This window comes from Herbaspirillum sp. CF444 (genome assembly GCF_000282135.1).
In the GTDB taxonomy this organism is placed as follows: Bacteria; Pseudomonadota; Gammaproteobacteria; order Burkholderiales; family Burkholderiaceae_D; genus Herbaspirillum.
On sequence record NZ_AKJW01000022.1, the window covers coordinates 1 to 95,554 of the forward strand.

Below are 95,554 nucleotides of genomic sequence, written 5' to 3' on the forward strand. Positions count from 1 at the left end.
AGGCAGCGCCAGCCGCATCGAGATCCTCAACGCCACCGGCTTCCAGCTGGCCGAACTGAGCGGCAGCACCTTGTCGGGCGGCAGCAATTTTGCCGGCGAAGACTACGCGCTGTTCCTCGTCGACAATAAAACCGACGGCGAAATCCGCGCCGTGCGTCCGGGCGAGCGGGAGCAGCAGATCGGCGTGCAACGCAAGCTGGATCGTTACCCGCTCGCCGTGATCGTCAGCCGCGATCCGGATTACGTGCTCGGCAAACTGACGGAACCGCATCGGGAATACCGCTACCAGGCCGTCATCATCTCCGTCATCGTGCTGCTGTTCTGCTACGCGCTCATCAACATCGCCCACCGGCGCAAGCGTCTGTACGAAAAGCTGCTGTACTCCGAACGCGAAAAGAGCGGTCTGATCGATCAGTTGGAACTGGAAAAATCGCGCGCCTATCAGCTCGCCTCGCACGACTACCTGACCGGCATCCCCAACCGCATGCTGTTCCACGAAATCGCCGCGACCGAACTGTCGCGCGCGCGCCGCAGCCGCAAGCTGTATGCGCTGTTTTTCCTCGATCTCGACAAATTCAAGGTCATCAACGACACCCTCGGCCATGCCGTCGGCGACGCCTTGCTGCAGAACGTCGCCACGCGCTTGCGCGGCGTGCTGCGCGAATACGACCTGGTGGCGCGGCTGGGCGGCGACGAATTCGTCGTACTGGTTTCCGAGATCACTGCCGAAGAACGCATCGCCGAGATCGCCCGCACGCTGCTCGCGGCCATCAGCGCGCCGTATCCCGACCTCGAAGGGCATGAAGTCCAGACCACGCCGAGCATCGGTATCGCGCTTTATCCGCGCGACGGCCAGACCGTCGGCGAATTGCTGACCAGCGCCGATGCCGCCATGTACACGGCAAAAAAAGCCGGCAGCGGCACCTACCGTTTCTACGACGCCTCGCTCAACGCTTCGGCGGCGCGCGGACTGGAGCTGCTGGCGCGCTTCCGGCAGGCGCTCAAGACCGACGAATTCCGCCTGCACTACCAGCCCAAGGTGGAGCTGCAGAATTTCGACATCGTCGGCCTGGAAGCCCTGATCCGCTGGGAGCATCCCGAGCACGGCCTGATTTTCCCGAATGACTTCATCCCGCTGGCGGAAGATCACGACCTGATCATTCCGCTCGGCCACTGGATCATCAAGGAAGTGTGCCGCCAATTGGCCGAATGGCGCAAGCGCGGCATCACGCTGGTGCCGGTGGCAGTCAATGTCTCGGTCAAGCAGTTGCAGGATGAATTGCTGCTGGAGACGATACTGGGCGCGCTCAAGAAATATAAATTGCCGCCTTTCCTGCTGGAGATCGAAGTCACCGAAAGCTGTTTCATCGACGACATCGAGAGCGCCAAGAACGTACTGGAAAAACTGCGCGACGAAGGTCTGCGGATTTCGCTCGACGACTACGGCACCGGCTACTCCAGCCTCAGCCACATCAAGACGCTGCCGGTGTATGCGCTCAAGATCGACCGCTCTTTCATCCGCGATATCCGCAACGACAACAGCGACGCCATGATCGTCGCCTCCACCGTCTCGCTGGCGCGCAATCTCGGCCTGAAGGTAGTTGCCGAAGGCGTAGAGAGCAAAGAGCAACTGATGCATCTCAAGGTCATCGGCTGCGACGAAGTACAGGGTTTCTATCTGCAGCGTCCCGTATCGGCGGAGCAGATCGAACCGATACTCCAAAAAGGGAGATTCGATCCGCTATGACGATCACCATGCCCATGAAAAAAAACGGACGCCCTCAACGCACACTGGCCGCACTCCTTGCCGCAATGGCGATGTCGCTTGCGTTCGCCGCCACGTCAATCGCGGCGGAATGCGAACGTCCCACGCGGCTGCGCATCTCGTTTGTCCCGCAAGGCGAATTGCAGGACGACGGTGCGGCCATGAAACCGCTGTTCGAGGATCTGGAGCACACATTGCGCATGCCGGTCGAGATCATCACCCCGGCCTCCTACGGCGCAGTCACGGAAGGTTTGCTGGCGGGCGCAGTCGATGTCGCCCGTCTTGGTCCCGCAACCTATGTCTCCGTGCGCAAGAGCGATCCGCAGATCACACCTTTTGCCACCTTGCTGCGCATAGCCGACGGCTTCAGCGAAGGCAACGCTTCCGCCTATTACTCAATACTGATCGTCCGCCAGCACGGGCCGATTACCTCCATCGCAGGCCTGAAAGGAAAACGTCTGGCGCTGGCCGATCCGGAAAGCACATCCGGTGCGCTGATCCCCCTGCATGTGTTCTCGCGCCAGCTCGGCACGTCGCTGGACAAGTATTTTCTGCGCATCGGCTACTCCGGCAACCATGAACAATCGGTGGCGGCGGTGTTGAACAAAGAAGCGGATGCCGCGTTCGTCGCCAGCGCCAACCTCGGCTCATTAATCGCTGCCGGCAAGGTCAAACGATCGGATGTCCGCGTACTGTGGAAATCGGCGCCGATTCCGTTCGACCCCTTCGTCTATCGCGGACAGCTGTGCGAAGACATCAAGAAGAAAATCCGCAGCGTATTTTTCAACAAGAAAAGCGCCAACGTGAAAAACACGCTGAACGCCATTCGGGCGCAAGAATTCGTTGCCGCCGAAGACCGGAATTACAACATCATCCGCAACCTTCCTTGAGCCGCGGCTGAGTTTTCCGTCGACATCATTTGGCGATTTCGATCGCCAACTTTGCCTTGAGTTTGAATATATTCCTGGCTAATCATCCAGAACTTAGACGTTTTTCAGGATCTTCTCCTCGCCTCCCCTTCCCGCGTGCGGCACGCGTCCCCCTTGGCAAGCCTAAGTATCCGCTAAGTATTTCGGCATATAGTCGGTTTCATTTTTGCAAATATGAGATGCGTCAGACATCGAAGTTTGCGCACTCGATTTTGCGTTGACCGCAAATTGAGTTCATTTTAATAACAATGCGGAGACAAGCATGCGCATTCTCCTGGTCGAGGACCATAAGCCTCTTGCCGATTGGCTGACGCTCACACTGCAGCGAAACAACTATTCGGTCGATTGCGTCCATGATGGCGCCGATGCCGACCATCTCCTGCTGACCCAGCAATACGATCTGATCATTCTTGACGTCGCATTGCCCAAGCTCAATGGCAATGAAGTGGTCAAACGCCTGCGCGCCCGTGAAAATACGGTTCCCGTGCTGATGCTGACCGCCGCCAACTCCGTGCAGGGACGCGTTCTCAGTCTCGATCTCGGCGCAGATGACTACATGGGAAAGCCTTTCGAGGTCAGCGAGCTGGAAGCGAGAATTCGCGCGCTGCTGCGGCGATCGGGGCAGCGTCCCAGCCCGGTGTGGCAATGCGGCACATTGGCTTACGACAGCAATACGCGTATTTTCACCGTCGCCGCCATGCCCTTGTCCGTAACAGGACGCGAACATGCCATCCTGGAAATACTGATGCTCAAGGCAGGCAAGACCGTGAGCAAGAAAATGCTGGCGGAAAGCCTCTTTTCCATGGAGGACGAGTCGTCGTTCGACGCCATCGAAGTCTATATCCACAGATTGAGAAAGAAGCTGAGCGACTGCGATGCCACCATCATTACCCTGCGGGGACTCGGCTACCTGTTGAAGAACCGCCATGCAATTCAATAGTCTGCGGGGACAACTACTCGCGTGGCTGCTGCTGCCGCTGGCGACGTACGTGGCGTTCAACGGCTGGGTCACGTATAAAAGCGCGATCGAAATGGCCACGGTAGTCCAGGACAGAATGTTGCTGGGAGCCGCACGGATCATTGCCGAGCAAATCCGATATGACGACGAGATATTTCAGGTCACCGTGCCGCCGTCGGCGCTGGAGCTTTTCGAGTCGGGGGCGCAGGATCACGTCTATTATCGGGTCACCTCGTCGAAGGGAACCCTGCTCGCCGGTTCCGAAGATTTTCCCTTGCCGGCGTCGATGCCGCGTATCGATGCTGCGCTGCATTTCAATGCGACATTTCGCGACCAGCCGGTGCGCATCGTAGCCTATTCGAAGTCCGTGATTGCCGCGCCGGACGACACCATGGTCATCGTTGAAATTGCGCAGACCTTGCATGCGCACAAAATCCTGTCCGACAGTATCTGGGAACATACGATCCAGCAGCAACTGTTGATCATGCTGCTGGTTGCCGGTTTGGCATGGATAGGCATGCGCCGCGGCCTGGCGCCCACGATGCGCTTGCGCGACCACGTGCAGAACCGCCGCCCCAGTTCGCTCGAACCGCTGGACGCGACGCCCGTACCCAATGAACTGGTGCCGCTGGTTGATGCCATCAACCACTATGTGGGCCGGCTCGACGAACACATGAGCGCGCACGACCGCTTCATCGCGAACGCTTCGCATCAGTTGCGCACACCGTTGGCGGCACTCAATACTCAGGTCGACTATGGTTTGCGCAGCGACACCATCGAAGGAAAAAATGCAGCGCTGCGCGCCATCAACGGCGGCGTCCAGCACGGCATCAGACTGGTGAATCAGTTGCTGACGCTGTCGAGTGCGGGCGCCATCGGCAACAAACCGCAGCAACACATGCGGCCGGTTGATCTGGTGAAAGTCGTACAACAAATCTTCGAAGAACTCGCCATCGTGGCGCAAGATCGCAGCATCGATCTCGGCTTCGAGTGTAAAGAAGAAATTGTGCACGTCGCTGACGCCGCAGGGATGCTCGACGAACTGGTCAGCAATCTGGTCGACAACGCCTTGCGCTACGCGCCGGTCGGCGGCATCGTGACAGTCTCCGTTGAACGTCAGGCGGAACACGTGGTCCTGCGCGTTGAAGACAACGGCCCCGGCATCCCCGAGTCTGAACGGGAACGCGTCTTCGAGCGTTTCTATCGCATCGATTCCGCCAGGCATCAGGGAACCGGCCTGGGCCTGGCAATCGTGCAAGAGATCGTCATCGCCTCCGGCGCCAGCATCAGCCTTGAGGCGCCGCCCCAACACAGCGGATTAATCGTCTCGGTGCGCTTCGCGGCGTGAGCTGCGGCACGGTCGGCGACCGTATCACGGCAAAGCTTACTATTCGCTTTCAATAGCCGGAATTTTCGGATGTTGTGTAAAGCGAACAGCTCTCCCGAGGACTGAAAGCAAATCGTAAGTTAGGGAATTCTATAGTCAGCCGGCCAGACAAAGCAGCGTTCGGCACATCAAAACTAGACCGGAGACTATCGAATGAAAAAATCACTTCTGAGCATCGCCATGCTCGGCGCCGTCGCATCCTACGGCAGCGCCAATGCGCAATCCAGCGTCACCGTATACGGCCTGATCGACGCCACCATGAGCACAACCAACAATGCCAACGCCAACGGCGCACGCCTGACCGGCATGTCGACGGCCTGGTTCAGCGGTAATCGACTGGGATTCCAGGGCAAGGAAGATCTCGGCGGCGGCACCAATGCCATCTTCAAACTGGAAGCGGAATATCTGGTGGCAACGGGCGCCATGGATACGCCAGGCGTGCTGTTCAACCGCGACTCGTGGGTCGGCCTGCAGAACAATGAAACCTTCGGCAAATTGACCGTCGGCCGCCAAAACACCCTGCCGCGCGACTTCTCCCAGACCTACGGCGATGCGTACGGCTCCAGCCAGCTGGGCTACGAAGAAGGCGGTTTCACCAACAATAACAACTTCAAACAACTGATCTTCTATTCTGGCAGCGCCACCGGCACGCGCTACGACAATGGCGTGGTCTGGAAGAAAGTCTTCAGCAACGGCATCGTGGCGGGAGCCGGGTATCAGTTCGGGGAAGTCGCAGGCGCCTTGAACAGCGGCTCGACCAAGGCGTTTGCGCTCGGATACAACGGCAGCAACTACGTCATCTCCGGTTTCTACAACGAAGCGAACACCAACAACAAGCTCAACGCCAGCACAGAGAAGCACAAGTCGTATTCGCTGGGCGGCAGCTACATATGGAATCTGGTCCGGCTGAACGCAGGTTACTTCCGCTACAGCGCCGAACAGGGCGCGCTCGGAAAACGTACCGACAACGCCTGGACCATATCGACAAAATTCACGCCGCAAGGCCTCATGGATTACGAAGTCGGCTACCAGGTCATGAAGGCCAACAATGCCGCCCTCAGCAGCGATGGCACCAGCACGCTCAGTGCCTATACGGATGCCGCCACGTCGACGGCCACCAGCTCGGGCAAGAAAGCCACGTTGTACGGCTCTGCTTTCTATCACCTGTCCAAGCGGACCGAAGTCTATGTTGCCGCCGACTACATGAAACTCAGCGATGGCTATCGTGTCGGATCGGCCAACGGTTTCAAGAATCAGACGGAACTGGCGGTCGGTATGCGTACGCGTTTTTGATGGAAAACGACGGTCTCCTCCGTCGTTGAATGTGGGACGAAATAGCATTGAGGTTGCGGCGCACCAGAAGCTGCCGGCATGCGTTGCTTGCGTAAAAGAGGTCAGGCACCGACTGTCGGCAAATGCTGATCATGCGCCGTTTTTTTTCGCCGACTGGAATCGATGAGATCGATGAACAGGCTGGCACCATGCCTGACCGCAAAATTCCCGGCCAGAGAGCAATAGCAAACAAGCCTGCAATCTTTCGATTACGGGCCTTTGTTGACAGAATCAGAGCAGGCATCGATCAACATGGTGATGTGCATCTAAATATGCAAACAATCTCTGCACCCCGCTAATTTAGCCGCCAGTCATCCATCCGACCTTTTAAAACGCAAACAAATAGCGCTTCTTATAGAAGCTATTTGTTCTACGTTTGAAAGAAAACATCTTCTTGAGGTTTCTTGATTGCAAAGATATTCAATATCGCGTTACCGTATCGGTCAGCGCGAGAAGAAGCAAAAAAAGGAACACCGTCGCTATAAATAAGACAGATGCAGCGAATAACATGAATCGAAAAACTAAATGTAGGGCACGCGATTTACGTGCATGAGAAAGCAAGGTGACCAGCTGCCAGGATTTTGATTTTTGAAGAAGTCTCATATCGTATGGATGGTGGTTATTTCAATATCCCGCACAACGGAGCCTGATCGACTTATCGTGAAACAAGCGTTGCATGACACCACGTTCACGTGGTCCCTATCTGAATCAAAATCCCCTTGCCCGGCAGAGACGGTTGCATCTCGCTGGTGTCACGTTATCCGTAGTAGCTAGATACCACTGACCACGTATGGTCGCATTCTGGATTTTGCTATCTGTGTGGGCAAGTAGTACATGGATTGGACAGCAAGGGTTGCAATCGACGTATTACTTGCCTATCTGCGTGCTCGAATCAGTCAAATTTGTAGTTCGCAGAAATACCGTAATTGACTTGATTTCTGTTATTGACAATGGGGCTATTTGCCACTTCCGACGGCAATCTGGATATCCCCACGCGAGTCCCAATATTCCAATTGCGATTTAGCTGATAATTCGCACCGACCGAGACACGCAGTGTTACTCCTGATCGGGGTGAATACGCCGACAAACCGGATCTGGCGCTTTGTTGCGAAGTGATGCCATAAAACGTCTGATTATATTGACTGCTATTCCAAGTAAGCCCCGGTCCTGCGCTCAACACCAGATGCTCGATCGGTTGATATTTTCCGTCCAGGTCGACATTGACCGTCGTTCCTTGATGTTTGCCACCTGCGTCAGTCGAAAGCACTGTCCGCAGACCGAACCAATCGCGCGTATACGAAGCAAACAAAGTCGCATGAGCCGTCTTCTCAATGTCACCCAGTCCTCGCAAGCGAGTCTCGTCATCGGACTCCTTGCGTGCGCTTGAGAGGTCATAGGACAACGCTGCTCCGACGCGCCAATGCTCGTCATTGTAGAAATAGGCACCAACGCCAAACGGTGTCGATCCGCCGTCAACTGCACCAATGAAATAGCGGCCGTACGTTGCGCTGAAACCGCCTATCGCTTTGAACTTCTGATCGCTTGAACCAGCATATTTGGGCATATTGGCCACACCTGCCATCAGCGAATATCGCCACGAGTTGCTCAGCGGCGGATTGACACCCAACGCCGGCTCAACAGCATTGTCATCCGCGTGCGCGCTGCCAATCGTCAAGCAGGAAACCATCAAGCCGGAAAGAAAAATGAAACTGGAATTTTTGAATTGGAAATACACAATGGCCTTCTATTAAAAAAGAAAGAACAATCAATAATGCGGAAATAAGAAATCTTCCTCATGCATCAGCCCTCTCCCCCCGACATCAATGAACATGAATAAGAATAGGAATACCTGCTGAACGGAGACTTCATTTGGCGTCATGTGCGGGTTCCTGATGACCGGAACGAAAGCTCCTTTCACGGAAGCACCTGCGCAACCATCGTTCCAGATCATCCACGTAAGTGAAGATCACCGGAATCACCAGCAAACTGAGCAGCGTTGATGTCAGCAAACCGCCTATAACGATAATCGCCATGGGTTGCCGGAAGCTTGGCTCTGCCCCCAATCCGAGCGCATTGGGCAGCATGCCAGCGCCCATCGCAATGGTCGTCATCAGGATTGGACGCGCACGTTTGTGACAGGCGTCCATCAACGCCGCCAGCCTGTCCATACCCCGTTGCTGACGGGCCACGATCGCATACTCCACGAGCAGAATGGAGTTCTTGGTGACAATACCCATGAGCATCAGCAAGCCGATGACTGAGGGCATCGAGAAACTCATGCGCGTCACCAACAGCGAAAATAATGCGCCACCCAGCGAAAGCGGTAAGGCGCACAATATCGTTGCTGGTTGCAGGAAGTCGTGAAACAGTAAGACCAGAACAGCGTAGACACAGAAGATACCGATCGCCATACTCAAGCCAAAACTCTGGAACAGTTCGGTCATGTTCTGCAATTCGCCCTGTTCGACCTGATGAACGCCCGTCGGCAATTGCTTCAAAGCAGTCAATTGTTTGGCTTCCTTGTCCACCTCGCCTAGCGTACGGCCGTTCAGTTCAACCGACAGTGTGATGTTGCGCTCGCGGTCGAGCCGGTCGATTTGGGCCGGGCCGCTCCCCATCTTCAGATCTCCCAGCGAAGCGATGGCGATCTTGCCGTTGCTGCCGACAACTCTCAATTGCCCGATATCTTCGATGGAAGCACGCTGCGACGGATCGATACGCACCCGCAAGGCGATCTGGCGCTCAGGAAGATTCAGCTTGGGCAGCGAGCTGGAATAGTCGCCGTAAGTGCCAATGCGAATGGCATCGGCAACATCTGCAGCTGTCACGCCCAATGCCGAGGCCCGTCCGGAATCCGGCACAAATTGAACCTCAGGCTGTTGGAGCGCAGCACTGGAACTGACGTTGCCGATACCTTTCAATGTCCGCAGTTGTGCCTCCAGTGCTGCGGCGGTTGATTCAAGTGCGCCAGAATCGCTGCCGGCAAGGGTAATGTCGAGTTTTTCGCCATTGCCGCCGTTACCAACGGCAACCCGTGCACCGGGAAGATCGCGCAAAACCCGACGCATATCATCCTCGACAGCGGCCTGCTTTTGCGCGCGATCGCTTCGCGATACCAAATCGACCGTCAAGGTCGCCTTACGCACCTTGCCTGCAGTGTCATTGCCGCCTGCCGCACCTCCATTGCTGCTGCCGGTACCAACGGCAGAAAAGACGCTCGTTACTGCAGGCAACGTCCGTAGCAATTTTTCAGCTTGTTCCGCGAGAATACGGGTGTCTTGGATGGTACTGCCCGGAGCGAGCTCCAACGTCACCTTGGTTTGAGCCTTGTCCTGCGCCGGCATAAATGCCGTCTTCAGTGCTAACGCCATCGCGAGCGAGAGCAACAGAAAGCATCCCGCGGCTAATATCGTGCGCCGGGGATTTTTCAGACAAGCCCCGACCCACCCCAGATAACGGCTCATGAGAGCACTATCGTGCTCGGTTTCGGTGCTGGCCTTGAGCAAATACGCTGCCATCATGGGCGTCAGCAAACGCGCCACCAGCAGCGACATCAACACAGCGACCGATGCAGTGATACCGAATTGCCGAAAGATCAGACCAGGAATGCCGGACATGAACGCGGTCGGCAAAAATACCGCTACCAGCGTGAACGTGGTGGCAATGACCGCCATCCCTATTTCATCGGCGGCTTCCATCGCCGCTTGATAGGGTGTTTTTCCCATGCGCAGATGCCGTGCAATATTCTCGATCTCGACGATGGCATCGTCGACCAGAATACCGACCACCAGCGATAGCGACAGCAAGGTGATGGTGTTGAGCGAATAACCGGCCAGGTAGACGAAACCGAAGGTCGGAATGATCGACAGCGGCAATGCAGCCGCAGAGACCAGCGTGGCGCGCCAATCGCGCAAAAACCACCACACCACGATGATCGCCAATACTGCACCCTCGACCAGCATATCGATCGAACCGCTGTAATTATCTTCGATAGCAGTGACGGTGTTGCTGGCCTCAACGATATTGACCTGTGGGTGTGAAGCAGAGAATTTATTGACCGCGGCGCGTAAAGAGCGCAAAACGGTGACGTCCGAATTGCCCAGGGCACGGGTGATTTGCACGCCAATGACAGGCTTGCCGTCACGGAAAGCGTAGGAGCTGCGCATGGTCGCCCCATCGCTGACTTTGGCGATGCGATCGAGCCGTACGCGACGGCCGTCGCCAGTGGTGATGCTGAGCGCTGCCAGTTCTTCGATGGATCCGACACCTGCCAATGTACGCGTGGATTGACGCAGACCACCAATGTCGCCTTGTCCTCCGGAGCGTTCCCGCTGCATCGCTTTAAGCTGAGTCGATACGGTTTCTGCCGTCAAGCCGAGTCCGGCCATGGAGGCTGGATCCAGATCGATACTGACTTCACGATCAATACCGCCAATGCGCGTCACGCCAGAGACGCCCCTGACTGCAAGCAGGGCTTTGCTCAAGTCATTGTCGATAAACCAGGATAAATCCTGTTCATCGAGCGCAGAGGAGCTAGCTGTATAGGTTAATAACGGAGAGGACGCAGCCTCGCTTTTCGATACCGTCGGATCGCTCATCTCCGAAGGCAGATCGGCACGCGCACTATCGACGGCGTTACGAACTTCGCTGAGTGCTGCCTGGGAATTTTTTTCCAATTTGAATGTGACGCTGATGCCGACTGATCCGTCTGTAATTGTCGTCGTGACGTGGTCCAGCAGCGTCAATGAGGTCAACTTATCTTCAATCTTGCGTGCCACCTCGTTTTCCAGCTGCGAAGGGGCTGCACCTTCGAGCGTGGCGGCAATCGCAATGGTCGGCAAATCCATGTCCGGGAATTCTTGAATCTGTAGTTTGTGAAAGGCCAACAAGCCCAATACAGTCAAGAGAAGAAAACACAGAATGGCCGGTACTGGCTTGCGGATTGACCAGGAAGAAATATTCATCATGTGGCATCCCGCTTATTCCGTGCCGCCGATATAACTTTAACTGCTGCCCCGTCAGACAAGAATGCCGCACCGCTTTGCACGACGGAGGATTCTGCGTCAAGACCGGATACGATCTCAACATCCCCCCCCTTGCGACGTCCAGTGACCACAGTGCGACGTACCACCGTCGCTTGGTCTGCAGCGAGAACATAGACATCACTACGACCATCACGCAATACCAACGCAGTCTCTGGCAAGGTCAACGCCCCTTGCTTGCCCAGCTCGATACTGCCGCTGGCAAACATGCCCGATTGCGCTGCGCTGCCAGCCGGGAGGCTGACATAGACAATTGCCCGGCCGCTGGAGGTAGAAACGGTGGGTGCGGCCAGCCGTACTTGCCCCTCCACCGTCTTGCCGCCCGGTAGCAAGACATGCGCCAACTGGCCTGTGCGAATGCGCGCGAGCTGTTGTGGGTTCACCTCAGCCTGCCACTCTATGCGTGCCTGCCGCACGATACGAAACAACTCGGTCCCGGCGCTCACTACATTGCCGAGCAAGGCCGATCGGGAGGAAATGATGCCATCATCCACGGCCAGGATACGTGTTTGCGCCAGCACGATGCGCTTGCTCTGCAAATCCGCTTCGGCAGACTCAAGCGACGCTCGGTCAGTGGCTTCGGTGGTGCGATATTCATCGATTTTCTGTACTGACAGCGCTCCGCCTCCCGCCACCATGGCAGCACGCCTGACGTCGGCCTGCGCGCCATCCAGATTGGCCCTCGCCTGGGCCACTGCAGCCTGCTGCTTGCGCACATCGGCCGCCGCGCTTGCCGATGCCAGCTCCGCAAGCAATTGGCCGCGCCTGACGACGCTGCCGACATCAACCAGTAGCTTCGTGATGCGCAGGCTGCCGGTTTCGGCACTGATGACGGCTTCCTGCCACGCGGCCAGATTGCCATCGGCCTGGATCGTGTCGGGCCAGTTCTGGTGAGTTGCCTTGATCGCAGTGACAGTCAGTAGCGGCGCGGGTGTCGAAACTACAGCGGGTGCTGCGTGCGGGCGTAGCAGCCACCAAGCGATGCCAGCCAGGCCGATGGCCAGCACGGTCCATATCAATATGCGATGACGAAATACCTTCACTGTGTAGATCCTTGTAAATATAAAGCAGGCGTAGGAACAGCAACTTGCGGTGCGGCATTATTCTCGGCTTCCCAGCCACCGCCTAATGCCTTGTACAGCGCGATCCAATAGCGCACGCGGTCGCGTCGTTGCCCAATCAGGGTGACCTCGGCGGAGATAGCGGAACGGCGGGCATCTTCCAGCGTCAACAAGGTGTCGAGTCCGGCGCTCCAGCTTTGCTCCTTTGTGTTCGCATAGCGTTGGTACTGGTCGGCAGAGCGTTTACTGTCTTCGCTCTGACGTGCCGCACCATTGAGATCGATTAATGCCTGCTCCACCGCTTTGACCGCGCTACGCACAGAACTTTGATAACTTGCCAATTGCTTGTCGTAACTTGCCAGGGCACTGTCGACTGCTGCCTTTTTCTTGCCGGCATCGAAAATCGGAACGGATAGGGATGGCCCAAATGACCAGGTAGAAGCTGGCGACGAGGCATTGGTTGCCGAGAGCCCGATCGATCCGGACAAACTCAGACTGGGGAAACGATCCGCGCGTGCTTCGCCTATTGCGGCATAGTAAGAAGCCAGCGTGCGTTCCGCCGATGCCAAATCGGGCCGTTGACGAATCAAATCCGCCGGAACGCTGCTGACATCAAAGCTAGCCGGTTCCGGCAAAGCTGGTGCGGAGGAGCGATCAATGATGCCGCGGACAATTGTTTCGTCGGCACCGGTCACTGCGACCAAGGATTTCACCAGCTCTTCGCAGGAAACATGCTGCCCGGTGGCAGTCGCAGCAGCACTTGCAGCACTTGCATCGGCGAGATAACCGTCCGACTCGGCAGAAAATCCGGCCGATACGGCAATACGCGTCATGTTCAAGGTCTGGCTCTGCGAAGCAGCCGTATTCCTATAAGCTCGTAGCAATAGCTTGCATCCGCGATATTGGACATAGTCATCCGCCACCTCAGCTGCCAGCGACACACGAGCATCGTGCCAGTCGTCAACGCTGGCCTGCAATTGCGCGTATGCAGATTCCCGGCTGGACCGATTTTTTCCGAATAGGTCAATTTCCCAGCTTGCATCGAGTTCCCCGCTGCGGCTGGTTGAAGTCACCGACGTGGAGCTATCGCCTGTGCTGACCGATTGCTTGCTACGGCTAACGGAACCCGTACCGGTCACGGTGGGCAAGAGTGCCGCGCTATCGGACGCCAGGGTGGCGCGTGCAATCTTGATCTGAGCGATCGCTTTTGCCAGGTCTGGGCTATTGGCTTCGGCAATGCCGATCAGTTCTGCTACGGCCGGATCGTCAAAACTGGCCCACCAGTTGACCAATGCCTGAGTACTTCCGCCATGCGGTCTTTCAGCATGCCAGGTACTGGCGATCGGCATCGCCGGGGCTTGATAAGGCGGTTGCATGGAACAGCCCGCCATACTCGTGCCGAAGGTGGCCGCCAGCAAGATTTTTCGTGATACAAGACGGAAGATTCTGGTCAAAGGAGGCATGAATTGGATAATGGAATTCTTGGATGTGCCGATGATGCAGGGGAAATGTGCACGAAATATGGAGATTGCATTTCGTACCGATTTCACGCTGTTTGGCGTGCAATTAGCCGTGTATAGTCTTTCCACTCCGGCTTTTGTTTACTCTCCCGCCATGAAGATTAGTCTCGCATTCAAGCTCTTCTCCGTCTTGCTGGCAGCTTGCATCGCAGTATTCGCGGCGCAGGCAATTATTTTTCGCATCAGCGTACAAGAAGATTTTTTTGACTATTTAAGTTTCCAGGAGCAAGAGCGAATATCGGAAGCGCTTCCTCGCTTTGCCAACGCATACCGGGAACACGGAAACTGGAACTTTCTGAAGGGAGACATCAGGACGTTCTTTAGACTCATACTTCCACAGCCGGATCTGGAAATGCTTCGCCGGGAATTGCCAATAACAGAGCAGACGGGGGCCGCAGTCCGGATGGGAGTGCTCGATATTCATATGAAGAGAATCGCGGGCAATCAACTGCTGGATGAAAACGCCGTGCGGCGCCCCATCGTCGTTGGAGGAGAAACGGTAGGCTGGCTCGGCATCGTTCCCATACAACGAGTTCTCTCGCCCAATGAAGCCCGTTTTTTGGCGAAACAACGCAAGACGTGGTTGATTTTTGGTGCAATTTCAGTACTGCTGATTGCCTTGCTCACTTTCTTGCTATCGCGTCCGGTACTGCGCCGGGTGCATAACTTGGCGCGCGCGACACGTCTGCTGGCTAGTGGCGACTACAAAATACGCATTCCGGTCGAAACCGTCGATGAGATCGGTGCGCTGGCTCAGGACTTCAACAGCCTGGCACAGGCACTTGAACTTAATGAGCGTGCGCGACGGACCTTCATGGCGGATATCTCCCATGAATTAAGGACCCCGCTGGCAGTTGTTCGGGCCGAGCTGGAGGCCGTCCAGGACGGGGTGCGCGAGCCAAATGCACAAGCATTGCAAGCAATGCACCAAGAGGTCAATCAGTTGGGAACACTGATCGACGATCTCAACGATCTGGCGCTGACCGATGTTGGCGCACTGGCATATCGCCGCATATCCATCGATGTCGTGACGATCTTGAATACTGCCTTGAACGGAATGCAGGGGCGGTTTGCCAGCGCCGGACTACGGCTGGAGCGAGAGATTGACGATAGCCCACTCATCATCTCAGGCGATGAGCGACGATTGCTACAATTGTTTTCCAACATCCTGGAAAATGCGTTGCGCTACACCGATGTCGGAGGGCTCGTCCGTATCGCTTGCAGCAGCACTGCAAGAACGGTGCAAATTGTTTTCGAAGACAGTGCTCCAGGGGTTCCGACAGATAAATTGCCTTTTCTGTTTGAGCGTTTCTACCGCGTAGAGGAGTCGCGCAACCGCCTTAGCGGTGGTAGCGGCCTGGGCCTGGCGATCTGCCGCAACATCGTCGAAGCACATGAAGGCAGGATTAACGTCCATCCATCCCCGCTCGGCGGATTGCGCCTGACGATTGAATTAGGACTTGCCATCCAATGAATCCCGCGCACAACCACATCATGATCGTCGAGGATGAACCCCGTCTTGCCGCTGTGCTGGGGGACTATCTAAGCAGTGCTGGATACACGCACTATTGGGTCGCCAATGGCAACGAGGCCATTCCTGCATTCAATGCAGAGCGACCCGACTTGGTACTGTTGGATTTGACGCTGCCAGGGCGTAGCGGCATTGAGATTTGCCGGGAATTGCGCATGCAATACTCGGTGCCTATTATCATGATCACCGCGCGCGTGGAGGAGCTTGATCGGCTGCTGGGTCTGGAGGTGGGTGCGGACGACTACGTATGCAAGCCGTTCAGTCCGCGCGAAGTGGTGGCCCGAGTCAAGGCAGTATTACGGCGCAATCACCTTGTTCCAAAAGATGTCGCGGAGCAGCCAATCAAGATTGACGAGGAAAAGCATCTGGCCAGTATTCACGGAGCTACTCTGGATCTCACTTCTGTTGAGTTTCGCCTGCTTTGCATATTGCATCGTTCACAAGGCCGGGTATTTTCCCGCGACCAAGTGCTCAACCATTTATATACCGACAATCGCGTTGTCAACGACCGCACCATCGATAGTCATGTTAAGAATCTGCGTCGAAAATTGGCTGAGGCCGGCGGAGATGAGAATTGGATCAAATCGATCTATGGAGTTGGTTATCGCATGGAATTGTAAATTCGAAATCGGTACTTGCCCAACCCTTGCCCGACCACGCAGACATTTAAACGAAATGACGACATGGCGTGCGCCGGCGTGACACGTTCGCCGCAACAGATTGTCGAATACGATGATGATGTACCTCATGCAGATCTCTTCAAGTACTCACTCAAACTCCCCGCCTGGTTAAATACTGAAGCAACCAAGCCGAGAGTTTGAGTGTGTATTTGTCCAAAGAGCTCCGGGGACGCCTGTCTGCATAGGCCGGCTCAATGGTTTCAGCACGAATGTATCGCCTGACGGTGTTGCGTGAGATGCCTAAACGCCTGGCGATCTCTCGCAATGGGACCTGGTCACGAAGGTGCCAGCGTCGAATAATTTCGAGTTTAGCGTGTGTGTTCGCGTTGTTGAACAACGTTATGTCCATCTTGCTGAACTGTGTGACCAAGCTCAGTGGAATATGCATTTGAAGATGTCCTAAACGAAACTGGGAGACTTCCCAACGGAATTTCGCAGGAATTTTTCCGCATCAGGAGGCGAGAGACACATCTTGTTATCGTCCCAGTTTCCGTTTTTCACGAATCCGAGGTGTTCATAGAAATTGCGCGAGGGGGAAAACTCCAAGAACTCCAGGTCAACCCGGCCGCCGCGGCCTTCGGCCTTCGACATCTCCACCGCCTTCTTGATGGCTTCCCTACCTACACCTTTTGTGCCTGGAAGCGCCACGAGGCCGTGAATCTTGACGCTCTCGTCACCCACGGACATCGACAGCACGCCCGCAGGTTTTCCGTCGATCTCGATGACGAAATTCCTGTTCCCGACCATATGCTTGTGTAGGACTGTCCGGCATTGATCGACCCGCTTATTTAGTTCCAATTCGTCGGAGGTCCGACGCGTCCATGCGTGCTTCTTCTTCTTCATTCCGGACAACTTCAAATCTATGTCTTGAGTTTCTCTCTGGAATTTGATGTCAGAAACCACCTCCCTAAAGAATTCGGGTTGCTGCGATGCCGCAGCCGGCCCCCTCGCTTGCAGCGGTCGTATTGGTGCAGCGTTCTGGGATTGTCTTTTCAACCATGATTGACCTGAAGAGTCGGTGTGTGCAGAGTTCAGTGTGTCCGTCGAAGAGGCGGCCGAACTTGCTGTGGCAATGGACGGCCTTGGCGACGAGGGCGACGCAGACGAGGGGGATGCAGGATGAGACATCGTACTCGCGGGAGATGTGCCACTTTGCTGACCCAGGGCTCTTTCTTTCATCTGGCCCAGAAAACTTTGGAGGGCCTGTTCTCGGCCGACAGGGAGTGCCACGTTATGTCGCCGAGCAAAATCTTGAAAGTGGGCGAACATATCGGCAGTTTCTATGAGCTGTTCCGACGTCAACTGTAGATACCCTTTTGACACGCCGTCTGCGAGGTAATGAAAACGGTCGAGTTCGGTTTGCATTTGATGACCAAATTTTTCCGACCCCGGAGTCATGACTGTCGGCGTCAGCTGGTTGCGAATCTGGATGCTGAGCTGGCGCTGGAAAGTACCGCGGTTCTGGTTTCGTCGCATATTGGCCTGCTGCTGCTGGGCAGCATGCGATACAGCAGCGTTCAGAGAGCCCAATGTCTGTTTGAAGACATTGCTGTTGTTTAAAATTTGTATGGCCTGTTCGCGCGACACACCTGGGAACATCCCCCCGTTTTCCCTGAGGATGTAATTCAGATGGCCTTCCAACTCGGCCGATTTTGCGTTCAGCTGATCCAGGTGATACATATCTGACGGATTCAGAGGAAGTGGCCTGGCCTGCAGGGCTGTGAGGGTCCCCACACAGCCATCAAAATCCTGCATCATTTTCGCCGGCGATGGACGCACCGGTATTTTCAGGTGGCCAGATGACATCTGATCGATGGCATGCTGATGATGGGTCTGTCTTATCGTTTCAAGCGCCATGTTTTCAACTCCCCACTACGTATTCGAACCGTGCAGCAGCCCTCGGATCCGCAAGCCATTCCCATGTGAATGGTGTGAAAAGCCGCTTTGGTTCCATCGGCCGCATCGTCGGGAGGAAAGAGGAAAAACGTGCCGCAAGGCAATAGAAGTCAAGAAAACTACGTCAGGAGCCGACGCGCCTCCCGCACCAGCGTGCGCGACAGCCGCTCCATGCGCGGCGACTACACTCTCCACACATGCCAGCACAGGCCGACATCGATCGGCCGCTGCGGGGCGATGTCGATGAGCGCGCCATCGGCGTGCAGCTCGTGCATCTGGATTTCCGGCAGCACGCCCCAGCCAAGGCCGAGCGCGATCGCCTGCATGTAGGACTCGGACGCCGGGATGAAATGGCAGGGATAGCTGCCCTCCTCCATGCCGTAGTGCTTGCGCAGAAATTCCGCCGGCAGACGATCCTTGCGATTGAAGGCGATGAACGGCGCCTTGCCGACCGCCGTGTGCGAACCAGCGCTCGCGAAAAGCCGGCGAGGCCATGCAGCGGTAGCGCATCGGCCCCAAGGGTTCGACCACCCAGCCGCGCATCGGCCGGTCTTCCGCCGAAATGCAGCCGAGCGCGAGCCCGGCTTCCAGCAGCGCGTAAGTGTGTTCCTGGTCGTCGACCGACAGGTCCAGCAGGATGTTCTCTTCCAGCAGGAACGGCGTGAGCGCCGGCAGCAGCCAGCTCCCCAGCGTGTCGGCGTTGACCTCCAGCGTCGCGCGCAGCGGCGCTTCCTCGTCGCCGGCGAATTCGGCCTGCAACTCCTCTTCCAGCGAACGCACCTGTCGCAAGTGCTGCAGACCACTGCATGCAGCTGGTGGTACCCGCCGCATTTCGGAAGCGCAAGGCAGTTTCACCCTGGTGCATCTGTTTCATCAACCGGTTCCCAAACATATAGAGCGCCATGTTGAATTTGCCCGTACCTCGCGGATTAACCTGCAGCTGATGCTGATGCAATTCGTGCAGCACATCTGGTGCAAACGTCTGACGATACCGCTCAAGGAAGGATCTGTCGTCCACGATTAGCCAGAACGGATTGCCCGTTATCCGCGGATACAATTCCGTGAAGGGAACGATGTCACTCTCCTGGTACCACGGCAGAATCCGCCCGGTTTCGCATTGCAGCTTGAGCGTATCGCGTAGCGGCTGGGTGATCTGCACAACCCGATCAAGCGTCTCCGTCAACAGTTGGCTGAACATGTCCGGGACGGGTTGTGTGTTTTCACGGAGAATGCGGCTATCGGATTCTTCGGTCTGCTGTTTTTCTGCGAAGTGCCGCAGCATCAACGATGTCGAGATTCCTCCTGCTGCGCCAGCTGGCCGACCTTTGGCATCCACATAGGTGCGTTCGCGCTTCCAATCCGCCGGGAGGAGGGCAGCTTCTCCAGCGCGGAAGCCAGTAATAATCATCGTGCGGACCGCAGCGAACTTCAATTCGTCCATGAACGTGCGCGGCTTTTCCGTCATGACGATGCGGATACCCTTCTCTGGTGACATTCTCCAGTCCGGGTATGCTGCGTTCAAATGCTCTCTCGTAAACCTTCCATGCTCGACTCTCCAGATCATTTTGGTTGTCATAGAATGACCTGATATGTTTTTTTGTCTTTCTTTTACTCACTGACTTTCCTACTTATTTTCAGCACTTCGGCTACGGCTGCAATCACATCATCTAGTTGAATACCAAGACGCGATCGCTCTGGCTCTTTCAGCATTTCCCTTCTGTTCGAAAGTAAACACTCCAGAACAAAGTTATGATCCGCATCGGAATAAGGCCGAAACTTCGGGCACAGGTAACAGGAGTATGGCGGGTCTAGATGACACAATGTAGTCTTTCGTAATCAGGGCCGACATTAGTTGACAGGCCAATCTCAACATCAAAGCACCAATCGATGAACTGCCGGATGGTAATCAGCCGTTTATTAAAGCTCCCCGGAACAATTGAAATCTTCCGTACCTTCTTGGCCGTGTTTTGATCACGCCGCAAGAAATCAATCAGGCTTGTGGATATCTGAGCTTCCCCTAAACGGCGCGCCCCAGAGACAACCTCAGCAAGATTAATTTGCTCTCGTTCCAACCACCTCCAAAAAATAGCGATCTCTCTCAAGTTTCGAACGAGAGTATTTGCCGCGAGATACCGGCGGCCCAATATGAATTCGTTAGGCCAAGGGATCGGCTGTCCATCCTGATCAATCAACAAAGGAAGCTGATCACCGGACGGATGGTTGGTGATTTCGACAGTAAATGGCATGCGTTACAGAAATGGGTTGTGTGAGTATTTATCTTGCGTATTTCCTACCCGCAACAATCCTATCATCACAAATCAACACCCCATAAAAAAACCCCTCACTCCTTTACAAAGAGAGGGGTCGTTCAAAAACAGATTTATTCTTTTAGAACAGCACGTTACGAGGGACTGCTGGGCCTACTGCTTTACAAATTCGATCTTATAGGACCTAGAACGGGATGTCGTCGTCCATATCCGAGAAATTCGGCGCCGGGCGCGCTGCCGCCGGGGCGCGTGCTGCTCCGCCGCCACTTGCGCCGCCGCTGCTTTGACGTGCCGGCGCACCACCGCCACCGCCGTAGCCGCCGCCGTCATCCATCGATGCACCACCACCCATGCCTTGACGGCTACCGAGCATTTGCATGGTGTCGGCGATGATTTCGGTGGTGTATTTTTCAACGCCGTCCTTGTCGGTCCATTTGCGTGTTTGCAGACGGCCTTCGACGTAGACTTGCGAACCCTTCTTCAGGTATTGGCCGGCGATTTCAGCCAGCTTGCGATAGAAGGTGATGCGGTGCCATTCGGTGAGTTCTTTCTTCTCGCCGCTGCTCTTGTCTTTCCAGCTTTCGGTCGTGGCGACGGCGACGTTGGTGACGGCTTCGCCATTGGGCATGTAACGCGTTTCCGGGTCACGTCCGAGGTTGCCGACGATGATGACTTTATTGACCGATGCCATTGTTTCTCCTGGATTTCACTAAATAAATATTAAGCAGTTGCACTTGCCGGCTGCATTCCGCGGCGCGGCAGATTTTTCATGTTAGACGCGATTATAAGCCAGGTCAGTGTCGCCACCGCACACAGGACGAACACCGACGATGCGCCCGCGTACTGCGTCACCCATCCGCCGAGGACGGCGCCGCTAAACTGACCCAACGCTTGCAAGGTATTGTAAACGCCCAGCGCAGTGCCTTTGGCGGCGGCCGGCGCGATACGCGACACCAACGATGGCTGGCAGGCTTCCAGAATGTTGAACGCGATAAAAAACGCGAACAGCAAAAATACCAGCACGCCCCAATGCGCCGCGAAATGCGACAGCACCGCCCACATGCCGATCTGCACGATCAGCAGCAACGAGATGGCGGCGACGAAGACCTGCTTCATCAGGCCACGCTTCTCGCCGATGAATACCGGCGGCAGCATGAAGGCAAACGACGCCAGCACCACCGGCAGATAAATCTTCCAATGTTCGGCCACCGGCAAACCGGCATATTGCACCAGTGCCGCCGGCAGCACGACGAACATCGCCATTTGTGCCATATGCAACGCGAACACCCCGACATTCAGACGCATCAGTTCGCCGTGACGCAGCACTTCACCGAAAGGCACGCGCCTGGTCCTGACCATCGGTGCATCCGGCACGACGAACAGCACCACGCCGATTGCCGCCAGCGCCAGAACGCCGATCAATGAAAAAATCCCGCTCATGCCAATCAGCTTATATAACAGCGGCGACGCCACCAACGACACCGCAAACGTCAGGCCGATGGAAGCGCCGACCATGGCCATCGCCTTGGTGCGATGCTCTTCGCGCGTGGAGTCGGCGATCAATGCGGTGACCGCCGCCGAGATCGCTCCCGCCCCCTGAATGGCGCGACCGACGATAATCCAGGTGATGTCATGGGCTGCCGCGGCGACAAAGGCGCCCAGCGCGAACAGGATCAATCCGATCACGATCACCCGTTTGCGCCCGTATTTGTCGGATGCGATGCCGAAAGGAATCTGACCAAAGGATTGCACCAGTCCATAGATCCCCATGGCCAGGCCGACCATCGCCGCGTTCTCGCCGCCGGACAAGCCTTTGGCGTACACGGCAAAGACCGGCAGGATCAGAAACAGTCCCAGCATGCGCAAGGCGAAGATCGATGCGAGCGATGCGCTGGCGCGAACTTCCGCACCGGACATGCCGGCTTTCTGTACGGATTCGGAAACGGTGGAATTCATGAGTTTGAGATGACGGCTGGGCAAGCAGGCGAAGCAATGGGAGACACAGCATCCCGCTGCGCAGGCAAATATCCAAACCCGGTATGGTATCAGCAATCAAACCCGAGACCATTTTTAACTCTTGTCATGGAAGCAATTTTCATCGAAAAATGCACCGGCTTTGTCGACTTTTATCGACATGTTGACTTGTAACAGCATGTATCAAAGATGCGCTTTATGTAACAATACGAGGTCATCCAATCCGGACTGATTCCGGCCTTCCATTCGCTTTTTATTTCGATGCTTTCGCCAGCCCGCTTTCCCTATCTCCAGCCGTATCAGACAAGACTGGCGCCCCGTACCGGATGGTGGCTGCTGGCACTGATTACTTGCATTTACTTGCTTCCCGGCATCATTGGGCACGGCCCCTGGAAACAGGATGAAGGATACAGCTTCGGCGTGATTCATCACATGCTGGTGACGGGTGAATACCTGGTCCCGACCAACGCCGGCCAGCCGTTCATGGAAAAGCCGCCGCTGTACTACTGGACGGCGGTCGTTTTCGCCAAGGCGTTCTACCCCTGGCTGAACTATGCCGACGGCGCTCGCATGACCAGCGTGTTCTACATGCTGATCACGTTTTATTTTGTCGCCCGGATCGCCAGGACGGTATGGCGCGAAGACAATTACTTCAACCTGCGCGTGCTCGGCACCCTGGCTTTGTTTGCCGGAACGGCCGGCATGGTCAAACACGCGCACGACATGTTCACCGATGTGGCGCTGGTATGCGGCGGCGTCATCGCCATGTATGGTCTGCTGCAAATCGCACTCAATGAACAAATCAAGGCACCCAGGCTGTCTGCTGCGTTCTGGTTCGGTCTGGGCGTCGGCATCGCGGAAATGTCCAAGGGGCTGTTCCTGCCCATTGTCTATGCCGCCACCGCCTTCTGGGCCGGCATCCTCGTGCGCGAATGCCGTTCCTGGTCTTATCTGCGCATGGTCGGCTTTGCGGTGCTGGTGGCGCTGCCGTTCTTCCTGATCTGGCCGGTGCTGCTGGCGCATCATTCGGTGCCGCTGTTCATGGAATGGTTCTGGGACAACAACATCGGCCGTTTCTTCGGTTTTTCCGTGCGCAAGCTGGGCTCCGATAACGATTCGACCGTCGTTTTCCGCGCCCTTTCCGGCTTCGCCATGCCCGGCACGCCGCTGGCCGTGCTGGCGCTGCTTGGCGGCGGCTGGCGTCATATCCGGCAACCGCGCATCGCCATACCGGTGGTCTTCTGCGCCATTTGCATTGCGATCCTGCAAGCGTCGGCGACGGCGCGTCAGCTGTATTTGTTGCCCCTGATCCTGCCGCTGTGTCTGCTTGGGTCCGGCATTGTCGAACGGCTGCCGTCCTGGATCCCGCTGGCCTGGGACTGGTTCTCGCGACTGTTTTTCGGCGTGGTGACGGTATTGTTGTGGGCCATCTATGTCATCTCCATCGGGTCTCCGGAATATCACTACCATCTCACGTATCTGGGCAAATGGCTGCCGCTGGCCTACATCACGCCGATGCAGCCGGCGGCCCTGGCCGGCGCCGTCGTCGTCACCCTGGCCTGGCTGCTGTGCCTGCCGAAGATCAAACAATGCGGCAAATGGCGCGGCGCCTTCAGCTGGTTTGCCGGCATCACCATGATGTGGGGCGTCGCCTTTACACTGATCCTGCCATGGGGCGATTACGCCAAGAGTTACGAATACGTCTACGAAGACCTGCAAACCGAGCTGGCTCCGGCATGGCGCAAGAGTGATTGCATGGCCAGCATCAGCCTGGGAGAAACGGAAGCGCCGATGCTGTTCTATTACACCGGCATCCTGCATCAACCCGTCGACAAGACGCGAGAAACCGATTGCCGCTGGGTCATCGTCCAGCATCCGTTCGGCACCGGCACGCCGGAAGGCGACTGGACCCAGTTCTGGAAAGGCTCGCGCGACGGCGACGAACAGACTTTTACCGTCTATCAACGCCAAGCGCCGGCAGCCGCGCCATCCGTCGCCACAAACTAGCCTTGCCGCTCACGCGCTGCATGGGGCCGCACCAGCCCGGACTCCCGCCGGCCTGACGACATCAGCCGCAAATGGTGAGTCCTGATATAGTAATAGGTTGATCCTCCATTCAATGTTCATATGAACGTCGAATGGAAAACTTACGCTGAAGGCATCCATGGAAGAAATTCGCATTCGCGGCGCACGCACGCACAATCTGAAGAACATCAGCCTCGACTTACCACGCAACAAACTGATCGTCATTACCGGCCTGTCGGGGTCGGGAAAATCATCGCTGGCATTCGACACGCTGTACGCAGAAGGCCAGCGACGCTATGTGGAGTCGCTCTCTTCCTATGCCCGTCAATTCCTGCAGTTGATGGAGAAACCCGACGTCGACATGATCGAAGGCCTGTCGCCGGCGATCTCGATCGAACAGAAGGCGACCTCGCACAATCCGCGCTCGACCGTCGGCACCGTCACCGAAATCCACGACTACCTGCGCCTGCTGTACGCGCGCGTCGGTACGCCTTACTGCCCCGACCATCCGGAAAATCCGCTGGCGGCGCAATCGGTTTCGCAAATGGTCGACGCCGTGCTGGCCATGCCGGAAGACACCAAGCTGATGATCCTCGCGCCGGTCGTGGCCAATCGCAAGGGCGAACACGTCGATCTGTTCGAACAGATGCAGGCGCACGGCTTCGTGCGCTTCCGCATCCAAAGCGGCACCGGCACCGCCAAGGTCTACGAGATCGACGACCTGCCCAAGCTGAAGAAAACCGAGAAGCACACCATCGACGTCGTCATCGACCGCGTCAAGGTCAAGGACGAGATCAAGCAACGCCTGGCGGAAAGCTTCGAAACCGCCTTGCGCATCGCCGAAGGCCGCGCCATTGCGCTGGAGATGGATACCGGCAAGGAACACCTGTATTCCAACAAGTTCGCCTGCCCGGTCTGCGGCTATTCGCTGCAAGAGCTGGAGCCGCGCCTGTTCTCGTTCAACAACCCGATGGGCGCCTGCCCGGAATGCGACGGCCTGGGCCATATCGAATTCTTCGACCCCAAGCGCATCGTCGCCTTCCCCAATCTGTCGCTGGCCAGCGGCGCGATCAAGGGCTGGGACCGCCGCAACCAGTTCTACTTCCAGATGCTGTCGAACCTGGCGGCGTTCTACGAGTTCGACATCGACATGCCGTTCGAACAGTTGCCGGAAAAGGCGCAGCAAGTCATCCTGTACGGCTCCGGCCGCCAGACCGTGCCGTTCACCTACGTGAACGAGCGCGGCCGCACCGTCATCAAGGAACACACCTTCGAAGGCGTGGTCACCAACCTGCAGCGCCGTTATCGCGAAACCGATTCGATGGCGGTCAAGGAAGAGCTGGCCAAGTTCATCAACGAAAAAGAATGCCCATCCTGCCAGGGTGCGCGTCTGCGCGTGGAAGCACGCTTCGTCAAGATCGGCGCCGGCCGTCAGCAACGCGCGATTTATGAAGTCGCCGCCACGCCGCTGCGCGAAACCCTGTCCTTCTTTGAGAACCTGAAGCTGACCGGCGCCAAGAAGGAAATTGCCGACCGCATCATCAAGGAAATCATCTCGCGCCTGACCTTCCTCAACAACGTCGGCCTCGACTATCTGTCGCTGGAACGCAGCGCAGACACGCTGTCCGGCGGCGAAGCGCAACGTATCCGCCTGGCGTCGCAAATCGGCTCCGGCCTGACCGGCGTGATGTACGTGCTGGACGAACCGTCGATCGGCCTGCATCAACGCGACAATGACCGCCTGATCGGCACGCTCAAGCATCTGCGCGACATCGGCAACAGCGTGCTGGTGGTGGAGCACGACGAAGACGCCATCCGCACCGCCGACTACGTGGTCGACATGGGGCTGGGCGCGGGCGTGCATGGCGGCGACATCATCGCCCAGGGCACGCTGGAGGACATCCTCAAGAGCAAGAAATCGCTGACCGCCAAATACCTCAACGGTTCGCTGGAAATCAGCGTGCCGAAGAAGCGCACGCCCTCCGATCCCGAGCGTCAGCTGACCATCACGGGCGCCACCGGCAACAACCTGAAGAACGTCAGCTTCGATCTGCCGGTCGGCCTGCTGACCTGCGTGACCGGCGTGTCCGGTTCGGGCAAGTCGACGCTGGTCAACGACACGCTGTATCTGGCTGCGTCGCGCCATCTCTACGGCTCGCAAACCGAGCCGGCCGAACATGAATCGATCAGCGGCCTGGAACACTTCGACAAGGTCATCTCGGTCGACCAGGCGCCGATCGGCCGCACACCGCGCTCCAACCCGGCGACCTACACCGGCCTGTTCACGCCGATCCGCGACCTGTTCGCCACCGTGCCCGCCGCCAAGGAACGCGGCTACAGCGCCGGACGCTTCTCGTTCAACGTCAAGGGCGGCCGTTGCGAAGCCTGCCAGGGCGACGGCGTGATCAAGGTCGAGATGCACTTCCTGCCGGACGTCTACGTGCCGTGCGACGTCTGCCACGGCAAGCGCTACAACCGCGAGACGCTGGAAGTGCAATACAAGGGCAAGAACATCACCGAAATCCTCGAGATGACGGTGGAAGACGCGCATGAATTCTTCCTGCCGGTGCCGCTGATCGCGCGCAAGCTGCAAACCCTGCTCGACGTCGGCCTCGGCTACATCAAGCTGGGCCAGAGCGCGACCACGCTGTCGGGCGGCGAAGCGCAGCGCGTCAAGCTGTCGCTGGAACTGTCCAAGCGCGATACCGGGCGTACACTGTACATCCTGGACGAGCCGACCACCGGCCTGCACTTCCACGATATCGACCTGCTGCTGAAAGTGATCCATCGCCTGCGCGACCAGGGCAACACGGTGACCATCATCGAGCACAACCTCGACGTCATCAAGACCGCCGACTGGATCATCGATCTCGGTCCCGAAGGCGGCGCCGGCGGCGGCAGGATCATCGCGACCGGCACGCCGGAAGATGTGGCCAAGAATCCGGAAAGCATCACCGGACACTATCTGGCGCCATTGTTGAAAAAGAAAAAGTAAGACAGTTTAGGATTGATTGCCATGGAAACGCTGCTTTCCTCAGCCCGGATCGAGGATTTCCGGAAGAACGGTTATCTGCTGCTCAAGGGCTTCGTCCCCGACGACGCCTGCGACGACATGCTCGCCGTCGCGCGCGAGCATGTGCAGCAGGCCGTTGCACCGCTGGAGTACGAAGCCGAAGTCGGTTACGCAGGCGCACCCTCGTCGCTGGACGCGCCGGGCGGCCGCACCGCGCGCCGTTTGCGCGCCGCCTGGCAGCGCGACGACCGTTTCCGCGCCTGGGCTTCCGATCCCCGCCTGGTGGCGGCGCTGCACCAGCTGTTTGAAGAACCGGTGTGCATCACGCTGTCGCATCATAACTGCGTGATGACCAAACACCCGACCTTCGGCACCGCGACCGGCTGGCATCGCGATATCCGCTACTGGTCGTTTCCGCGCAATGAATTGATCTCGGTCTGGCTGGCGCTGGGTCCGGAAAACGCCGGCAATGGCGGCCTCAAATTCATCCCCGGTTCGCATCTGCTGCAATTGCAGCCGGAGCAGATGGACGAGCTCGATTTCCTGCGTCCGGAAGTGCCCGCCAATCAGGCGCTGTTTGAACAAGGTATTTCCGTGCCGCTGGAAAAGGGCGACGTGGTGCTGTTCCACAGCGGCTTGTTCCATGCCGCCGGCAAGAACAACTCCGAGCAGATCAAATCGTCGGTGGTGTTTGCCTATCACGGCCGGAGCAACCCGCCGGTTCCCGGTACGCGCTCGGCGTCGTCGGAGGACATTTTGCTGGACTGACGCAGCTCGGATTTTTCGTTCGCCTCAAATTGAAAAAGGGATTGCCATCACGGCAATCCCTTTTTTACCTCTGCTGATTCAGGCTCCGCCATCGGGGCCGGCTCAGAATTGCTCCCAGTCGTCGTCATTGGACTTGCCGCCCGGATTGACACTGCCGGCCGTCAACGCCGGCGTGGTGGACGTAGTGGGTTTCACCGGTTTGGCGACAATTTTTTTCGGCGTTGCCGCCGCTGCCGAAGCGACGGCCGCAGGACGCGGCGTGACATTGACCGTTCTTGCCGGCGCTGCGGCGAGCTGCTGCGCGCCATTGAGCTTGAACACGCCGACGACGTGCGTCAGGCGTTGCGCCTGGTCCTGCAAGGACTGCGCGGCAGCCGCGGCTTGCTCGACCAGGGCGGCGTTTTGCTGCGTGGTTTCGTCCATCTGCGTGATCGCGCGATTGACTTCCTCGATGCCGGAACTCTGCTCCTGGCTTGCCGCGGTGATCTCGCCCATGACGTCGGTCACGCGCTTGACGCTGGCCACCACTTCGTCCATCGTGACGCCGGCCTGCTCGACCAGCTTGCTGCCTTCGCCGACCTTTTGCACGGAGTCGTCGATCAGCGTCTTGATTTCCTTGGCGGCGGCGGCGCTGCGCTGCGCCAGGCTGCGCACTTCGCTGGCCACGACCGCAAACCCGCGGCCCTGCTCGCCCGCGCGCGCCGCTTCAACGGCGGCATTGAGCGCCAGGATGTTGGTCTGGAAGGCGATGCCATCGATCACGCTGATGATGTCGACGATCTTCTTGGACGAGTCATTGATCGTGTTCATGGTGACGACTACCCGGCCCACGACATTGCCGCCCTCTTGCGCGATCTGCGATGCCGATGCCGCCAGTTGATTCGCCTGGCGCGCATTGTCGGCATTCTGCTTGACGGTGGAAGTCAGCTCTTCCATCGCCGAAGCGGTTTCTTCCAGCGATCCCGCCTGGCTCTCGGTGCGCGCGGAGAGGTCGAGGTTGCCGCTGGCGATTTCACTCGACGCCGTCGAGATGGTGTCGGTGCTGACGCGCACTTCGCCGACGATCTGCTGCAGGCGCCCGTTCATGGTTTGCAGCGCTGCCATCAACTGGCCGGCCTCGTCGCGCGAATGCACTTCGATCGCCTGGGTCAGGTCGCCGTCGGCAACGCCCTTGGCCACCTTGACGGCTTCGTTCAGCGGACCGGAAATCGCCCGCACCAGCCAGATGCCCATGATGATCGCCACGGAAACACCGATCGCAATCGCGGCGATGGTCAGGGTCAGGAAGGTCTGGTAGCGCGCCTGCGACTGGTCATACAAGTCTTTGCTGACGTCATTCTGCAAAGTAACCAGTTGCTTCATGGTGGCGTTGATTTGCTTGAACAGTACAAGCAACGGCCCGTTATAAAGATCCGTCGCCCCCTGGAAATCGCGATTGTGCAAGGCTTCCATGGCCGGCTTGACGCCTTCTGCGACGAATTTCTTTTGCTGTGCAGTGAACTGCTCGGCCAGTTTGGTTTCTTCCGGCGTCAGGTAAGTCGCCAGATATTCTTTCCAGACCTTGTCGCCTTCTTTGAGGACCTTCTCCAGATTGTCCATATTTTTGTCGATCTCGCCGGAATCGCCGACGATGGCGGAAGAAATCGTATAACGGCCGGCATCCACGGCATCGGTCACCTGGCCGAGCTGGATCAGTGCGACGACGCGGTCTTCGTACAAGGATTTCAGGTCTGCATTGGTTTTTTGCAAACTGACCAGCCCGACTATGCCAAAAAGCGCGAGCAATACTGAAAGAAAGCTGACAACGAAGATCAGTCGCGCTTTGATAGAGAGATTTTTTAGCATGGGAGCATCCTTAGAATGACTGATTACGCACATTGAGCGCGCATACCAGTTTCCAAGCATTTCTCATACCAAGATACGGAGAACAAAGCCCTCCTCCGGGCGCAATTCAACGAATCGACGGCGGCAGTCCCAGCCATAAACCAAGCGGCACGAAAATCAGCGCGGCAAGGTTGCCCATGAGCACGATTGACGCGACTTTGTCGGGTTCCTGACGGTATTGTTCGGCCACCATGAAACACAGCACCGCCGGCGGCAACGCGGCAAACAGATACATTTGCCCGCGTTGCCCGGACGTCAGCGGCAGCACCTGATCGAGCAGGAGGGCGACCAGCAATCCGACCAGCGGACAAGTGACGGCGCCGACCAGGCCGATGTGCCAGCTCTTGAAACTGATGTCCATCATGCGCACGCCCAGTGCAAACAGCATGATGGGGATACTGGCTTCACCCAACAGCTTCATGGCGGAGAAAACCGGCGGCGGCAGAGGAATGCGGAAGGCCGCGAACAATACGCCCAGCACCATGGCGACCATGATCGGGCTCTTGAACAAACGCAGCCAGGAACCCGGCCGGCTGCTGTTGCTGCGGCCATGCTGCAGCATTCTGACGCCAAGCGAAAAATAGACGAAGGTCGCCGCCGTGAACAAGGCCACCGCCGCCGACAGGCTTCCCGGCCCGAAAGCCAGCAGCATCAGCGGCACTCCCATGTTGCCGCCGTTGTTGTACATCATGGGCGGCAGGAAGGTGCGCTTGTCGTAACCCAGCAGGCGCGCGACCGGCCATGCCAGCAGGCCCGAGCCGAGGGAAATCAGCACGCTCGCGAGAATCAGCCAGGCGTTGTGCACCATGTCGAAATCCTTGGACGCCAACGCGCTGAACACCATCAGCGGCGCCAGTACTTCCATCGACACGCGATTGACCGAGGCCATGTCGGAACGCACCACTTCGCCGCGCCAGCGGGCGTAGCCATAGCCGATGGCGATGATGGCGAAAACGGGAAGGATGATGCCGGTGATGCGGTCGAAAATTTCCATTGTCTATTTTTTCAGCAAGCGCTTTTCCGCTTTCAGGATGTTTTCCGCCGTGCCGCGCAAAACCAGGATGTCGTCGGTCTGCAGCCGGGTGTCCGGCGTGAAGTCGACGCGCAGCTTGCCGCGCCGGAGCATCGTGACTTCGGTGTCGAACTGTTCCAGCGCCACCTGATACAAGGTCTTGCCGATGGCGCTGGCGCCTTCGCCGAGCACCACCGATTCGAGCCGTACATGGAGATTGTCGTTGTCTTCCGGCACATCCGACGCGCCGTGGAAGTAACCGCGCAGCGAGGTGTAGCGCTCGTCGCGCGCACGCTGCACGCGATGCACCACGCGGCGCAGCGGCACGCCCAGCATCACCAGCGCATGGGACGCCAGCATCAGGCTTCCCTCCAGCGCTTCCGGCACGACTTCGGTGGCGCCGGCGGCAAGCAGCTTGTCGAGATCGGCATCGTCGTGACTGCGCACGATCACCGGCAGCGTCGGCACCAGTTCATTGGCGTGATGCAAGACTTTCAGCGCCGACGGCGTGCTGGCGTAGGTGACCACGAGCGCCGCGGCGCGGTGGATGCCGGCGGCGACCAGGCTTTCGCGGCGGGCGGCGTCGCCGTACGACACGTTGGCGCCGGCGACCTGGGTGTCGTGCACCAGATCCGGATCCATTTCCAGCGCGTGATAGGGAATGCCCTCTTCGTCGAGCAGCTTGGCCAGGCTCTGGCCGCTGCGGCCGAAGCCGGCGATGATGACATGCTTGCGGCTCGACATGGTGCGCGTGGCGAGTTGCGTCAGCGCCAGCGATTGCAGCATCCATTCGTTGGCCGACAGCTTCATGACGATGGCGTCGGACTTGGCGAGGATGAAAGGCGCCGCCAGCATCGACAGCACCATCGACGCCAGAATCACCTGGATCAGCAAGGGGTCCATCAGCTGCAAGCCGCCGGCCTGGTTGAGCAGCACGAAACCGAACTCGCCCGCCTGCGCCAGCGCCAGGCCGGTGCGCAAGGCGACGCCGGTGGTCGAACCGAACAACTTCGCCAGACCGGCGATCAGGACGAACTTGAGCAGCACCGGGCCGATCAGCAGCAGCAGGACCAGCCACCAGTGTTCCAGCACCAGACGCCCGTTGAGCAGCATGCCGATGGTGATGAAGAACAAGCCGAGCAGGACGTCGCGGAAGGACTTGATGTCTTCCTCGACCTGATGCTTGTATTCCGTCTCGGAAATCAGCATGCCGGCGATGAAGGCGCCCAGCGCCAGCGACAGGCCGGCCTTTTCCGTGATCCAGGCGGCGCCCAGCGTGATCATCAGCAGGTTCAGCATGAACAGTTCCTGCGAGCGCCGCTTGACGACGACCTGGAACCAGCTGCGCATCAATTTTTGCCCGAAGAACAACAGCAGCGCCAGCACCACTACCGCCTTGGTGGTCGCCCACGCCAGCGTGACGGCAAGGTTGCCGGTGTTTTTGGCCAGTGCCGGCACGATGATCAGCAGCGGCACCAGCGCCAGATCCTGGAACAGCAGGATGCCGAGGATGCGGCGGCCGTGTTCGGTCTCCAGCTCCAACCGTTCGGTCAGCAGCTTGGAAACGATCGCGGTGGACGACATGGCCAGCGCGCCGCCCAGCGCAAACGCCGCCGGCCAGCTGATATTGTTCAGTTGCGGCAGGATGTAGGCGGTACTCCAGCCGAACACCATGGCCACCGCGATGGTCGCCAGCACCTGCGCCACACCCAGCCCGAACACGATATGACGCATGGACGAGAGTTTGGGCAGGGAGAATTCCAGCCCGATCGAAAACATCAGGAAGACCACGCCGAACTCGGCCAGGGCATGGGTGGTTTCATTGTCTTCGGCAAAACCGAGGCCGTGCGGGCCGATGATGATGCCGACGACCAGATAGCCCAGCATCGGCGGCAAATGAAACATTCGAAAAGCAACGACGCCGAGCACTGCGGCGCCAAGCAGAAAAAGTGTGAGTTCCAGACCAGAAAACATGGATTAGAAAACGAAGCAATTTTTATAGGTGAAGGCCATACAGCCTGTTAAGCCAGAACCATGCCTGCCCGGCTATCATCGGTCTGATTTGGTGCATTGTTGCGACAGGCCCGCCCCGTCTGTATTCCGGCCATGCACTCACTTGTCGAAATGACAAATCCGGGCCGCAATGCCTTCCAAATATCCCTGTGACGCTACACGAGGTTACATCTGGCAAGTTTTTTGCTTTCGTAATTCGTTTATACTTCGGTTATGAGTGTAACCGAACATAAAATCTTGCCAAAATCTTTTTCCGCCGAAAGCGCACGGCAGGCGCTGAGTCTCGCCCGTCAGACCTTGCAGATCGAGGCCGATGCCATCCTGGCGCTGAAAGCCCGCATGTCGGACAAGGCCGACGAGCCGTTGGCCCGCGCCGTGGGCATCTTGCTGGAATGCAAAGGCCGCGTGGTCGTCTCCGGCATTGGCAAGTCCGGCCATATCGGCCGCAAGATCGCCGCGACCTTCGCCTCCACCGGCACGCCCGCGCTGTTCATGCACCCGGCCGAAGCGGCGCATGGCGACCTGGGCATGGTCACGCCCAATGACGTCTTCATTGCCATCTCGAATTCCGGCGAGACTGCCGAACTGATGGCGATCGTGCCCATCATCAAGCGCATGGGCGCCTACCTGATCTCCATGACCGGCAATGACGAATCCAGCCTGGCGCTGCTGTCGTCGATCCATCTGAACGTCGGCGTGGCCAAGGAAGCCTGCACCCTGAACCTGGCGCCGACCGCCAGCACCACCGCCACGCTGGCCATGGGCGACGCACTGGCCGTGTCCCTGCTCGATGCGCGCGGGTTCATGGAAGAGGATTTTGCCCGCTCGCACCCCGGCGGCGCACTCGGTCGCCGCCTGCTGACGCATGTGCGCGACGTGATGCGCACCGGCGACGCCATCCCGGCCGTCACGCCCGACGTATCGCTGTCGGCGGCATTGATGGAAATCACCCGCAAGGGCATGGCGATGACAGCCGTGGTCGACGACCACTACCGCCCGATCGGCGTATTCACCGACGGCGACCTGCGCCGCCTGCTGGAACGTGGCGAAGATTTCACCAAATTCTCGATTGCCGACGTCATGCATCACGGTCCGCGCACCATCATGCCGGACCAGCTGGCGGTCGACGCCGTCCAGTTGATGGAAGAATTTCGCATCAACCAGGTGCTGGTGGCCGATGCCGCCGGCAAGCTGGTCGGCGCGCTGCATATCCACGACCTGACCCGCGCCAAGGTGATCTGATGGCCGACCGATTCAGCACCGCCAGCGCCTCCGCCATTGCCAAAGCCAGACAAGTCCGGTTGATGATTTTCGACGTCGACGGCGTACTGACCGACGGCGGTTTGTATTACGGCGCGGACGGCGAACCGATCAAGCGCTTCAATGCGCTCGACGGCCACGGCATCAAGATGCTGCAGCAGTTCGGCGGCATCGCCACGGCAATCATTACGGCGCGCCAGTCGCCCATCGTATTGCGCCGCGCCAAGGACCTCGGCATCGCCCACGTGTTCCAGGGCGTGCACGACAAGCGCATCGCCTTCGCCCAATTGCTGGAACAGACCGGCATCCCGGCGTCCGCCTGCGGCTATCTCGGCGACGACGTGATCGACCTGCCGGTGCTGACCAAGGTCGGCTTCACCGCTTGTGTGGCCAACGGTCACCACGACGTCAAGCAACGCGTCGACTACATCACCGAAGGTGTTGGCGGCAACGGCGCAGCGCGTGAACTCTGCGACCTGATCCTGACGGCGCAAGGGTATTACGAGGCGGCGCTGGCCGGTTATCTTGCATGAGCAACCACAGCGGCGAACGCGCGGCGCAGCGCATCCGGTTGATCGTCACCGTCGTCGTGCTGGCGGCGCTGGCGCTGGCCAGCTTCTGGGTGCTGCAAGTCATGCATCGCAATATCGACGACTCGCTGGCGGCGCGTCCGCGCACCAAGCCCGATTATTACGTCGAAAAATTCAGCTACGTCAAAATGGCTGAGACCGGCTTGCCGCGCTACGACATCACCGGCGCCAGGATGGTGCACTTTCCGGCGGACGACTCGTTCGAAGTAACCTTGCCGGTCATCACCACCCTGTCGGAAGAGAAGGCGCCGATGACGCTGCGCTCGCAACGCGCCAGGATCGAAGACGACAACACCAAGATCCACATGTACGGCGACGTCAACGGCAACCGTGCCGCCACCGCCACGTCCGAGAACATGCACCTGAAGACCGAGTACCTGTTGCTGCTGCCGGACGACGATATTGCAAAAACGGACAAACCCGTCGAGATCACCCTGGGCGCATCGATCATGACCGGCACCGGCATGATCGCCAACAACGCCACACAGGAATTCCAGTTACTCCACAACGTCCGCGGCACCTACCAGCCGCGTGCGCGCTAGCCACAAGCCAGTCGGCACAACCAAGCGAGATATTTGCGCAGGATGATATGAAAACCAATCTTTTATTGCCTCTGCTGACCCTGCTCCTGATGAGCGCAAGCGGCATCGTCCGCGCCGAGAAGGCCGATACCGAAAAACCGACGCGCATCGAAGCCGAACAGATGGTCTACGACGACGTCAAGCAGGTGAAGACCTTCACCGGCAACGTCGTGCTCACGCGCGGCACGCTGCTGATCAAGGCCGGCAAGGTGGTGCTGACGACGGATCCGGCCGGTTACGAATTCGCCATCCTGTACGCGGCGCCCGGCCAGTTGGCCAGCTTCCGCCAGAAGCGCGACGGCGGTCCGAACCTGTGGATCGAAGGCCAGGCAGAACGCATCGAATACAGCGAGAAAACCGAAATCTCGAAATTGTTTACGCGCGCGCACATGCAGCGCATGGATGGCGCCCGCATCACGGATGAAGTCAACGGCGAGTTCATTTCCTACGACAGCCGCGCCGAATTCTATTCGGTCAACAACACCAATACCGGCGAAAGCAAGCCGGGCGGCGGACGCATCACCGCGATCATCCAGCCGCGCGTCGAACCATCGAAGGGACCATAAGATGGCGATCAGTTCTCTCGTTGTACGCGGCTTGCAAAAGAGCTACGGCGCGCGCCAGGTCGTGCGCGACGTCTCGCTCGAAGTCGAAAGCGGCGAAGTGGTCGGCTTGCTCGGCCCCAACGGCGCCGGCAAGACGACTTCGTTCTACATGATCGTCGGCCTGGTGCCTTCCGACGGTGGCGAAATCGATCTGGACGGTTCCGCCATCTCGCGCCTGCCGATTCACCAGCGCGCCGAACTGGGCCTGTCCTATCTGCCGCAGGAAGCCTCGGTGTTCCGCAAGCTGACCGTGGAAGACAACATCCGCGCCGTGCTGGAGCTGCGCAAGGAAAACGGCAAGCCGCTCAGCCGCGATGAAATCGAAGGCCGCCTCAACAACCTGCTGCACGAACTGCAAATCGAAAAGCTGCGCGAAAGCCAGGCCTTGTCCTTGTCCGGCGGCGAACGCCGCCGCGTCGAGATCGCCCGCGCGCTGGCCACCGATCCGCGCTTCGTGCTGCTGGACGAACCGTTCGCCGGTATCGACCCGATTGCGGTGATCGAGATCCAGCGCATCGTGCGCTTCCTCAAGGAACGCGGCATCGGCGTGCTGATCACCGACCACAACGTGCGCGAAACGCTGGGCATCTGCGACCGCGCCTACATCATCAATCAGGGCACGGTACTGGCCAGCGGCAGCCCTGACGACATCATCGCCAATGAATCCGTACGCCGCGTGTATCTCGGCGAACACTTCCGCATGTAATGCCGTAGTACCCCAGGCCACTGAATGAAACAATCGCTCCAGTTACGCACATCCCAGCATCTGGCATTGACGCCGCAGTTGCAGCAGTCGATCCGTCTGCTGCAATTGTCGACGCTGGAACTGCATCAGGAACTGGAACAGATCCTTTCCGACAATCCGCTGCTGGAACGTCTCGACGATGCCCTCGACAACTCCGTGCGCCTGCTGGCCGACGGCGCCCTCAGCGCGACGCCCGCAACCCAGGCGGACCCGGCCGAGAACGTCGTCAGCAGCGCGCCGACCGAAGCGGAAACGGCCGAACACGCCGACAGCCTTGGCGGCGACGACAACAACGTCAGCGGCGACGCCGAGTGGAGTTTCGACGACGTCGCCCGCACCGGCAAGACGCCCGACGATGAAGACGCGCGCCCGCAACTGGAAGCCCACGACGTCACCCTGCGCGAGCATCTGCTGGAGCAGGCGCGCCTGACCGTGCGCATGCTGCGCGATCGCGCGCTGGTCGAACTGATCGTCGACGCCCTCGACGATCACGGCTATCTGGAAGAACCGCTGGAAGACATCCTCGCGCGCCTGCCCGAAGAGCTCGAGATCGAACTCGAAGAACTCTCCATCGCGCTAAAGCTGCTGCAAAGTTTCGACCCTGCCGGCGTCGGCGCGCGCAGTGCATCCGAATGTCTCGCGCTGCAAATCAAACGCCTGCCGAAAGTTGCCTTTGTCACACGCCGGCTGGCGCTGACGATCGTGGAAGAATGCCTGTCGCTGTTTGCGCAACGGGATTTCAACAAGATCAAGAAAGCGCTCGGCTGCGACGACGAAGACTTGCGAGAAGCACAAGCCGTCATCCGCCAGTGCAATCCGCATCCCGGCTCGGCTTTCGCATCGGAAACGTCGGACTATGTCGTGCCCGATGTCATTGTCAAAGCGACCAAGGACGGCTGGCAGGTTTTGCTCAACCACGACGTCATGCCGCGCCTGCGCGTCAATGCCATGTACGCCAATGCGATGAAGCAGACCAAGGGCGACGGATCGCTCGGGTCGCAGCTGCAGGAAGCCAAGTGGCTGATCAAAAACATGCGTCAGCGCTTCGACACGATTTTGCGTGTCGCCCAGGCAATTGTTGAACGGCAACGCAACTTTTTTTCGCATGGCGCGGTTGCCATGAGACCCCTTGTGTTGCGCGAAATAGCTGATACACTAGGTCTACACGAGAGCACTATTTCTCGTGTGACGACTCAGAAGTACATGCTGACCCCGCATGGCATGTTTGAGTTGAAATACTTCTTCGGCAGCCACGTCGCAACGGAAACGGGAGGAGAAGCATCCTCCACCGCGATACGGGCTCTCATCAAACAACTGATAGGAGCAGAAGACCCTAAGAACCCACTCTCTGATAGCAAGATTGCAGACATGTTGGCGGAACAGGGCATGGTGGTGGCGCGGCGTACCGTCGCGAAATACCGCGAAGTGCTCAAGATCCCGCCGGTTAATCTCCGCAAATCTCTGTAAGTTTTTCTGTAGTAGCACCTGTTGCTGTGTTCCGGCGTAATGCTCCACAAACAACCGGACAATGCGTAAGAACCTCCAGCAATCTCACGATAGGAGTGCTGTATGAATCTGACCATTAGTGGCCATCACCTCGATTTGACCCCCGCAATTCGCGAATACGTGCAAAACAAACTGACGCGCATCAAGCGCCATTTTGATCACGTCATCGACATCAGTGTGATCCTCAGCGTCGACAAGCTGACAGAAAAAGAAAAACGCCAGAAAGCAGAAATCAACGTTCACATTAAGGGTAAGGACTTGCATGCCGAAAGCATTGCACATGACCTGTATGCCGCCATCGACATGCTGATCGACAAACTGGACCGCCAGGTCATCAAGCATAAGGACCGCGTACAGAACCATCACTCGATGGCAAAACGCCTGCCGGAAGAACCGCTCGCCGCAGCTGCCTCGTGATATCCAGCTAGCCGGCGGATTGGACCGGCGACAGAAAAAGGGCGCGTCAGCGCCCTTTCTTGTTTTTATATCATTTACGCCTTTCCGCCGTTTTCCATCCAGGGCCGCCTTGTCTTGCCGGCAAGACAAGGTCAAATAATTTATATACTTTCTTATCGGCGAAGTTGCCGAAAAGACAGTTTTCCGTTTCGCAACACCGCATCCGCAGAATCGGCAGACCTCAACGCGATGGCTCGCTTTTTCATATAATGTCGGCATTGCGAACTTTTTGAAGGTGTAGTCATGAGCGAAGTCCAATCCTGGATCAAAGAAACCGTTACCCAAAACAATGTCGTGCTGTTCATGAAGGGCACTGCGCAATTCCCGCAATGCGGCTTCTCCGGCAAGGCGATCCAACTGCTCAAGGCCAGCGGCGCTGAAAACATCGTCACCGTCAACGTGCTGGAAAGCGCCGACGTGCGCCAGGGCATCAAGGAATACTCGAACTGGCCGACCATCCCGCAACTGTATGTCAACGGCGAATTCGTCGGCGGCTCCGACATCATGACCGAAATGTACGAATCGGGCGAATTGCAAACCCTGTTCAAGGGCTGATCCCCTGTCCCCGGAAAAGGCATCGGAACCACAACGCCTGATCGTCGCCATCACCGGCGCGACCGGCGTTGCCTACGGCGTGCGCCTGTTGCGCGTGCTGCGCGATACCGGCATCGAAACGCATCTGCTGGTCTCCGAGGCCGGCGTACTCAATCTGCATCAGGAACTCGACATGAGCCGCAAGGACGTCGAAGCGCTTGCCGACGTCGTCCACCCGGTGCGCGACGTCGGCGCATCGATCGCCAGCGGCTCGTTCACCTCGGCCGGCATGATCGTCGCGCCCTGCTCCATGAAAACCCTGGCGGCCATCGCCAACGGCCTGTCCGACAACCTCATCACGCGCGCTGCCGACGTGGTCCTGAAAGAGCGTCGCCGCCTCGTGCTGATGGTACGCGAAACGCCGTTCAATCTCGCCCATCTGCGCAACATGACCAGCGTCACCGAAATGGGCGGCATCATCTTCCCTCCCCTGCCCGGCTTCTATCACCGCCCGCAATCCATCGATGAAATGATCGACCACACGCTCGGCCGCGTACTCGACCTGTTCGCCATTCCGCATACGCTGACGCCGCGCTGGAACGGTTTAAAAAAACAGCCGATATAAAAAACGCTGCCTTGAAAGCAGCGTTTTTATTTTCAGCAAACGATTTCAGAACCTGTTTAGATCTGTAGCGAGAGGCCATCAGCCGGTGGCGGCCGGAGCGGAGCTTAGTTGGAACCCTTGGAGTGTACTTTAGTACATGAGGATTCCGAGCACCGCCCGACGCCGGATCATGGCCTCGCAGTAAGATCTAAACAGGTTATCAGCCGCGGCCGATAAACGGCATCTTGGTCGCCATCACCGTCATGAACTGCACGTTGGCATCCAGCGGCAAACTGTCCATGTACAAAATCGCCTTGGCCACATGGCCCGCATCCATGGTCGGCTCAACCTGGGTCGAACCGTCGGCTTGCAACGTGCCCTTCTTCATCAGCTCGGTCATGTCGGTCGACGCATTGCCGATATCGATCTGGCCGCAAGCGATGTCGTAGCGACGGCCGTCGAGCGAGGTCGACTTGGTCAGGCCGGTGATCGCATGCTTGGTTGCGGTGTAGGACGCCGAAAACGGCCGCGGCGCATGCGCTGAAATCGAACCGTTGTTGATGATGCGGCCGCCGCGCGGCGACTGCTCTTTCATGATCCTGAACGCTTCCTGCGTGCACAGGAACACGCCGGTCAGATTGATATCGACCGCCGACTTCCACTGCTCGTAGCTCAGTTCTTCGATCGACATCGGCGGCGCAAAGATGCCGGCATTGTTGAACAGCAGATCCAGGCGACCGAATTTTTCCTTCGCCTTGGCAAACAGATTCTTCACCGAAGCCGGATCGCTCACGTCGGCCGGCACCACCAGCGCATTGGCGCCGAATTCGCCGGCGGCCTTCGCGATTTCCTGCAACGGTTCCTGACGGCGTCCGGCCAGCACCACGGCGTAGCCCTCGCGCAGCAAGGCCAGTGAAATCTGTTTGCCGATACCGGAACCGGCGCCTGTGACCAATGCGATTCTTTTCGGTGCTGCCATGTATTTTGCTCCTTGGTTATGAATTCCACGTGCCCCGATGGAGCGACGATTTTTATCGTTCTGAAAGATCGCGCCTTGCATGATGCGACGCAGGGCTACAACCGAAAAACCAATATAGCAGGTAGTCCCGCTTAACGTTGTTGAGATATTTTCAGGTGATCGCCTTCGTCTTTCGAAAACGGTCCTGCCTCCAATAGCGAATCCAGACTATCGCTCTTTCCGAAAAATTATTTGCAATCATCACGAATGAGAAATATTGAAAACAACCTGTCATTTGTTAATTTTTGCAAGGATTCACTTTCAAAATACTGACAAATATGCGTCAGCAAATAACACAATGTACAGGACTGCAAATGCTCTGTAAGAGATTGTAATGTTCTCGATTTTAATTTTAATAATTAACTATATTCAAAATCGACGTAGCTGATGCTACCCACCAAGCATAAGCCGACCAACGCATCACCCGCCCGGCAGGACATTCCCGGGCATTGCGAACCCGACGCTCTTGCACTGCAATTCCTCGTCATACCTATTTTTCTTTACCTGCAAACAGAACACTGCCATCGCCATGTCTGCACGCAAACCATGCGTAGTGGACTTGGCGGAAAACCGATACCATGACCGATACCATCGACGTCTTATATATCCACAGCCCGATTACGTACTCCATCGGACGTCAATTGCTCGCCAACGGCGAAATCCGCAATCCACTCGTCATTTGCGGACGCAAGACGCAATGGAACGGCCCCCACCTTGAAGTGGTGGACGATGGCATCTGGAATGCAGAACGCGTCCGCGATTTTCTGAAAACGATGCTCGATGCGCTTCCTTCAAAGCGGCCGATTCAGCTCAATGTCTATTTGCCGCATACCGGTTTCCTGCTCGGCAAACTGCTCAAGATGTCCCCGCTTGTCGGCCGTATCTGTTATATCGAAGAGGGCGACACTTCGCATGATCCGAGGCTGTCTCAAAACAAGCAAAACCTGGCAATTCCGATTGAAAATTATGCCGCCATGTTTAAACGCGACCACTTGTTGGAGCGGCTTGGCATTACCGACGACATGATGCGCGGCATCAATGAAATGGAAGCCATCTGGTTCGATGGCAATCATCCGAAATATGGCGGTGCATACAGCGTTTTGCCGACCTCATTCCCCGCTCTTTCCAACGTCCGCCGGCTATCGCTGGCGCTGCGAGAAGATGTGCCGGACAGAGAAAAAATCTGGGTCTGCATGTTGCCGAATATTGTCAGTCTCGCCTCCAGATACGACAACAATCAGGCCACGTTGCAAAAGATTCTCTACGCGCTGGTTATTTTGCTGCGCGCCCAGAGCGCGTTGGCTGCCAGCATGTCGTGCTCGATTCTGGTCAAATTGCATCCCGTCGACGAAGCCAATCTCAGTGAAGAGTTCAAGGCGGAACTGATGCACGATGCCGGTCCCTACCTGGATTTCTTCAGTGACCGCGGGCTGGATTCCGGCTACGAACCCGCGTTGTACGGCTTCGGCAAATACATTGTCATCAATATCTCGTCGGCGAGCCGCTATGTTTCCCAGATCCTGGGACAAGAGCGACTGGTGAACATCGCACTGGACTAACCAGACATTCGATCATGGAAAACGCCATCCCTGCTTGTGGCAGAAGATGGCGTTTTTTATCGCCACACGATAAGCGGCGAATTCAACGGAGCGATTCTTTGCGTCAAACCGATGTCGACAGCGGTTTGGTCAGATCGATGGTCAACTTTTCCGCCGCCGCTTTCAATTTCGCGGCATCGTCGCCGAACACTTCGGTCAACGCGGTATACGCGATCCAGCGCGCATCGACTTCAAAGAAATCGCGCAGGTTGGCGCGCGTGTCGCTGCGGCCGAAGCCGTCGGTGCCGAGCGTGACATAGCGCGCCGGCACATAGGCGCGGATGCCTTCCGACAAAGCGCGCACGTAGTCGCTGACGGCGATGACCGGCGCGGCGCTGCCATGCAATTGCTGCGTGACGTAGGCCTGCTCGCGCGTCGCCGGCGCCAGGCGGTTCCGGCGTTCGACGGCAATGCCGTCGCGCGCCAGTTCGGTGAAGCTGGTGACGCTCCAGACTTCCGCCGTCACGCCGAATTGCTCCTGCAACATGCGCGCCGCAGACAGCGCTTCCTTCAGCATCGGTCCTGCCGCCAGCAAACGAACCTGCGCACCGGCTTTCGCATCGAGGCAATACATGCCGCGCAGGATGCCATCCTTGATGCCTGCATCTTGCGGCATGCTCGGCTGCATTTCATTTTCATTGGTGACGGTGACGTAATAGAACACGTCCTCGTTGCGTTCCAGCATGCGGCGCATGCCTTCGTCGACGATCACCGCCATTTCGTAAGCGTAAGCCGGATCGTAGGACACGCAATTCGGAATGCCGGCGGCAATCACGTGGCTGCTGCCGTCCTGATGCTGCAAGCCCTCGCCGCCCAGCGTCGTGCGCCCGGAGGTCGCACCGATGAGGAAACCGCGCGCGCGCTGGTCGGCCGCCGCCCAGATCAGGTCGCCGATGCGCTGGAAGCCGAACATCGAGTAATAAATATAGAACGGCAGCATCGGCAAGCCGTGTACCGAGTAACTTGTCGCCGCAGCCGTCCATGACGAAATCGCGCCGGCTTCGGTGATGCCCTCTTCCAGAATCTGGCCGTCCTTGGCTTCGCGATAGGACAGGATGGAGCCGATATCTTCCGGCTCGTACAACTGCCCCTGCGACGAATAGATACCGACCTGGCGGAACAGGTTCGCCATGCCGAAAGTACGCGCCTCGTCGGCCACGATCGGCACCACGTATTTGCCGAAATCGGCATCCTTGAGCATGCTGCTGAGCATGCGCACCAGCGCCATGGTGCTGGACATTTCCTTGCCTTCGGCATCGAGCGCAAACCTGGCGTGCGTTTCGATCGCGGGGACAGTGCGCCTGGCGTCGCCGGCAACGCGGCGCGGCATGTGGCCGCCGAGCGCGGCGCGACGGGCCAGCAGATGCTTCATCTCGGCGCTGTCCGCAGCCGGTTTGTAGAAGGCCAGGTTCTTGCACTGTTCGTCGCTGATCGGCAGTTTGAAACGATTGCGGAAAGCGATCAGCACTTCTTCATCGAGCTTCTTTTGCTGGTGCGTGGTCATCTTGCCTTCGCCGGCCGCGCCCATGCCGTAGCCCTTCTTGGTCTGCGCCAGGATCACCGTCGGCTGGCCGAGATGGTTGGCGGCGGCATGATAGGCGGAGTGGATCTTCTTCATGTCGTGGCCGCCGCGACGCAGGCGGTTGATTTCCTCGTCGGTCAAGGTCTCGGCAATCCGGCGCGTGCCCGCCGTCTGGCCGAAGAAGTGTTCGCGGTTGAAGGCGCCGTCGTTGGCGGCAAAGGTCTGCAGTTGTCCGTCGACCGTGCGATTGAGCGCATCGATCAGCTCGCCGTCCTTGTCGCGCGCAAACAGGCCGTCCCAGTCCGAGCCCCACAGCAGCTTGACGACGTTCCAGCCGGCGCCGGCAAACAGCGTCTCCAGCTCATCGACGATGTGGCCGTTGCCGCGCACCGGACCATCCAGGCGCTGCAGGTTGCAGTTGACCACGAAGATCAGGTTGTCGAGCTTCTCGCGCGAAGCCAGGCTCAGCGCCGCCAGCGATTCAGGCTCGTCCATCTCGCCGTCGCCGAATACGCCCCACACCTTGCGGCCCTGCTCCTGCAGCAGACCGCGATGTTCCATGTAGCGCAAAAAGCGCGCCTGATAAATCGCATTGATCGGGCCGATGCCCATCGAGCCGGTCGGGAACTGCCAGAAGTTCGGCATCAGCCATGGATGCGGGTACGACGACAGGCCTTGCTTGCCATGCTTCTTGGCTTCGATTTCGCGGCGATAGAAACTGAGATCGTCTTCGCTCAATGCGCCTTCAAGGAAAGCGCGTGCGTAGATGCCCGGCGCCGAATGCGGCTGGAAGTAGACAAGGTCGCCGGCGAACTGCGCATCGCGTGCGCGGAAGAAATGGTTGAAGCCGACTTCGAACAGATCCGCCGCCGAGGCGTAGCTGGCGATGTGCCCGCCCAGTTCGCCATAGGCGCGGTTGGCGCGCACCACCATCGCCAGCGCGTTCCAGCGCATGACGGTGGCCAGATGTTCTTCAATCGCCTGCGCGTCGGATCCGCCGGGGAAAGGCGGCTCCTGCTCGGGCCGGATGGTGTTGATGTAGGGCGTATTGCGCATGTCGTACATATGGCGCCAGTTGATGCCCCATTGCTGCGCCGCCGCCGACAGGCGCGACAATAAAAAGCGCGCGCGGTCCGGGCCGACTTCCTGCAATACACCCTGCAAGGCCTGCAACCACTCCTGGGTTTCCTGGGCGTCGATATCGATGTCTTTGGCGAATCCGCTGGCTGATGACATTTCCACGTTCTATCTCCTTGGTCAATACGACCACTGTACGCCGGATGAGGCAAAATGAGTCACTGAAATGAACGGCTTGACCTGTGATATTCAGCAGAATATGCTGCACAATAAAATTTAACGGAGGTAAATTTCAGATATGGAACTTGACGCCATTGATTTGCGCATCCTGGGCATCCTCCAGGAAAACAGTGCTCTCAGCAATCTGGAGCTCGCCTCCAGGATCAACCTGTCGCCGTCGCCGACGCTGGCGCGCGTCAAACGGCTGGAGAACGAAGGCATCATCTCGCGCTACGTGGCGCTCGGCAATCCCCACCTGCTGGGACTGAAGGTCAACGTCTTCGTCAAGGTCAGCCTGGAAAAACAGGAGTCGGCCGCACTGGCGAATTTCGAAGCCGCGGTCAGCGCCTTCGATGAAGTCATGGAGGTCTACCTGATGACCGGCGACGAAGACTATCTGCTGCGCATCGTCGTCGCCGACTTGCAGGCGCTGGAGCATTTCATCCTCGACCACCTGACCAAAATCTCCGGCATCAAAAATATCCGTTCCAGCTTCGCACTCAAGCAGGTCAAATACAAGACGGCGCTGCCCATCGGCGGATCGCCGGCACGCTAGAAAAAAAGGCGGCTCACATCGCTGTGAACCGCCTGCACGTCAATGCTCTCGCATCAACTGATGAGGCCTTGCTTGCGCATGCTGCGCCTCATCCCCTCCCCCCCCACTGCTTACTACCCCCACGACAAATTCCCTGGTGTATTTTCGGATGCATGCCGATCAGGCTGCATGGATGAATTCTTCCACTTCCAGTGCGCAGACCTGCTTCGGCAGACAATGCACCTGCGCTTTACGACTAGTGGATGAACGCATCTTCCGCCAAATCGGCGCGCCCGCATATCGGGGTTTTCCTGAAAAAAACCCGCCAAAAGGCGGGTTGGGAAACGGCAAAAAATGCCGGGGAGGGAGGGTCAATTCATTACGCGCAGGCACGCCGCCAGACGGGGCAGGCCCGCAGCTATTTCGCCGGCGCTGTCGATGCGGACGAGAGCGCGCTGGTGCAGATGTCCCATAAAGAAACCGGAACGCGGCCGATGTCGACCGCAAACACCCAGGTTGCCGAAATCAGACAAACGCCTGCGGCCAGCAGGAGCAAGATCACTTGCAGATTCGACAAACTGAACGGCGTGCGTGTTTTGCGGGAGGCGTTGTGCGGCATGAACATTGAGCGCTGAAGATGGTGATCAGGCCGCAAGTATATGAATTCCCGGACGGAAAGAGAATGTGGCAAATTGTCACAGGCATTTTCTCCCAGAATCTGCGTATCCTCACCAAATTTGGGATTACCGCTCATTTTAGCCATTCGGCCTGGTAGGTCGGCATGATAGAGTCGCAACAAAGGCAAGCAGAACAAATACCCTGCGCCGAACAAACAGATCAGTCGAAACCTCTTTTCCGAGTACAGGCAATGCGTCCCCAACCAACCGTTCTGACCCCCGCAAACAACTCCTCTGTCACCGCTGCGGCAATCGGCTTCCTGATCCTGGTGTGCATTTCCCTCACCGGCCTGATTGCATGGACCATCTGGGAAGAACGCACCGACCAGCTCCTTGAATCCGAAATCACGTCCGACAATATGTCGCGCTCGCTGGCCAGGCATGCGGACGACACCTTCAAGGCGGCCGACACCTCCCTGCTCGGCCTGTCCGAACGCGTCCTCGTCGACGGCACCTCGCCGGCGGCGCTGGACCGGCTGCATCGCTTGCTGATGCTGCGCGTCAAGGAACTGCCGCAGCTTCAAGGGATCGCCATTTTTGACGAGAACAGCGTTCGCATCGTCAATTCCCTGCCGGGCGACACCGCACATACCATCAATTCCGACCGCGAATACTTCATCTTTCACAAGACCAACAGCAATCCCGGCCCCCATATCGGCGCACCTTTTCGGGTACGCTCTTCGGGCGAATGGATCATTCCGCTGTCGCGTCGCCTGGACGACGCCGACGGGCAGTTTGCCGGCGTTATCCTTGCCACCATCAAGATCAGCTACTTCACCGATTTCTACAAGACTTTCAACATAGGACGCGATGGCGCCATCGCCCTGATCCTGAGCAACGGCACCCAGATCGCGCGGCAACCGCTGCTGCCGGATTCGCTGGGCAAGGATTTATCCAAAGGTCCTCTGTACGCCCTCTACAACCATGGCAATGGCGACGGCTCCGCCATGATCAAGTCGATGCAGGATGGCATCGAACGGCTCAACGGCTATCGACGATTGGCCTATTACCCGCTCTTCGTCACTACCGCCCTGTCGAAGACGGAAATTCTGAGCAGCTGGCATCGGCTTGCCATCGTCAGAGGGCTGATCACGCTGGGCATCGTCATCGTCATCGCCATGCTCGGCATGCGCCTGGTCAGACAGATAGGCATGCGGATTCGCGCGGAAGAAGAAGCCAGGAACGCGCGGGACGCCCTGCAAGAGTTAAACGCCACGCTGGAGAAGCTGGCGCAGCAAGACGGCCTCACCGGCCTGGCAAACCGGCGCAAATTCGATCAGGCCATCAACCATGCGCTGTCGCGCGCCAAGCAGTCGGCGACGCCGCTGGCGGTGATACTGATCGACGTCGACTACTTCAAGAAATTCAACGACCTGTACGGCCACGTCGCCGGCGACGAATGTCTGCGGCAAGTCGCCGCCATCATCAAAGCCAGCGAGAAACGCAGCAGCGACCTGGCCGCGCGCTACGGCGGCGAAGAGTTTGCCGTGCTGCTGCCCGACACCAACCTCGACGGCGCGCTGGTGGTGGCCGAGTCCATCCGCAAAGCCTTGCATGCCCTGAAGATCGAACACGCCGGCAACGCCGCCGGCATCGTCACCGTCAGCGCCGGCATCGACGTGCTGACATCCATCTCCGAGAAAGACTCGGCAGCCAGCTTCGTCAGTGCAGCCGACGCCGCGCTCTACAGCGCCAAGGCCTCCGGACGCGACCGCGTCCAGGTCCACCGGACGACGCTTGCCGCCGACTGACTTGGTCGATCGGCCGGTCGCCGCCGTACCGCGCGCTACGCGGATGCGCCGCCCTGCAATCTGCCGCCCGGCCGCATGCGCTGCAACTGCGCCAGCAATTCTTCGCGCACCACGCCGGTAACGTGGCTGCGCCGACCGCTTTCCAGTATGCCGAGCCGGCGCGCGACCGGCCGGCCCGGCAGGTGCAGCACGCACAGGCCGGGGTCGTTCTCCCAATCGAAGTTCTTGAGCAGCGGCGCCATGGTGAAGCCGACGTTCTTGCGCACCAGCTCGACGATGGACAGCAGCGAATTGAGTTCGAGGAATTCGTTGGGCACCAGGTGCATGCCGCGCATGATCTTGTCGATGTGCATGCCGGTCGGCGTGCGGCGGTCGAAGCGGATGAAAGGGTGCGCCGCAAACAGGCCGGCGATGCTGGTGTCGTAGCTGGCGATGCTCGAATTCGCAATCACGGTCAGGGTTTCGGTATAGCATTGCGTCCACAGCAAGCCGGGCTTGTCCGGCCACTGGCGCTCGACCACCAGCGCGGCGTCGAGTTCGCCGCTGATGACGTCATCCATCAGGCGCGATTGATCCTGCACCCGCAACTCCACCTCCAGGCTGGGATGGAGAAATTTCAGCTCGGCCAGCGTGGTCGACAGCAACCCCATGCCCGTGATCAACGAACCCAGCTTGAGCGTGCCGGCAATCGGCTGCTGGTCTTGCACATCGCGCCGCATGGCATCGTACTGGCCAAGCAGGTCCATCGCGCGCGGCAGCAGCAGGTGCCCGGCCGGCGTCAACACCATGTTGCGGCCGGTCTTGTCGAACAGCGTGGTTTTCAGTTCCGCTTCCAGCGCGCGCATCTGCTGGCCGACCGCGGCCTGGGTCAGCGCAACCTGCTCGGCGGCGGCGGCAAAGGAACCGCCATGGGCGGCTGCCACGAAAGTACGGAGGAAACGGATGGTGCTCATGGGCAAATGGCGAGAGCGTTATGGACCGGCGAACATCAATAATAAAGAAATTCTTTATATATGCTAAACGATTTCTACATTTTTATTTTCTTTTGTTTGTCACATAATCGAAACGTAAGTTGAGCATTTGCCGGCAAACAGCCCCAACAAGCAGCCCATGACTACTTCGACGCGCTCCTCTCCGATTTCCTGTACGCCGCCCGGAAGCCCGGGCCGGGTGAATCGCACCGCAACCGTCGCAATCGTCAAAACCGCCCGCGCCGAGGCGCCTCATCCCTCCCGTTTGCATTCTCCAAGGATCACCCATGTCTGACACCGTGACGGCGACCGCCGCCGAATTCGACCTGCGCGCCCGCGCCATTTACGACCTGGGCAACAGCACCATCTACGCCTCGCGCAGCGATCCGCGCTTCTCTTACTGCACCTATGTGCCGCCGCATATCGGCAGCCCCGGCTCACGCCCGATGCAGCTGGTGGTGGTCATGCACGGCACCGGGCGCGCCTTCACCGAATACCGCGACGCCTTCGCCGAGTTCGCCAAGTGGAACGACTGCATCGTGCTGTGCCCGCTGTTCCCGGCCGGCCCGAAAGGCGACGGCAATCGCGACGGCTTCAAGCAATTGCGCGAAGGCGACATCCACTACGACGAAGTCCTGCTCGACATGGTCGATGAAGTAGCGACGAAATTCGGCTGCGATTTCTCCAGGTTCGCCCTGTTCGGTTATTCCGGCGGCGGCCAGTTCGTCAACCGCTTCGGCTATCTGCATCCGGAACGCCTGTGGGCGCTGTCGGTCGGCGCGCCGGGTTCGGTCACGCTGCTCGACTTCAACCAGGACTGGTGGGTCGGCGTGCGCGACTTTGCCGCGCGCTTCGGCAAACCGCTCGATCTGGACGCGCTGAAGACGCTGCCGGTGCACATGATCGTCGGCAAGGCCGATATCGAAACCTGGGAAATCACGCACAAGGAAGGCGGCAAGTTTTTCATGCCCGGCGCCAACGACGCCGGCAAGACCCGCCCCGAACGCCTGGAAACCCTGCGCAAGTCGTTTGAGGCGGCAGGCGTCAAGGTCAAGCTCGACGTGGTCGACAACGTGCCGCACAACGGCATGGCCTGCGTCGACAAGGTGCAGGATTTCTTTGCCGCAACGCTACGCACTGTGCGCAGCTCGTCCGCAGCAAGCTAGACTGGCTCACCTATTTTTCTGCGCGGAGAACACTACGCATGTTTCGTTTCACGCTGAACCGACTGGCCATGGCGCTGCCGACCTTGTTCATCGTCGCGGTCGCCGTCTTTGTGTTGATCCGGCTGATCCCCGGCGACCCGGCGCAGCTGCTGCTGGGCGACCTGGCCGATCCGGCGCGCCTGCTGGAGCTGCGCACACACCTGGGCCTCGACCAGAGCTGGCTGGTGCAGTTCGGCGTCTGGGGCGGCCATGCGCTGCGCGGCGACCTCGGCGTATCGATCACCACGGGCGAGCCTGTACTCCAACTGGTGCTGAGCCGCTTCATGGTGAGCGCGCAGATCGTCGTGGTGGCGGTGTTCCTGGCGGTGGTGGTGGCGGTCCCGGCCGGCATGATCGCCGCGTGGAAACAGAATCGCCTGCCCGACCTCGCGCTGGTCGGCGCCGCCACCTTGCTGGTGTCCTTGCCGACCTTCTGGCTGGGCTTGCTGCTGTTGCTGTTCTTCGGTCTGAAGCTGGACTGGCTGCCGGTGGTCGGTTACGTCTCCGTGATGAACGACTGGAAGACCGGCTTGCTGTATCTGGTGATGCCGATCATGACGCTGTTCCTGCATGAAATCGGCGTGCTCATCCGCATGGCGCGCGCCAGCACGCTGGAAGTACTGCGCCTCGATTACATCACCCACGCGCGCGCCAAGGGCCTGTCGGAACGCGCGGTGATGATGCGCCACGCCTTCCGCAATTCCTTCGGTCCGACCTGGACGCTGATCGGCCTGGTGCTGGGCAACCTGCTCGGCGGCGTGGCCGTGGTGGAAACCGTGTTCACCGTACCCGGCCTCGGCCGTCTGCTGGTGGACGCCATCTTTGCGCGCGACTATCCCGTGATCCAGGGATGCCTGCTATTCGTGGCGGTGATCTACGTGCTGACCAATCTGGTCGTCGATCTCTGCTATCCCCTCTTCGATCCACGGGTGCTGGCCGAATGAAAAAATTCCGTACTCCGCAAGCGCTGATCGGCCTGCTGGTCATCGCACTGATTCTTGGATCGGCCTTGCTCGCGCTGGTGTGGACGCCGCACGATCCGCTCAAGATCAGTTTCTCCGCGCGTTTCCAGCCGCCCGGCGCCGCATGGCTGCTGGGCACCGACGAATTCGGCCGCGACGAACTCTCGCGGCTGATGGCCGGCGCCTCCAACAGCGTGTGGATCAGCTTCCTGACGGTGCTGTTTTCCATCGTCATCGGCACCTGTATCGGCGTGGTCACCGGTTTCGTGCGCGGCTGGGTCGATCGCATCGTGATGGCCTTCATCAACGCCCTGCTGGCTTTCCCCGGCCTGCTGCTGGCGCTGGCCCTGCTCGCCGTGTTCGGCGCCAATCAATACGGCATCATCCTCGCGCTCGGCCTGGCCTACACGCCGTCGGTCACGCGCATCGTACGCGGCACGGTGCTGTCGCTGCGCGAAAAGGAGTTCATCGAATCCTCGCGCGTGCTGGGCAACTCCGAGCTCTACACCATGGTGCGCCACATCCTGCCCAATTGCATTGCGCCGCTGACGGTACTGGCGACCTCGATGTTCGGCTGGGTGATCCTGGCCGAGAGCGCGCTGTCCTTCCTCGGCCTGGGCGTGCCGCCGCCGGCGCCGACCTGGGGCAACATGCTGGCCTCGGCGCGGCCTTACATGGCGCAAGCGACTTATCTGTCCATCTTCCCCGGCCTGTGCATCGCGCTCACGCTGCTGGGCATCAATTTCCTCGGCGACGCCGTGCGCGATCTTCTCGACCCACGCATGAAAGGTCTGGAATGAACATGCCTTTCGCATCCAAAGACGACAAACTGGTCGAGGTCTCCGGCCTGACGCTGGCCATCGGCGCCAAGGGACGGCAGATCGTGCGCGACGTCTCGTTCTCGGTTTCTCCGGGAGAATTCGTCGGCCTGGTCGGCGAATCGGGCAGCGGCAAGACGCAGGCCGCACGCGCCATCATGGGACTGACGCCGTTGCCGCTGATGCGTACGGCGGGCAGCATCGTGTTCGAAGGCGAGGACATCGCACACGTCAGCGAAGCACGTCTGCGCTCGTTGCGCGGCGCGCGCATCGGCATGGTGTTCCAGGAGCCGATGACCTCGCTCAATCCTTCCTCGAGCATCGGTTCCCAGCTCGACGAAGGCCTGGCGCTGCATCGTCCGCAACTGACCAAGACCATGCGCCGCGAACTGGCGCTGGACATGCTGGCCCGCGTCGGCATTGCCGATCCCAAGTCCGCGCTGTCGGCCTGGCCGCATGAATTCTCCGGCGGCATGCGCCAGCGCATGATGCTGGCCTCGGTCATGCTGCTGGAACCGGCCCTGCTGATCGCCGACGAACCCACCACCGCACTCGACGCCGTCGTGCAGCGCGACGTGCTGGAACTGATGGTCAACCTGACCCGCGAACGCAACACCGCGGTGCTGCTCATCAGCCACGACCTGCCGATGGTCGCGCGCTACACCGAACGCGTCATCGTGATGAAGCAAGGCGAAGTGGTCGAATCCGGCAACACCACCGCCATGCTGGCCGCGCCGGTGCAGGATTACACCCGCAAGCTGCTGGAAGCGATTCCGCGCCGGCAGCCGGCGCGCGCATTGCCGCCGGCGGAACCGGTGGTCGAAGTGCGCAATCTGGTGGTCGAATACGGTGGTCATCAGCGCCTGTTTTCCAGGACCGCCTCCAAGCGCGTCTTGCACGGCATCGACCTGTCCATCCAGCCCAGGGAAATCGTCGCCGTGGTCGGCGGCTCCGGCTCCGGCAAGACCACGCTCGGCCGCACCATCGCCGGCCTGATCAAACCGACCGAAGGCGACATCCTGTTCAAGGGCCATGCCATCCACCGCAGCGATCCGGGCTGGCGCGACTATCGCCTCAACTGCCAGATGGTGTTCCAGGATCCCTACTCCTCGCTCAATCCGCGCATGACGATCGCGCAGCTGGTCGGCGAAGGCCTGCGCCAGATCGACGGCATGTCGAACGCCGACAAGCGCGCCCGCGTGGCGAAGATGCTGCAGGAAGTCGGCCTCGACGGCAAATACGGCGAGCGCCATCCGCATGAGCTCTCGGGCGGCCAGCGCCAGCGCGTGGCGATTGCGCGCGCACTGGTGCGTCATCCGGCCTTCGTCATCGCCGACGAACCGGTGTCGGCGCTGGACGTGACGGTGCGCGCACAGGTGCTGGAACTGTTCGCAGAACTGCAGGACCGTCACGGTTTTTCCTGCCTGTTCATCAGCCACGATCTCGGCGTGGTCGAACAAGTCGCCGACCGCGTGCTGGTCATGCAGAGCGGCCGCATCATCGAACAAGGCAGCCGCGACGCCGTCTTCGATCAGCCCCGGCATGCCTACACGCGTACGCTGCTGTCGGCCATCCCGGCACTGACACCGACGCCGGGCGGCGGCATGCAGCTCAAATGGCGCTTCGACGCAGCAGCAGCAGCAGCTGCGATGCCTGAAGCCGATGCCGATGCAGCATCGGTCATTATTTAGCTCATTCACACATCCACTCATGCCTAGTCCAAGGAACCCAGCCATGTCTTCTTCACAGTCTCCAGCACGCCTGACAGCGCCAGCGACACTCCTGCTGCTGGCCATGAGCGCGATGAATGCAAGCGCCGTTTTTGCGCAAAATCCGGCGCAGATCGTGGTCGCGCAACCGGCCGACATCCGCTCCACCAATCCCGGCGTCAATCGCGACAACACGACCGACGGCGTCATACTGAACGTGGTCGAAGGTCTGGTCGGCTATCATGAAAACGGTTCGGTCGGCCCCTTGCTGGCGAAATCGATCAACGTCAGTCCCGACGGCCTGACCTATACCTTCAAGCTGCGCACCGGCGTGAAGTTCCACAACGGCGACGCCATGACCTCGGCCGACGTGCTGTGGAGCTGGAACCGTTACATGAATCCCAAGACCGACTGGCGCTGCCTGAGCGATTTCGACGGCCGCTCCGGCACCAAGGTATTGTCGGCAACGGCGCCCGATGCACAAACCTTCGTGCTGCAGATCGACAAGCCGTCGGCGATCTTCCTCGACAATCTGGCGCGCACCGATTGCGCCATGGCCGCAGTCATCAGCAAGAAGTCGCTCAAGGCGGACGGCAGCTGGGACAAGCCGATCGGCACCGGCCCCTACAAGTTCGACGAATGGAAACGCGGCGAATACGTCACCCTGAGCGCCTTCGCCGATTACCAGTCGCCGCCGGGCAACAAGCCTGACGGCTATCTCGGCCTGAAGAAACCGCAGATCCCGCAGGTCAAATTCCTGGACGTTCCCGACATGTCCACCTCCAAGGCCGGCCTCCAATCGGGCGCCATCGACGCCGGCCAGATCACCTCGTCCGACGTCAAGGAACTCAAGGCCAACCGCAATCTGAACGTGATCATCCCGAGCGAGGCCGGCAAGAACACCTTGCTGATGCAGACCAACGATCCCGTGCTCAAGGACGAACGCATCCGTCAGGCCATCGCGCTGTCGCTGGACATGAAGCAGATCGTCGAGGCCGCGTCCGAAGGCCTGGCGCACGTCAACAATTCCGCCATCTACGACAAATCGCTGTTCTACAGCGCGGAACAAAAGAAGGGCTACGCCTACAACCCGGCCAAGGCCAAGCTGCTATTGCAACAGGCCGGCTATCGCGGCCAGCCTATCATGATCCAGGCCAACAAGCGCGCCCACGTGCCGAGCTATACCGTGGCCGTGCTGAGCCAGGCGATGATGCAGGCCGTCGGCATCAACGCGCAGATCGAAGTGCTGGAATGGGCCACGCAGCTGGACCGCTACAACAGCGGCAACTACCAGATGAGTTCCTTCACGTATTCGTCGCGCCTGGATCCGGCGCTGAGCTATGAACAGTTCTCCGGCAACAAGGCCAAGCAGTCACGCAAGGTGTGGGACGATCCGGCGGCGCAAAAGCTGATCGACCAGAGCTTCGTCGAATCCGACACCAAAAAGCGCCAGGTCCTGTTCGACCAGTTGCACAACATGCTGATCGCCAAGACGCCGCTGATCGTGCTGTACAACGTGACCGATTCCTGGGCCATCCGCAAACGCGTCAACGGTTATACCGTCTGGGAGAGCAAACCCCTGATGTGGACCAGCAGCCTGGCCAAATAAACCGAATCTTCCGCGGCGGGCTGCACACGGCGACCAGGTGAACATCCCGTCATTTTCTTGTTGAACATGTTTTTGCGAGCGTCTTCCGCGACCTCGCCAGGCCGCTGCATTGCCTGTTTCCGCTTGTTTTCATTAAGGACTGCCCGACATCATGACTACCATTCAGCAATTTCCCTTCATCTCCGTCTCCGGCACGCCGCATGAGCGCGGCGTGCAATACGGCCAGCAGGCTGCCGGGCGCGTGCGCGGCAGCATCGCGCTGTACGGCCAGACGCTCGTCAACATCGGCTACGGCGAACAGGCACGCAACAAGCTGATCGATTTTTTCGCCAAACAGATCGGCGACTACGCACCGCACTACATCGATGAAATGCGCGGCATCGCCAAAGGTGCGAGCGTGGACTTTGCCGACATCGTGATGATCAACGCCCGCACCGAAGTGCTGGCCAAGGCGCGCGCGGAAAAAGTCGCCGCCGTCGACGAAGAACCCGGCGACGGCTGCACCGGCGCGCTGATCCTGCCGGAACGCTCGGCCACCGGCAACCTGATCCACGGCCAGAACTGGGACTGGCGCGCCGAGTGCGCCGATACCTCCATCGTGCTGCGCGTGCGCAACGACAACGGCCCCGATTTCCTGACCTTCGTCGAAGCGGGCGGATTGGCGCGCAGCGGCTTCAACAGCGCCGGCGTGTCCATCACGGCGAATTATCTGGAATCGAGCCGCGACTTCACGCAACTGGGCGTGCCGCTGTCGCTGATCCGCCGCAAGGTGCTGGAACAGGAAATTTTCTCGCTGGCGATGAAGACTGTCGCGACCACGCCGAAGTCTTGCTCCAACAACATCATGCTGGGCATGGCCGAAGGCTTCGGCATCGACTTCGAATGCACCACCAATGAATCCTTCCCGATCTATCCGGGCGAGGACGGCCTGATCGTGCATGCGAACCACTGGATGTCGCAAGTCGCGCTGAGCAAGCTGGTCGATCTCGGTATCGCCAACTCTCCCGACAGCCACTACCGCGACTGGCGCGTGCGCAAGCTGCTCAACGCGGCCGGCCCCACACTCGGCCGCCGGCAAATGAAGGATGCCTTCTTCGACAACTTCGGCCTGCCTTATTCGGTATGCCGTCCGCCGCGTCCGGGCAGCCATGACAACCTGTCGGCCACGGTGGCGATGGTCATCATGGAACCGGCTGCACGCGAAATGGAAGTGGCGCCGCTGCCGGCATTGAATCGCGTGTTCACGCGTTACAGCCTCGACCATGATCCGGTATTGCTGGCCGCTTAGCGCCGGCTTAATCTACGAGTGAATCGACGGCCGCGTTGTCATCTTGTTTTTGCTATGCGATAGCAGTGTCATCGCATAGCAATAACTGAGGAAACAATGAGGAAAGACTTAGAAATTCAGGACCGCCACGTCAGCAATTTATCAGAAGAAAACACATCATCGTTTGCGCAAAAAGCACTCTTGATCGAAGATACGAAGGAGCATACGTCTTAATTGTAAATTCTTCGTGTTTTATAAAAAAATTACTTCAGAACACCATATTTCCAACCGTTAATACCCTGTGAAAATGCGTTGGCCTTCTTCTGATGTCGGGAAAGAATTCTTCGTTTGATATTGTTAAAAACACATCGACGACGGAAACAAGGCGGTTTGGCCCGGATGCATTTTCTTTATTGATAAAGGCTTGCCAGGAAAACATCCCCAGCCGGCAGCACCAGCAACATCCGTCACTACTGCCGCTCTCAATTCAAAAGAAAAAAGACCATCAACATGAAAACCCTCACACTAACCATCAAGTCCCGCCTGGCGCTCGCCATGGTGATCCTCTCCGTCCTGCTTCTTGCCATCGGCATGACCGGTTTGTTCGGCATGTCGACCGTCGTGAAGATCAATCGCGAGCTATATCAGGTGCGCATGCCGAAGACGGTTGCCGCCGACAACACGCTGTTGTGGGTGGGTCGCCAGCGCACCTCGCTGGATCAGGCCGCATTGACGACCGACCCTGCCTGGGCGCAGCAGATGTACAAGACGGAAGCGGACGTCGGCAAGCAGGCGCTCGAATGGTGGGCAAAATACGCAGCGCTGCCGCAAAGCGAGCAGGCCAAAAAGCTGGTACAGGAAGTCACCGACGGCCTGACCAAGACTGAAAAAGCCATCGATGAATTCCGTGACGCCATCAAGGGCGGCGACCGCCAGCAGATTTCCGACAAGGCGCGCGTGGTCGGCACGGTCTACACCGCGATGCAAAAGAGCGGCACCTTGCTCAACGAATATGAAACCGAAGCGGCGCGCCAGAACTATGAAGACTCGCTGAACCGCTATGAAAATTTCCGCATGATTTCCATCGCCGCGGTGGCGATCGGCTTGCTGCTGGCGGGCTACAGCTGGTTCTCGCTGCGCCGCGCGATCTCGCGCCCGATCGAACAGGCGCTCAAGCATTTCGACGACATCGCCGAAGGCGACCTGACCCATCGCGTGCACGTGCATTCGACCGATGAAATGGGCCAGTTGCTGAGCGGCCTGTCGAAGATGCAGGACAACCTGACCAAAACCGTTTCCACGGTGCGCACCGGCAGCGACGCCATCGCCACCGCCACCAAGGAAATCAGCGCCGGCAATCTCGACCTGTCCTCGCGCACCGAACAACAGGCCGCATCGCTGGAAGAAACCGCTTCCAGCATGGAAGAACTGACCAGCACCGTGAAGCACAACGCGGACAACGCGCGCCAGGCCTCGACGCTGGCCGTCAATGCCTCGCAAATCGCCAGCGCCGGCAACGATGTCGTCAGCCGCGTGGTCAGCACCATGGACGAAATCCGCGACAGCTCCACCAAGATCACCGAGATTGTCGGCATCATCGACGGCATCGCGTTCCAGACCAACATCCTGGCGCTGAACGCGGCAGTGGAAGCGGCCCGCGCCGGCGAACAAGGCCGCGGCTTCGCGGTGGTCGCCAGCGAGGTGCGCGCCCTGGCGCAACGCTCCTCCAGCGCCGCCAAGGAAATCAAGGACCTGATCATGCTGTCGGTGGATCGCGTGCAAACCGGTGCGTCGCTGGCGGGCCAGGCAGGCCAGACCATGAGCGAAATCATCGGCGCCGTGCAACGCGTGACCGACATCATGAGCGAGATCTCTTCCGCCTCCAGCGAGCAGAGTTCCGGCATCAATCAGGTGTCGCAAGCCGTCTCGCAGATGGATGAAGCCACGCAGCAAAATGCCGCGCTGGTCGAACAGGCGAGCGCCGCGGCGAAGTCGCTGGAGCAGCAAGCCCTGTCGTTGAAGGATGCCGTTTCCATCTTCAAGATCATTGAAGAACAACGCAATCTTCCAGCGTACGGTGCGCCGGTTTATTCCTCCCCCACCGCCAGGGTGCCGGTCAAGACGCGCAGCACGAAAGCCGTCACGCCGTTGAAAATGCCTCCGGCATCCTCCCCGGCACTGGCCGCCGCAAAACCCGCCATCGGCAAGCCGTCCGCGGCATCGTCGAACGACGAATGGGAGACATTCTGATCCGGCGCCAGTGCCATGTCAGTCCATCGCGCTTTACCGCGCAACACTTTCATCATGACCGGAGAAACGCAAAGGTTTCCCCGGTCGGCGATCGCATGCCTGTTCGGTTTTGATGCGTTGCGTCCAGTCGTAGCATCGTTGCGGCGGAACACAACGGACGGCAGTACAGCTTTGCGATCGCACACCAAATCTCACCCACTTACACAAGGAGGCACAGATGAGTGACGACACCACCCAACCACCACCACGGCGGCATTTTCTGCGACAGGTCATTACCGTCGCGGGCACTGCATCGCTATCTTCTCCACTGGCCGTCGGCGCCGGAGCCGGCGCGGCGATTGCGGCCACCAACGCGGGCGCAGCCGATGCACCCGCAGCGGCGCCATCGCCGGGACTGATCGGCTACGAAAGCTTCAGCGCCGATGAAGCCGCCTTCGTCGAAACCATGGTCAACGTCATGTGCCCGGCCGATCAGTTCACGCCCAACGGCGTCGACTGCGGCCTGGCGATTTTCATCGACCGCCAGTTGAGCGGCGCTTACGGCAAAGGCGCAGGCCGTTACATGAGCGGTCCCTGGCTGCAAGGCAAACCGCAACTCGGCCTGCAGTTGCCGCTGACGCCCGAGCAGTTCTTCAAGGCCGGCGTGGAAGCCGCCAATCGCCAGGCCAGCAAGAAATTCGGCAAGACCTTCGATCAGTTGGCGCCGGCCGACGCCGACGCCTTCCTTGCCGCCATCGCCGACGGCAAGGTCGTCGATGAGGACATCACGCTGGGATCCTGGTTCAACGAGCTGGTGTATCCGCTGTTCACGCAAGCCTGTTATGCCGACCCGCTGTATGGCGGCAACAACAACAAGGTGTTCTGGAAAATGCTCGGCTATCCCGGCTTGCCGGCGACGCATACGCTGGACATGGTCAACTATCGCGGCAAACCCTTCCCGGGCGCGAAAGATCCCAAGTCCATCCTCGACTTCAGCTAAGGACGCAACATGATAAAAAAACTGGAAAAGCGGACGGTCGTCATCGTCGGCGGCGGGCTCACTGCGGGCCTGGTTTCGCGTCAGCTGACGGCACAGGGCATCGACGTGCTGGTGCTGGAACGCGGCGGCGATCACAGCAACGGCGCCGAAGCCAAGCTGCCTTCGCAACGCGACGAATTGCGCTGGGACGTGCGCCAGGGCCTGGTGCAAAAATGGAACGTGCAAACCTATACCTTGCGCCATTCACGCAGCGACACCTCGCTGCCGGTGCGCTGGATGGAAGCCTTCCTGCCCGGCGAAGGCATGGGCGGCGCCGCCAATCACTGGAACGGCCACACCTGGCGCTGGGCCGAGTACGACCCGACCTTGCGCACGCATTACACCAATCGTTACGGCGCCAAGGCGATTCCCGCCAACATGCCGCTGCAGGACTGGGGCGTCACTTACAAGGAGATGGAGCCTTACCACGATCTGTTCGAGAAGCTGTTCGGCATCTCCGGCAAGGCCGGCAACGTCAACGGTAAAAAGCAGGCGGGCGGCAATCCGTTCGAAGCGCCGCGCCGCGGCGAGTATCCGCAGAAACCGCTGGAGATCACCGAAGCCGGTTCCATCTTCAGGCAGACCGCGGAAAAGCTGGGCTACCATCCGTTCCCGACACCGGCCGCCAACTCCTCCGGCGTGTACACCAATCCGGACGGACAGAAGCTCGGCCAGTGCCAGTATTGCGGCCACTGCGAACGCTTCATCTGCGAAGCGCAGGCCAAGGCTTCGCCGGAAGTGCTGCTCTATCCGATGCTCAAGGAACGCAAGGGTTTTGAAATACGCCTGAACAGCCACGTGCTCGGCGTGAACTACGACGAGAAGGCCAAACGCGTGACCGGCGTGCGCTATCTCGACCTGCACAGCGGCCAGGAGTACGAACAACCGGCCGACGTCGTGGTGCTGGGCGCGTTCACCATGACCAACACCAAGCTGCTGCTGCTCGACAAGATCGGTACGCCCTATGATCCGGTCACCGGCAAGGGCGTGGTCGGCAAGAACTTCTGCTACCAGACCACCTCGTCGGTGAACGTCTTCATGAAGGATCGCTGGACCAATCCTTTCCTGTCCACCGGCAGCACCGGCACGGTGATCGACGACTTCAACAACGACAACTTCGACCACACCGGCCTGGGCTTCCTCGGCGGCGGCATGATCAGCGCCAACATGTTCAGCGGTCGTCCCATCGTCGCACGCCGCCTGCCGCCGGGCACGCCGCGCTGGGGCACCAAGTGGAAACAGGCCAACGTCGACTGGTATGCGCATTCCTTCGGCATGTCGATCCAGGGCAGCTGCTATCCGCACACGGAAAACTTCCTCGACCTCGATCCGGTGTACAAGGATGCCTACGGGCAGCCGCTGGTGCGCATGACCTTCGACTGGCGCGACAACGAAACCAAAATGTCGGCCTACGTCACCAAAAAGATGGAAGACATCGCCAAGGCCATGGGTGCCGACATCGTCGGCCCTGCGGTGCCGCGCAAGAGTCCGTTCGACATTCGCGCCTACCAGACCACGCACATCACCGGCGGCACCGTGATGGGCTCGGATCCGGCTCACAGCGTCGTCTCGCCGCACTTGCAGCATTGGGATGCGCAGAACCTGTTCGTGGTCGGCGCCTCGGTGTTCCAGCACAACTCCGGCTACAACCCGACCGGTCCGCTGGCGGCGCTGGCGGTGCGTCTGGGCGACGACCTGGTGCGTTACGTGCAGCGGCCGCGCATGCTGTAATCGCAGAAACATGTATTGATGCAGTATTCAATTTTGAGGAGTTAAAAATGAAGTACTTTCAACACGCGGCGCTGGCCGCTGCAATCGTGTTGTCGGCGGCATCGCTGCCGGCAATGGCGCAAGACGTCAACGCCGGCAAGCAAGTTTATGCGCAATGCGCGGCCTGCCATGCAGTCACCGCAGCCAACGGCGTCGGCCCCGGCCTGCTCGGCATCGTCGGCCGCAAGTCGGCGGCCTCGCCGGGCTTTCGCTACAGCCCGGCGCTCAAGCGCGCCAATCTGACATGGGACGAGAAAAATCTCGACGCCTACATCACCGATCCGCAAAAAGCCGTACCTGGCAACCTCATGCCCTTCTCCGGCATTGCCGACGCCAAACAGCGCGCCGATCTGATTGCGTATCTGAATACGGTGAAATAAGCAGCGCGGGTCTGTCCGCCGGCATGTTGCGGGCAGGCCCGGCGCCATCGGGTTTCAACTGCCGGCCGGCGAGCGGCCCGTGCCGCGCCCCAATGATTTTGCCGTTTTACCTGCAATGCCGTATTCGGTATTGGGAATATCTTTGAGAATGACCCGGACATCGCTGCGGTCGATACCGATGGTCTTGACGGCGGCATCGGTCAATGCGCCGATCAGCCGCTCCTTCTGTTCGTCGGTGCGGCCGGCAATGAAGAAGACCTGAATGATGGACATAGTGCTCTCCTGGATAAGATCGTTCGATAACTCAGCACAACCTGTCCTGGCGATGCTGCCGGATTGCTTGGAACGCATTTCATCAATCATGAAATGCGTTCTATTTGTTTTTCCTTGCCGCTTCGATGGCGGCCACCGACTTGCCTGCAATACCGAACTGCTTTGCCGGTATTTCGGACAGCCATACGCGGATCGAATCGGCAGGCGCATCGATTGCTTCGACGGTCGCGGCCGTCAAGGCATCGATCAGTTTTTCCTTCTGCTGATCGCTCAGTCCTTCTACGACAAACATCTCTATGTTAGGCATTGGTCCTCCGGCGTTGATGTATTGGTGATGCATTCGCGATTGACCGACGCGTATCCGATATTTCCCATGCTTCTCAGATCAGCTTCTGCGCCTTGAGCATTTTCCTCACGATGGCGTCGAAGAACAGCACGGCAAAGCCGTCATTGCGGATCAACTGGCCGGTCAGGTCGGCGCATTTCTGCCGCACCTCGTTGCTCAGTTGAACGTCTTCGCCGCCCATGGCGCGTCCGGCGGACTGAATTTCGGCGGCGCGCTGCACAGTCCACAACAAAAAAAAGGCGCGCTGGATATCGCTCTCGCACACGGCCACGCCATGATTGCGCAACACCAGGATATGCTTGCTGCCGAGACTGGCCAGCATGCGTTCTTTTTCTTCCGCAAACAGCGTGATGCCTTCGAAATCGTGATAGCCGATGCGACCGAACAACTGCGCGCCGTAAAAATCGTTGTGCTCGAAGCCCGACTTCTTCATCGTCACCGCCGAAATCGGCGTGGTGTGCGTGTGGATCACGCAATGCAGGTCCGCGCGCGCGCCATGGATGGCGCTATGCAACGCAAAGCCGGCCGGGTTGGCCTTGTAGTCGGAAGGCTCGACCAACTGGCCGTCCAGTCCTACCTTGAGCAGGTTGGAAGGCAGCACTTCGCTGTAGTTGAGCGCAAACGGATTGACCAGATAGTGATTCTCCGGTCCGGCGACGCGTGCCGAAATGTGGTTGAAGATCATCTCGGTCCACCCCAGATAATCGACCAGGCGATAGCAATGCGTCAGTTGTATCCGCAATGCCCATTCGGCGTCGCTGCACTGTGCCGGCTTGCTTTCACCGTAACTGAATTCCTTGGCTTCCATTGTTCTGCTCCTGATTCCTGATAAGAGTCGTGACGACATGTCCGGTCGTCGGCGCTGGGCTGCTGGGCTGCAACTCAGGCAGCACGTTGCCGCGCCGCTTCGCCGCGAAAGCGCGCCAGCGAAATCACCGTGCGCGTGATCGGCATCGGCACGTCGAAACGCTGCGCCAGCTCCAGCACGGCGTCGCCGATGGCCGCCAGTTCCAGCGGCCGGCCACGGTCGAGGTCTTGCAGCATCGATGTGCGGAACGGCCCCATGGCCTCGCCCAGTTGCACGAAGGTGAGCGGATCGATGTCCACGCGCGCGCCGTAAGACGACGCCACCAGCAGAGTCTCGCGCATGATCTGCATCACCACCTCGCGCAGTTCCGGCAAGCCGTATAACTGTTGCAAGGTCGCCTGCGTGATGACCGAAAGCGGGTTGGAACTGAGGTTGGCGATGATCTTGGTCCACAGCTTGTCGCGGATGCGATCGGTGGCGCGCGCCTCGATGCCGGCGCCCTCAATGGCGTTGCGGATGCGCGCCAGGCGCTCGCTCATTTCACCGGACGGTTCGCCGAGCACGATCAGATGCGGATTGACCGATTTGATCACGCCCGGCGCCGTCGCCTCGGAGGTAATGAAGAGCACGCTGCCGATCAACTTGTCGCCCGGCACCGCCTGCGCCATGCGATTGTCCGGATCGACCGCGCGCACCTGGGCGCCGTCGAAGCGGCCGCCTTCGCGATAGAAATACCACCACGGCACCCCGTTGTTGGTCGGGATCACCACGGTCTGCTCTCCGATCAGCGGCGCCAGTTGCGGCAGCAATGCCGCCAGGTCCTGGCTCTTGGCGCACACGAAGATCACGTCCTGTACTCCAAACTCCGGCCGGTCGCTGGCGGCCGGCATCGCCTGCGTGACGCCGTGCTGGTCGTGCAGCGTCAATCCTTGCGCGCGAATCGCCTGCAAGGTCTGGCCGCGCGCCAGCACGCTGACCTGGTGGCCGGCGGCGCTGAACCGCACCGCCAGGGTGCCGCCGATGGCGCCGGCGCCGGCGATGCAGATGCGCATGCGGTCTGCTGTCATCATGTTGCTGTCCTTTGCTGCAAAAATTCGGGCACCTAACCCGCCAGGCGATCCTGATGCTTGCCGCTCAGGCCGAGATAGGCCTCGATCACGCGCGGGTCGTGCGCCAGCTGGCCGGCCGGACCGTGCATCCTGATTTCCCCGTTCTCCAGCACGTAACCGTAGTCCGCTACCTGCAAGGCGGCGCGCGCATTCTGTTCGACCAGCAGGATGGACACGCCGCGGCGACGCAGCTCGGCGATGATGCGGAAAATTTCTCGTACGATCAGCGGCGCCAGGCCCAGGCTGGGTTCGTCCAGCATCAGCAGTTTCGGTTTGGCCATCAGTGCGCGGCCGACGGCCAGCATCTGGCGTTCGCCGCCCGACAAGGTGCCGGACAATTGGGTGCGCCGTTCGCGCAGGCGCGGAAACAGGCTGTAGACCTCTTCGAGCGTGTCGCGGTAGTCGCGCCGGCCGCTGCGATGGCGATGAAACGCGCCAAGCAGCAGATTGTCTTCAATGTTCATTTCGCTGAACAGCTCGCGCTTCTCGGGCACCAGGGTCATGCCGGCGGCGACCATCTGTTCGACTTCCGGCGAATGACGGATGACGCCGTCGAACAGCATCGCGCCCTGCGACGGCAGCACGCCCATGATGGCCGACAGCAGGGTCGTCTTGCCGGCGCCGTTGGGACCGATGACGGTGACGATCTTGCCCTCTTCCACGCTGACGTTGATGCCCGCCAGGATGTTTACCTTGCCGTAGGCGGCGCTCAGTTCGCGCACTTCCAGCACCTTATTGGTCATCGCTCGCTCCCAGGTAGGCTTCCAGCACGGCTGGGTTGTTTTGAATTTCCTCCGGCAAGCCCTCGGCGATATGGGTGCCGAAATCCATGACGACGATGCGATCGACCAGCTCCATGACGAAATCCATATCGTGTTCCACCAGCAAGATCGCCATGCCTTCGGCGCGCAGCTTGCGCAGCAGTTCGCCGAGCGCCTGCTTCTCGCCCAGACGCAGGCCGGCGGCCGGCTCGTCCAGCAACAGCAGGCAGGGATCGGCTGCCAGCGCGCGGGCGATTTCGAGTATCCGTTGTTGTCCCAGCGACAGTGAACCGGCCGCTTCGAACATCTGTTCCTTGAGGCCGACGCGTTCGATCTGGCGTGCGGCTTCGGCCAGCAAACGCGTTTCTTCGTCGCGATCCAGGCGCAACATCGCCGACAGCACGCCACGCTTGCCGCGCATGTGCGCACCGATGGCGACGTTCTCCAGCACCGTCATGCCCGGCAGCAAACGCACATGCTGGAAGCTGCGGCTCATGCCGAGCGCGGCGATATGGCGCGAGCCCTTGCCGGTGACGTCATGGCCGCGGAACAACACGGTGCCCGAGGTCGGCGTGTCGACGCCGGAAATCTGATTGAACAGCGTCGATTTGCCGGCGCCGTTCGGGCCGATCAGCGCCAGCACTTCGCCGCTCAGCACTTTCAGATTCATCCGGTTGTTGGCGACCAGGCCGCCGAAACGACGCGTCACATCGCGCACATCGAGCACCACTTCGTCGGGATTCGGCATGTCGCGGCGCGCCAGCGGCGGCGCCTGCAGGTCGAGCTTGCGTTGCCGGCCGCGTACCGGCATGAACCTGGAAAACAGCGCAGCGAAGCAAGGCCAGATACCGTCGCGCGAACGCTGCAGCATGACCACCATCAACAGACCGAACACGATGCTTTCAAAGTTGCCGCTGCGTCCCAATAGTGCCGGCAAGATGCCTTGCAACCATTCTTTCAGCACCACGATCACGCCGGCGCCGAGCACCGCGCCCCAGACATGGCTGGCGCCCCCGAGCACCGCCATGAACAGGTAGTCGATGCCGAATTGCAGGCCGAACGGCGAGGGATTGACGAAGCGTTGCATGTGTACGTACAACCAGCCCGACAAGCTCGCCAGCAAGGCGGCGATGACGAAGATCACGATGCGCGAACGCGCCGTGTCGATGCCCATCGCTTCGGCCATCACGATGCCGCCCTTCAAGGCACGGATGGCGCGACCTTCGCGCGAATCGAGCAAGTTGATGAGCGCGTAGGCACAGGCGATCACGGCCAGCCAGATCAGGCCGTAAATCAACCTGTCGCTGCCCAGCGCCAGGCCGAACAACTTGATCGGCGGAATGCCGGACATGCCGGTCTGGCCGCCCATGCTTTGCAGCGTGCCGAAGATGAAATACAGGCTGATGCCCCAGGCGATGGTGCCCAGCGGCAGGTAATGGCCCGACAGCTTGAGCGTCAGGCTGCCCAGCAGCAAGGCCAGCAACGCGGTACAGGCCAGGGCGATGCACAAGGCCGCCCAGGGCGAATGCATCCACCCCAGCGCAGCCGGCAACGCCACCACGCCGGTGCTCAGCGCCGCGGAGATGTAGGCGCCCAGGCCGACAAACGCGGCCTGGCCGAAACTGGTCAGTCCGGCGACACCGGTGAGCAGCACCAGTCCCAACACCACCAGCGAGCTCAGGCCGATGTTGTTGAGCATGGTGATATAGAACGAACTCAATACGAACGGCGCCACCGCCAGCAACGCGACGAATGCCAGCACGCCTGCATGCACCGACAGCGGCAAGACGGAAGAAGGCACGCGCGCGGCGGCATTGGCGTCGCCGGCGTTTACCGAAGAACCGGAAAGATCGCGCTTCACTCTTCATCCTCCACATGACGGCTGGTCAGCGAACGCCACAGCAACACCGGAATAATCAATACAAACACAATGATCTCTTTATAGGCACTGGCCCAGAAGGTGGAAAACGATTCGATCAGGCCGACGAACACGGCGCCGATCGCCGCCACCGGATAACTGACCAGGCCGCCGATAATCGCGCCGACAAAGCCCTTGAGGCTGATCAGGAATCCGGAGTCGTAATAAATGGTCGTGATCGGCGCGATCAGGATGCCGGACATGACGCCGATCAGCGCCGCCAGGAAGAACATGGCCTTGCCGGCGAACACCGGCGAAATGCCCATCAGGCGCGCGCCCATGCGGTTCATGGCGGCGGCGCGCAAGGCCTTGCCGTAGAGCGTGCGTTCGAACATCTGGTATAGCGCGACGATCAGGCCGATCGACACGCCGATCACCCACAGCGCCTGGCTATTCAGGTTGAACGAGCCGAGCGACGGATTGCTGTCGGTGAACGGCGCGGTGCGGGCGCCATCGGGACCGAACACCAGCAGGCCGACGCCGACCAGCGCCACGTGCAGGGCAATCGACACGATCAGCAGCACCAGCGGCGTGGCGCCGGCAATCGGCTGAAACACCAGCCGATACATCAACGGCCCGGTCGGCACCAGCAAGGCCAGCGTCAGGATGACTTGCAACAGCATCGGCAGACTCGCCAGCGGCAGGCTGAAAGCCAGCCATGCCATCACGCCGGCGTAGAGCAGTTTGGCCGGCAGCCACATCGAGGGCCGGCTGCGCTTCCGGCGCAGCATGTCGACCACGTCCATCAGCGCCGCGGCGACGCACAGGGCGACCAGCAGCCACACCACCCAGAGGCGTTGGCCGTTCTGGATGACGCTCATGGTCAGCGCGCCGAAGGCGACGAACTCGCCCTGCGGAATCAGCAAGATGCGCGTGACGGTAAACACCAGCACGATGGACAAGGCCAGCAGCGCATAGATTGCGCCATTGGTGATGCCGTCTTGTCCCAACAGCGCCACGATTTGAAGATTCATTACAGTGTCCTTCTTGGGCTTGCCGCCGCGCGCTTGCATGCGCTGCCGGAGCAAGTGCCTGTCATCTGGGGCCGGCCGCATCGCGCCGATGCAGCCGGTTTTCCTGCACTCTGCGTGCTTATTTCAGCAGCGTCCAGTTGCCGTTCCTGACCTGTATCAGTTCGCGACCGCGTTCGTCGAAACCGCTATGGTCTGCCGCCGTCATGTTGTAGACGCCCTGGGTGGCGACCAGCTCCTTGGTGCTCTCCAGCGCATCGCGCAGCGCCGCGCGGAATTCCCTGGTGCCTGGTTTGGCTTTCCTGGCGGCAGTCGGAATTGCCCGTTGCAGCAGCAGGCCGGCGTCGTACACATTGGCGCCAAAGGTGGCCGGAGCGCTGCCGTACATCTTGGTATAGGCGGCGATGTAGTCCTGCGCGATTTTTTTCGACGGATTGCTGTCGGCGATTTCAGGCAGCACCAGCATCAGGCTGGCGGCGAGGATGGTGCCGTCGACTTTCTTCTTTCCCAGTTGCAGGAAAGCCGGCAGCGCCGCCCCGTGGGTCTGGTACATCTGGCCCTTGTAGCCCATGTCGGCCAGCGTGGTTTGCGGCAACACGGTGGCGCCGCCCGGCGCGGCCACCAGCACCGCGTCCGGATTGGCCGCCATGACCTTGAGGGTCTGCGCCGTCACCGAGGTGTCGGTGCGCTGATAGCGTTCATTGGCGACGATCCTGATATTGTTCCTGGCGGCGAGGTCGCCGAATACGCGGCTCCAGTTTTCGCCGTAGGGATCATTGATGGCGATGAAACCGATGGTCTTGATTTTTGCCTTGACCATTTGTTCGATCAACGCCTTGGCGATCAGGTCATCGTTCTGGGTGGTCTTGAAGACCCATTTTTTTTGCTCGGTCATCGGCAACACCACGGCCGCGGTGCCGACCGGCGCCAGCATCGGCACGCCGGCTTCGGCCACGAACGGAATCACGCCGACCGAGTTGGGCGAACCGCTGGGCCCGATGATGGCGTCGACGTTGTATTCGGAGATGAGCTTCTTCACTTCGGTGACCGAACGGCTCGGGTCGCTGCCGTCATCGAGCGAGATATATTCAATACTCAGGTCGCCGATTTTTGTCGGCAACAGCGGCACGGTATTTTTTTGCGGGATGCCGACCAGCGAAATCGGACCGGTCGACGAGGTCACGACACCGATCTTGACCTGCGCGTGCGCGACCGCGGCAACGGCGACGGAGGTCAGCGCCAGCGCAGCGGCAATCAGACGTTTGAGCAACATATTAATATTCTCCCTGGATGAATGAGTCAGTTCTTGAAGCTGCTTGTCGAGCAAATGCGAATATCTTCCTGCAATGAAAAACAGCGCCGCCGTTCCTTTCAACGCATGAACAAGCCGCCATTGATATCGAGGCAGGCGCCGGTGGCCGAACCGGCGTCCGGCGATGCCAGCAGCAGCACCGCATCCGCGATGAAATCGGCGTTGCCCAGCGAACGCGTGGGAATGGTCTGGGTGATGGCTTGCAGCTTTTCGGCCGGCACCGATTCGTGCACGATGGGCAGGTCCAGCGGTCCCGGTGAAATCGCATTGACCGTCACGCCGTTGGCGGCCAGCTCGCGCGCAAACACTTTGGTCAGCGTCAGCACGCCGCCCTTGGCTGCCGCATAGTGCGCGCCGGTGGCGGTGCCGCCGGTCTGGCCCGCAAGCGAGGCGATGTTGACGATGCGTCCATAACCGCGTTCGGCAAAACGTTTTCCGAATACCTGGCAGGCAAGAAACGTGCCCTTGAGATTGATGGCGACCACGTCGTCGAATTCTTCCGGCGAAATGTCCATCAATGCCGCTACGCGCGATTGACCGGCATTGTTGACGAGCACCGTAGCACCGCCCCAGCGCAATTCCAACACGTCGCAAGCGGCGATGAAGTCTTGCTTGCGGCGTACATCGAGCGCCAGCGCCAGCGCGGTGTCGCCGCTGGCGTCGAGGCTGGCGGCGACGGTGGTCGCGTGTTCGAGGTCGATGTCGGCGAGCGCGACCTTGTAGCCGGCTGCATGCAGCTTGCGCGCGATCTTTTCGCCGAGGCCGCGCGCCGCGCCGCTGACCAGTGCAATCTTTTGGTTCATCTCAGCTGCCCTGGATGATCAGGGCGCGGCCGATGCGTGCTTCGATGCGCCCGTATTTCCACAGGCGCTCTTCGCCGATCATGGTGGTGCGGAACAAGTTGCAGCCGGCCACGACGGTGTCTAGATCGACCACGTCGGCCATGATGTAGAAAGTCCACGGCCAGGATTCGGATGCGCCGACCATGGTGCGGTCGTCATCCATGGTGCCGATGACCTTGACGCCCGGCATTTCATTCAATGCCGTCATCATTTCGCCATAGGCTTTCCAGACGGCGCCGGTCTGGCTGGCCGGCAAGTCAAAAAAGTTTTGCGTCACGCCGACGCAAAAGAGGACGCGCAAGGGATCTTTATCGACGATTTGTGTCATGTTCTTCTCCAGAAAATTGCAATGCGATTACAGGAAACCCGGCATCGGCGGCACGCCCAGCGCCACTGCGCCGGCACCGTCGTAGATGCCTTCGCCGAGGAAGGCGTGTTGCTTGACCACGGCGGCATCGCGCAGATAGCGCTGCAACGGGTGGTGCAGATAAATGGCGGTGGTGCCGGCCAGGCTGAACATGCCTTGCACGATTTCATTGCCCACGCGCGCCACTTCCACGGCGGTCAGGCGCAGCAGGCTGACTTGTTCCGGCGTGACCGGATTGCCGGCCAGGATCGATTGCCAGACGTCGTCGGTGGTGTCGTACAAAAAGGCCCGCGCGGAACGCAATTGCGCCTCGGCCTTGGCCACCTCGATGCGGACATAGGAACGATCCGCCAGTTTCGGCGCGCCGGTGATGGCGACGCGGCCGCCGGCCATGTTGGCGATCTCGTCGATGGCGGCGCGGGCGATGCCGAGGTTGACCACGCCGAGCACTTGCGCGGCATAGGCGATGGTCGGATAGCGATACAGCGGCTCGTCGATGGTCGGTGCGCCGCCACGGATGAACGTCCACTCGTCGGCGACGAATTGCTGCGTCACGCGCAAGTCATGGCTGCCGGTGCCGGACAGACCCATGACATCCCAGTTCTCGACGATCTCGACCTGGCTCGGCGGCAGCACCGCGGTACGCGGTTTGGAACCGGCCTGGCCTGGCACCGTCGCACCGATGCCGACGCCGAGCATGTCGGCGCCCTTGCAGCCGCTGGCGAATTTCCAGGTGCCGTTGACGGTCCAGCCGCCGTCGACTTGCACGGCGGGCTGGATCGGGAACAGGCCGCCGGCGAAGACCAGGTCGGGCGACTCGGCATACAGCTTGGCTTGCGTGGATTTCGGCAACGCCGCCAGGTACACCGATGCCGAACCGAAGCTGGCGACCCAGCCGACCGAGCCGTCGGCTTCGGAGATTTTTTCTATCAGTTGCAGAAAGGCCGCGGGCGCCAGGCCGGATCCGCCGAAGCAGGCCGGCGTCGCGGCGCGATAGACGCCCAGTTTCTTGAGCCGGGCGATGAATTCTTTCGGCACATGACGCAGGCGACCGAACTCGTCGCGGCGCTCGCGGATTTCACTGAACAGTTGCGTCATGCCATTTTCCTTTGCGCCTTCCTCTTTCTGCACAGCGGCCGCAGATGCTTCCATGGTTTCTGATCGGGACATTCGATTCTCCAGAGTGTGTTGCATGTGGCCGCAAACAAAGCCGGCCAACCTGGAATCGAGTGTAGGCATCGCGCTTGCCCGGTTCAATCGGGACGATTGGGGGATTTTTAGGTAGTTACAGTCAGGCCGCTAAAGAAATCCCCTAGGCAGAATGGCAACATCGGACAACATCGCCAGCTGCTCCCGGGAACGGCGCCGGCGCGGACTATAATCAATTTGCCTTGTTCAATCCGACTGCCGCCATGCCCATCGACACACCCAGCCCCGCGGACCGCGCCGACGGCGCCCGTGAAATGCACGCCGCCTTCGAACTCGAAGATTTCAAACGCATGATGGATGCGTTGACGATGTGCATCATCCTGCATGACGCCGAATCCAAATCGATACTGTGGGCCAATCCCTCGGCTTGTTCGGTGCTCGGCTTCACGCTGGAAGAACTGCTGCCGCTGAAGGCGCCCGACATGAGCCGGCACTCGCACGAGTATCGCCGCGAGATCGGACGGCAATGGCTGCACGGCGCGGTGCTGCATGGGAGCAATGTGATTGAATGGTGCTATCGCGCCAAGAACGGCGAAGAGATACTCTCGGAAGCGACCGCGACGCTGGTCAAGCTGGCGCATCAGGACGTCATCATGGTGCAGTTCCGCGACATCGCGCGCGAAGAACAGATCAAGCGCGAGATGAAGCGCCTGGAAAGCCGCCTCAAGGAATTCATGCAAGACTCCGACGAAGGCGTGGCGGTGCTGCGCGGCGACGGCGGCATCGAATACGTCAGCGACGCCGGGCGCAAGTTGCTGGGCGTGCGCCCGGGCCAGCAGACGCCCGCCAGCTTCAGCGACCTGTGCGAACCGGCGTCGCGCGACGAATTGCTGGAACTGCTGACGCTGGCGTTGCCGGACGCCATCTCGTTCCCGATCCGTTACCAGATCGTCCTCAAGAACGGCCAGCGACGCTGGCATCAGGCGTCCTGCCGTTATATCGAAATCGAAAACGACCTCAAGGGACACTTGCTGCATTTCCGCGACGTCACCGATCAGGTCGAAGCGGAAGATGCGCGACGGCGCAACCAGGCGGCGCTGGAATACCTCGCGCGTCACAACGCCATGGGCGAAATGGCGACCGCCATCGCGCATGAACTGAGCCAGCCGCTGGCGGCGATCCGCAATTTCCTCGAAGGTGCGATGCTGCGGCTGAACAGCGAGGACATCGAGCGGGAAAGCGTTTTATGGGGACTCGGCAACGCCGGCCGCCAGGTCGACCACGCCGCCGCCATCATCAAGAGCGTGCGCGAGTACGTGGTCAAGCTGGAACAGACCGAAACCCTGGTCAACCTCAATGAAACCCTCAATGAGGTGCGTTACTTCATCGAACTGAAAGCCGCGGAAAGCCAGGTCAGGCTGGAGCTGGCGCCGTCCGCCGACAAACTCATGGTGAGCTGCGAAAAGGTGCTGATCGGCCAGGTGATCCTGAACCTGGCGTTCAATGCAATTGAAGAAATGAGCCGCTTCCCGGTGGCGTTGCGCAGCATCCGCATCAGCAGCGAACAAGCCGGCAATACGGCGCTGGTTCGCGTGACCGATCATGGCGGCGGACTGGAGGCGGGGCATCGCGAGCGCCTGTTCGACGGTTTCTTCTCGTCGAAGGTGAGCGGCAATGGTATCGGCCTGGCGCTCTGCAAAAATATCATCGCGCGGCATCGCGGCGATATCTGGGCGCAACCTGCGGAGCCGCGCGGCACCAGTTTTTGCTTCGCGTTGCCGTTGGTGAAAAACGACAATTAGAAAATAATTTTCAGTGATACGCCATGTATCACGCATGCGCTGCTGACGCGCCGTTATGGTGACGCATCGCACTTGCATGGTGCCGATCGCGTTTTATTTTCGTGATACAGCGCCGGCGGTGATCGCTGAACGCACCGATGTCGGCAATCGCTCCGGAAAAGAAAAGCTTTTTAAAATAGCGCGCTTTCCCTTCGTCTGAAAATCAGTCGTGCTTATGTTTTTGATCGATTGCATGAATTTGATCAATCGCCATTCCACTCCTTACCATCTGCCCTGCATGAGGTTGTCGTGCACTGCGGACGGGCTTGTCTCCAGTGTCCACTGCGTGGCGCACACGGCTTGTGTATGCAGCATCAACACACAACACACACAGGGAGTTAGCTCAGATGAAAAAGAAACTGCTAGCCGCCGCGATGCTCGCGGCCGGCTCGGGGATGGTACATGCGGCCGATACGGTCACGATTTACGGCTTGGTCGACCTCGGCCTGACCTACTACTCCAGCGCGCCGAAAACCGGCGGCGGCGGCGCGTCGCTGCTGCGCATGGACAGCGGCATTGCCCAGGGCAGCCGCATCGGCTTCAAGGGCACGGAAGATCTGGGCGGCGGCATGTCGGCCTTCTTCACGTTGGAAACCGGCTTCAACGCCGATGACGGCAGCCTCGGCCAGGGCGGTGCGATTTTCGGTCGCCAATCCTTCGTCGGCCTGAGCGACAAAACACTCGGCAGCATCGCCCTCGGTCGCCAATACGACTTCATGGCCAACATCGGCGCCCAGTACGCCATGGGCGCCTTGTCGCCGGCCGGTTCGCTGGCCTGGGGCCTGCATTCCGATGCCGCCCATGCCAACGCGCTGAACAACCATATCTATGGCGGCGACCGCACCAACAACTCGGTGAAATACAGCAGCGCCAACATGGGCGGCTTTACCGTCGGCGCCATGTACGGTTTCGGCGAAGTGGCCGGCAGCACGGTCGCCAGCCGCACCGTCAGCGCCTATACCGGCTATGACAACGGCCCGTTCAGCGCAGGCCTGGCCTACACCGACATCAAGAACGCCGCCGGCACCGACTCGACCCGCATGTACGGCCTGGGCGCCACCTATCAGCTCGGTGCATGGAAGCCTTTCGGCGTGATGACGCAAGTCAAGAACACCGCCAACAGCGCCAAGGCCACCACCTATGAACTGGGCAGCGTGTATGCATTGACCGCGCTGTGGGACCTGAGCGCCGCGTATCAATTCCAGAGCCGCAACCAGGGCGTGGGCAATGCGCAGGCCTTCATCGCCATGGCCGACTACAAGATTTCCAAACGTACCGATCTCTACGTCGGCGCCGTGTATGACCGCGACAAGGGTTACAACGCGTTTCCCGTATTCGGCGGCGGCATTCAGTCGGCTACCGGCAACCAGACGGCAGTGCGCCTGGGCATGCGTCACCGTTTCTGATCGGCCGGACTGGAAGATGGTCTGAGGCAAGCAAGGAGCAGTAAAGCCGCACCGACCGGCATTACGGTGCGGAGATGGTCCGGCGTCTGAATGACTGACATCCGACAGAGGCCGGGTTGCAGAACGCCTGAGCGATTGGCGTCCCCAGGCATGGCCCGTTGCGAGACGGGCCATCTGCAATTTGCATTCTGCAACCTCAGGAAGAGCGGCCGTATTGCTGCAGCAAGTCGACGATCAATTGACGCAACCAGCTGTTGCCGGGATCGCTGTCGAAATCCTGGTGCCAGTGCAGCGTAACGTCAACCGCCGGGATATCGACCGGCAAGCGATACAGCATGAACTGGCCGTGACCGTCGCTCTGGAACAGTTTGGCGATGCGCAACGGCAGCGTCGCCGTCAGGTCGGAGCGCGCCAGGATGCGCGGCAACACCGAGAAATGCGGAATATCGAGACCGATCTTTCTATGAATCCCCAATGTCCTGAACGAATTTTCCACCTGGTGATGGCTGCTTTCCGCCGATTGCACCAGCACATGCGACATTGCCAGGAAATCGTCGAGCGAAATCTGCTCGCCGCGCGGCAAGCCTTTGCGTTTGCGCGTCATGCAGACGTACGACTCGCGAAACAGCAATTCGTAATGCGTCAACGGCTTGAGGGCCGGCAAATTGCCGATGGCGAAATCGAGGCGGCCGGTACGCAGCGCTTCCTCGATCTGGGTCGGCGCCACCTGTTCCACATGCAGCCGCGTCGAGGGCGCGAGTTCGTTGAGCTTTTCGCATACCGGCGGCAGGAACACCATCTCGGCGACATCGGTCATCGAAGCGCGGAACACGCGCGTACTGCTGGCCGGGTCGAAACGTTCGGCATAGCGCAATGCATCCTGCACGGCCTGCAAGGCGCGGCCGATCGGCTTGGCCAGCTCGACGGCGGTCGGCGTCGGTTGCATGCCTTCCCTGGTGCGGATGAACAGCGGGTCGTCGAAGATCAGCCGCAGGCGGCCCAGCGCATAACTCACCGCCGGTTGCGACAGGTGCAGGCGGTTGCCGGCCTGCGTCAGGCTGCGTTCGTCTGCAATCGCCTGGAAAACCCGCAGCAGATTGAGATCCATGTTGTTGAACGTTGCCATTGCCCCTCCCCGGAATACCGTCGCAGCGGCAGACTAAAATCAGCCGTATTTATGATAAAAATATTTTACATGAATTTGATCTATTTCAATCCCGATTCTAAAATTGATTGCATCGATAGCAGATTTGATGTGCGAGCACCCAGTGCCAGCCCGACGGCCAGCCTGAACATGTTCACTTACTTGGATGCAGCATGACAACACCTGAACAATTCACCTCCCGGCTCGCTGCGCTTGAGCAGCGCCTGGACGCCGTCGAAGACGAACGCGCCGTACGCAACGTGCTGGCGCGCTACATGAAACTGTGCGACCAGCCTTGCCACGATCACGATCTTCCGCAACTCGGCGAGCTGTTCGCGGAAGATGCCGTATGGGAAGGCGTGGGCGCGCTCTACACCCGGACGTTCGGCAAACAGAACGGCCGCGCCGCCATCGTCGCCTTCCTCGGCAACTACCTGGCGCCGCTGTCCACGCACTTCAAGATGAATGCGCATTTCCTGACTTCCGACAGCCTCACGGTGGAGCGCGACCGCGCGCACGGGCAATGGGTGATGTTGCAGGCATCCACTTACGAAGACGAGCGCTCGGAACTGATAGGCGCGCGCCTGACCGTCGATTTCAAGAAGCAGCATCGGCAGGCTCAGGCATGGCAGATCTGCCACTTCCGCACCCAGCGCCTGTTTTGCGCACCATGGAATCCCGCCGCGATGTCCTTGTCCGGCGTCGCTATCCCAACCGACTTCATGAAAGACGCATAGGCATGTCCACCACGATCGCTCCCGGTACTGACAACGCACACAACGCGCTGGTCGCGCGCTTCCATCTCGGCGGCAGCGGCCCCACGGTCGCCATCAAGGATTGCATCGACATCCAGGGCATGCAGACGCGCGGCGGCAGCGCCGCGCTGGCCGATGCCGCGCCGGCAGCCGTCCATGCCGACGTGGTGCGCCGGCTGCTCGACGCCGGCTGGCAGATCACGGCCAAGGCCAATATGCATGAGCTGGCCTACGGCATGACCGGCATCAACGACTGGAGCGGCACCCCGCTCAACCCGCAAGATCCGGCGCGCATGCCCGGCGGTTCGTCGAGCGGCTGCGCGGCCGCAGTCGGCGCCGGCCTGGTCGACGTCGCCATCGGCAGCGACACCGGCGGCTCGATCCGTTTGCCGGCGGCCTGTTGCGGCGTGATCGGTTTCAAACCGAGCTTCGGCCGCGTCAGCCGCAGCGGCGCCTATCCTCAACACAGCACGCTTGATTGCGTCGGTCCGTTCGCACGCCGCATGGCGTTGATCATCGACGCCATGGCTGCCATCGCCCCCGGCTTCGACCGCGCCAAGGCCGCCGTCCCGCAGCGCGAAGCACGCATAGGATTGGTTCATACCGATAGCGATGCCGCCATCGTCGACGCGGTTCAACGCGCCTTCGACGCCACCGGCTGGCAAGGCGACCGCATCACGCTGGCTGACATGCAAGCAGCGTTTGAGGCCGGCATGGTGCTGATCAACAGCGAGACTTATGCCGCCTTCGGCCACCTGACCGGCCAGGGCAAACTCGGCGCCGACATCGAGAAGCGTTTGGCTGCGGCCGGCACAATTACCGCCGCCGCTATCGCCGACGCCGAAGCAGTGCGCGCGCGCTTCATCGCCCATGTCGACGCCGCCTTGCAGGAGGCCGATGCCTTGTTGTTGCCGAGCCTGCCGCAACTACCGCCGACGCTGCAAGACATCCGCAACGGCGTCCCGGTGCTCGGACTGAGCACGCTGGTGCGGCCGTTCAACCTGAGCGGCCATCCGGCGCTGAGCATCCCGGTGCCGCTGCCCGGTACGCCGCTGCTGACCAGCGTGCAACTGGTGGGCCACAAAGGCGACGACGAAAAACTCTGCGCGCTGGGCCTGCATCTGGAACAAGCGATGCGCCAGGCACCCGCCAACTGATCCCACGAACTAAAGCCACCCTTTGGAGAATGCAATGAATGCACCCCTACGCTTCCATCCGAGAACGTCGGACACGTCTTACGCTGAGCTGGTCCAGGGCGCCGTCGTCGATCCTTCGCTCTATACCGACCCGCAGATTTTCGAAGTCGAGATGGACAAGATTTTTTACAAGACCTGGGTCTGGGTCGCGCATGAAAGCGAATTGCGCAATCCCGGCGATTTCAAGACGGCGCAGATCGGCCGCCAGCCGGTGATCGTGGTGCGCGATCGCGGCGGCAAGGTCAACGTGCTGGAAAACCGCTGCCGCCATCGCGGCGCCACCGTGTGCGAAAAGCACAAGGGCAATGCCACCGGTTTTACCTGCCCTTACCACAGCTGGTCTTACGGCCTCGACGGCAAGCTGCGCGGCCTGCCTTATCCGGAGGGCTATGAAGATGTGATCGAGAAGGCCGACCTGCCGCTGCAAAGCCTGCGCGTGGGCATCTACGGCGGCATGATTTTCGCCAGCTTCAATGCGGACATCGAACCGTTGGAGGATTTCCTCGGCAACGCCCGCCACTGGATCGACCTGTTCATGAAACAGGGCGCCGGCTTCCCGATCAAGACCCAGGGCGAGCACAAGTTCTCGTTCAAGGGCAACTGGAAGATCCAGCTCGAAAACACTACCGACGGTTATCACTTCCCGGTGGTGCACAAGACCTTCCTGCAATCGGTGGATGCGGAAACTTCGGAGATGCTGTCCTTCATGACCGACGACCAGTCGATCACGCGCTCGCTGGGCAACGGCCACAGCGTGATGGTGATGGTGCCGGAGCACGTCGACCTCGACGTCGACGACGGCAGCGAACAATTGCAGGAGCGTTTCAGCCACATCGTCGCCGAGCTGTCCAAGGACATGCCGCCGGACCAGGTGCGCCGCATCGTGCGCTCGCTGCACGGCGCCGGCTTCAACCTGAATCTGTTCCCCAATGTGGCGATGTCGATGTCGTTCTTCCGCGTGTTGCATCCGGTCTCCGTCGCCGAGACGCAGATTCGCCACATCGCGCTGGGCATGGACGGCGGCCCCGAGATCGCCAACCGCGAGCGCATGCGCATCCACGAACACTTCCAGGGGCCGTTCGGTTTCGGCAGCCCGGACGATGCCGAGGCCTGGGAACGCGTGCAGAGCGGCGCCTATGCCGGTCGCGACGTGCCGATCCTGGTCAACCGCGGCCTCAACCGCGAATGGCAAGACGACAACGGCGACAAGGTGTCGCACTCGACCGATGAAACCGGGATGCGCGAAGCGTATGCCATGTGGAAAAAGATGATGGAGCAATGAGATGAACAACACCGACAGCCTGCAAGGCTTTTCCGAACCGCTGGCCAAGGCGATCGCTTTCATCTGGCAAGAAGCCGAACTGCTCGACAGGAAGGATTACGCCAACTGGTCCGCGCTGTGGAGCGAAGACGGCCATTATGTGGTGCCTATCGATCCCGATGCGACCGATTTCGCCGCACAACTGAACTATGCCTACGACGACGCCCGCATGCGCAAGCTGCGCATCGAGCGCCTGACCTCCGGTTTCGCGATGTCGGCCGCCGACGCCTCGGCCACGGTACGCACGGTGTCGCGCTTCGTGCCGGTGCATCTGAGCGCCGGCCTGGTGGAAGTCAACTCGGCGCAAATCCTGGTCGGCTACAAGCGCCAGGCGCACACCATGTTCGTTGCCAACCTGACCCATCGCATCCGCTTCGGCGCGGAAGGTCCCAGGCTGGAGCAAAAAGTGGTGCGCCTGATCAACTCGACGGATGCGCTGAACGCGCTCGGCTTCCTGCTGTAAGCAATGCCGTCATCCTCCATCATGCCAACCCGTAACGCCTGATCGCATCATGAAACTCATCGTAGACCACATCACCGACGAAACCGGCGACATTCGTTCTTTCCGCCTGGTCAGTCCGGACGGCGCCGCCCTGCCGCCGTACGAACCGGGCGCACACGTCGACGTCACCGGCCCCACCGGCGTCATGCGCCAGTATTCGCTGTGCGGCCCGCTCGACGATGTGCATGCCTACACCATCGCCGTGAAGAAGGAAGTTGCTTCGCGCGGCGGCTCGGCGGCTTTGCATGATGCGGTCGGGGTCGGCAGCGCACTGGAAGTCGGCGCACCGCGCAATCTGTTCGCATTGCATGGCGAAGCATCCGGACACCTGCTGTTCGGCGCCGGCATCGGCGTCACGCCATTGCTCAGCATGGCCTATCGGCTGACCGCGCAAGGCCAGCAATTCACGCTGCACTATTTCGCGCGTGCACGCGAATACGCCGCCTTCGCCGACTTGCTGGATGCGCCGCCGTTTGCCGGCAACGTGCGCTTTCATTACGGCGTGCAAGGCCAGGAGATGGCGCACTATCTGCAAGCCTGCCTGGACGCGGCGGATCCGCAAGCACACGTGTACACCTGCGGCCCGGCGCCGTTCATGGATGCCGTCGTGGCCTGCGCTGCGCTGAGTCGTCCCGAGGAGGCGATCCACCTGGAACACTTCCAGGCGGCAACGCCGGCAACAGCGAGTACAGGCGGCGACGGCGCGTTTGAAGTCAAGCTCGCCAGCTCGGGCCAGGTGCTGCAGATCCCGGTCGGCATTCCGATTGTCGACGTGCTGTCCAAGGCCGGCATTTGCATCGATACCTCTTGCCGCGAAGGCATCTGCGGCACCTGCGTGGTGCCCTTGCTGGAGGGTGAGCCGGACCATCGCGACAATTGCCTGTCGAAGAAGGAAAAAGCCGCCAACGACCAGATCTGCACCTGCGTGTCGCGCGCCAGGTCGGGCATGCTGGTGCTGGATTTGTAAAGAAAAATGAGACGAAAAAAAGCCGGCATGTCGCCGGCTTGTTCAATACGATCATCAACTGCATGAGATGCTTCAGATCGCCATGCGCTTGACCTTGTGGAACAGGCGGTTGAAATAAATCAGGCTGTCTTTTTCTTCGCTGACATGGATATCGCTGAGCTCGACGAACATGACGGAATGCGACCCGACTTCCTTGAACTCCTTGATGCGTCCCTGCAGTTTCACCAGGGCGGCGCTGAGCACCGGTTGCCGCAACGGGCCTTCTTCCCAGATATCCCAAGAGAAACGCTCTTCCATCGCCACCTTGGTTGCGCCGGAGAAATGCATGGCGAGCTGCTCCTGTTCGTCGCTGAGCACGTTGACGCAGAGGTGGGCGTTTTCCTTGAAGATGTCATGCATGGCGCTGCCGCGATTGATGCACACCAGGATGGTCGGCGGCGAATCGGTGACCGAGCAGACCGCGCTGGCGGTAATGCCGCAACGGCCCGCGCTGCCATTGGTGGTGATGACGCTGACCGCTGCCGGCAGATGCGCCATGGCGTTGCGAAAAGCCAGTTGCTCCTGGCTCAGGGTATTGCCTTTGGTAGTGCTGTTCACGCCTGTCGCGCTCATGCCTTGCTCCCTTGTAGTGCCCGCCGGACGGTTTCGGTGCAAGCGGCAACGCATTGCTCCATGGCGGTTAACGAGTCACCAGATTAAGGCATGTACAGGCGGCAAACAATTCGTCCGAACACCACACTTGAGAGGGAATCCAGTTAAGCATCTAGGTAGTTATACCTAGGCAAAAAAACATCATTGCGCAGGAATGAGCGTAAAGCGACGAGCTGGCCAAGATAGTGATTCCTTGTTTCCTGCCGTGGCGATACACTCTTGAAACGACACACAACAACACACACTACCGGTGAAATCCGCGCCTGTTCAGGCCTGATTTTTGCTTGATGTAGGGAGACATTTCTTTTTCGGCATTGGGCGCATTCGCCGCTCCGGCGCCGTTTTTCTGAGGGTATGAAGATGGACACCAACACCCCCGTGGTCTACATCGTCGACGATGACGACGCCGTACGCACGTCGCTGGCCTGGCTGCTGAGCTCGGTCAATATCCGTACGGAATGTTTCGATGGCCCCGAAGCCTTTTTGAAAGCCTACGACGCCAACAGCCAGAGCTGCCTGATCCTGGATGTGCGCATGCCGGAAATCAGCGGCTTCCAGTTGCAGGAAAGACTCAAGGAAATCGGCGCCGATATTCCGGTGATCTTTGTGTCGGGCCATGGCGACATTCCGATGTCGGTGCGGGCGCTGCGCAACGGCGCGGTCGACTTCCTCGAAAAGCCGTACAACTCGCAGCAGATGCTCGAGCGCATCCAGGTGACGCTGAAAAGCGTCGCCGGCAATCGCCAGGCACGCGATCGCCGCCAGCATTTGCAAGGCAAGCTGAAAACGCTGACAACGCGCGAACGCGAGATCCTGGAAAAGGTGATCCTCGGCGCCTCCAGCAAGATCATCGCGCGCGATCTCAACATCAGCGTCAAGACGGTCGACGTGCATCGCGCCAGCATCAAGGACAAGCTCGGCTGCCAGAGCACCGCCTCGCTGGTGCGCGACGTGCTGCTCGATCTGGGACAGGATTTTTTGAAAGCCGCCTGAACTGCGCGCGCAGATTCGGTATCTCAAGACTTCAGCGTATCCGCACTGAGGAAACCATCCACGCCAACGCTGCTTCGAAAAGAGCGTAGCAGCGCTTACTTGCGCTTCGCCACCACGGTCTTTTTCACGGGCGTCCCGGCTTTGGCAGGCGCTGCCTGCGGCATCGCAGTCGTCGCTTTGAGGAACAACGACAGCACCGCTTCCGCGGTCTTGTCGTCGATGCGTTCCGGGTCGCAGCGATGGGCAAAACAGACGCCTTCGCACAAGGCCATCAGACCGATGGCGATCTGGTGCGCCGGTGCAATCGAAGGCACACCCCTCAGCCGTGCAAAGGCTTCGACGAACTCGGCGATCTGCTCGTGGCGCTCACGCAGAAAGATACTCAGCGTGGCGCGGAATTTTTCGTCGCGCATGGCGACGATCTTGGCTTCCATCCATAACTGGCTGCACATGTCGTCGCGGTACAACGTGCTGTAATAACCCACGATTTTTTCCTGCAACTCGACCGGATCGATCACCGGCGCCTGGAACATGCGGTGAAACTCGAGATCGATCTCCGCGCTTTCGCGGCGCAGCAACTCAAAAAACAACTCGATCTTGTCGCTGAAGTTGGAATAGAACGCTCCCCGCGTATAACCGGCGGCGGCGGCGATGTCTTCCACGCTGGCCAGCGTGAATCCCTTTTGAATAAACATGGCATGCGACGCCTCCAGCAAGCGCTGGCGCGTCTGTTCGCGGCTTTGCTCGCGGCTCAGACGCTGACGGCTTGCTAATGGTAATGGGCCTGCTGACGAGCTTGCGGCTTGGGCAACTGGTTTGGCGTTGGCTGGGGTCGTGGCTTTGCTCATGGCGTAATTTTAGCATCGATGAATTCAAATACAACATTGCATTTGAATTCATTAGTGTATTAGAATGCCAAAAAATTCCCCCACATGCGCTTAGCAAGCGAAACAAGTTGCAGGGTTCGGAACGGTCGACGATCCGGACATCACATTTCCAGAAAGGAATGCCGTGAAGTTTGCCCATCATCGCCGTACCTCTCCTCCCTCCGCCGAGCTTGACCGGAGCGTTTCCCGTCGTCATTCGCCGGTTATGTTGCCGCTGGTGCTGGCCGTCACGCTGGCGCTGGCCGCCTGTCAGAAGCCGGCGCCGGTCGCCGACGCGCCGCGCGAGGTCGTGGTCCTGCCGGCGCAAGCCGACGGCGGCGCGCAGTTGCTGACCTTGCCCGGCGAAGTGCAGTCGCGCTTCTCGACGCCGATGTCATTCCGCATTGCCGGACAAGTCATCGAGCGCCGCGTGCATCTCGGCGACACCGTGCGCAAGGGCGACGTCGTGGCGCGCCTGGATCCGGCCGACGCCGAACACAATGCCGCCAGCGCGGAAGCCGACCTGGCTTCCGCGCGCGAACATTTCGACGCCGCCGAAAAGCAGTTGCAACGCGACACGCTGCAAGCGCGCGACAAACTGATCAGCGCGCTGCAACTTGAGCAGACCCAGGATGCCTACGCCGCCGCCAAGGCGCAACTCCAAAGCGCCACCGCGCGCGCCGCCGTGGCCGGCAACCAGCGCAACTACACGCGCCTGATCGCCGAACACGACGGCGTCATCAGCGCCGAGCAAGCCAATACCGGCGAAGTGCTGGCCGCAGGACAGCCGGTGTTTTCGCTGGCATGGTCGGGCGCCACCGATGTGACGACGGAAGTATCGGAAAGCCAGGTCGCGAAGATCCGCGTCGGCGCGCCGGCCATCGTCAGACTGACCGCGCTGCCGGACGTCAAACTCAACGGCCGCGTGCGTGAAGTCAGCCCGGCTGCCGATCCGCAGAGCCGCACCTATCGCGTCAAGGTCACGCTGGAATCCAAGGACGCGCAAGATCCGGCGCTGCGCCTGGGCATGAGCGGCGAAGTGGCGATCAATACGACGCAAAAAGACGCCGCCGCCAACGCCGCCACCGTCATCCCCGCCACCGCGCTGTTCCACCAGGGCAATCGCCCGGCGGTGTGGATCGTGCGTCCCGCCGACGCCAAGCTGGAATTGCGTGCGGTCACGGTGAGCGCCTACGGCGAACGCAGCGTGACGCTCAGCGAAGGCGTCGCCAGCGGTGAAAAAATCGTGGTCCAGGGCGTGCATACGCTGACCGCCGGCGAGAAAGTCAAACCGATCGCGCCTTTGCATGCCGAGGACTTTGCACTATGAGCGCACCCGGCCGTTTCAACCTGTCCTCATGGACCTTGCAGCACCAGGCGCTGGTCACCTTCATCCTGGCGCTGGTGACCTTGCTCGGCATCGGCTCCTATTCCAGACTGTCGCAATCGGAAGATCCACCGTTCACCTTCAAGGTCATGGTGATCCAGACCGACTGGCCGGGCGCCACCGCGCGCCAGGTGCAGGAGCAGATCACCGACCGCATCGCGCGCAAATTGCAGGAGACCCCCGACGTCGACTTCCTGCGCAGCTATTCGCGCCCGGGCCAGTCGCAACTGTTCTTCACGATCAAGGACACCGCACCCGCCACCCAGGTGCCGAAGACCTGGTATCAGGTGCGCAAGAAAGTCGGCGACATCGCCGCCAATTTACCGTCCGGCGTCAAGGGTCCCTACTTCAACGATGAGTTCGGCGACGTCTATACCAACATCTATGCATTGGAAGGCGACGGCTTCTCGCCGGCGCAATTGCGCGATTACGCCGACCAGCTGCGCGGCGAATTGCTGCGCGTGCCCGGCGTGGGCAAGATCGATTATTTCGGCGACCGCAACCAGCACATCTACATCGATATCTCCAATGCGCAAATGACGCGCCTGGGCATCAACCCGCAACAACTGGGCGACCTGATCGGGGCGCAGAATGCGGTGGCCCCCGGCGGCCTCGTCACCACCGGCAATGACCGCCTGTATGTACGCCCGAGCGGGCAGTTCAACGACGTCAAGGCGATCGGCGACAAGATCATCCGCATCAACAACCGCAACTTCCGGCTCGGCGACATCGCCACCATCACGCGCGGCTACGACGATCCGCAGGAACAGCAGATGCGTTCCGATGGAAAACCTGTACTTGGCATCGGCGTCACCATGCAACCGGGCGGCGACGTCATCAAGCTCGGCAAGGCGCTTGATGAAAGCACCGAAGCATTGCGCGCGCGCCTGCCGGCCGGACTCAAGCTGACCGCCGTTTCCAGCATGCCGCACGCAGTGGAAAAATCGGTCGACGACTTCCTCGAAGCGGTGGCCGAAGCGATCGCCATCGTGCTGGTGGTGAGCCTGCTGTCGCTGGGGATCCGTACCGGCATGGTGGTGGTGATCTCGATTCCCATCGTGCTGGCCGTCACGGCGCTGTTCATGTACATGTTCGACATCGGCCTGCACAAGGTGTCGCTGGGGACCCTGGTGCTGGCGCTGGGCCTGCTGGTGGACGACGCCATCATCGCGGTCGAGATGATGGCGGTGAAACTGGAGCAAGGCTGGAACCGCCGTCGTGCCGCTGCATTCGCCTACACCAGCACCGCCTTCCCGATGCTGACCGGCACGCTGGTGACGGTATCGGGTTTTCTTCCAATTGCGCTGGCGAAATCCGGCACCGGCGAATACACGCGTTCGATCTTTGAAGTCTCGGCGATTGCGCTGCTGCTGTCGTGGCTGGCCGCGGTGGTGCTGATTCCGCTGCTGGGCTATCACATGCTCAAGGAAAAACCGCAGCCCGAAGGCGCCGGGAATGACGACGATGTCGACCATTCCCACGAAGCGCATGAAGAAGACCACGATCACGCGATCTACAAGACCCGCATCTATACGCGCCTGCGCAGCATGGTGTCGTGGTGCGTGGCCTATCGCGGCCGCGTGGTGATCCTCACGGCCTTGCTGTTCGCCGGTTCGCTCGCGGCGTTCGGCCTGGTGCCGCAGCAATTCTTCCCGAGTTCGGACCGTCCCGAACTGCTGATCGACCTGCGCCTGCCGGAACGCGCTTCGTTCGAAGCAACCCAGCGCGAAGCCTTGCGCATGGAAGCGGTGCTGAAGGGCCGTCCCGAAATCGATCACGTCATCAACTTCGTCGGCACCGGCGCGCCGCGCTTTTACCTGCCGCTGGACCAGCAACTGCCGAGCGCCAACTTCGCGCAATTCGTGGTGACCGCCAAATCGGTGGAGGATCGCGAGAAGCTGGCGAAAGCGCTGGAGCAACCGCTGCGCGAACAATTCAGCGGCCTGCGCACACGCCTGACGCGCCTGGAAAACGGCCCGCCGGTCGGTTTCCCGGTGCAGTTCCGGGTCAGCGGCGAGAAGATTCCCGAAGTGCGCGCCATCGCCGAAAAGGTCGCCGCCGAAGTCCGCAAGGAAGCACGCGCCACCAATGTCCAGTTCGACTGGGACGAGCCGGCGCAACGGTCGATCACGTTCGAGGTCGACCAGAAGCGCGTCGCCGAAATGGGCCTGAGCTCGCAACAGGTATCCAACTTCCTGGCGCTGAACCTGTCCGGCTACACCGTCACGCAATATCGTGAACGCGACAAGCTCATCAGCGTCGACCTGCGCGCCCCGCGCAGCGAACGCGTCGATCCGGCGCGCCTGGGTTCGCTGGCGATACCGACCGCTTCCGGCTCGGTGCCGCTCAGCACGCTTGGCCATATCCGCAACGAACTGGAATACGGCATCATCTGGGAACGCGATCGTCAGCCCACCATCACGGTGCTGGCCGACGTGCGCGCCGGCGTGCAAGGCATCGACGTGAGCAATGCCCTCGACGAAAAGCTGGCCGCATTGCGCAAGGAACTGCCGGTCGGCTATCGCATCGCCGTCGGCGGTCCGGTGGAAGAAAACGCCAAGGCGCAGGCCTCTATCTCGGCGCAGATGCCGCTGATGGTGATCGCCGTGCTGGTGCTGTTGATGGTGCAGTTGCAAAGCTTCGGACGCACCATGATGGTCGTGATGACGGCGCCGCTGGGCATGATCGGCGTGGTCGGCGCGCTGCTGCTGTTCCACCAGCCGTTCGGCTTCGTGGCGATGCTCGGCACGATCGCCATGCTCGGCATCATCATGCGCAACTCGGTGATCCTGGTCGATCAGATCGAACAGGACATCAGCGCCGGACGCAAGCGCTTCGACGCCATCGTCGGCGCCACGGTGCGACGCTTCCGCCCGATCACGCTGACGGCTGCGGCCGCCGTGCTGGCGCTGATCCCGCTGTTGCGCAGCAACTTCTTCGGCCCGATGGCGACCGCGCTCATGGGCGGCATCACCGTCGCCACCGTGCTGACCCTGTTCTACCTGCCGGCGCTGTATGCCTTGTGCTACAAGGTCAAGCCGGGCGAGACCGCCTATGCCGATTCCGACACTGCATCCGAAGGGAGCCGCTAATGCGCGCCGTTAATCTCACCCCTCCCCGCTATGCGATTTATCTGCTTGCGCTGACCTTGTCCGGTTGCGCACTCGGACCGAAAGGCATCGCGCCGGACATGCCGCAACCGGCGCACTACGGTGTCGACGCCACGCCCGGCGAGACCGGTCCGGTCGATGCTTCCCAAAAATTCGTGCTGGGCGAACGCCCGGTGCCGACATGGTGGGAGGCCTATCGCTCGCCGCAGTTGTCGGCCTGGGTGGAAGAAGCGCTGGCGAAGAATTATTCGCTGTCGCAGGCTTCTCATAGTCTGACCGCTGCCAAAGAGCAATTGCGCGCACAGATCAACGAATCGCTGTTTCCTACTGTCGATGCGACGCTGCAATCGAATCGACAGCGCGCACTCGGCCTGCCGAACATCGGTGCGCCGACCAATCTGTACAACGTCTTCGCCGGTGAATTGAATGTCAGCTACACCTTCGACTTGTTCGGTGTGGAACGCTACGCCAACTCGGCGCTGGCGGCGCAGGTCGATGCACAGTCCTACCAGCTCGATGCCGCCCGGCGCGCGCTGGCTGCGAATGTGGTGATTGCGGCAGTCAACGGCGCGGCGCTGCGCGCTCAGGTCGAAGCGACGGAGCGACTGGTGCAACTGGCCGATGTCGATACGGCGGAGGTGCAGCGCCGCGTGGAACTGGGTTCGGCTTCGCGCAGCGATCTGCAAAACGCACAGGCGAGCGCCGACGCATTACGCGCCGGCCTGCCCGGCTTGCGCACGCAATGGCAGGCTGCACGTCACGCGCTGGCGGTCCTGATGGGGCGCACGCCTGATGCTGCGCCGCCCGATCTGGAACTGGCGGCATTGACGCTGCCGGAACGCGTACCGGTGGCCGTGCCGTCCGACCTGCTGAAACAGCGTCCCGACATCCTCGCCGCCGACGCCGCATTGAAGGTCGCCGCTGCGCAGGAAGCACTGGCGACGGCGGAGATGTTCCCCAGCCTGTCGATCACGGGATCCTTCGGCCGCGCCGGTTTCACCTGGCCCAAGGCCACCAGCGGCGCCGGCGCCGTATGGGGCATCGGCGCCTCGCTGACGCAGCCGCTGTTCCATGGCGGCGCGCTGCAAGCCCGGCGTCGTGCCGCGCAGGACCAGTATCTGGCGTCGCAGGACAACTATCGCCAGACCGTGCTGACTGCCTTCCAGAACGTCGCCGACAGCCTGAGCGCCTTGACGCACGATGCCGATACCCTGGCGGCGGCGAGCAACGCCCGCCGGCAGAGCGAGCAGTCCTGGCGCGATGCGGAACGGCGCGCCGCCCTTGGCGCCATTGCACCGAGCTTGACGCGATCGGGAGAGAAGCAATTCCAGAATGCGCGGCTGACGGAGATTCGCGCCGTTGCTACCCGACTGGCGGATACGGCGACGCTGTTTCAGGCGATGGGGATTCCGCAGAAGGAAGAGAAGAGCGAGTAATACAGTTATCGGGGCCGCAGTTACCGGAGCCGGTTCTTGATGCAAGGACCGGCCCTGGTGCCGGCTAAGCCTGCAGGAAGCGTTCTACCAGACGCGTCCAGTAGGCGGCGCCCACGGTCACGTTGTCGTCATTGAAATCGTAGTGCGCGTTGTGCAGCATCGGCTTGCCCGCGCCGTTGCCGACGCGCAGGAAACAACCCGGACGCTGTTGCAGGAAATAAGCAAAGTCTTCGCTGCCGGCAATCGGCCCGAACGGCGCGATGATCTTGTCGGCGCCCACCAGTTCCTCCGCGATCTGCCTGGCGAACTCGGTTTCAGCGTCGGAATTGACCAGCACCGGGTAGCCGCGGATGTACTCAACTTCGGCGCTAGCGCCATAGCCTTCCACATGCGACTGCACCAGCGCGCGGATGCGCTGCTCGAGCAACTCGCGCACTTCGGTCTTGAAGGAACGCACGCTCAATTCCATCGTGGCGTGTTCCGGAATCACATTGGCTGCATGGCCGGCATGCAGCGAACCGACCGTAACCACTGCCGTCTCCATCGGATCGACATTGCGCGAAACCACCGTTTGCAACGCCATCACCAGGCTGCTGGCGGTGACCAGCGGATCCACCGACAAGTGCGGCCGTGCCGCATGGCTACCCTTGCCGATGACCTTGATCTTGACCGTATCGCAGGCCGCCATGAAGGGGCCGGAACGAAACATGAAAGTCCCGGTTTCGACACCCGGATGATTGTGCATGCCGAAGATCGCGTCGCAGGGAAAGCGTTCGAACAAGCCATCCCTGATCATCTGTTCGGCGCCGCTGTTGAAACCCGCTTCTTCCGCCGGTTGAAAGATCAGGTTGACGGTGCCGTCGAAATTGCGCGTGCGCGACAATTGCAGCGCCGCGCCGAGCAGCATCGCGGTGTGGCCGTCGTGGCCGCAGGCGTGCATCTTGCCGTGACGTTCGCTGGCGTAAGGCAGGCCGGTCATCTCGTTGATCGGCAATGCATCCATGTCGGCGCGCACGCCGACGCTGCGCGTGCCGCTGCCGGCCCGCAAGGTGGCGACCAGGCCGTTGCCGCCGATGTTGCGCGTGACGGCATAGCCCCAGCCTTCCAGGCGCGCCGCGACCAGCGCGGCGGTGTCGACTTCTTCATACGACAATTCGGGATGCTGGTGAATATGACGGCGAATGCCGACCAGTTCATCCTTGACGTCGTCCAGATCGCCGATCCGGCAAAACTCTGCTCTCATGTGTTCACTCCGAAACGGTTTTCAGGCTGCTGCTGTTTTATCTGTCCTGCGCGCCAGCACTTGCTCGCCCTGCTCCGACAAATCCCAGAACAGGCCGGCCATGACTTGCAGCGACTCGCGCGACACGCTGGCAAGTATATGCTCGTTGGGCGCATGCTGCGAGCAGGCCGGATACGAGTGCGGCACCCACAGCGTCGGCAGGCCGAGCACGTCGGAGAACACGTCGTTGGGCAGCGAGCCGCCCAGGTTGGGCAAGAGCGTCGGCTGCTTGCCGCTGGTTTCCTGCATCGACGCCAGGCCCCAGCGCACCCATTCGTCGTCCGGATTCAACCGTGTGGCGCTGAACTGGATGCCGGACAAGGTCACGTCGACATCGGTGTAGCCGTGCGCGTCGAGATGGGCGCGCATGTTGGCGATGAAGTTCTTGTCGTCGCTGCCGACCACGAAACGGATCTGGCAATGCGCCGAGGCATGACCGGGAATCGCATTGACCGGCGCGTCCGGATTGCCGGTCTTGAAGGCCAGCACTTCCAGCGTGTTCCAGCCGAACACGCGCTCGGCCGGCGTCAGGCCCGGCTCTCCCCAATCGGCGTCGACTTCCGGATCATTGGGACCGCCGCCGACTTCGACGCCGCGCAGTGCATTGCGCACGCTCTGCGGCAAGGCGTCCGGCAACAGGCTGGGCACGCGGATGCGGCCCTTGCCGTCGACCAGGCAAGCGATGGCGTTGGCCAGGCGCACGCCGGGGTTGCGCAGCAGGCCGCCCCAGTTGCCGGAGTGATGGCCGCCGTCGCGCGAGTTGACGCGCAGGTCGAAATTGCAGCCGCCGCGCGAGCCGAGGAACATGGTCGGCGTCGGCGCGTTGACGCGCGGGCCGTCGGAGGCGATGAAAAGGTCGGACTTCAGTTTTTCGGCATACTTCTCAGCAACTTCCTTGAGTCCCGGCGAGCCGGCTTCTTCGCCCATTTCGAGAATGACTTTGACGTTGTAGCCGAGCTTGCCGCCGCGCAGCTTGAGCACTTCGGTCAGCGCGGCGAAGTTGATGGTGTGCTGCGCCTTGTTGTCGGCGATGCCGCGGCCGTACCAGCGGTCGCCCTCGACGACGATTTCCCACGGCTTGAGGCCTTCGCGCCATTGCTTGTCGTAGCCGCGCACGACGTCGCCGTGGCCGTAGGTCAGCAGCGTGAAGGCGGCGTCCGCTTCCAGACGCTCGGCCAGCAGGAACGGCGTGCCGCCCGGCAGCGGGTTGTCGATCACTTCGCAGCTGAAGCCGAGGCCTTCCAGTTCCGGTTGAATTTCCTGCAGCAGGTAGTCGTACAGAATCGGCCGGCTGGCGGCCTCCTGACTTTCGGTGCGAATGGCGACGCGCTTTTGCAGCGCGTTCATGAAACGGCCGTCGTCGAAATAGGCGCTGACCTGCGCGATGGCTTGTGCTCTGCTCATGTTGCTGCTCCTCTGTTTTTATTCAATCAATCATTCTGAAAAATGGCGCGACGGCTCCTGCCGCACCAGCGTGCATTACTGTTCGTTCTCTTGCCCTTGCGCTGAGAATCGGGGCGCCGGCGTCATCCGCTCACGGCCAGCTCCGGAATACCCAGTCCCGGCTCGGGCGTCAGCGCCGACGCCAACAGCATGCGCGTGTAGGGATGCTGCGCGTCGGAGAAAATTTTCTCGCGCGTTTCCAGCTCGACGATGCTGCCCTTGTGCATGACGGCGACGCGGTCGACCAGATGCTCGACCACGCCGAGGTCGTGGCTGATGAAGAGATACGTGAGACCGAACTCGGCTTTGAGATCGAGCAGCAGATTCAGGATTTGCGCCTGCACGGAAACATCCAGCGCCGAGGTCGGTTCGTCGCAGATCAGGATGTCGGGCTGCAGGATCAGCGCGCGCGCGATCGCCACACGCTGGCGCTGGCCGCCGGAGAGCTGATTCGGATACTGACCGTAGGTACGCTCCGGCATGCCGACCAGATCGAGGATCTTGCGCACCGATTGTTGCTGCTCGGCGGCGGTGCCGATGCGATGCAGCTTCAAGGGCAGGCCAACGATTTCAGCAACCGTCTTGCGCGGATTGAGCGAAGAATACGGATCCTGAAAGATCGGCTGGATGTGACGCGCATTGTCCTTGCGCAGCGTCGGATCGACTTCCTGCCCGTTGATCAGGACGTTGCCGGCAGTCGGTTCCAGCAAGCCCAGCAGCATCTTGGCCAGCGTGCTCTTGCCGCAGCCGGATTCGCCGACCAGGCCCAGCGTTTCGCCGCGATACAGGCGCAGCGATATGTCGTTGACGGCCTTGATTTCGCCGGGCGCCTTGAACATGCCGCGTTTGAGCGCGTACACCTTGCTTAGTGCGCACAGCTCCAGTGCTATGTCGCTGCCGGAGGAAGCCGACGGCGCTTGCGCGACGGCGCCGATGTCGATCATGTTCATGCCGCCACCTCGCTCAGTTGTATCGCGTCCGCTGCCGTGACCTTGTGGCAGCGTGCGTAGTGAATCCTGTCGCCGGCGGCGGTATTGACCATCGGCGGTTCTTGTTCACAAGTAGCGTCAGCCAGCGAACAGCGATTACGGAAGACGCAGCCGCTGACGTCGCCGACCAGGCTCGGCACCACGCCGGGAATGGCTTGCAGCTTGCTGCCCGGCAGCGTCTTGCCGCGCACGGGAATGCAGTTGAGCAAGCCGCGCGTATAAGGATGCCGGGGCGCGGCGAAGAGTTGCGCGACGTCGGTAGTTTCCACCACCTGTCCTGCATACATCACGGCGACGCGATCGGCGATGCGCGACACCACGCCGAGATCGTGCGTGATGAAGACCACGGCTGTGCCGAACTCGCGCTGCAGCTCGCGGATCATGCGCAGGATCTGCGCCTGGATGGTGACGTCCAGGGCGGTAGTCGGCTCGTCGGCGATGATCAGGTCGGGGCCGCACATCAGCGCCATGGCGATCATCACGCGCTGGCGCAGGCCGCCGGAGAGCTGGTGCGGATACTGACGCAGACGGTCTTCGGCATTGCCGATGCCGGTGCGATGCAACAGGTAGATGGCGCGCTCGCGGGCTTCGGCGCGCGTGACGCCGGGTTTTTCCAGCATGGCTTCGCAAAGCTGGTTGCCCAGCGTATAGGCCGGGTTGAGCGAAGTCATCGGCTCCTGGAAAATCATCGACATGCGCTGGCCGCGCAATTGATTCAGTTTCTTGTCCGGCAAGCCGAGCAATTCGACACCGTCGAATGCCATGCGATCGGCGGTGCAGATGGCCTTGCGCGGCAGCAGTCCCATCAGCGCCAACGAAGTCATCGACTTGCCGCAACCGGATTCGCCGACCAGGCACAGCATCTCGCCGCGCTTGACCTGGAAGTCGATGCCGCGCACGGCGTGCAGCATGCCGTTTTCGGTCGGCAGGTCGACGCGCAGATTTTTTACATCGAGTAAGACGCTCATCATCGCTCCCTTTTAGAACTCATTTCATCAATAGGTGTGAGTGCGAGCTTTCCCTGTTTGGGATGAAGTGCAAGGCGCGAATCGGGGTCAAGACTGGGCGTCTTGACCTCGATTCGTAACGCAGCAATTCGCCCAAACAGGACGCTCCCTCCGGGTTCTTCCCAGAAAGGGCGCTGGCCGCGTTGCGCTCCTTGCGTGTGCCTCGGCACACGACGCGTCGCACGCCTTGCCAGTGCCCTTTCTGGGAAGAACGCATCTCACACCTATTGATGAAATGAGTTCTAGTTGCGACCGTCGGGCGCGTTGACGTCGCGCAGACCGTCGCCGACCAGATTGATTGCCAGCACCAGGACCGCCAGCGCCACACCGGGAATCACGATGACCCAGGGTTTGAAGAACATGTAGGACTTGCCTTCCGAGACCATCAGCCCCCACGACGGCGTCGGCGGCTGCACGCCGAGTCCGAGGAAGGACAAGGTCGCTTCCAGCAGAATCGCGTGCGCCATTTCCAGCGTGATGACGACGATCAGCGCGCTCATGATGTTGGGCAAAATTTCGCGCACCAGGATGTAAGGCGTCGATGCACCGATGGCTTTGGCGGCGGCGATGAATTCGGCGTCGCGCAACTGTTGCGTCGCCGAACGCGTGACCACGGCGAAACGGTCCCACAGCAGCAAGCCGAGCAGGATGATCACGACCTTCAAGGAACCGCCGACCAGCGACGCCATCGCGAGAGCGACCAGCACCACCGGCATCGACAGTCGCGTGGTGATGATGTAGCTGATCAGGGCATCGACGCGGCCGCCGAAATAGCCGGCCAGTACGCCCAGCGTGGTGCCGATCACGCCGGAGATCAGCGCGGCGGCGCAGCCGATGATCAGCGACACGCGTGCGCCGTAGATCAGGCGGCTCAGGTAATCGCGGCCGAGCTTGTCGGTGCCGAGCACATGGTCCCAGCTGCCGAGCGCGTTCCAGATCGGCGGAATCAGGCGTTGCGAGACGTTTTGTTCAAAGGGGTCATGCTGCGCCAGCAAGGGCGCGAAAAGCGCCGCCAGCACGATCACGGCAAGGATGACTGCCCCCAGCACCAGGCCGCGATGGCCGAGCATGCGGTTGAGCTTGCGCCGCCACAGCGGTATCGGCTTTT

81 protein-coding genes and 1 pseudogene are annotated in these 95,554 nt (G+C 60.1%); 47 read left to right on the forward strand and 35 right to left on the reverse strand.

Features of this window, described 5'->3' with window-relative positions:
• From PMI16_RS05805 to PMI16_RS26390, 6 genes are all read left to right on the forward strand, one after another.
• Positions 1–1,747: putative bifunctional diguanylate cyclase/phosphodiesterase (locus PMI16_RS05805; protein ID WP_007877381.1), on the forward strand; the 1,747-nt coding region annotated here is incomplete at its 5' end.
• Positions 1,748–1,755: 8 nt separating this feature from the next.
• On the forward strand, positions 1,756–2,655 hold the full coding sequence (locus PMI16_RS05810; RefSeq protein WP_237719793.1) for a phosphate/phosphite/phosphonate ABC transporter substrate-binding protein: 900 nt from the start codon (positions 1,756–1,758) through the stop codon (positions 2,653–2,655).
• 301 nt (positions 2,656–2,956) lie between these two features.
• Positions 2,957–3,634, forward strand: a complete 678-nt coding sequence (locus tag PMI16_RS05815) for a response regulator (RefSeq protein ID WP_007877385.1) — start codon at positions 2,957–2,959, stop codon at positions 3,632–3,634.
• Positions 3,621–5,000 carry a sensor histidine kinase gene (locus tag PMI16_RS05820; RefSeq protein WP_007877387.1) on the forward strand — a complete coding sequence of 460 codons (1,380 nt, stop codon included), beginning with the start codon at positions 3,621–3,623 and terminating at the stop codon, positions 4,998–5,000. Before PMI16_RS05815 ends, PMI16_RS05820 begins: the two co-directional genes overlap by 14 nt.
• A gap of 192 nt (positions 5,001–5,192) precedes the next feature.
• Complete coding sequence (locus tag PMI16_RS05825; protein WP_007877389.1) at positions 5,193–6,332, forward strand: porin; 1,140 nt, start codon at positions 5,193–5,195, stop codon at positions 6,330–6,332.
• A gap of 122 nt (positions 6,333–6,454) precedes the next feature.
• The gene (locus PMI16_RS26390) at positions 6,455–6,670 is read left to right on the forward strand and encodes a hypothetical protein (RefSeq protein WP_237719794.1); all 216 of its coding nucleotides are present in this window, start codon (positions 6,455–6,457) and stop codon (positions 6,668–6,670) included.
• A 593-nt stretch (positions 6,671–7,263) separates the two neighbouring features.
• On the opposite strand, the gene PMI16_RS25205 is transcribed toward PMI16_RS26390, so the two are convergent.
• The 4 genes from PMI16_RS25205 to PMI16_RS05845 all read right to left on the reverse strand — a co-directional run bounded on the left by PMI16_RS25205 (position 7,264) and on the right by PMI16_RS05845 (position 13,892).
• The gene (locus tag PMI16_RS25205) at positions 7,264–8,106 is read right to left on the reverse strand and encodes a MipA/OmpV family protein (protein WP_157212540.1); all 843 of its coding nucleotides are present in this window, start codon (positions 8,104–8,106) and stop codon (positions 7,264–7,266) included.
• A 130-nt stretch (positions 8,107–8,236) separates the two neighbouring features.
• Positions 8,237–11,335, reverse strand: a complete 3,099-nt coding sequence (locus PMI16_RS05835; protein WP_034379365.1) for an efflux RND transporter permease subunit — start codon at positions 11,333–11,335, stop codon at positions 8,237–8,239.
• A complete protein-coding gene (locus PMI16_RS05840) occupies positions 11,335–12,456 on the reverse strand; it encodes an efflux RND transporter periplasmic adaptor subunit (RefSeq protein ID WP_007877404.1) in 1,122 nt (373 codons plus the stop codon). The genes PMI16_RS05835 and PMI16_RS05840 overlap by 1 nt, the downstream gene beginning before the upstream one ends.
• On the reverse strand, positions 12,453–13,892 hold the full coding sequence (locus PMI16_RS05845; protein WP_337469444.1) for an efflux transporter outer membrane subunit: 1,440 nt from the start codon (positions 13,890–13,892) through the stop codon (positions 12,453–12,455). The genes PMI16_RS05840 and PMI16_RS05845 overlap by 4 nt, the downstream gene beginning before the upstream one ends.
• On the opposite strand from PMI16_RS05845, the gene baeS reads away from it, so the two are divergent.
• Both baeS and PMI16_RS05855 read left to right on the forward strand, forming a co-directional pair.
• Positions 13,849–15,468 carry a sensor histidine kinase efflux regulator BaeS gene (gene baeS / locus PMI16_RS05850; protein WP_007877409.1) on the forward strand — a complete coding sequence of 540 codons (1,620 nt, stop codon included), beginning with the start codon at positions 13,849–13,851 and terminating at the stop codon, positions 15,466–15,468. The genes PMI16_RS05845 and baeS overlap by 44 nt on opposite strands.
• Positions 15,465–16,145 (forward strand): response regulator, encoded by a 681-nt coding sequence (locus PMI16_RS05855; RefSeq protein WP_007877411.1) that lies wholly within the window; start codon positions 15,465–15,467, stop codon positions 16,143–16,145. Before baeS ends, PMI16_RS05855 begins: the two co-directional genes overlap by 4 nt.
• A gap of 181 nt (positions 16,146–16,326) precedes the next feature.
• On the opposite strand, the pseudogene PMI16_RS05860 reads toward PMI16_RS05855, so the two are convergent.
• The 3 genes and pseudogenes from PMI16_RS05860 to PMI16_RS05870 form a co-directional block, all read right to left on the reverse strand.
• Positions 16,327–16,554: pseudogene (locus PMI16_RS05860) on the reverse strand (helix-turn-helix domain-containing protein); the annotation flags it as partial.
• Between the two features lie 50 nt (positions 16,555–16,604).
• The gene (locus tag PMI16_RS05865) at positions 16,605–18,062 is read right to left on the reverse strand and encodes a GNAT family N-acetyltransferase (RefSeq protein ID WP_007877415.1); all 1,458 of its coding nucleotides are present in this window, start codon (positions 18,060–18,062) and stop codon (positions 16,605–16,607) included.
• 221 nt (positions 18,063–18,283) lie between these two features.
• A complete protein-coding gene (locus PMI16_RS05870; RefSeq protein WP_081493370.1) occupies positions 18,284–18,478 on the reverse strand; it encodes a hypothetical protein in 195 nt (64 codons plus the stop codon).
• 260 nt (positions 18,479–18,738) lie between these two features.
• Between PMI16_RS05870 and PMI16_RS05875 the strand changes: the two genes are divergently transcribed.
• A complete protein-coding gene (locus PMI16_RS05875; RefSeq protein WP_034379370.1) occupies positions 18,739–19,125 on the forward strand; it encodes a hypothetical protein in 387 nt (128 codons plus the stop codon).
• 784 nt (positions 19,126–19,909) lie between these two features.
• Here PMI16_RS05875 and PMI16_RS05880 read toward each other — a convergent pair.
• The 3 genes from PMI16_RS05880 to PMI16_RS05890 all read right to left on the reverse strand — a co-directional run bounded on the left by PMI16_RS05880 (position 19,910) and on the right by PMI16_RS05890 (position 22,324).
• The gene (locus PMI16_RS05880; protein ID WP_034379371.1) at positions 19,910–20,347 is read right to left on the reverse strand and encodes a hypothetical protein; all 438 of its coding nucleotides are present in this window, start codon (positions 20,345–20,347) and stop codon (positions 19,910–19,912) included.
• A 205-nt stretch (positions 20,348–20,552) separates the two neighbouring features.
• On the reverse strand, positions 20,553–21,059 hold the full coding sequence (gene ssb / locus PMI16_RS05885; protein WP_007877419.1) for a single-stranded DNA-binding protein: 507 nt from the start codon (positions 21,057–21,059) through the stop codon (positions 20,553–20,555).
• A 29-nt stretch (positions 21,060–21,088) separates the two neighbouring features.
• Positions 21,089–22,324 (reverse strand): MFS transporter, encoded by a 1,236-nt coding sequence (locus PMI16_RS05890; RefSeq protein ID WP_007877420.1) that lies wholly within the window; start codon positions 22,322–22,324, stop codon positions 21,089–21,091.
• Between the two features lie 438 nt (positions 22,325–22,762).
• On the opposite strand from PMI16_RS05890, the gene PMI16_RS05895 reads away from it, so the two are divergent.
• The 3 genes from PMI16_RS05895 (at position 22,763) to PMI16_RS05905 (ending at position 28,148) form a co-directional block, all read left to right on the forward strand.
• Complete coding sequence (locus PMI16_RS05895; RefSeq protein WP_157212541.1) at positions 22,763–24,349, forward strand: ArnT family glycosyltransferase; 1,587 nt, start codon at positions 22,763–22,765, stop codon at positions 24,347–24,349.
• Positions 24,350–24,506: 157 nt separating this feature from the next.
• Positions 24,507–27,362: an excinuclease ABC subunit UvrA gene (gene uvrA / locus PMI16_RS05900; RefSeq protein ID WP_007877422.1), complete on the forward strand. Its 2,856-nt coding sequence runs from the start codon at positions 24,507–24,509 to the stop codon at positions 27,360–27,362.
• Between the two features lie 21 nt (positions 27,363–27,383).
• Entirely contained in the window at positions 27,384–28,148 is a 765-nt protein-coding gene (locus PMI16_RS05905) for a phytanoyl-CoA dioxygenase family protein (protein ID WP_007877423.1), read from the forward strand.
• 102 nt (positions 28,149–28,250) lie between these two features.
• Here PMI16_RS05905 and PMI16_RS05910 read toward each other — a convergent pair whose 3' ends face one another.
• The 3 genes from PMI16_RS05910 to PMI16_RS05920 all read right to left on the reverse strand — a co-directional run bounded on the left by PMI16_RS05910 (position 28,251) and on the right by PMI16_RS05920 (position 33,018).
• Positions 28,251–29,993 carry a methyl-accepting chemotaxis protein gene (locus tag PMI16_RS05910; RefSeq protein ID WP_007877424.1) on the reverse strand — a complete coding sequence of 581 codons (1,743 nt, stop codon included), beginning with the start codon at positions 29,991–29,993 and terminating at the stop codon, positions 28,251–28,253.
• 106 nt (positions 29,994–30,099) lie between these two features.
• Positions 30,100–31,026 carry an AEC family transporter gene (locus PMI16_RS05915; RefSeq protein WP_007877425.1) on the reverse strand — a complete coding sequence of 309 codons (927 nt, stop codon included), beginning with the start codon at positions 31,024–31,026 and terminating at the stop codon, positions 30,100–30,102.
• 3 nt (positions 31,027–31,029) lie between these two features.
• On the reverse strand, positions 31,030–33,018 hold the full coding sequence (locus PMI16_RS05920; RefSeq protein WP_007877427.1) for a monovalent cation:proton antiporter family protein: 1,989 nt from the start codon (positions 33,016–33,018) through the stop codon (positions 31,030–31,032).
• 252 nt (positions 33,019–33,270) lie between these two features.
• On the opposite strand from PMI16_RS05920, the gene PMI16_RS05925 reads away from it, so the two are divergent.
• The 9 genes from PMI16_RS05925 (at position 33,271) to PMI16_RS05965 (ending at position 39,959) form a co-directional block, all read left to right on the forward strand.
• Positions 33,271–34,299: a KpsF/GutQ family sugar-phosphate isomerase gene (locus PMI16_RS05925; protein WP_007877431.1), complete on the forward strand. Its 1,029-nt coding sequence runs from the start codon at positions 33,271–33,273 to the stop codon at positions 34,297–34,299.
• A complete protein-coding gene (locus tag PMI16_RS05930; RefSeq protein WP_007877433.1) occupies positions 34,299–34,850 on the forward strand; it encodes a KdsC family phosphatase in 552 nt (183 codons plus the stop codon). Before PMI16_RS05925 ends, PMI16_RS05930 begins: the two co-directional genes overlap by 1 nt.
• Complete coding sequence (lptC, locus tag PMI16_RS05935) at positions 34,847–35,449, forward strand: LPS export ABC transporter periplasmic protein LptC (RefSeq protein ID WP_007877435.1); 603 nt, start codon at positions 34,847–34,849, stop codon at positions 35,447–35,449. Before PMI16_RS05930 ends, lptC begins: the two co-directional genes overlap by 4 nt.
• A gap of 47 nt (positions 35,450–35,496) precedes the next feature.
• Positions 35,497–36,054, forward strand: coding sequence for a lipopolysaccharide transport periplasmic protein LptA (lptA, locus tag PMI16_RS05940; protein ID WP_007877443.1), 558 nt, complete (start codon positions 35,497–35,499; stop codon positions 36,052–36,054).
• A gap of 1 nt (position 36,055) precedes the next feature.
• On the forward strand, positions 36,056–36,799 hold the full coding sequence (gene lptB, locus PMI16_RS05945; RefSeq protein ID WP_007877445.1) for an LPS export ABC transporter ATP-binding protein: 744 nt from the start codon (positions 36,056–36,058) through the stop codon (positions 36,797–36,799).
• A 24-nt stretch (positions 36,800–36,823) separates the two neighbouring features.
• On the forward strand, positions 36,824–38,305 hold the full coding sequence (locus PMI16_RS05950; RefSeq protein WP_007877447.1) for an RNA polymerase factor sigma-54: 1,482 nt from the start codon (positions 36,824–36,826) through the stop codon (positions 38,303–38,305).
• A gap of 102 nt (positions 38,306–38,407) precedes the next feature.
• Positions 38,408–38,761 carry a ribosome hibernation-promoting factor, HPF/YfiA family gene (gene hpf, locus PMI16_RS05955; protein WP_007877449.1) on the forward strand — a complete coding sequence of 118 codons (354 nt, stop codon included), beginning with the start codon at positions 38,408–38,410 and terminating at the stop codon, positions 38,759–38,761.
• A 282-nt stretch (positions 38,762–39,043) separates the two neighbouring features.
• Entirely contained in the window at positions 39,044–39,355 is a 312-nt protein-coding gene (gene grxD / locus PMI16_RS05960; protein WP_007877452.1) for a Grx4 family monothiol glutaredoxin, read from the forward strand.
• A gap of 4 nt (positions 39,356–39,359) precedes the next feature.
• Positions 39,360–39,959, forward strand: a complete 600-nt coding sequence (locus tag PMI16_RS05965) for a UbiX family flavin prenyltransferase (RefSeq protein WP_034379374.1) — start codon at positions 39,360–39,362, stop codon at positions 39,957–39,959.
• Positions 39,960–40,158: 199 nt separating this feature from the next.
• Here the strand turns inward: PMI16_RS05965 and PMI16_RS05970 are convergent, their stop codons facing one another.
• Positions 40,159–40,917, reverse strand: coding sequence for an SDR family oxidoreductase (locus PMI16_RS05970; protein ID WP_007877456.1), 759 nt, complete (start codon positions 40,915–40,917; stop codon positions 40,159–40,161).
• Between the two features lie 617 nt (positions 40,918–41,534).
• Between PMI16_RS05970 and PMI16_RS05975 the strand changes: the two genes are divergently transcribed.
• A complete protein-coding gene (locus tag PMI16_RS05975) occupies positions 41,535–42,515 on the forward strand; it encodes a hypothetical protein (protein ID WP_007877458.1) in 981 nt (326 codons plus the stop codon).
• A gap of 103 nt (positions 42,516–42,618) precedes the next feature.
• Here the strand turns inward: PMI16_RS05975 and mdeB are convergent, their stop codons facing one another.
• On the reverse strand, positions 42,619–45,312 hold the full coding sequence (gene mdeB / locus PMI16_RS05980) for an alpha-ketoglutarate dehydrogenase (protein ID WP_034379377.1): 2,694 nt from the start codon (positions 45,310–45,312) through the stop codon (positions 42,619–42,621).
• A gap of 139 nt (positions 45,313–45,451) precedes the next feature.
• On the opposite strand from mdeB, the gene PMI16_RS05985 reads away from it, so the two are divergent.
• The 3 genes from PMI16_RS05985 to PMI16_RS05995 all read left to right on the forward strand — a co-directional run bounded on the left by PMI16_RS05985 (position 45,452) and on the right by PMI16_RS05995 (position 48,335).
• Entirely contained in the window at positions 45,452–45,928 is a 477-nt protein-coding gene (locus PMI16_RS05985) for an Lrp/AsnC family transcriptional regulator (RefSeq protein ID WP_007877460.1), read from the forward strand.
• A gap of 242 nt (positions 45,929–46,170) precedes the next feature.
• Positions 46,171–46,542, forward strand: coding sequence for a hypothetical protein (locus tag PMI16_RS25760; RefSeq protein WP_007877461.1), 372 nt, complete (start codon positions 46,171–46,173; stop codon positions 46,540–46,542).
• A gap of 233 nt (positions 46,543–46,775) precedes the next feature.
• A complete protein-coding gene (locus PMI16_RS05995) occupies positions 46,776–48,335 on the forward strand; it encodes a sensor domain-containing diguanylate cyclase (protein ID WP_007877463.1) in 1,560 nt (519 codons plus the stop codon).
• A gap of 35 nt (positions 48,336–48,370) precedes the next feature.
• On the opposite strand, the gene PMI16_RS06000 is transcribed toward PMI16_RS05995, so the two are convergent.
• A complete protein-coding gene (locus tag PMI16_RS06000) occupies positions 48,371–49,288 on the reverse strand; it encodes a LysR family transcriptional regulator (protein WP_007877464.1) in 918 nt (305 codons plus the stop codon).
• 305 nt (positions 49,289–49,593) lie between these two features.
• Here PMI16_RS06000 and PMI16_RS06005 point away from each other — a divergent pair, with 305 nt between their 5' ends.
• The 10 genes from PMI16_RS06005 (at position 49,594) to PMI16_RS06050 (ending at position 62,294) form a co-directional block, all read left to right on the forward strand.
• Positions 49,594–50,472, forward strand: coding sequence for a hydrolase (locus PMI16_RS06005; protein ID WP_007877465.1), 879 nt, complete (start codon positions 49,594–49,596; stop codon positions 50,470–50,472).
• Between the two features lie 38 nt (positions 50,473–50,510).
• On the forward strand, positions 50,511–51,455 hold the full coding sequence (locus PMI16_RS06010; RefSeq protein WP_007877467.1) for an ABC transporter permease: 945 nt from the start codon (positions 50,511–50,513) through the stop codon (positions 51,453–51,455).
• Positions 51,452–52,273: an ABC transporter permease gene (locus PMI16_RS06015; RefSeq protein ID WP_007877468.1), complete on the forward strand. Its 822-nt coding sequence runs from the start codon at positions 51,452–51,454 to the stop codon at positions 52,271–52,273. The genes PMI16_RS06010 and PMI16_RS06015 overlap by 4 nt, the downstream gene beginning before the upstream one ends.
• A complete protein-coding gene (locus PMI16_RS06020) occupies positions 52,270–53,982 on the forward strand; it encodes an ABC transporter ATP-binding protein (RefSeq protein ID WP_007877469.1) in 1,713 nt (570 codons plus the stop codon). Before PMI16_RS06015 ends, PMI16_RS06020 begins: the two co-directional genes overlap by 4 nt.
• 43 nt (positions 53,983–54,025) lie before the next feature.
• Positions 54,026–55,609 carry an ABC transporter substrate-binding protein gene (locus PMI16_RS06025; protein ID WP_007877470.1) on the forward strand — a complete coding sequence of 528 codons (1,584 nt, stop codon included), beginning with the start codon at positions 54,026–54,028 and terminating at the stop codon, positions 55,607–55,609.
• Between the two features lie 151 nt (positions 55,610–55,760).
• Positions 55,761–56,897 carry a C45 family autoproteolytic acyltransferase/hydolase gene (locus PMI16_RS06030; protein WP_007877472.1) on the forward strand — a complete coding sequence of 379 codons (1,137 nt, stop codon included), beginning with the start codon at positions 55,761–55,763 and terminating at the stop codon, positions 56,895–56,897.
• Positions 56,898–57,386: 489 nt separating this feature from the next.
• Positions 57,387–59,126 carry a methyl-accepting chemotaxis protein gene (locus tag PMI16_RS06035; RefSeq protein ID WP_007877476.1) on the forward strand — a complete coding sequence of 580 codons (1,740 nt, stop codon included), beginning with the start codon at positions 57,387–57,389 and terminating at the stop codon, positions 59,124–59,126.
• A gap of 217 nt (positions 59,127–59,343) precedes the next feature.
• Entirely contained in the window at positions 59,344–60,105 is a 762-nt protein-coding gene (locus tag PMI16_RS06040) for a gluconate 2-dehydrogenase subunit 3 family protein (protein ID WP_007877480.1), read from the forward strand.
• Between the two features lie 9 nt (positions 60,106–60,114).
• On the forward strand, positions 60,115–61,875 hold the full coding sequence (locus PMI16_RS06045; protein ID WP_007877482.1) for a GMC family oxidoreductase: 1,761 nt from the start codon (positions 60,115–60,117) through the stop codon (positions 61,873–61,875).
• 47 nt (positions 61,876–61,922) lie between these two features.
• Positions 61,923–62,294, forward strand: a complete 372-nt coding sequence (locus PMI16_RS06050) for a c-type cytochrome (protein ID WP_007877484.1) — start codon at positions 61,923–61,925, stop codon at positions 62,292–62,294.
• A gap of 54 nt (positions 62,295–62,348) precedes the next feature.
• On the opposite strand, the gene PMI16_RS06055 is transcribed toward PMI16_RS06050, so the two are convergent.
• The 11 genes from PMI16_RS06055 to PMI16_RS06105 form a co-directional block, all read right to left on the reverse strand.
• On the reverse strand, positions 62,349–62,657 hold the full coding sequence (locus tag PMI16_RS06055; RefSeq protein ID WP_337469468.1) for a tautomerase family protein: 309 nt from the start codon (positions 62,655–62,657) through the stop codon (positions 62,349–62,351).
• A 10-nt stretch (positions 62,658–62,667) separates the two neighbouring features.
• Positions 62,668–62,874 carry a tautomerase family protein gene (locus PMI16_RS06060; protein WP_007877487.1) on the reverse strand — a complete coding sequence of 69 codons (207 nt, stop codon included), beginning with the start codon at positions 62,872–62,874 and terminating at the stop codon, positions 62,668–62,670.
• A 73-nt stretch (positions 62,875–62,947) separates the two neighbouring features.
• Positions 62,948–63,721, reverse strand: coding sequence for a class II aldolase/adducin family protein (locus PMI16_RS06065; protein WP_007877489.1), 774 nt, complete (start codon positions 63,719–63,721; stop codon positions 62,948–62,950).
• Between the two features lie 74 nt (positions 63,722–63,795).
• Positions 63,796–64,791 (reverse strand): ketopantoate reductase family protein, encoded by a 996-nt coding sequence (locus PMI16_RS06070; RefSeq protein ID WP_007877492.1) that lies wholly within the window; start codon positions 64,789–64,791, stop codon positions 63,796–63,798.
• Positions 64,792–64,823: 32 nt separating this feature from the next.
• Positions 64,824–65,573, reverse strand: a complete 750-nt coding sequence (locus PMI16_RS06075; protein WP_007877494.1) for an ABC transporter ATP-binding protein — start codon at positions 65,571–65,573, stop codon at positions 64,824–64,826.
• Complete coding sequence (locus PMI16_RS06080) at positions 65,563–67,392, reverse strand: branched-chain amino acid ABC transporter ATP-binding protein/permease (protein WP_443134887.1); 1,830 nt, start codon at positions 67,390–67,392, stop codon at positions 65,563–65,565. Before PMI16_RS06080 ends, PMI16_RS06075 begins: the two co-directional genes overlap by 11 nt.
• Before the next feature lie 56 nt (positions 67,393–67,448).
• Positions 67,449–68,483 (reverse strand): branched-chain amino acid ABC transporter permease, encoded by a 1,035-nt coding sequence (locus PMI16_RS06085; RefSeq protein WP_007877496.1) that lies wholly within the window; start codon positions 68,481–68,483, stop codon positions 67,449–67,451.
• 118 nt (positions 68,484–68,601) lie between these two features.
• Complete coding sequence (locus tag PMI16_RS06090; RefSeq protein WP_007877498.1) at positions 68,602–69,753, reverse strand: ABC transporter substrate-binding protein; 1,152 nt, start codon at positions 69,751–69,753, stop codon at positions 68,602–68,604.
• A gap of 98 nt (positions 69,754–69,851) precedes the next feature.
• Positions 69,852–70,595 (reverse strand): SDR family NAD(P)-dependent oxidoreductase, encoded by a 744-nt coding sequence (locus PMI16_RS06095; RefSeq protein ID WP_007877500.1) that lies wholly within the window; start codon positions 70,593–70,595, stop codon positions 69,852–69,854.
• Between the two features lies 1 nt (position 70,596).
• Positions 70,597–70,962, reverse strand: a complete 366-nt coding sequence (locus PMI16_RS06100) for a hypothetical protein (RefSeq protein WP_007877502.1) — start codon at positions 70,960–70,962, stop codon at positions 70,597–70,599.
• A 27-nt stretch (positions 70,963–70,989) separates the two neighbouring features.
• Positions 70,990–72,171, reverse strand: a complete 1,182-nt coding sequence (locus tag PMI16_RS06105; protein WP_007877504.1) for an acyl-CoA dehydrogenase family protein — start codon at positions 72,169–72,171, stop codon at positions 70,990–70,992.
• A 242-nt stretch (positions 72,172–72,413) separates the two neighbouring features.
• Between PMI16_RS06105 and PMI16_RS06110 the strand changes: the two genes are divergently transcribed.
• The 3 genes from PMI16_RS06110 to PMI16_RS06115 all read left to right on the forward strand — a co-directional run bounded on the left by PMI16_RS06110 (position 72,414) and on the right by PMI16_RS06115 (position 75,397).
• Positions 72,414–73,952 carry a PAS domain-containing sensor histidine kinase gene (locus PMI16_RS06110; RefSeq protein ID WP_007877505.1) on the forward strand — a complete coding sequence of 513 codons (1,539 nt, stop codon included), beginning with the start codon at positions 72,414–72,416 and terminating at the stop codon, positions 73,950–73,952.
• A 76-nt stretch (positions 73,953–74,028) separates the two neighbouring features.
• Entirely contained in the window at positions 74,029–74,151 is a 123-nt protein-coding gene (locus PMI16_RS26660) for a hypothetical protein (protein WP_272942469.1), read from the forward strand.
• A gap of 187 nt (positions 74,152–74,338) precedes the next feature.
• Entirely contained in the window at positions 74,339–75,397 is a 1,059-nt protein-coding gene (locus tag PMI16_RS06115; protein WP_007877507.1) for a porin, read from the forward strand.
• A 196-nt stretch (positions 75,398–75,593) separates the two neighbouring features.
• Here PMI16_RS06115 and PMI16_RS06120 read toward each other — a convergent pair whose 3' ends face one another.
• Positions 75,594–76,523, reverse strand: a complete 930-nt coding sequence (locus PMI16_RS06120; protein WP_007877509.1) for a LysR family transcriptional regulator — start codon at positions 76,521–76,523, stop codon at positions 75,594–75,596.
• Between the two features lie 191 nt (positions 76,524–76,714).
• Between PMI16_RS06120 and PMI16_RS06125 the strand changes: the two genes are divergently transcribed.
• Genes PMI16_RS06125 through PMI16_RS06145 form a run of 5 tightly spaced genes read left to right on the forward strand, consistent with a single transcriptional unit; the run spans position 76,715 to position 81,282 of the window.
• Positions 76,715–77,278: a nuclear transport factor 2 family protein gene (locus tag PMI16_RS06125; RefSeq protein WP_007877511.1), complete on the forward strand. Its 564-nt coding sequence runs from the start codon at positions 76,715–76,717 to the stop codon at positions 77,276–77,278.
• A 2-nt stretch (positions 77,279–77,280) separates the two neighbouring features.
• Positions 77,281–78,453, forward strand: coding sequence for an amidase (locus PMI16_RS06130; protein ID WP_007877513.1), 1,173 nt, complete (start codon positions 77,281–77,283; stop codon positions 78,451–78,453).
• Positions 78,454–78,487: 34 nt separating this feature from the next.
• On the forward strand, positions 78,488–79,774 hold the full coding sequence (locus PMI16_RS06135; protein ID WP_007877515.1) for an aromatic ring-hydroxylating oxygenase subunit alpha: 1,287 nt from the start codon (positions 78,488–78,490) through the stop codon (positions 79,772–79,774).
• Position 79,775: 1 nt separating this feature from the next.
• Positions 79,776–80,276, forward strand: a complete 501-nt coding sequence (locus tag PMI16_RS06140) for an aromatic-ring-hydroxylating dioxygenase subunit beta (protein WP_007877517.1) — start codon at positions 79,776–79,778, stop codon at positions 80,274–80,276.
• Positions 80,277–80,325: 49 nt separating this feature from the next.
• The gene (locus PMI16_RS06145) at positions 80,326–81,282 is read left to right on the forward strand and encodes a PDR/VanB family oxidoreductase (RefSeq protein ID WP_007877518.1); all 957 of its coding nucleotides are present in this window, start codon (positions 80,326–80,328) and stop codon (positions 81,280–81,282) included.
• A gap of 72 nt (positions 81,283–81,354) precedes the next feature.
• Here the strand turns inward: PMI16_RS06145 and hpaC are convergent, their stop codons facing one another.
• Entirely contained in the window at positions 81,355–81,894 is a 540-nt protein-coding gene (gene hpaC, locus PMI16_RS06150; protein WP_007877520.1) for a 4-hydroxyphenylacetate 3-monooxygenase, reductase component, read from the reverse strand.
• Between the two features lie 399 nt (positions 81,895–82,293).
• On the opposite strand from hpaC, the gene PMI16_RS06155 reads away from it, so the two are divergent.
• On the forward strand, positions 82,294–82,926 hold the full coding sequence (locus PMI16_RS06155) for a response regulator transcription factor (RefSeq protein WP_007877522.1): 633 nt from the start codon (positions 82,294–82,296) through the stop codon (positions 82,924–82,926).
• Between the two features lie 95 nt (positions 82,927–83,021).
• Here the strand turns inward: PMI16_RS06155 and PMI16_RS06160 are convergent, their stop codons facing one another.
• On the reverse strand, positions 83,022–83,774 hold the full coding sequence (locus PMI16_RS06160; protein WP_007877523.1) for a TetR/AcrR family transcriptional regulator: 753 nt from the start codon (positions 83,772–83,774) through the stop codon (positions 83,022–83,024).
• A gap of 163 nt (positions 83,775–83,937) precedes the next feature.
• On the opposite strand from PMI16_RS06160, the gene PMI16_RS06165 reads away from it, so the two are divergent.
• From PMI16_RS06165 to PMI16_RS06175, 3 genes are read left to right on the forward strand one after another with little or no spacing between them, the layout of a single operon-like run.
• Positions 83,938–85,122 (forward strand): efflux RND transporter periplasmic adaptor subunit, encoded by a 1,185-nt coding sequence (locus tag PMI16_RS06165; RefSeq protein WP_007877524.1) that lies wholly within the window; start codon positions 83,938–83,940, stop codon positions 85,120–85,122.
• Positions 85,119–88,271 carry an efflux RND transporter permease subunit gene (locus PMI16_RS06170; protein ID WP_007877534.1) on the forward strand — a complete coding sequence of 1,051 codons (3,153 nt, stop codon included), beginning with the start codon at positions 85,119–85,121 and terminating at the stop codon, positions 88,269–88,271. Before PMI16_RS06165 ends, PMI16_RS06170 begins: the two co-directional genes overlap by 4 nt.
• A complete protein-coding gene (locus PMI16_RS06175) occupies positions 88,271–89,725 on the forward strand; it encodes an efflux transporter outer membrane subunit (RefSeq protein ID WP_007877535.1) in 1,455 nt (484 codons plus the stop codon). Before PMI16_RS06170 ends, PMI16_RS06175 begins: the two co-directional genes overlap by 1 nt.
• A gap of 64 nt (positions 89,726–89,789) precedes the next feature.
• On the opposite strand, the gene PMI16_RS06180 is transcribed toward PMI16_RS06175, so the two are convergent.
• From PMI16_RS06180 to PMI16_RS06200, 5 genes are all read right to left on the reverse strand, one after another.
• Entirely contained in the window at positions 89,790–90,968 is a 1,179-nt protein-coding gene (locus tag PMI16_RS06180) for a M20 aminoacylase family protein (RefSeq protein ID WP_007877536.1), read from the reverse strand.
• A 21-nt stretch (positions 90,969–90,989) separates the two neighbouring features.
• Positions 90,990–92,411 carry a M20 family metallopeptidase gene (locus tag PMI16_RS06185; protein ID WP_007877537.1) on the reverse strand — a complete coding sequence of 474 codons (1,422 nt, stop codon included), beginning with the start codon at positions 92,409–92,411 and terminating at the stop codon, positions 90,990–90,992.
• 122 nt (positions 92,412–92,533) lie between these two features.
• On the reverse strand, positions 92,534–93,400 hold the full coding sequence (locus PMI16_RS06190; RefSeq protein WP_007877538.1) for an ATP-binding cassette domain-containing protein: 867 nt from the start codon (positions 93,398–93,400) through the stop codon (positions 92,534–92,536).
• Entirely contained in the window at positions 93,397–94,407 is a 1,011-nt protein-coding gene (locus tag PMI16_RS06195) for an ABC transporter ATP-binding protein (RefSeq protein WP_007877539.1), read from the reverse strand. Before PMI16_RS06195 ends, PMI16_RS06190 begins: the two co-directional genes overlap by 4 nt.
• Before the next feature lie 281 nt (positions 94,408–94,688).
• Positions 94,689–95,546 carry an ABC transporter permease gene (locus tag PMI16_RS06200; protein ID WP_085942257.1) on the reverse strand — a complete coding sequence of 286 codons (858 nt, stop codon included), beginning with the start codon at positions 95,544–95,546 and terminating at the stop codon, positions 94,689–94,691.
• Between the last annotated feature and the right edge of the window lie 8 nt (positions 95,547–95,554).

Coding starts and splice junctions, on each gene's coding strand:
- PMI16_RS06035 (WP_007877476.1), top strand. CDS start 57,387: ATGAAAACCCTCACACTAACCATCAAGTCCCGCCTGGCGCTCGCCATG.
- PMI16_RS05810 (WP_237719793.1), top strand. CDS start 1,756: ATGCCCATGAAAAAAAACGGACGCCCTCAACGCACACTGGCCGCACTC.
- PMI16_RS05855 (WP_007877411.1), top strand. CDS start 15,465: ATGAATCCCGCGCACAACCACATCATGATCGTCGAGGATGAACCCCGT.
- PMI16_RS06160 (WP_007877523.1), bottom strand. CDS start 83,774: ATGAGCAAAGCCACGACCCCAGCCAACGCCAAACCAGTTGCCCAAGCC.
- PMI16_RS06060 (WP_007877487.1), bottom strand. CDS start 62,874: ATGCCTAACATAGAGATGTTTGTCGTAGAAGGACTGAGCGATCAGCAG.
- PMI16_RS06100 (WP_007877502.1), bottom strand. CDS start 70,962: ATGACACAAATCGTCGATAAAGATCCCTTGCGCGTCCTCTTTTGCGTC.
- PMI16_RS06110 (WP_007877505.1), top strand. CDS start 72,414: ATGCCCATCGACACACCCAGCCCCGCGGACCGCGCCGACGGCGCCCGT.
- PMI16_RS06005 (WP_007877465.1), top strand. CDS start 49,594: ATGTCTGACACCGTGACGGCGACCGCCGCCGAATTCGACCTGCGCGCC.
- PMI16_RS05875 (WP_034379370.1), top strand. CDS start 18,739: ATGTTCTCTTCCAGCAGGAACGGCGTGAGCGCCGGCAGCAGCCAGCTC.
- PMI16_RS06155 (WP_007877522.1), top strand. CDS start 82,294: ATGGACACCAACACCCCCGTGGTCTACATCGTCGACGATGACGACGCC.
- PMI16_RS06055 (WP_337469468.1), bottom strand. CDS start 62,657: ATGATTGATGAAATGCGTTCCAAGCAATCCGGCAGCATCGCCAGGACA.
- PMI16_RS25760 (WP_007877461.1), top strand. CDS start 46,171: ATGAACGCATCTTCCGCCAAATCGGCGCGCCCGCATATCGGGGTTTTC.
- ssb (WP_007877419.1), bottom strand. CDS start 21,059: ATGGCATCGGTCAATAAAGTCATCATCGTCGGCAACCTCGGACGTGAC.
- PMI16_RS06025 (WP_007877470.1), top strand. CDS start 54,026: ATGTCTTCTTCACAGTCTCCAGCACGCCTGACAGCGCCAGCGACACTC.
- PMI16_RS06115 (WP_007877507.1), top strand. CDS start 74,339: ATGAAAAAGAAACTGCTAGCCGCCGCGATGCTCGCGGCCGGCTCGGGG.
- PMI16_RS06190 (WP_007877538.1), bottom strand. CDS start 93,400: ATGAACATGATCGACATCGGCGCCGTCGCGCAAGCGCCGTCGGCTTCC.
- lptC (WP_007877435.1), top strand. CDS start 34,847: ATGAGCAACCACAGCGGCGAACGCGCGGCGCAGCGCATCCGGTTGATC.
- PMI16_RS05815 (WP_007877385.1), top strand. CDS start 2,957: ATGCGCATTCTCCTGGTCGAGGACCATAAGCCTCTTGCCGATTGGCTG.
- PMI16_RS06045 (WP_007877482.1), top strand. CDS start 60,115: ATGATAAAAAAACTGGAAAAGCGGACGGTCGTCATCGTCGGCGGCGGG.
- PMI16_RS06130 (WP_007877513.1), top strand. CDS start 77,281: ATGTCCACCACGATCGCTCCCGGTACTGACAACGCACACAACGCGCTG.
- PMI16_RS06065 (WP_007877489.1), bottom strand. CDS start 63,721: ATGGAAGCCAAGGAATTCAGTTACGGTGAAAGCAAGCCGGCACAGTGC.
- PMI16_RS06085 (WP_007877496.1), bottom strand. CDS start 68,483: ATGAATCTTCAAATCGTGGCGCTGTTGGGACAAGACGGCATCACCAAT.
- lptB (WP_007877445.1), top strand. CDS start 36,056: ATGGCGATCAGTTCTCTCGTTGTACGCGGCTTGCAAAAGAGCTACGGC.
- PMI16_RS05915 (WP_007877425.1), bottom strand. CDS start 31,026: ATGGAAATTTTCGACCGCATCACCGGCATCATCCTTCCCGTTTTCGCC.
- PMI16_RS06095 (WP_007877500.1), bottom strand. CDS start 70,595: ATGAACCAAAAGATTGCACTGGTCAGCGGCGCGGCGCGCGGCCTCGGC.
- PMI16_RS06105 (WP_007877504.1), bottom strand. CDS start 72,171: ATGTCCCGATCAGAAACCATGGAAGCATCTGCGGCCGCTGTGCAGAAA.
- PMI16_RS06015 (WP_007877468.1), top strand. CDS start 51,452: ATGAAAAAATTCCGTACTCCGCAAGCGCTGATCGGCCTGCTGGTCATC.
- hpaC (WP_007877520.1), bottom strand. CDS start 81,894: ATGAGCGCGACAGGCGTGAACAGCACTACCAAAGGCAATACCCTGAGC.
- PMI16_RS05890 (WP_007877420.1), bottom strand. CDS start 22,324: ATGAATTCCACCGTTTCCGAATCCGTACAGAAAGCCGGCATGTCCGGT.
- lptA (WP_007877443.1), top strand. CDS start 35,497: ATGAAAACCAATCTTTTATTGCCTCTGCTGACCCTGCTCCTGATGAGC.
- PMI16_RS05880 (WP_034379371.1), bottom strand. CDS start 20,347: ATGCCATTTACTGTCGAAATCACCAACCATCCGTCCGGTGATCAGCTT.
- PMI16_RS05975 (WP_007877458.1), top strand. CDS start 41,535: ATGACCGATACCATCGACGTCTTATATATCCACAGCCCGATTACGTAC.
- PMI16_RS05925 (WP_007877431.1), top strand. CDS start 33,271: ATGAGTGTAACCGAACATAAAATCTTGCCAAAATCTTTTTCCGCCGAA.
- PMI16_RS06010 (WP_007877467.1), top strand. CDS start 50,511: ATGTTTCGTTTCACGCTGAACCGACTGGCCATGGCGCTGCCGACCTTG.
- PMI16_RS06135 (WP_007877515.1), top strand. CDS start 78,488: ATGAATGCACCCCTACGCTTCCATCCGAGAACGTCGGACACGTCTTAC.
- mdeB (WP_034379377.1), bottom strand. CDS start 45,312: ATGTCATCAGCCAGCGGATTCGCCAAAGACATCGATATCGACGCCCAG.
- PMI16_RS06195 (WP_007877539.1), bottom strand. CDS start 94,407: ATGAGCGTCTTACTCGATGTAAAAAATCTGCGCGTCGACCTGCCGACC.
- PMI16_RS06020 (WP_007877469.1), top strand. CDS start 52,270: ATGAACATGCCTTTCGCATCCAAAGACGACAAACTGGTCGAGGTCTCC.
- PMI16_RS05950 (WP_007877447.1), top strand. CDS start 36,824: ATGAAACAATCGCTCCAGTTACGCACATCCCAGCATCTGGCATTGACG.
- PMI16_RS06040 (WP_007877480.1), top strand. CDS start 59,344: ATGAGTGACGACACCACCCAACCACCACCACGGCGGCATTTTCTGCGA.
- PMI16_RS06030 (WP_007877472.1), top strand. CDS start 55,761: ATGACTACCATTCAGCAATTTCCCTTCATCTCCGTCTCCGGCACGCCG.
- PMI16_RS06120 (WP_007877509.1), bottom strand. CDS start 76,523: ATGGCAACGTTCAACAACATGGATCTCAATCTGCTGCGGGTTTTCCAG.
- PMI16_RS05970 (WP_007877456.1), bottom strand. CDS start 40,917: ATGGCAGCACCGAAAAGAATCGCATTGGTCACAGGCGCCGGTTCCGGT.
- PMI16_RS26390 (WP_237719794.1), top strand. CDS start 6,455: ATGCTGATCATGCGCCGTTTTTTTTCGCCGACTGGAATCGATGAGATC.
- uvrA (WP_007877422.1), top strand. CDS start 24,507: ATGGAAGAAATTCGCATTCGCGGCGCACGCACGCACAATCTGAAGAAC.
- PMI16_RS05985 (WP_007877460.1), top strand. CDS start 45,452: ATGGAACTTGACGCCATTGATTTGCGCATCCTGGGCATCCTCCAGGAA.
- grxD (WP_007877452.1), top strand. CDS start 39,044: ATGAGCGAAGTCCAATCCTGGATCAAAGAAACCGTTACCCAAAACAAT.
- PMI16_RS06070 (WP_007877492.1), bottom strand. CDS start 64,791: ATGATGACAGCAGACCGCATGCGCATCTGCATCGCCGGCGCCGGCGCC.
- PMI16_RS06090 (WP_007877498.1), bottom strand. CDS start 69,753: ATGTTGCTCAAACGTCTGATTGCCGCTGCGCTGGCGCTGACCTCCGTC.
- PMI16_RS06140 (WP_007877517.1), top strand. CDS start 79,776: ATGAACAACACCGACAGCCTGCAAGGCTTTTCCGAACCGCTGGCCAAG.
- PMI16_RS05910 (WP_007877424.1), bottom strand. CDS start 29,993: ATGCTAAAAAATCTCTCTATCAAAGCGCGACTGATCTTCGTTGTCAGC.
- baeS (WP_007877409.1), top strand. CDS start 13,849: ATGGAACAGCCCGCCATACTCGTGCCGAAGGTGGCCGCCAGCAAGATT.
- PMI16_RS06175 (WP_007877535.1), top strand. CDS start 88,271: ATGCGCGCCGTTAATCTCACCCCTCCCCGCTATGCGATTTATCTGCTT.
- PMI16_RS06185 (WP_007877537.1), bottom strand. CDS start 92,411: ATGAGCAGAGCACAAGCCATCGCGCAGGTCAGCGCCTATTTCGACGAC.
- PMI16_RS06180 (WP_007877536.1), bottom strand. CDS start 90,968: ATGAGAGCAGAGTTTTGCCGGATCGGCGATCTGGACGACGTCAAGGAT.
- PMI16_RS05835 (WP_034379365.1), bottom strand. CDS start 11,335: ATGAATATTTCTTCCTGGTCAATCCGCAAGCCAGTACCGGCCATTCTG.
- PMI16_RS05995 (WP_007877463.1), top strand. CDS start 46,776: ATGCGTCCCCAACCAACCGTTCTGACCCCCGCAAACAACTCCTCTGTC.
- hpf (WP_007877449.1), top strand. CDS start 38,408: ATGAATCTGACCATTAGTGGCCATCACCTCGATTTGACCCCCGCAATT.
- PMI16_RS05930 (WP_007877433.1), top strand. CDS start 34,299: ATGGCCGACCGATTCAGCACCGCCAGCGCCTCCGCCATTGCCAAAGCC.
- PMI16_RS05905 (WP_007877423.1), top strand. CDS start 27,384: ATGGAAACGCTGCTTTCCTCAGCCCGGATCGAGGATTTCCGGAAGAAC.
- PMI16_RS06145 (WP_007877518.1), top strand. CDS start 80,326: ATGAAACTCATCGTAGACCACATCACCGACGAAACCGGCGACATTCGT.
- PMI16_RS05920 (WP_007877427.1), bottom strand. CDS start 33,018: ATGTTTTCTGGTCTGGAACTCACACTTTTTCTGCTTGGCGCCGCAGTG.
- PMI16_RS26660 (WP_272942469.1), top strand. CDS start 74,029: ATGGTGCCGATCGCGTTTTATTTTCGTGATACAGCGCCGGCGGTGATC.
- PMI16_RS06125 (WP_007877511.1), top strand. CDS start 76,715: ATGACAACACCTGAACAATTCACCTCCCGGCTCGCTGCGCTTGAGCAG.
- PMI16_RS06000 (WP_007877464.1), bottom strand. CDS start 49,288: ATGAGCACCATCCGTTTCCTCCGTACTTTCGTGGCAGCCGCCCATGGC.
- PMI16_RS05825 (WP_007877389.1), top strand. CDS start 5,193: ATGAAAAAATCACTTCTGAGCATCGCCATGCTCGGCGCCGTCGCATCC.
- PMI16_RS06170 (WP_007877534.1), top strand. CDS start 85,119: ATGAGCGCACCCGGCCGTTTCAACCTGTCCTCATGGACCTTGCAGCAC.
- PMI16_RS05870 (WP_081493370.1), bottom strand. CDS start 18,478: ATGGAGGAGGGCAGCTATCCCTGCCATTTCATCCCGGCGTCCGAGTCC.
- PMI16_RS05820 (WP_007877387.1), top strand. CDS start 3,621: ATGCAATTCAATAGTCTGCGGGGACAACTACTCGCGTGGCTGCTGCTG.
- PMI16_RS05865 (WP_007877415.1), bottom strand. CDS start 18,062: ATGGCGCTTGAAACGATAAGACAGACCCATCATCAGCATGCCATCGAT.
- PMI16_RS06050 (WP_007877484.1), top strand. CDS start 61,923: ATGAAGTACTTTCAACACGCGGCGCTGGCCGCTGCAATCGTGTTGTCG.
- PMI16_RS06075 (WP_007877494.1), bottom strand. CDS start 65,573: ATGACCAATAAGGTGCTGGAAGTGCGCGAACTGAGCGCCGCCTACGGC.